Source organism: Blastopirellula marina (genome assembly GCF_002967765.1).
GTDB classification, from domain to species: Bacteria; Planctomycetota; Planctomycetia; order Pirellulales; family Pirellulaceae; genus Bremerella; species Bremerella marina_A.
Genome location: NZ_PUHY01000006.1, coordinates 402637 through 517979, shown reverse-complemented (window position 1 = coordinate 517979; position 115343 = coordinate 402637). Strand labels below are relative to the sequence as shown.

At 53.0% G+C, this 115343-nt stretch carries 77 protein-coding genes and 1 tRNA gene (1 of these 78 running past the window's edge); 57 read left to right on the top strand and 21 right to left on the bottom strand.

Annotated features, from left to right (window positions below):
• Window positions 1-229: 229 nt before the first annotated feature.
• Genes C5Y83_RS10100 through C5Y83_RS10090 form a run of 3 tightly spaced genes read left to right on the top strand, consistent with a single transcriptional unit; the run spans window position 230 to window position 3197 of the window.
• Complete coding sequence (locus tag C5Y83_RS10100; RefSeq protein WP_105329547.1) at window positions 230-1834, top strand: hybrid sensor histidine kinase/response regulator; 1605 nt, start codon at window positions 230-232, stop codon at window positions 1832-1834.
• Window positions 1835-1878: 44 nt separating this feature from the next.
• On the top strand, window positions 1879-2256 hold the full coding sequence (locus C5Y83_RS10095) for a response regulator transcription factor (RefSeq protein ID WP_105329546.1): 378 nt from the start codon (window positions 1879-1881) through the stop codon (window positions 2254-2256).
• A gap of 47 nt (window positions 2257-2303) precedes the next feature.
• The gene (locus tag C5Y83_RS10090; RefSeq protein WP_105329545.1) at window positions 2304-3197 is read left to right on the top strand and encodes a response regulator; all 894 of its coding nucleotides are present in this window, start codon (window positions 2304-2306) and stop codon (window positions 3195-3197) included.
• Between the two features lie 34 nt (window positions 3198-3231).
• On the opposite strand, the gene C5Y83_RS10085 is transcribed toward C5Y83_RS10090, so the two are convergent.
• From C5Y83_RS10085 to rpmG, 5 genes are all read right to left on the bottom strand, one after another.
• Window positions 3232-4689: a DUF1501 domain-containing protein gene (locus C5Y83_RS10085; RefSeq protein ID WP_105329544.1), complete on the bottom strand. Its 1458-nt coding sequence runs from the start codon at window positions 4687-4689 to the stop codon at window positions 3232-3234.
• A 14-nt stretch (window positions 4690-4703) separates the two neighbouring features.
• Complete coding sequence (locus C5Y83_RS10080; RefSeq protein ID WP_105329543.1) at window positions 4704-7319, bottom strand: PSD1 and planctomycete cytochrome C domain-containing protein; 2616 nt, start codon at window positions 7317-7319, stop codon at window positions 4704-4706.
• Between the two features lie 407 nt (window positions 7320-7726).
• Window positions 7727-7800 (bottom strand) — tRNA-Pro (locus tag C5Y83_RS10075).
• Between the two features lie 107 nt (window positions 7801-7907).
• Window positions 7908-9677, bottom strand: a complete 1770-nt coding sequence (gene recJ, locus C5Y83_RS10070) for a single-stranded-DNA-specific exonuclease RecJ (RefSeq protein WP_105329542.1) — start codon at window positions 9675-9677, stop codon at window positions 7908-7910.
• Window positions 9678-9947: 270 nt separating this feature from the next.
• Complete coding sequence (rpmG, locus tag C5Y83_RS10065; RefSeq protein WP_105329541.1) at window positions 9948-10112, bottom strand: 50S ribosomal protein L33; 165 nt, start codon at window positions 10110-10112, stop codon at window positions 9948-9950.
• Window positions 10113-10637: 525 nt separating this feature from the next.
• Here rpmG and C5Y83_RS10060 point away from each other — a divergent pair.
• The 16 genes from C5Y83_RS10060 to C5Y83_RS09985 all read left to right on the top strand — a co-directional run bounded on the left by C5Y83_RS10060 (window position 10638) and on the right by C5Y83_RS09985 (window position 29786).
• Complete coding sequence (locus C5Y83_RS10060) at window positions 10638-12134, top strand: hypothetical protein (protein ID WP_105329540.1); 1497 nt, start codon at window positions 10638-10640, stop codon at window positions 12132-12134.
• Window positions 12135-12303: 169 nt separating this feature from the next.
• Complete coding sequence (locus C5Y83_RS10055) at window positions 12304-13836, top strand: terpene cyclase/mutase family protein (RefSeq protein ID WP_146117731.1); 1533 nt, start codon at window positions 12304-12306, stop codon at window positions 13834-13836.
• Entirely contained in the window at window positions 13820-14614 is a 795-nt protein-coding gene (locus C5Y83_RS10050; RefSeq protein ID WP_158262307.1) for a HisA/HisF-related TIM barrel protein, read from the top strand. Before C5Y83_RS10055 ends, C5Y83_RS10050 begins: the two co-directional genes overlap by 17 nt.
• Before the next feature lie 574 nt (window positions 14615-15188).
• On the top strand, window positions 15189-16538 hold the full coding sequence (locus C5Y83_RS10045) for a Na(+)-translocating NADH-quinone reductase subunit A (RefSeq protein WP_105329537.1): 1350 nt from the start codon (window positions 15189-15191) through the stop codon (window positions 16536-16538).
• Window positions 16539-16540: 2 nt separating this feature from the next.
• Window positions 16541-17794, top strand: a complete 1254-nt coding sequence (locus C5Y83_RS10040) for an NADH:ubiquinone reductase (Na(+)-transporting) subunit B (RefSeq protein WP_105329536.1) — start codon at window positions 16541-16543, stop codon at window positions 17792-17794.
• The gene (locus tag C5Y83_RS10035; RefSeq protein WP_105329535.1) at window positions 17784-18572 is read left to right on the top strand and encodes a Na(+)-translocating NADH-quinone reductase subunit C; all 789 of its coding nucleotides are present in this window, start codon (window positions 17784-17786) and stop codon (window positions 18570-18572) included. The genes C5Y83_RS10040 and C5Y83_RS10035 overlap by 11 nt, the downstream gene beginning before the upstream one ends.
• A complete protein-coding gene (locus C5Y83_RS10030) occupies window positions 18565-19197 on the top strand; it encodes an NADH:ubiquinone reductase (Na(+)-transporting) subunit D (RefSeq protein ID WP_105329534.1) in 633 nt (210 codons plus the stop codon). The genes C5Y83_RS10035 and C5Y83_RS10030 overlap by 8 nt, the downstream gene beginning before the upstream one ends.
• Window positions 19198-19200: 3 nt before the next feature.
• Window positions 19201-19815 (top strand): NADH:ubiquinone reductase (Na(+)-transporting) subunit E, encoded by a 615-nt coding sequence (gene nqrE, locus C5Y83_RS10025; RefSeq protein WP_105329533.1) that lies wholly within the window; start codon window positions 19201-19203, stop codon window positions 19813-19815.
• 57 nt (window positions 19816-19872) lie between these two features.
• Window positions 19873-21099 (top strand): NADH:ubiquinone reductase (Na(+)-transporting) subunit F, encoded by a 1227-nt coding sequence (nqrF, locus tag C5Y83_RS10020; protein ID WP_105329532.1) that lies wholly within the window; start codon window positions 19873-19875, stop codon window positions 21097-21099.
• On the top strand, window positions 21092-22165 hold the full coding sequence (locus C5Y83_RS10015) for an FAD:protein FMN transferase (protein WP_233207179.1): 1074 nt from the start codon (window positions 21092-21094) through the stop codon (window positions 22163-22165). Before nqrF ends, C5Y83_RS10015 begins: the two co-directional genes overlap by 8 nt.
• A gap of 15 nt (window positions 22166-22180) precedes the next feature.
• Window positions 22181-22441 carry a hypothetical protein gene (locus tag C5Y83_RS10010; protein ID WP_105329531.1) on the top strand — a complete coding sequence of 87 codons (261 nt, stop codon included), beginning with the start codon at window positions 22181-22183 and terminating at the stop codon, window positions 22439-22441.
• 135 nt (window positions 22442-22576) lie between these two features.
• Window positions 22577-23755, top strand: coding sequence for an alpha/beta hydrolase fold domain-containing protein (locus C5Y83_RS10005; protein WP_105329530.1), 1179 nt, complete (start codon window positions 22577-22579; stop codon window positions 23753-23755).
• A gap of 85 nt (window positions 23756-23840) precedes the next feature.
• Window positions 23841-25313 carry a sulfatase gene (locus C5Y83_RS10000; protein ID WP_105329711.1) on the top strand — a complete coding sequence of 491 codons (1473 nt, stop codon included), beginning with the start codon at window positions 23841-23843 and terminating at the stop codon, window positions 25311-25313.
• A 369-nt stretch (window positions 25314-25682) separates the two neighbouring features.
• Window positions 25683-28049, top strand: a complete 2367-nt coding sequence (locus C5Y83_RS09995; RefSeq protein WP_105329529.1) for a DUF1588 domain-containing protein — start codon at window positions 25683-25685, stop codon at window positions 28047-28049.
• 3 nt (window positions 28050-28052) lie between these two features.
• Window positions 28053-29387 (top strand): DUF1552 domain-containing protein, encoded by a 1335-nt coding sequence (locus C5Y83_RS09990; protein WP_105329528.1) that lies wholly within the window; start codon window positions 28053-28055, stop codon window positions 29385-29387.
• Between the two features lie 117 nt (window positions 29388-29504).
• Complete coding sequence (locus C5Y83_RS09985; protein ID WP_105329527.1) at window positions 29505-29786, top strand: hypothetical protein; 282 nt, start codon at window positions 29505-29507, stop codon at window positions 29784-29786.
• A 27-nt stretch (window positions 29787-29813) separates the two neighbouring features.
• On the opposite strand, the gene C5Y83_RS09980 is transcribed toward C5Y83_RS09985, so the two are convergent.
• Entirely contained in the window at window positions 29814-30098 is a 285-nt protein-coding gene (locus C5Y83_RS09980) for a hypothetical protein (protein ID WP_105329526.1), read from the bottom strand.
• A gap of 95 nt (window positions 30099-30193) precedes the next feature.
• A complete protein-coding gene (locus tag C5Y83_RS09975; RefSeq protein WP_105329525.1) occupies window positions 30194-31111 on the bottom strand; it encodes a DUF1559 domain-containing protein in 918 nt (305 codons plus the stop codon).
• A 452-nt stretch (window positions 31112-31563) separates the two neighbouring features.
• On the opposite strand from C5Y83_RS09975, the gene C5Y83_RS09970 reads away from it, so the two are divergent.
• The 7 genes from C5Y83_RS09970 (at window position 31564) to C5Y83_RS09940 (ending at window position 40391) form a co-directional block, all read left to right on the top strand.
• Window positions 31564-32061: a hypothetical protein gene (locus C5Y83_RS09970; RefSeq protein ID WP_105329524.1), complete on the top strand. Its 498-nt coding sequence runs from the start codon at window positions 31564-31566 to the stop codon at window positions 32059-32061.
• A gap of 281 nt (window positions 32062-32342) precedes the next feature.
• On the top strand, window positions 32343-32789 hold the full coding sequence (locus tag C5Y83_RS09965) for an Hsp20/alpha crystallin family protein (RefSeq protein ID WP_158262306.1): 447 nt from the start codon (window positions 32343-32345) through the stop codon (window positions 32787-32789).
• 240 nt (window positions 32790-33029) lie between these two features.
• On the top strand, window positions 33030-34721 hold the full coding sequence (locus C5Y83_RS09960) for a dihydroxy-acid dehydratase (protein ID WP_105329522.1): 1692 nt from the start codon (window positions 33030-33032) through the stop codon (window positions 34719-34721).
• A 217-nt stretch (window positions 34722-34938) separates the two neighbouring features.
• Window positions 34939-38406, top strand: a complete 3468-nt coding sequence (locus C5Y83_RS09955; protein ID WP_105329521.1) for a hypothetical protein — start codon at window positions 34939-34941, stop codon at window positions 38404-38406.
• Between the two features lie 126 nt (window positions 38407-38532).
• Window positions 38533-38883: a PadR family transcriptional regulator gene (locus C5Y83_RS09950; RefSeq protein ID WP_105329520.1), complete on the top strand. Its 351-nt coding sequence runs from the start codon at window positions 38533-38535 to the stop codon at window positions 38881-38883.
• Complete coding sequence (locus tag C5Y83_RS09945; RefSeq protein WP_105329519.1) at window positions 38880-39632, top strand: hypothetical protein; 753 nt, start codon at window positions 38880-38882, stop codon at window positions 39630-39632. The genes C5Y83_RS09950 and C5Y83_RS09945 overlap by 4 nt, the downstream gene beginning before the upstream one ends.
• Before the next feature lie 9 nt (window positions 39633-39641).
• Complete coding sequence (locus C5Y83_RS09940; protein ID WP_105329518.1) at window positions 39642-40391, top strand: hypothetical protein; 750 nt, start codon at window positions 39642-39644, stop codon at window positions 40389-40391.
• Between the two features lie 2 nt (window positions 40392-40393).
• Here the strand turns inward: C5Y83_RS09940 and mog are convergent, their stop codons facing one another.
• The 3 genes from mog to C5Y83_RS09925 all read right to left on the bottom strand — a co-directional run bounded on the left by mog (window position 40394) and on the right by C5Y83_RS09925 (window position 42782).
• Window positions 40394-40933: a molybdopterin adenylyltransferase gene (mog, locus tag C5Y83_RS09935; RefSeq protein WP_105329517.1), complete on the bottom strand. Its 540-nt coding sequence runs from the start codon at window positions 40931-40933 to the stop codon at window positions 40394-40396.
• Window positions 40934-40969: 36 nt separating this feature from the next.
• On the bottom strand, window positions 40970-41449 hold the full coding sequence (locus C5Y83_RS09930; protein WP_105329516.1) for a 6-pyruvoyl trahydropterin synthase family protein: 480 nt from the start codon (window positions 41447-41449) through the stop codon (window positions 40970-40972).
• 64 nt (window positions 41450-41513) lie between these two features.
• On the bottom strand, window positions 41514-42782 hold the full coding sequence (locus C5Y83_RS09925) for a prepilin peptidase (protein WP_105329515.1): 1269 nt from the start codon (window positions 42780-42782) through the stop codon (window positions 41514-41516).
• A 206-nt stretch (window positions 42783-42988) separates the two neighbouring features.
• On the opposite strand from C5Y83_RS09925, the gene C5Y83_RS09920 reads away from it, so the two are divergent.
• From C5Y83_RS09920 to C5Y83_RS09865, 12 genes are all read left to right on the top strand, one after another.
• A complete protein-coding gene (locus C5Y83_RS09920; RefSeq protein WP_105329514.1) occupies window positions 42989-43816 on the top strand; it encodes a DUF4410 domain-containing protein in 828 nt (275 codons plus the stop codon).
• Between the two features lie 34 nt (window positions 43817-43850).
• Window positions 43851-44477 (top strand): ankyrin repeat domain-containing protein, encoded by a 627-nt coding sequence (locus C5Y83_RS09915; RefSeq protein WP_105329513.1) that lies wholly within the window; start codon window positions 43851-43853, stop codon window positions 44475-44477.
• Window positions 44478-44648: 171 nt separating this feature from the next.
• Window positions 44649-45383: a C39 family peptidase gene (locus C5Y83_RS09910; RefSeq protein ID WP_105329512.1), complete on the top strand. Its 735-nt coding sequence runs from the start codon at window positions 44649-44651 to the stop codon at window positions 45381-45383.
• Window positions 45384-45461: 78 nt separating this feature from the next.
• A complete protein-coding gene (locus tag C5Y83_RS09905) occupies window positions 45462-46925 on the top strand; it encodes a RimK family protein (RefSeq protein ID WP_105329511.1) in 1464 nt (487 codons plus the stop codon).
• 67 nt (window positions 46926-46992) lie between these two features.
• Window positions 46993-48258 carry a glutamate-cysteine ligase family protein gene (locus C5Y83_RS09900; RefSeq protein WP_105329510.1) on the top strand — a complete coding sequence of 422 codons (1266 nt, stop codon included), beginning with the start codon at window positions 46993-46995 and terminating at the stop codon, window positions 48256-48258.
• Window positions 48258-48983 carry an N-formylglutamate amidohydrolase gene (locus C5Y83_RS09895; RefSeq protein WP_105329509.1) on the top strand — a complete coding sequence of 242 codons (726 nt, stop codon included), beginning with the start codon at window positions 48258-48260 and terminating at the stop codon, window positions 48981-48983. The genes C5Y83_RS09900 and C5Y83_RS09895 overlap by 1 nt, the downstream gene beginning before the upstream one ends.
• A 363-nt stretch (window positions 48984-49346) precedes the next feature.
• A complete protein-coding gene (tssK, locus tag C5Y83_RS09890; protein WP_105329508.1) occupies window positions 49347-50810 on the top strand; it encodes a type VI secretion system baseplate subunit TssK in 1464 nt (487 codons plus the stop codon).
• Between the two features lie 67 nt (window positions 50811-50877).
• Window positions 50878-51519: a DotU family type IV/VI secretion system protein gene (locus tag C5Y83_RS09885; RefSeq protein WP_105329507.1), complete on the top strand. Its 642-nt coding sequence runs from the start codon at window positions 50878-50880 to the stop codon at window positions 51517-51519.
• An 83-nt stretch (window positions 51520-51602) separates the two neighbouring features.
• Complete coding sequence (locus C5Y83_RS09880; protein ID WP_105329506.1) at window positions 51603-53294, top strand: type VI secretion protein IcmF/TssM N-terminal domain-containing protein; 1692 nt, start codon at window positions 51603-51605, stop codon at window positions 53292-53294.
• A gap of 77 nt (window positions 53295-53371) precedes the next feature.
• Complete coding sequence (locus tag C5Y83_RS09875; RefSeq protein WP_105329505.1) at window positions 53372-53758, top strand: hypothetical protein; 387 nt, start codon at window positions 53372-53374, stop codon at window positions 53756-53758.
• Window positions 53751-55070, top strand: coding sequence for a hypothetical protein (locus C5Y83_RS09870; protein WP_105329504.1), 1320 nt, complete (start codon window positions 53751-53753; stop codon window positions 55068-55070). The genes C5Y83_RS09875 and C5Y83_RS09870 overlap by 8 nt, the downstream gene beginning before the upstream one ends.
• Before the next feature lie 102 nt (window positions 55071-55172).
• Complete coding sequence (locus tag C5Y83_RS09865; protein WP_105329503.1) at window positions 55173-56423, top strand: hypothetical protein; 1251 nt, start codon at window positions 55173-55175, stop codon at window positions 56421-56423.
• A 35-nt stretch (window positions 56424-56458) separates the two neighbouring features.
• Here the strand turns inward: C5Y83_RS09865 and C5Y83_RS09860 are convergent, their stop codons facing one another.
• On the bottom strand, window positions 56459-57682 hold the full coding sequence (locus C5Y83_RS09860) for a hypothetical protein (RefSeq protein WP_105329502.1): 1224 nt from the start codon (window positions 57680-57682) through the stop codon (window positions 56459-56461).
• Between the two features lie 140 nt (window positions 57683-57822).
• A complete protein-coding gene (locus C5Y83_RS09855; RefSeq protein WP_105329501.1) occupies window positions 57823-59277 on the bottom strand; it encodes a DUF1570 domain-containing protein in 1455 nt (484 codons plus the stop codon).
• A gap of 231 nt (window positions 59278-59508) precedes the next feature.
• Here C5Y83_RS09855 and C5Y83_RS09850 point away from each other — a divergent pair, with 231 nt between their 5' ends.
• Both C5Y83_RS09850 and C5Y83_RS09845 read left to right on the top strand, forming a co-directional pair.
• Window positions 59509-60240 carry an SAM-dependent methyltransferase gene (locus C5Y83_RS09850; protein ID WP_105329500.1) on the top strand — a complete coding sequence of 244 codons (732 nt, stop codon included), beginning with the start codon at window positions 59509-59511 and terminating at the stop codon, window positions 60238-60240.
• A 75-nt stretch (window positions 60241-60315) separates the two neighbouring features.
• On the top strand, window positions 60316-62157 hold the full coding sequence (locus tag C5Y83_RS09845; protein WP_105329499.1) for a sulfatase: 1842 nt from the start codon (window positions 60316-60318) through the stop codon (window positions 62155-62157).
• A gap of 86 nt (window positions 62158-62243) precedes the next feature.
• On the opposite strand, the gene C5Y83_RS09840 is transcribed toward C5Y83_RS09845, so the two are convergent.
• Entirely contained in the window at window positions 62244-64565 is a 2322-nt protein-coding gene (locus C5Y83_RS09840) for a TolC family protein (protein WP_158262304.1), read from the bottom strand.
• A 454-nt stretch (window positions 64566-65019) separates the two neighbouring features.
• Here C5Y83_RS09840 and C5Y83_RS09835 point away from each other — a divergent pair, with 454 nt between their 5' ends.
• From C5Y83_RS09835 to C5Y83_RS09770, 14 genes are all read left to right on the top strand, one after another.
• Window positions 65020-65373 carry a hypothetical protein gene (locus C5Y83_RS09835; RefSeq protein ID WP_105329497.1) on the top strand — a complete coding sequence of 118 codons (354 nt, stop codon included), beginning with the start codon at window positions 65020-65022 and terminating at the stop codon, window positions 65371-65373.
• Window positions 65374-65376: 3 nt separating this feature from the next.
• Complete coding sequence (locus C5Y83_RS09830; protein ID WP_105329496.1) at window positions 65377-66060, top strand: sigma-70 family RNA polymerase sigma factor; 684 nt, start codon at window positions 65377-65379, stop codon at window positions 66058-66060.
• A 200-nt stretch (window positions 66061-66260) separates the two neighbouring features.
• Entirely contained in the window at window positions 66261-67394 is a 1134-nt protein-coding gene (gene tssA, locus C5Y83_RS09825) for a type VI secretion system protein TssA (RefSeq protein ID WP_105329495.1), read from the top strand.
• Window positions 67395-67570: 176 nt separating this feature from the next.
• Window positions 67571-68098 carry a type VI secretion system contractile sheath small subunit gene (gene tssB, locus C5Y83_RS09820; RefSeq protein WP_105329494.1) on the top strand — a complete coding sequence of 176 codons (528 nt, stop codon included), beginning with the start codon at window positions 67571-67573 and terminating at the stop codon, window positions 68096-68098.
• Between the two features lie 2 nt (window positions 68099-68100).
• Window positions 68101-69594, top strand: coding sequence for a type VI secretion system contractile sheath large subunit (tssC, locus tag C5Y83_RS09815; protein ID WP_105329493.1), 1494 nt, complete (start codon window positions 68101-68103; stop codon window positions 69592-69594).
• A gap of 84 nt (window positions 69595-69678) precedes the next feature.
• Window positions 69679-71271: a type VI secretion system contractile sheath large subunit gene (tssC, locus tag C5Y83_RS09810; protein WP_146117730.1), complete on the top strand. Its 1593-nt coding sequence runs from the start codon at window positions 69679-69681 to the stop codon at window positions 71269-71271.
• A 45-nt stretch (window positions 71272-71316) separates the two neighbouring features.
• Window positions 71317-72114 carry a type VI secretion system accessory protein TagJ gene (locus tag C5Y83_RS09805; protein WP_105329491.1) on the top strand — a complete coding sequence of 266 codons (798 nt, stop codon included), beginning with the start codon at window positions 71317-71319 and terminating at the stop codon, window positions 72112-72114.
• A 37-nt stretch (window positions 72115-72151) separates the two neighbouring features.
• Window positions 72152-72646: a type VI secretion system baseplate subunit TssE gene (gene tssE, locus C5Y83_RS09800; protein ID WP_105329490.1), complete on the top strand. Its 495-nt coding sequence runs from the start codon at window positions 72152-72154 to the stop codon at window positions 72644-72646.
• On the top strand, window positions 72643-74475 hold the full coding sequence (tssF, locus tag C5Y83_RS09795; RefSeq protein WP_105329489.1) for a type VI secretion system baseplate subunit TssF: 1833 nt from the start codon (window positions 72643-72645) through the stop codon (window positions 74473-74475). Before tssE ends, tssF begins: the two co-directional genes overlap by 4 nt.
• Window positions 74439-75575 carry a type VI secretion system baseplate subunit TssG gene (gene tssG / locus C5Y83_RS09790; protein ID WP_105329488.1) on the top strand — a complete coding sequence of 379 codons (1137 nt, stop codon included), beginning with the start codon at window positions 74439-74441 and terminating at the stop codon, window positions 75573-75575. Before tssF ends, tssG begins: the two co-directional genes overlap by 37 nt.
• 113 nt (window positions 75576-75688) lie before the next feature.
• A complete protein-coding gene (gene tssH, locus C5Y83_RS09785; RefSeq protein WP_105329487.1) occupies window positions 75689-78385 on the top strand; it encodes a type VI secretion system ATPase TssH in 2697 nt (898 codons plus the stop codon).
• Between the two features lie 285 nt (window positions 78386-78670).
• On the top strand, window positions 78671-80674 hold the full coding sequence (locus C5Y83_RS09780; protein WP_158262303.1) for an efflux RND transporter periplasmic adaptor subunit: 2004 nt from the start codon (window positions 78671-78673) through the stop codon (window positions 80672-80674).
• Between the two features lie 40 nt (window positions 80675-80714).
• Window positions 80715-81599 (top strand): efflux RND transporter periplasmic adaptor subunit, encoded by an 885-nt coding sequence (locus tag C5Y83_RS09775; RefSeq protein WP_105329485.1) that lies wholly within the window; start codon window positions 80715-80717, stop codon window positions 81597-81599.
• A 19-nt stretch (window positions 81600-81618) separates the two neighbouring features.
• Window positions 81619-83835, top strand: a complete 2217-nt coding sequence (locus tag C5Y83_RS09770; RefSeq protein ID WP_105329484.1) for a site-2 protease family protein — start codon at window positions 81619-81621, stop codon at window positions 83833-83835.
• A gap of 14 nt (window positions 83836-83849) precedes the next feature.
• Here C5Y83_RS09770 and C5Y83_RS09765 read toward each other — a convergent pair whose 3' ends face one another.
• The gene (locus C5Y83_RS09765) at window positions 83850-84737 is read right to left on the bottom strand and encodes a hypothetical protein (RefSeq protein WP_146117729.1); all 888 of its coding nucleotides are present in this window, start codon (window positions 84735-84737) and stop codon (window positions 83850-83852) included.
• A 442-nt stretch (window positions 84738-85179) separates the two neighbouring features.
• On the opposite strand from C5Y83_RS09765, the gene C5Y83_RS09755 reads away from it, so the two are divergent.
• The 3 genes from C5Y83_RS09755 to C5Y83_RS09745 all read left to right on the top strand — a co-directional run bounded on the left by C5Y83_RS09755 (window position 85180) and on the right by C5Y83_RS09745 (window position 99039).
• Window positions 85180-92115, top strand: a complete 6936-nt coding sequence (locus C5Y83_RS09755) for a beta strand repeat-containing protein (RefSeq protein WP_105329481.1) — start codon at window positions 85180-85182, stop codon at window positions 92113-92115.
• A gap of 169 nt (window positions 92116-92284) precedes the next feature.
• Window positions 92285-97636: a protein kinase domain-containing protein gene (locus C5Y83_RS09750; protein ID WP_105329480.1), complete on the top strand. Its 5352-nt coding sequence runs from the start codon at window positions 92285-92287 to the stop codon at window positions 97634-97636.
• A gap of 185 nt (window positions 97637-97821) precedes the next feature.
• The gene (locus C5Y83_RS09745) at window positions 97822-99039 is read left to right on the top strand and encodes an FHA domain-containing protein (protein WP_105329479.1); all 1218 of its coding nucleotides are present in this window, start codon (window positions 97822-97824) and stop codon (window positions 99037-99039) included.
• A 112-nt stretch (window positions 99040-99151) separates the two neighbouring features.
• Here the strand turns inward: C5Y83_RS09745 and C5Y83_RS09740 are convergent, their stop codons facing one another.
• The 7 genes from C5Y83_RS09740 to C5Y83_RS09710 all read right to left on the bottom strand — a co-directional run.
• Window positions 99152-99442 carry a PAAR domain-containing protein gene (locus tag C5Y83_RS09740; RefSeq protein ID WP_105329478.1) on the bottom strand — a complete coding sequence of 97 codons (291 nt, stop codon included), beginning with the start codon at window positions 99440-99442 and terminating at the stop codon, window positions 99152-99154.
• 49 nt (window positions 99443-99491) lie between these two features.
• On the bottom strand, window positions 99492-101834 hold the full coding sequence (locus C5Y83_RS09735) for a type VI secretion system Vgr family protein (protein ID WP_105329477.1): 2343 nt from the start codon (window positions 101832-101834) through the stop codon (window positions 99492-99494).
• A gap of 144 nt (window positions 101835-101978) precedes the next feature.
• Window positions 101979-102470 (bottom strand): Hcp family type VI secretion system effector, encoded by a 492-nt coding sequence (locus C5Y83_RS09730; protein ID WP_105329476.1) that lies wholly within the window; start codon window positions 102468-102470, stop codon window positions 101979-101981.
• A 366-nt stretch (window positions 102471-102836) separates the two neighbouring features.
• Window positions 102837-108158 carry a hypothetical protein gene (locus tag C5Y83_RS09725; protein WP_105329475.1) on the bottom strand — a complete coding sequence of 1774 codons (5322 nt, stop codon included), beginning with the start codon at window positions 108156-108158 and terminating at the stop codon, window positions 102837-102839.
• A 288-nt stretch (window positions 108159-108446) separates the two neighbouring features.
• Window positions 108447-109685 (bottom strand): hypothetical protein, encoded by a 1239-nt coding sequence (locus tag C5Y83_RS09720; protein WP_105329474.1) that lies wholly within the window; start codon window positions 109683-109685, stop codon window positions 108447-108449.
• 243 nt (window positions 109686-109928) lie between these two features.
• A complete protein-coding gene (locus tag C5Y83_RS09715; RefSeq protein ID WP_105329473.1) occupies window positions 109929-114740 on the bottom strand; it encodes a hypothetical protein in 4812 nt (1603 codons plus the stop codon).
• Window positions 114741-114965: 225 nt separating this feature from the next.
• Window positions 114966-115343, bottom strand: partial view of a methyltransferase regulatory domain-containing protein gene (locus tag C5Y83_RS09710; RefSeq protein WP_158262302.1) — the 3' portion only. Its footprint extends 1242 nt past the window's final position; only the last 378 of its 1620 coding nucleotides appear in the window; its start codon lies beyond the right edge, outside the window — the gene reads right to left on this strand; it ends in the stop codon at window positions 114966-114968.

Here is a 115343-nt window from a genome sequence, read left to right as displayed (position 1 = left end):
ACTGGCTTTTCAAGCTAGTGCGCAAATCCGCAAACTAGCTTCGGCAAGATGCGAGAAAGATATCGCAGGGTAGGTTGTTGATGGAGGGGGTAGATACCTCCGATGGTGAAGTGAGTGACGAAATTCATGCAACGATCCGGCTACTTGTCGGTCCAGAAATATCTGCGTTTTTCATGGTTGGTCTCGAATTGACCTGCACGTGAGTTCCAAAGGCAAAAGGGCAGGACGAATGAAAACAGAGAACGCAACAATCAAGGTGTTGATCTTAGAGGATGACGACGCAGATGCGCGCATTATCACGCGTCAGCTTCAACAATCGAGGTACGGCTTCCATATTAAATGCACGCCATGTATGGAGGCGGCAATGGCTTATCTGCAACGCGGTTCAGTCGATGCCATCATTGCGGATGTTCATGTACCTGACTGCCACGGGATCGCAACCGTTGCAAAGCTGCGTGAACTGAGCAAGAACTCTGCCATTTTAGCAATCACATCGGTGGCGACACCGGAAATTGAAGACGAAATATTGGCAGCTGGAGCCCAAGACTTTCGTTTGAAGGAAGAACTTTGCGGCAGTGCCCTTGCTCGGGCGGTTGTTCATGCCATTGAGCGGCAAAGCAATTTGAACCGCATAAAACGCTTGGTGCGTCACCTTAAGCGAAGTCAGGGACAACTGCGTGATCAGGCGACCCAACTGAAGCAGAAGAACCGACATTTGCGCAAGCTCTATCGGACTGCGAGAGAGTTTGTAGATAACGTTTCGCATGATCTTCGAACGCCGTTAACCGTGATCAAGGACTATGTTTCGATTGTCCGCGACGGGATGGCTGGCGACATCAACCCCGAGCAAAAAAAGCTGCTTGGTAAGGTAGCAGTACGGGCGGATGATCTTAACAACATGGTGGACGACATCCTAGACGCGAGCAAGTTGGAGGCTGGGCTACTCAATGCCTGGCGGCGTCCGGTCAGTATTCCACAGATCGTTGCTCATGCGGCCAGTTTGCTGCGAGAACGGGCTTCGATCAAGGGAATTGAACTAGTTATTGATTGCCCGAAAGACTTGCCAGATGCTTATTGCGATAGTGAGAAAACGGTTCGTGTGATTAGCAATCTCGCGGTCAATGCAATCAAGTTCTCCGAACCGGGTCAGAAGATTGTTTTGTGGGCCAAATATCATCCGATCGAGGCTGAGATCATGATTGGCGTGACCGATCATGGCCCAGGTATTGAACCGGAATGTTTAGAGCAAATCTTTCAAAGGTTCGAGCAGCTTGAAAACAGTGAGTCGACCAGCGGTAAGGGCTTTGGTCTCGGGCTGAGCATTGCTCAGCGGTTGACTCGCGTCAATCTTGGCAAACTCAGCGTCGAAAGTGAGATTGGGCGAGGAAGCACATTCGCTTTCACTGTACCACTCGCCGAACCAAGCGAGGTCTTTTGGCGTTGGCTAGAAATTCGCAATGGTTCTCCCTTTCCGTTGTTCGTCAACAAAATCTCGCTTGGGGAGACGATTGCTGAAAAGGATGCAAATGACTTCGATCGTTTCATGAACTGTTTACTACGCAGGCAGGATCTCCTGTTTCGATTATCGACTCGTGAGTGGCTGCTCGTTCTCTCGATTCCCGAAAACGAGATGCCACGGTGGGAAGAAAGAGCCAATCGTGACTTCGGTCGATTCAATCGAAACCGGCCTCAAGGACCACTTCCCGGCTACTCACGACGCATTATCCAAAAGTGGCCAGCACAGATCTCAGCACGTCGGATTCTTGGCGAATTTGATCGCATTCTGAAGACAGAGTTTAGTCTTCATACGGATGAGTCCTTGGCAGTACATTGAGCCAAGACCATCTCATTCCTTTTTCGATAGGGGCAAAGACGAAAATGGACGATTCAAAGCAAATTCTGATTGTGGATGACGAGCACGATATACGTGACGGCGTATCCTACTGGTTACGGGCCGCCGGTTTTTCGCCATTGTTCGCGAAGGACGGACCAAGCGGAATTGAGGCAGCCAAAAGGAGTCATCCGGATGTAATTCTGTTGGATGTGCAAATGCCGGAGAAGGATGGTCTGGATACGTTGCATGATTTGCGGATGGATCCTGCTACCTCGGAGATTCCGGTCATTATGCTTTCCGCCAGTTTGTCGGACGAGTACCGCGCACTGGACGCTGGTGCCAGGTTCTTTGTTCAGAAGCCATATGAAGGCTATCGAATCATTTCCGCCATTCATGCCGTGCTGATGCCGGTCTTGGCGTAAACCTACGTTTTCCCTGATTCACCCCCCAGAACCATGTGGAGACTTCGATGAAGAAGACTGTCCTGATCGCGGACGACAACACCGATATCGTCGATGTGCTCAGGCTTCGTTGTGAGAAGCTTGGGCTGAATGTCTTAGAAGCAAGCAACGCGATGGAGGCCCTCGCCAAAGCGGAAGCATTTCATCCTGAGGCGATCGTTCTGGATGTAAACATGCCACATGGTAATGGCCTTTCCGTTTGTGAAATGCTGGTTAATCACGAAAAGTTGAACTCGATTCCTGTGATTGTGTTGACCGGCAATACATCTTCGGAAGTCGTCAAACGTTGCCATCAATTGTGCGCGTTTTATATTCCCAAGACGACCGATATTTGGAGTCAGATTGAGCCACTGCTGTGTGATCTGCTTAAAATTCCTCCAAGGAAAAACGAAATGAGCGAAGCTCTCGAAGAAGACGCCTCGACAAGTTGTGTAGAGATTCTAGACCGTGTATTTGACATCCTGGGAGTTGAAATGGAACAGCGAGAAGCCAAACCGACAACAGACCCAACGGAAGTTGATTCAAGTCCATGGGTGCTCACGATCGAAGATGACGAGGACGTTGCGTTTTCGCTTCGTCGACGTCTGCAGGGAATCGGAATTACAGCCGTCAATTCCAATGAGGGCGCAGATGGATACCGATACGCGTTCATGTCTGCACCCAGCGCGATCATTCTCGACTATGAATTGCCAGGCGGAGATGGAGCCTATGTGATGCGTCGGCTGAAAGAATCACCGGTCACGGCCGATATTCCCGTCGTCGTATTGACCGGAAGAAAAGAAGGCTACATCGAGCGTCAAATGCGAAGCATGGGAGCCTCTGCTTTCTTTACTAAGCCGATCCACTGGGAGCAAATCCAAGAAACGCTGACGGATCTGGTTCCCAAGGCCTTCGTGAATTAGTCCCGAAGTACGCATAAAAACCCGAAGCGTTGGACTATGCCCTGAGAAGGTCGTGTATGATCCTTGCTGGCTGTCCATCGGTAAGCGTCTGATCCCGTTCGCTGCGGCGGTAGGTTAGCTTGTCATGCTCTAGGCCGAACAAATGGAGTAGCGTGGCGTGATAGTCGAAGTGATTAACTACCCCTTCGATCGCGTGATGTCCCCACTCGTCGGTCTTGCCGTGGACATGGCCTCCGCGGAAGCCGCCACCCGCGACCCACATGCTGAACCCGTACGTATTATGGTCGCGACCAATCTTAGCGGGCCCGGCGTCATTCTGAACGACCGGTAGTCGCCCCATTTCGCCTCCCCAGTGTACTACCGTTTCGTCGAGCAAGCCTCGCTGCTTCAAGTCGGCGACCAGGGCGGCTGACGGCTGGTCGACCTTCTTGCAGGCGTTGGGCAGCAGAGTCGTAATACGTCCGTGGCTATCCCATAACTGATTGGAGGTGTAGATCTGGACGAAGCGAACGCCTCTCTCAATCAAACGTCGCGCGATCAAGCAGCGACTGCCGTAGTCGGCCGTCTCTTTTTGATCGATCCCATACATCTTCTTCGTCGCTGCGGTCTCTTGCGACAGGTCGAGTGCTTCGGTCGCTGCCAACTGCATTTTGGCGGCCAATTGATAGCTAGCCATCCGCGCCTGGAGATCCGAAACATCGGCAAATTGCTGGACGTGTTGTGAATTCAACTGTTCTAAGAATTCCAGCGATTTTTGCTGCGTCATTCCTTTCAAGTGAGCTGGCGGCGTCAGGTCCAGAATTCGCGGCTCGGTCGGGCGAATGACCGTTCCCTGATAGATCGACGGTAACCAACCGTTTGACCAATTCTCAACTCCCAGTACTGGGAGTTGTCCTGGATCGATCAACGCAACGAAGGCTGGCAGATTGTCGGCTTCTGATCCCAATCCGTAGGTCATCCAACTTCCGAGCGTTGGCCGACCACCGGTGATACGCCCACCCTGTAACGCCCGAATCGATTGACCGTGATTATTCACACCTGTTTTCATCGAGCGAATCAAGCAGATGTCATCCGCCACCGTTTGTAGGTGAGGCAATAGCTCGGAAAGCTCCATCCCGCATTGTCCGCTGGGAGAAAATTTCCAGGGTGAAGCAAATACCTTGGAACTTGCCTGGGCTTTGTTATCTTGCTTTAGTTCGCCTGGGAACTCCTTGCCGTCGTATTTCTTCATTTCCGGCTTGGGATCGAATAGGTCGTGATGACTCGGTCCTCCCTGCATCCAGAGCGATATCATAGCTTTGGCTTGAGGGGGCTTTGCCGGAATCTTCGGTGTGTTATCAAAGATCTGCGGCCCAATCGGTGGCTTCGTTTGTTCGGCGGCCAAGGCTTCCTGCTGCTGCATCCAGGAAAAAGCCAACGAACCAAGACTCATCGCACTCGTCGCCATAAAGTGGCGGCGACTACCGACAGCAAGATCGTGAGGAGAAGTCATGCTCTTTCTTCCTGTTACTGGACGTACAAAAACTCGTTGGAGCTAAGAAGCACCTGACACAATACGGCGAGGGCTTCCTCATCGGCGGAACGAACCGGCTGCTTCTTCCCCTTAGCTTGATAGGCTGCTTGCTTCTCGAGGTCTTCCGTCACGGACTGAATAAACGCCTGAGCGTCGACTAACTCTTGTTTTTCAATCGCACGGCAATAGATCGTTTGCCAGGTCGACTCAATCCGTTTGGTCGAATCGTCTGGAAACTCTCGCGTCAAGTTGGATGCTACTTTCCGTGAACGGTCGATCAGCTCCACGCTGTTGAGCATCATCAGTGACTGCGTTGCGCTCGTGGAAGGTCGACGTTGATCACAATTCGGACTCATCGCCGGTTGGTCGAACGTCTCCATCATGCTTAATGGACGACTGCGCCGAACCTGAATAAAAACGCTTCGTCGTAGATCTTCCCCTTTCATATCAACCACCGCGCCTGGTCGACCCGCGTTAGTGTTTTCTTCACCAACCACGATCCGGCCGACGACGTCCGGCATCACCGGAACCGGCGGACCGAATTGTTTTGTGTTCAGTTCGCCGGAGATTGTCAGCAGGCTATCGCGAATCGTCTCGGCATCGAGACGTCGCAGGCGAGCTCCCCCATACCATCGATTGTCGGGGTCATCGATTTGCAACTCTGCATCATCCCGGACTGCCTGTCGCCACGCATTGGACGTTAAGATCAGCCGGTGCATGTGTTTCAGGTCCCAACCACTTTCGATAAACTCGGCTGCCAGCCAATCGAGAAGTTCTGGGTGCGTCGGCCGTTCGCCCAGCACACCGAAGTCGGTTGGCGTTGTAACCAAGCCGACGCCGAAGTGATGCATCCAGACACGATTTATGATCGCTCGGGCAGTCAAGGGATGCTTGGGATCGGTAAGATAGTTTGCCAGGGCCAATCGTCTGCCAGAGGTTGGCAGGTTCTCTGATGTCACCGGAATCTCCGGAAGGCCTGACACCTGACGGACAATGGTTAAGCCGGCCGGAGTCAGCTCTTGTTTCGGTTGCGCGTAATCGCCGCGATAGAAAAGTCGAGTTGTCGGAATCTGCTCCGATGTCTCGATCAACGCTCGCACGTACTGTTGTTTCGGCTTTTTGGCTCGAACGTCCGTCGCCTTCTTTTGCATCTTTTTCAGTTCGTCGTCCGCTTTCCGGTTGTAGAGGTAAAGCGAACCTGCGGAGACGTTGAGGTTCGGGTGTTTGCGGAAAATCTCTTTTTGCTCAGGCGTCCGCTTTTTAGCGTCGATCGCAAATCCGGTTCGAGCTACCTCGTGAATCTCAGCAGGCAGTTTGGCCAGTTGCTCTTCAAAAGTCGCCTGGATGAACTCGTTCCGTTTCTTGATGACAGCTGCATCGATGACTTTCGCCTCTTTTTCGATCTCCGCAGCCGCTTGGCGATCGGCATCGGTATAAAGTGAGATGAGACGCTGTTTGGGGTTTTTCCATTTTTGCCAGTCGAACGCCGGATCAAAAACCGCACGGAAGCGATAATAATCGGCCTGCGAAATTGGGTCGTACCGGTGATCGTGACATTGGGCGCACGACAACGTGATCGACATCAGTGACGAGGAGACGATGTGAATGGTATCGGCTATCGTATCGTTACGTGCTTGCTGAGCGTCATCGACGGCACCGCCAGTTCCGTCAGGTGCCATTCGTAGGAAGCCGGTAGCTGCGAGCAGCTTGACATCTTCGGGCGAGAGATCGTTCATGGGGGATGATACCAGCTCGTCGCCGGCTAGTTGTTCACGAATGAACTGGTCGAAAGGCATCCCGTCGTTCAACGCGCGAATTACATAGTCGCGATAACGCCACGCATGCGGACGCTCGGCGTCGACATCGCTGTAGCCTTCGCTGTCAGCATATCCAGCGACATCCAGCCAATGTCGTCCCCAACGTTCCCCATAGTGCGGCGAGGCGAGCAGCTTATCGACCAGTTTGTTCCATCCCTCAGGATCTTCGCTCGCCTGTAGTTCCGACGACCATTGCGACTCAGGCGGTAGGCCTAATAGATCGAGCGACAGTCGACGGACCAGCTGATCTGGTGTGGCTGGCTCGTTGAATTGATAGCCATGTTTTTCTAGCTTCACCAATAGAAACGCGTCGATTGGGTTTGCGACGGCGGCAGTATTCTTCACTCGCGGAACTTCGGGCCGATTGATCGGCTGGTAGGCCCAATGAGCCCGCTCTTCGTCGGTGATCAGATATTCGTCGCCTAGCGTCTCTGGTTCTGGGCGGGCCGTATTAGCACCGCCGTCGATCCAACGCTTCACCTTCGCAAGTTCCTCTGTCGAGAGTTGCTTGCTAGCATCCGGTGGCATCTCATGCGACTCAAGTCGCTGATAGATCAAACTTGTTTCCGATCTACCCGCCACAATCGCCGGGCCAGAATCGCCACCTTCGATCATCCATCGCACCAAGCGGAGGTCAAGACCACCTTCAACAGTCTCTTCCTCACCGTGACAATGAAAACAATGCTTTTTAAAAATGCCCCGGACATCGGTTTCAAAATGGACTTCGTCTTGGCCGTAACCGTTCGCAGCAAATGCTAGCAACAACGCAATGATGATTCCACGAGACATCATGTTCACTTGGGATTAGCAGGGCGGGAGTTATCGAAGGACATTGCGAGAGTAACGCAGGCGGGAATTAGGCGTGACCTTCAGTATAGTGTGCTGGCAAGAGAGTTCTAACCCCAAAAAAGGCTTCACTTGGCAACTCAACAGGTTACTCCTGTTGCGGAGTAGATTGGGAAGAACACGAAATACGGTTAGAAAACGCCCAGCTGCGGAAGCCTAAGTCGTTCTATTCGCGAAGAGCCTAGGGGCGTTTATTGCCTTCAGCTTCACTGAAAAGTTTGCTGTTCTCAGGCGGAATGCGTTCAAACGCATCTAAAGAAGACCGCAACTTCTAAACAAATCAGAAGATGACGGCTGATGCCGACCATTGGCAGGAAATCTAAATACAGAAGCATTAACAGATCTAAAAGAAGTCGGGGTGACACGATTTGAACGTGCGACCTCTGCGTCCCGAACGCAGCGCTCTACCAGGCTGAGCCACACCCCGAGGTGGGAGATTGACCATCTGGGCCATTCTGGTCAGCCTCGATCCGCCAGGGTACGGGGGATGAGGCTCGACAAGGACCGGATTGTACTGATTGGGCGAAGGTTCGGTCAACTGGTATGACTTGCCGGGACGTTCGATTCGGTGGGCTTCCAGGCCACCAGGTGAAGCTCGACATTGCTGCGACCGCGGAACGTGTTGATGACGGGGTGGTAGGCGATATCGAGGGGGCCGTCGGTTTGCTCGAGTTCTTCGGCCCAGTCTCCCCGACCGAACGCTACGCCTCGGATCTTAACGCCGTGATGCTCGAGCTGAATTGCCAAGTGCCGTTCGCCACCGCCGATTCGTTTCGGGGGCATGGCTAGTTTGGCTCCGGTGGCACACATAAGCGGCCTTGGATTGCCTTGACCGAAGGGGCCAAGAAGATCGATTTGTTCGACGATCTGGCGAGTGAGCTGGGTGAAAGGCGCTTCTGCGTCGATGACTAATTCCGCGACTCGGTCGGCTTCGTTGACATTGGTAGCCGCGTATTCAAAGAACTCATGACGGAAGTTCTCGATCTGCGACTCGTCTATCTGCAGTCCAGCGGCTGCTGCGTGTCCGCCGTGACCGAGCAGGAGGTGGTCGCAGGCTTGCAGCGCTTCGTGCAGATTCAGCCCATTCGCTGATCGGCAGGAGCCCACGCCTGGTTTCACGCCAGCTTCGTCGAGGGCAATCATAACCACCGGTCGGTTATATTTTTCGGCTAAGCGTCCAGCGACGATGCCGATGATCCCTGGGTGCCAGCCGTGTCCAGCCAGGACCAATGCAGGATCATTTTCTGGATCGAACTCGTCCTTGATTTGCTTGGTCGCCGCCAGTTGGACGCTTCGTTCGAGGCTCGATCGGCTATCGTTCAATTGATGCAGGTAATCGGCCAATGCAGTGGCGCGTTCGTTCGAATCCGTCGTAAGTAATTCGATTGCCAGCTGTGCTTGTCCTAAGCGACCCGCTGCGTTCAGGCGTGGGGCGAGTGTAAAGCCGATATCGTCACTCGCGAGAGCGGGCTTGTCGTTGAGCCCTGTGATTTTCATCAGGGCGCTGATTCCAAGGACGGGGAACTCGCGCAAACAATTCAGCCCATGTCGCACCAGCAAACGGTTCTCGTCGGTTAATGGTACCACGTCGGCCACCGTGCCGATCGCCGCTAAGCCAACTGCGGAAAGCAGATAGTTCTTATAGCGATCGGTAACCCGTTTCGATTCGCATTCCAGTTGGCAAAGTGCCCAAGCCAATTTCAAAGCGACACCCGCGCCGCACAATCCGCCGAAAGGATAATTGGTGCCGGGAAGTCTGGGGTGAACTAGGGCGGCTGCATCGGGGAGCGTCTCGCCCATCTCGTGGTGATCGGTGACGATCAATTCGAGGCCCAGTTCTTTCGCTCTGGCCGCTTCGGTCACACTGGCGATCCCGCAGTCAACCGTTATCACGAGATCATTTCCGCGGTCTGACAGCTTCTCAATCGCTTCGACATTTAAGCCATAGCCTTCGTCGATGCGGTGTGGCACGTAATAGCCAACCGATGCGCCCATCAGCTTCAAGCAACGATAAAGGATGGCGGTCGAAGTGATCCCGTCCGCGTCGTAGTCGCCGTAGACGATTATCTTCTTGTCGGCCTTCACGGCTGCATGAATTCGAGCTGCTGCATCTTTGACGCCTGGCAGTGTGTCAGGTTCTCGCAGTCCAGAAAGCTTGGCGTCCAGGAATTCGCGGGCGGTTTCCGGATCCCGAATTCCGCGACAGACGAGAAGCTGAGCGACAACGGGAGGGATGCTGGCGGCCCGTTCTAAGGATCGGACTACGGCTACGTCATGTGGGAGAATTCGCCAGTTTGCATCCATGAGTCAGGTCGCGTCGCTCCATCGAACAAAGGATAAGGTTGGGGCTTGCCCTCAATTATCGGGACGCCCCAGCGTATTTCCAGCCCTAAGGATATGATTTGTGGAGATGCCTTGTGAGAAGAGAGACTATTGGAGAGACAGGATTTCATTCGGTTGGCGAGAGCGCATGCAATAAGCCGGATTGGTATGATCCGGCTTATTAATCTCGCCTAATACGGGCGAAGAAGTTGCCACTGACTACGTACCGACCTAGGCGATCGGCCGGAGGGCTTACTTCTTCTTTTCGGCGTGTACGGTGTGCTTTCGCAGGCGTGGACAGTATTTCTTCAAGCGAAGCTTTTCGCCGCCTGGCTTGCGGCGGAGCGAGTAGTTGTAATCGCCAGTCTCTTCGCAGACCAGAAATACGGTTTCAGCTTTCTTATTCTTTTTGGCCATGGCGTTTGGACCAATTACCTAATGAAGGTCAATGGAAGGTATTGTCGAAACCTTCGTTTTTATCAAATTGCCGCCGTCCTGGGAAGGGGCAAGCGGGAATGTAACGGTTGGCTGGCAGTGGTGATATCACCACGCAAAAAAACTACCGTTGGGCTAACGTTTCGCGAGTACGAATGCCTACCAAAAAGCGTTATTAAAGGGAACATCCTGGGAATAATACACCCTATTAGGGACGAAGACATCAATGCGGGGAACAGATACCTCAGGCGGCAATGTCCGAGGTGATGGCTGCAATGCTACCCTGATTGGGGGTTCTGTGGTGGGTTGTCTCCCGTAAGATTATGATAGAGTGAAGATACCTTATCCTTTTCTATCAGCCTGCATGCTGGGTTCCCGCAGTTTCGAGTAGCTCGTCCAATAACTCGGTTGGGAACTATATTTCCTGGTGTGCAGGCGATCTTGTTTGGCACGTAGTTGAATGTCTCCGCTTCTAGCGTGAAGCGACGAAATATCCGGAGAATTGCCATGGCGAACGACAATGTTGATCACGAAGGACGCTCTCGCTTAGCGAGCCGGTTCTTTCTATTCACAGCTGTTCCATCGTGGCTGGTTAGCTTGGTTGTCCACCTTGTCTTCTTCATGATTCTGCTGACGATCTTCATGCCAGAAGTCGATAAGCAGCGACAGATTTTGACGGTCGATGATGCGCCAGATGCGGAAGAGATCGAAGAGTTCGTCATGGAAGAGTTCGAGCCGATCGACGAGCAGAAGCTCGAATTCGACGATCCGCTCGAGCAGCCCGAAGAGGCGGAGATCGCTGAAGAGGCTAATTTCTCTGATTTCGACGAGGAGATGGCAGCCACACAAATGGCCGATCTGAGTGACTTCGCGGAAGACACCATGCCGTTTTCGGACATCATGACAACGCAAGCGGGCATGACCGGCAACGCGACTTCCGGTCGTGGGAAGGCCACTCGTACACAGATGTTGCGAGAAAACGGCGGCACCGGGGCTTCGGAAGAAGCTGTTGTGTTTGGGGTGAAGTGGATTGCCGATCACCAGCTCAAGAACGGTCTCTGGAGCTTTGATCACCGCACGGGAGCAAAGAAGCCTGGAAGTAAGGACTGGGGCGAGTTCGCGAACTCGCCGCGAGCCGCGACAGCAATGGCCTTATTACCGTTCTTGGGCTCAGGAATGACGCACAAGGAAGGGAAATATCAGAAGCAGGTCGAGGCGGGATTAGCTGGTTTGGTCAACCTGATGGAAGTCCGTGGAGACACCGGAAGCTTCCATGAAAAAGATGGCAACATGTACTCGCATGGCCTCGCCACGATTGCGTTGTGTGAAGCTTACGCGATGACGCAGGACAAGAATCTCATGCGGCCTGCTCAGTATGCTGTCAATTACATTCAAGCGGCTCAAGACCCGATTGGTGGTGGGTGGCGTTACCAATTTCGGCAACGTGGTGATACCTCGGTGGTCGGCTGGCAAGTCATGGGCTTGAAGAGCGGTCATATGGGATATCTGAGCGTCCGAAAGGATACAATCGCTGGTGCGGTAAAGTTCCTGGATTCCGTGCAAACAAAGAATGGGGCGGCCTACGGTTATGAAGACCCAGGCGACCGTCCACCGTTGAATGCCGTGGGTCTCTTGTGCCGCATGTACACCGGCTGGCGGAAGGATAACCCCGCGTTGCAGCAAGGGGTTGCCAATCTGGCGAAGCAGGGACCAAGCGTCGGGAACAATGCCAACATGTACTACAACTACTATGCGACTCAGGTGATGCGTCAGTATGGCGGACCGCAATGGGAGCAATGGAACACGAAGATGCGTGACTTCCTGATCAAGTCCCAGGTCCCGCAAGGACAAGCCGAGGAGGGTAGTTGGCACTTCAATGGCGCACATACGGAACGTGGAGGACGCTTGTACAACACGTCGCTCAGCGTTCTGACGCTGGAAGTTTATTATCGACATTTGCCGATCTACAAATCGGCTGCCGCGGAAGAAGATTTCCCGCTCTAATCGTTACAATTGATACGATTCAAATAGGAGAACCTCGTGGTGGAATCCGTTTCGCTACGAGGTTTTTTGCTGCGCGAAGGGAAAGGGATTGCGACCTAGAGTTGGGGGCTGCTTCGCCATAGCACTTATGCAAATCTGTCACGCAGTTGCGCCTTCGTAATTCACTTCCTTGTCCACTGCTAATTCCAAAGCGAAATCAGAGGATGCTTCGTCCGATCCGGTCGAGTCGCAATCGGTGCGCGTTGAGTTTCGGTTTGGAAGATGGGAACTGCTTTCTGCCGACCGCTTGCGCGGCAGCATCAGCTTCTTGGTCAGTGCGGCCGTCCATTTCGTGCTACTGGTCATTTTGGCACTGTGGGTGGCTCCGGTCGGTCGGGGAGGGAATGCTAACGAGCTGCTCTTGTTGCCGGCGGAAAACGAGCCGCTTGATCTCGCGATGGAGCAGATTACCACGCCGATCGAAGTTAACACCGCGCAAGATGTACTTGAAGAACAATTGCAGACCGATTCCGCTGCGATTGGTGAGTTGAGTGAGTTGGTCGATCCCAATTCCAATGAGGCAGCGACGGAAGCTCAGGCAATGACCGTCGACACAACTTCAGACCTGCAGAAGAACTTGCCTTGGCAGCAAGCAATTCCTTCCAAAAAGGGAGGGGGCTTCGAAGGGCGAAGTGGCGAGCTACGACAAGAGCTTCTCGCTGCTCGTGGAGGTTCGCCAGCTACCGAAGATGCTGTGGATCGGGCGCTCGGTTGGATTGCTGCTCACCAACTACCTGATGGATCGTGGAGCTTTAATCATCACAAGACCGAGGTGGGAAAACTAAGTCCAAACCCAGGCGATCCCGTAACGGCGACCGGAGCAACCGGTATGGCGTTGCTGCCATTTCTAGGGCGTGGCTACACGCACATGAACGACAATCCCTATCGTGAGAAAATTGAGAAGGGGTTGTACTACTTGCGAGCGAATGCCATTGTCGGCCCCAATGGTGGCGACCTGCAGATGGGCTCGATGTATGGTCAGGGACTTGCAACGTTAGCGTTGTGCGAAGCCTACGCGATGACGGGAGATCCAGCTCTTGAAGCGGACGCCACGCAAGCGATTCGTTTCATTGAGTATGCTCAGCACAGCGAGGGTGGATGGCGGTACGAGCCCAAGCAACCAGGCGACATCAGTGTTTTCGGTTGGCAGCTCATGGCGCTCAAGAGTGGGCTCTTAGGCGACATCAAAGTCTCAAGTTCGACTATCGGCATGGCGGAGTTTTGGCTTGACAAGGTGCAACAGGCCGACGGTGCCTACTATGGGTATCAGCACCCCGGCAAAATGATCTCGCCGACTTCGATTGGGCTTCTATCGCGAATGTACCTGGGCTGGCCTCGGGGAGACTTGCGATTGCAGAAGGGTATCGAATTCCTGGCGGACGAAGGACCATCGAAGAGCGACATGTATTACAACTACTACGCGACGAACGTCTTGAGTCACAACGGCGGCCCTAAGTGGGAGGCGTGGAACGAGGAAATGAAGGAATATCTCGTCAAAACGCAGTCTCGCCGTGGTTACACGAACGGTAGTTGGTACTTCGACGATCAGCACGCCAAGGTGGGAGGGCGATTGTACGTAACGTGTCTCTCGGCGATGATCCTAGAGGTCTACTACCGACATATGCCCCTCTATTCGGAAAAGTCTCTTGAATTCACCTTCTGATCGCCCAGCCTGGTACGACGCCATTTTGCCGGTGATTGATCTTCGCCACGGGCAAGTCGTCCATGGCATTGCGGGTCGGCGGGACGAGTACTTGCCAGTGAGTTCGCGGTATGTCGAAGATTCGCGGCCAGGCACGATCGCCATGCTTTATGCCAGGACGTTCGGTTTTCAGGATTGTTATGTCGCCGATCTAAACGCGATTTGCGAGGGACAGGTAGACGCAGCGGGGCTGGAAGCGATCGCCGTCCAAGGGCTTAACGTCTGGTTAGATGCTGGAATTGGCAATCTTGATCAATGGCGTGCTTGTGAACAGAGTTTGCGAGAGTGGCGTCCCTATCGCTGGGTTATCGGGCTCGAATCTCTGGAAAGCTGGCAATCACTCAGCGAGCTGATTACTGAGATCGGGGCCGAGCGGCTTGTCTTCAGCCTGGACCTTCAAAACGGAACGCTGCTAACCAGCCGTAACGACTTTCGCGATCTGACGCCCCTGGAAGTTGCCCAGCGTGCCGTTCACTTAGGCGTGCGGCAGCAAGTAGTACTCGACTTGGCTGCAGTAGGTGAAGGAGGTGGGACGGGGGTGGAGCCGCTGTTGCAGGAGCTTCGAGAGCAATTACCGGAGGTTTGTCTATTGGCCGGCGGTGGCATGGCTTCCCCTGCGGATGTCGAGGCATTGGTCGGTTTGGGGGTGGGGCGAGTTTTAGTTGCTTCGGCGCTGCATAATGGGCGTATCGCACCGTTCCATGCGGAGAGAAGGCAAGGGCAGCCCCGGCTCGCTTAATATTTCCGTCCAGCGGCAATAATTTTTTTCTTTGCAAAAACAGTTCGCTGGCTAGGTAAATTTAGGCGACTCAGGAAATCAAATTCACCATGTCGGGTTTTGCAGGTGAGGGTGTAGGCTTCGTAGTTGGCAAGTCGATGCCCTTATCACCGTTTTGCGGCATCTTGTTTTCCCCAGCGGTCCGAAGGAGATTGGCCTTTTGAGGGGATGGTTGAACCTAAGAACTTTGTAAAGAAAGTCGGGGGTTTTAAGTGGCGGAATCTCCCCTTGCTGCATAATCTGAACCCATTATCATTTCACTTGTCGAGCTGGTCACCCCACCATGCACTGACTTGTTCTCTGAAAGATTTCCTGGCAGGCAATTCCAAGAAGATGTTGGGAGGTTCCTGTCGACTAAGGTTGCGACTATCTTTCACTCGGACACGACGCAGAGCACGCATCCAGTTTCTCCGAGATTTTTAGCCCAGAAAGCATATTCGGGGGGTCATTCGACTTTGACATTGTGATAGTTTTCACAATGTCCTCCTTGCAAGTGTTTTGAACCATAGCCTCCCAAACGGGAGTGAGGCCCAAGATGCCACGTCGGATCACGATTAGCAAAGGCCTGGATCTGCCGATTTCAGGCAAGCCAAAACAATCGGTGGAAGAAATCGCCGATGTCCGAAAGGTTGCCATTCTGGCACGTGACTACGTTGGTATGAAGCCAACGATGATGGTCACCGAAGGGGACGTGGTCAAAGTTGGCCAGCCTCTCTTTGAAGACAAGAAAACACCTGGCGTATTCTTCACGTCGCCTGCCGCCGGTAAGGTGGTGGAAATTAATCGCGGGGCCAAGCGAAAGCTGCTCTCTGTGGTGATCGAAGTCGAAGGAGACGACAAGGTCTCGTTCACTTCCTACACGGAAGATCACTTGTCGCAACTGGATCGTACTAAGGTCGAAGAGAACCTTATTCAATCCGGATTGTGGACAGCTTTTCGTACCCGTCCCTACGGTAAGGTTCCTGCACCAGGAACGTCCCCTCGCTCGATCTTTGTGACCGCGATGGACACCAATCCTTTGGCCGCGGACCCAGCACCGATCATCAAGGGAAGCGAGATCGAATTCATCGCCGGCCTGGAAGCGATCAGCACGCTGACTGAAGGCAAGGTACATGTTTGCCAAGCTCCTGGGGCTGCACTCCCTGGAGAAGGTCTCGACTTTGTCAACGCCGTCGAGTTTGAAGGCAAGCATCCTGCGGGTCTGCCCGGAACTCATATTCACTTCCTCGATTCCGCTGGCCCAGGTCGCGTTGTCTGGTACCTCGGCTACCAAGATGTGATCGCGATTGGTCATTTGTTCCGCACCGGTGAACTCGATCCGATGCGAGTCGTCTCGCTGGCGGGTCCAGGGGTTAAGGAGCCTCGCCTGCTGAAGGTTCGCCTCGGCTCGAGCTTGGAAGATCTGACCAAAGATCAACTCAACGAGGGCTCCATGCGAATCGTCTCTGGTTCGGTTCTTTGCGGATATCAATCCGCAGGCGTGGAAGCCTATTTGGGGCGTTACCACAACCAGATCTCGGTTCTGGGTGAAGGTGGCCATCGCGAAATGCTTGGCTGGCTGGCACCTGGATTCAAGAAGTTCTCGGTGAAGTCGGTCTTCGCATCATTTTTGTCGCCGAGCGAGTTGCCGATGACGGCGACTGCTAACGGTAGCCATCGGGCGATTGTTCCGATTGAAGTCTACGAAACGGTGATGCCGCTCGATATCGAGCCGACCGCCTTGCTGAAGTCATTGATTGTCGAAGATACCGATTCGGCTCAGGCCCTGGGGGCACTCGAATTGGAAGAGGAAGACATCGCTCTTTGTACGTTTGTCGATACGGGTAAACACGATTTCGGTACCATTCTGCGGAAGAACCTGACCCGCATTGAAGCCGAAGGATAGCCATGAAATTTTTACGCGGAATGCTCGATAAGGTCGAGCCAATGTTCCTCGAAGGAGGAAAGTTGGAGCGACTCTATCCGCTGTACGAAGCGGCGGATACGTTTTTGTACACGCCACCAGATCGTGCCAAGGGTTTGACCCATGTGCGCGACGGTTTGGATCTCAAGCGAACGATGATATTCGTCGTTCTCTCCCTGATTCCATGTATCTACATGGCCCTGTGGAACACTGGGTATCAGGCTAACTTGCAGATCGCAGCCGGCGCAGCACCGGTCGCCGATTTCCACGAATCTCTCTTCGAGATGACGGGACTGGAGCATAACCCTGACAGTTGGATCAGTAATATGATCCTCGGGGCGATCTTCTTTCTGCCGGTTTATATCGTCACCATGACGGTCGGTGGTACGATCGAATTGATCTTCAGCATCGTTCGTAAGCATGAAATCAACGAAGGGTTCCTGGTTTCTGGGATGCTCTTTCCGCTGATCCTTCCACCGACGATCCCCCTGTGGCAAGTTGCCGTGGGGATTGGCTTTGGGGTGTTAGTCGGCAAGGAAGTTTTCGGTGGTACTGGTAAGAACTTCCTGAATCCTGCTTTGACCGCTCGTGCGTTCCTGTACTTCTCGTACGCCACGGACATGACGGGTGACAAAGCTTGGACCGCTGTTTCGCCGGATGGATTCAGTGGTGCGACGACCTTGGGTGTTGTTGCGTCGTCGCCTGTTGGCACGACCATGCAAGACGCGATGGCCCAAGTCGACGGCCACGGGGTGACTTGGCTCGGTGCTTTCATGGGTTGGATCCAGGGATCGATGGGCGAAACTTCGGTTTTGGCCTGTTTGCTCGGGGCCGCCTTCCTGATCGCAACCGGCATTGGATCGTGGCGAATCATGCTCAGTTGTGTGATCGGTGCGGTTGCCACCTCGTTCCTGCTGATGGGCGTTGCAGGTGCCTTTGATGTATCCAATCCACTGCTGCTCGGTATGTCGCCGTGGTGGCATCTGGTAATTGGTGGTTTCGCGTTCGGTACCGTTTTCATGGCGACCGATCCCGTTTCCGCGGCAATGACCACAACCGGAAAATGGTTCTACGGAATCTTGATCGGTGTGATGACTATCTTGATTCGCAGTGTCGGCACGGCTTTCCCGGAAGGGATCATGCTCGCGATTCTGTTCGGAAACGTGATGGCGCCTCTGATCGATTACTTTGTCCTGCAAGCCAACATCAATCGAAGAAAGGCACGCTATGCGACGTGATAGTGTTCTCGGAACAATTATGGTTGCCGCAGTGTTATGCGTGGTCTGTTCGGTGGTGGTCAGTGTGGCTGCTGTCGCCTTGAAGCCATTTCAGCTGGAAAACGAGCGTCTGGACAAACAGAAGAATGTCCTCGCCGCTGCGGGCCTACTTGAACCAGGCGATGACGCTGCCGCGATCGATGCGAAGTTCAAAAAGATCAAGCGACAGATCGTGAATCTCGATTCGGGCGAAGTGGCATCCGAAGAGGAGCTTAAGGAAGCTGGTATCGATGATCCGGCGAACTACAGCCCAGACGAAGCACGTGAAAATGACAATCTAAATCGTCAGGTAACTGGCTTACCTGGGATTGAAAAGACAGAAAAATACGCAGTTGTCTACGTCATTGAAGACGATGGCGAACTACATGGTGTTGTGCTGCCGATCTACGGTAAGGGACTTTGGTCCACGATGTATGGCTTTTTGGCACTCGATGCTGACTTAATGACTGCCAAAGGTATCACCTTCTACAAGCAGGGTGAAACGCCAGGTTTAGGTGGTGAAGTCGACAATCCCAAATGGAAGGCCTTGTGGCCAGGCAAGAAGCTTCGCAGCCCTGATGGGGAAGTGTTGATTCATGTCGTCAAGGGACAAGGAACCGGTGACGAGCAAGTCGACGGTCTCTCCGGTGCGACGATCACCACGAACGGTGTGAACGACTTCGTCCGCTTCTGGCTCGGCGAAGAAGGTTTCGGACCTTACCTCAAACAGCTTGAATCGAAGGAGAATACCAATGGCTGATTCGCCATCTCCGAAGGCCGTTCTGCTCGATCCGGTAACGCAAAACAATCCGATTGCCTTGCAGGTTCTCGGTATCTGTTCCGCGTTGGCCGTGACTTCGAACTTAAACACGGCTCTGACGATGTGCTTCGCGGTTACTGTCGTGACCGGTTGCTCGAACTTGGGCGTGAGCTTGGTTCGTAAGTTTATCCCGAGCAGTATCCGTATCATCGTACAGATGACGATCATCGCATCGCTCGTGATCGTGGTCGATCAGATCCTCCAAGCGTTTTTGCCTGAGATTAGCAAATCGCTCTCGGTGTTCGTTGGTCTTATTATCACCAACTGTATCGTGATGGGTCGCGCTGAAGCATTCGCGATGAAAAATCCACCTTTGATCAGTTTCCTGGATGGTATCGGTAACGGTTTGGGTTACTCGATGATCTTGCTGGTCGTTGGTTTCTTCCGCGAACTGTTCGGTAGTGGATCCCTGTTCGGAATCACGATCTTCACGCTGACCAAGAACGACGGCTGGTATCAACCGAACGGTCTGATGCTGCTGCCGCCTAGTGCGTTCTTCTTGATTGGCTTCATCATTTGGGTTATTCGCACGTTCAATCCTGAACAAGTGGAATCGGAGGGTTAGGCCATGGCTGATTTGCTAACCATTGCACTGAAGGCCGTTTTCAGTGAGAACCTCGCACTGGCGTTCTTCCTGGGAATGTGTACCTTCCTAGCCGTTTCCAAGAATGTGAAAACGGCTCTAGGTCTTGGCGTGGCGGTGATTGCGGTGATGGCAATTACGATTCCTGCCAACCAACTGCTTTACTCCCTTTTCCTGAAGAAGGGGGCGATGGCTTGGATCAGTTCAGACCTTAAGGACATGGATCTAAGCTTCCTCGGCTTGATTAGTTACATCGGCGTGATCGCAGCGATCGTGCAGATCCTGGAAATGGGACTCGATCGTTACTTTCCGCCTCTTTACAACGCTCTGGGTATCTTCCTGCCGCTGATTACTGTGAACTGTGCCATCTTGGGTGGTTCGTTGTTCATGGTGGAACGTAACTACACGTTCACGCAAAGTGTTGTTTATGGTTTCTTCGCTGGGGTAGGTTGGGCGTTGGCAATTGCCTCGCTGGCCGCCATTCGCGAGAAGTTGAAATATAGCGACGTGCCTGCTGGACTGAAGGGTCTGGGGATCACGTTTATTACCGCTGGTTTGATGGCAATGGCCTTCATGTCCTTCGGTGGCATGATTAAATAAGACAGGCCACCAGTCAGCACAAAAAAATAGCGAGCCTGGCATCAGGGATAGTTAGATATGGTTACCGTAATACTTGGCGTGGCTATGTTCACCGGAGTAGTTTTGCTCCTGGTGGTGGTCATCCTCTTGGCGAAGAAGGCCTTGGTTCCGTCCGGTGATGTGCACATCGACATCAACGAGCATTCCAAGGACATCGACGTGCCCGCAGGCGGCAAACTGCTCAACGCCCTGGCCGATCAAGGGGTGTTTGTTTCTTCCGCTTGTGGTGGCGGTGGTACTTGTGCTCAGTGCATCGTCCGTGTGAAGAGCGGCGGTGGCGATATCTTGCCGACCGAGCGATCGCACATCAACAAGCGTCAGGCGCGTGAAGGCTATCGACTTTCCTGTCAGGTGGCTGTAAAGCAGGACATGGAAATTGAAGTCCCGCACGAAGCCTTGGAAACGAAGAAGTGGGAATGCGAGGTCATCTCGAACCGCAACGTCGCGACGTTCATCAAAGAGTTCAAACTGAAGATTCCCGAAGGGGAAGCGGTGAACTTCAAGGCGGGTGGTTACATCCAGATCGAAGTTCCTCCGCACGAGATTTCGTACAAAGACTTCGACATTGAAGAGGAATACCACGAAGACTGGGATAAGTTCAACTTGTGGCGTTATGTCAGCAAGGTAGACGAGCCTGTGATTCGTGCTTACTCGATGGCCAACTACCCGGGCGAAAAGGGCATCATCATGCTCAATGTCCGTATTGCTTCGCCTCCGCCACGCGCCCCCGAAGGTACGCCTCCAGGGAAAGTGTCTAGCTACATCTTCAATTGCAAGCCGGGCGACAAGGTGACCATTAGTGGGCCTTATGGTGAGTTCTTCATCAACGATAGCGATGCCGAAATGGTGTACATCGGTGGTGGTGCTGGTATGGCTCCTCTGCGAAGCCATATCTTCGAGTTGTTCAAGCAGCGTAAGACGAATCGCAAGGTCAGTTACTGGTATGGTGGCCGTAGTGTTCGCGAATTGTTCTACCTCGACGAGTTTGAAGCCATCGAGAAAGAGTTCCCGAACTTCAAGATGAACATTGCTTTGTCCGATCCGCTGCCGGAAGATAACTGGACCGGTTATCAAGGATTCATTCACCAGGTTTTGTTGGAAAACTACCTGAAGAATCATCCTGCTCCAGAGGACATCGAATACTACATGTGTGGTCCGCCGATGATGAACCAGGCGGTCTTCAAAATGCTGGACGACTTGGGTGTCGAACCTGAGAATATCCGCTTCGACGACTTTGGTGGCTAAGCCCCTTCAGCGAGCGAACTCGGCTCGCAAAAGTATCATGCGAATGATCACCGCGGCCAGCCTTTTGTGGCTGGCCGTTTTCCTTGGTTGCCAGAACCCCCCGGCCACGCCCGCCATCGATACGATTCGCGGCGAGACCATGGGGACCACGTACAACATTCGTGCGGTAACCAAACGCGAGTTGCCCAACCAACTGCAGAATCTTCAGGCCGAAGTTGACTCGTTGCTGGCCGAGGTCAACCGGCAAATGTCAACCTACGACCCACAGTCCGAGCTTTCTCGTTTCAATCAGGCCGCCTCCGACAAGTGGGTGCCGGTCTCCAGCGAACTGCTGACCGTCATCGATGACGCCCGTCAGATTAGTGATCTCACCAAAGGTGCGTTTGACGTGACGGTCGGACCGGTGGTGAATCTGTGGAAGTTCGGTCCCGACAAGGAGCGTAAGAACTTCCCAACTGATCAAGAAATCGCGAACGCGAAAAAGCTGGTCGGCTATCAGCAAGTCCAAACTCACTACGAATTGCTGGCCGTTCAAAAGGAGCAAGACGGCGTTTACGTCGACTTGTCAGCAATCGCCAAGGGATATGGAGTTGATGTTGTTTTTCAATTGCTGAAGGATCGTGGCCTGACCGACTTTATGGTCGAGATCGGCGGCGAAGTCCGAGCAACCGGGCTCAAGCCAGATGGTGAGCCGTGGCAGATTGGCATCGAGCTTCCCACCGAAAAGGCAGGCGACTTTGACGAGATCGTCGGCTTGCATGACAAGGCCTTAGCGACCTCAGGCGACTATCGCAACTTCTTTATGCATGACGGCAAGCGATATTCGCACACGATCAATCCTCTGACGGGGAGGCCGGTCGAACATAGTCTGGCCTCTGTCAGCGTGCTTCATGATCGTTGCGAAATGGCCGACGGCTGGGCCACTGCTTTCTTGGTCTTAGGCCCGGATGCGGGATATAATTTAGCAGAGCAACAGAAGCTGGCGGCCTTCTTCCAGATTCGCAAGGATGATGGAAAGGTCGAGTCGAAATCAACCACTGCTTGGCAGCAGTATCAACTGGATTAACGAGGATCACTCCCCATGCTCACCATTATGCTTATCACCGTCGGTGTCTTTGCCGTCGCCCTGACCGGCATGGCGATTGGCGTGATCATCAGTAATCGGCGAATCAAGGGTAGCTGCGGAGGACTGAACAACTTCAAAGATTCGGTGGGCAATCCAATCTGTGACGCCTGTTCGAATCCGTCCCCTTCCTGCAGCCGAATCCCTGAGAAAGAACGCTGCCAAGAGCCGACCGATTGCACCGATGCGGTGGTCGAAACAACCTCGCAAAGCCATTAATTCGTTGGTCCCTGTTGACCTCGAAGAGATTGTCTAGCGAATTAGTGCGATACCCTGGCGAATTTATGGGGTTTCTAACTGGAACCTCTCCCAATCGCTATCTAATCTCGTCGCATCTGCCACAGGGGTCTGATCATGAATCGCTACGCGCGGAATTTCTCTCTTGTTGGTTGCCTTCTTCTGGCAACCTCGGCGTTCGCCCAACAGGGACCATCGTTCGATCGCTTCGATCGGAACAATGATGGCAAGATTGAAAAGGACGAACTGCCCGTTGCTGCCCAGCGTCTGTTTGAACGCCTCGATGCCGATTCGGACGGAAGCGTGACCAAACAGGAATTCGAGACATTTGAACGTCGCCGGGCAGCCATGCAACGACAACGCGGTAATCAGGATGACGGAATGGTCGATGGCGTAAAAATCACTCGCAATATTCCTTACGCCGATCCTAAGATCAATCGTCAGAAGTTAGATATCGCGTTGCCCGAGAAGCGTGCTTCGGACGAACCGTTACCTGTGATCGTGCTAATTCACGGCGGTGGATGGCAGGGAGGCACGCATGGTCCTTACTTGACCAGGGCGATTCCCTTAGTTCGTAGCGGAGAATTTGCTGCCGTTTCGATTGGTTATCGATTGACAGATGTCGCCAGTTGGCCAACCCAAATTCACGACTGCCAAGCTGGCCTGCGATGGGTGAAGGCAAACGCTGAGAAGTATAACTGGGACCCTGAAAGAATTGTCGTCTGGGGAAGTTCGGCCGGTGGGCACCTGGTGGCTATGCTTGGTGTGTCGGCGGATGCCAAAGAAATTGACGGTAAATTGGGACCACACAGGGATGAGGACCTAAAGGTCGCTGGCGTTGTCGACTTCTTCGGTCCTGCAAACATGGCGACCATGGGAGATCCTCCCGGCTTCGAGCGTCACAACTCCGCCGACTCGCCCGAGAGTAAGCTTCTCGGTGGGGCGGTGAAGGAAGTTCCCGAAGTTGCGAAATCGGCCTCGCCTCAATCGTATGTTTCCGCAGGGGACGCTCCGTTCTTGATCTTACACGGCACCAAAGACGGAACCGTTCCATTCCAGCAGTCGGTTGATTTCCATGCGGCTTTGAAGAAGGCAGGTGTCGACTCAACGTTCGTTCCGGTCGAAGGGGCAGGGCATGGCTTTGCGGGGGCGGAAGTGAACGATCGGGTCCGCGACTTTCTCGATAAGATCTTACTAGGCAAGGATGTCAAAGTTAGCTCCGAGCCTATTCAATCGGCTCAGCGACCGCAGCGAAATCGCCAGCAAGGTAGCCCCAACCGCGGGGAGCAAGATTAATTCTTACGTGCGATCGTACAGCACTTCGACTACAATGGGCCGACAGAATCTTATGGTTCGTCGGCCTTTTTCGTTGGTACTGTATATGTTTCGTCCTGCTGTCCTCTCAGTTCTGTGTGCTCTATTTGCTATTTCGCATGTGGCAGCAGATGATCGCCCCAACTTCGTCCTGATTTATGCGGACGATCTCGGCTGGAAAGATGTCGGTTATCAGGGGAGCGACTTCTACGAGACTCCAGTCCTCGATCGTTTTGCCAAGGAAGGAATGGTTTTCTCGGCGGCGTACGCATGTGCTGGGAACTGTGCACCGAGCCGGGCATGTTTGATGTCAGGGCAATACACGCCACGACACCATTTGTACGCCGTATGGAGCACTGAAAGAGGACCGAAGAATGAAATGCGGCTCGTTCCCGTTCCTAACAGCGATGGGCTGAGTTCCGATAATTTTACCGTGGCTGAGGCTCTAAAATCTGCCGGCTACGCCACGGGGCACTTTGGAAAGTGGCATCTCTCTGGCAAGGATGGCGCTGACCCAACCGAACAAGGCTTTGACGATTCCTACGATTCCTTTGGCAACGGCGAGCTTACTGAAGGGACCGAGACGAATAAGAAAGGTCCACCGGAAGATCCCAAAGGTGTCTTCACCCTAACCGACAAAGCATGTGCGTTTATTGAAAAGAATAAGGATCGTCCCTTCTTCTGCTACCTACCGCATCACGCAATACACACCCCGCTTCAAGGCCAGCCAAGCTCATTGGAGAAGTTTAAGCAGAAAGAGAAGGGCAAGTATCACAAAGGCAACATGTACGCCGCGTGTACCTATGATCTGGACGAAAGTGTCGGACGATTGCTCAAGAAACTAGACGAGTTGGAGCTTACCGAAAAAACGATTGTGATCTTCACCAGCGATAACGGCGCAACGCCCCAATCTCCGCAGGAGCCACTTCGCGGTAACAAAGGTGGCTACTACGAAGGGGGAATTCGTGAGCCGATGATCATCAGATGGCCCGGCAAGGTTAAGCCAGGTAGCGTTTGTGATGTTCCGGTGATTCAGCTCGATCTTTACCCTACGATGCTCGCTGCTGCGGGGATTCCTGTGCCAGAGGGTAAGGTGCTCGACGGCGAGAGTTTACTTCCGCTGCTGACCGATGAAGGTTCGTTAAAACGCTCTGCGATCTTTTGGCACTTCCCAGGCTATCTGAACACACCGGTGATTCGTGGGCGAGAGTTGGATGTTCGCACTGGGTTCCGTTCGCGTCCGGTTACCGTTATCAATCGGGATCACTGGAAGTTACATCTCTTTCATGAAGAGTGGGTCCTTGATGGGGGCAAAGCGAAGCTACCTGGGAACGGAGCCGTCGAACTTTACAATCTGCGAGACGACATTGGCGAACGTCACGACCTGGCTGCTTCACACCCTCAAAAGCGGGACGAACTGCTGAGCGAACTTCTCGATTGGCACAAGCATGTCGGGGCAATCGTCCCCAGCCAGCCTCATCCTGATTATGCTCCGGCCCCCGAGGGCAGTCCGTCTGGGCAGAAGAAGGGTAAGAAGTAGCTATCTTCGCTTCCAAGATGCGACCATTCCACCCGTTGGATTGGGTGGTGTTTCGCCGCAAGTTAGGTGCTCCTAACGGGTTTCCTATTGGACTTCATGCTGGTTGCTCGTGTAAAATGGAGGAAAGCCTGAAAATAATCCTTTGGTAACGTCTGCTTCGAAAGACGCGAGTTAAGGCGGCCAGTCGGATTTCAGGAAAAACTAGCAGCGAGAGCGGTCGATGTAGTATGAAGCTCCGCTCGCTAGGGCTGAAGAAACCTCCCCGCCTGCATTCCCACCCACACCTGCCTCGCTTCCGGCGCCGTGATGTTTGTCCACAAATATCATTGATGTCGAGATGCCTAAGCATGCCTTCCCGCGCGATTGCCTATGAATGCCTTCCTGCACTCAAATCGATTGCTATCTTCGCTTGTACTATTAGTCGTAGCCGCATGCGCTGAGACGGCTAGTGCAGACGAGGACGCTCTGCGCGAGAGGGGTAGGGTAATCTACAAAAACCTTTGTATCGATTGTCATGGTGCCCAAGGAGAAGGCGTTGCCGGAGCATATGAGACGCCTTTGGTGGGCGATTCCAGCTTGGGCGAGTTGGCCGGTCAAATTACTAAGACGATGCCCGAGGGCGATGAAGAGGCTTGTATTGGTGAGGAAGCCGAGGCGGTCGCGGCGTACATGCATCACGCCTTTTATAGCGAAGCGGCACGGATTCGAAATCGTCCTCCCCAGATTACCCTGGCACGGTTAACCGGAAATCAGCTTCGTCAAAGTTTGGCCGATCTCTATGGCCATTTCCATGGCAATACAGCTTACACCGATGAACGAGGCGTCAAAGGGATCTACTTCACCGGTTCGCGTTGGAAGAATGAGAACAAGAAGATCGAACGCGTCGATTCCACGATCGATTTCGACTTCGGTAAAGAAAGTCCCGGTGAAGGCATCGACAAAGAGGATTTCTTTATTCATTGGACCGGCAGCATTCTCGCCGAGGAAACAGGCGACTACGAAATCATTGTTCGTAGCACCGTTTCGTTCACGATGGACTTTGGCAAAATGGGACGCGAACTGATCGATAATCATGTTCAGTCTGGCGACAAGACCGAATTCCGCGAAGTCGTAAGATTAACCGCCGGACGAGCCTACCCATTCAAGATCGATTACATCCAACGAAAACGAAAGACGGAGCAGCCGCCTGCCAGCATTTCGGTTTCCTGGATTCCGCCGCACGGAACAGAGCAGTTGATTCCGAAGAGAAATCTCATTCCTTGGGCAGTCGATCCGACGTTCTCGCTGCAGACCAAATTGCCGCCCGACGACCGAAGCTACGGATTTGAGCGTGGCATCAGTGTCGATCGTCAGTGGGATGATTCTACGACCGCGGCCGCGATTGAATTCGGTCATATAGCGACGGAAGAGTTATGGCCTGATTATCGGCGACGTCACAAGAATGACTCTGATGACAATCGTCAGCGTCTCAAGAACTTTCTCACGGAACTCGTTGAGACAGCGTTTCGGACGCAACTGCCAGACGAGTTGAAAGAGCTTTACATTGACCGGCAGGTTGCGGCATGCCCTGACGATGGCGATGCGATCAAGCGTGTCATACTGATGACAATCAAGTCACCTCGATTCCTTTACCCGGCTACAGACGCAAATGATTCTCCATCGCAACGGGCAGCCAACCGTTTGGCTCTAACTTTCTTCGACTCGATCCCTTCCGATAAGTGGTTGCTTGAAAAAGTCAAAAAGAACCAACTACAAAGCGAAGATCAGATTCGCGAAGCCGCTTGGCGGATGGTCAATGACTTCCGCGCTCGTGGTAAGACACGCGAAATGCTTCATGAGTGGCTCAATGTGGGGCACATTGGCGATATCACAAAGGATGATGCCCGCTACCCTGGCTTTGATCCTCAGTTGGTGAGCGATCTGCGAACGTCGCTGGATCACTTCCTGGATGACATCGTTTGGAGCGATGCGAGCGATTACCGCCAGTTGTTCCTCGCTAATTGGTCGTATTCAACCGATCACATGGCTGAATTCTACGGTGAGTCTTGGAAGCCGATTGCGGCAGAAGTAACTACCGAAGAAGAAAGGCTTCCGCGTGGTCCTGGTCCGCAGCGAATGCGAAAGACGGGCGACGATGGGAAGCTTCGACTCGGTGTGCTGACGCATCCGTATATCATGAGCGGGCTGGCGTACACGGATGCCTCGTCGCCGATCCATCGCGGCATCTTTTTGATCCGTTATCTGTTAGGTCGCACGCTTCGTCCACCGAACGCGGCGTTCTCACCGCTGAGTGCCGATCTGCATCCCGATTTGTCGACCCGCGAGCGAGTTGCCCTGCAAACGAGTCCCGAAGGGTGCCAGGTTTGCCATTCCCGAATCAATGCGCTTGGCTTCACCCTCGAGCATTTCGATGCTGTAGGACGATTCCGTGAAATGGATCAAAAGAAACCGGTCGACAGCAGTGGAGGTTACATCGCTCGTGATGGCCAAGAAGTTACATTCAACAACGCGCAAGAAGTTGCCCATTTTCTGGCAACCAGTGACGACGCGCATCGTGCTTTTGTGTCACGCGCGTTCCAGCACTTTGTAAAACAGCCTGTGGCCGCTTACGGCCCTGAAAAGCTTGATGAACTGACTCGCAAGTTCAAAGAAAGCGGTTTTAATATTCGCTCGCTTCTAGTCGAGATCGCCGTGATCTCGGCCATGGAACCCCACTCCGAGAAGATCGCAGGATAAGACATGCGCAACCAATTCTCACGACGTGAGTTCTTGCAAAAGACCGGAATCAGCCTCGCTGCGGCGAACTTGCTGATGGGCCTGCCTAGCTTTGGTTGGTCGACCGAGACGTCACCGAAGAAGCGTCTGGTCTTCATCTTCAGTCCCAACGGCGTGATTCCTGATCACTTCTGGCCGAAAAACATTGGCGCTGACTTCGATTTCCAACGTATCCTAAAGCCGCTCGAGCCGTTCCGTGATCAAACGATGACGATTAAAGGCATCGGTAACTTGATCAAAGGTGACGGCGATGGGCACATGCGAGGTATGGGCTGCTTGTTGACCGGGATCGAGTTGTTCCCGGGCGACGTTCAAGGTGGCTCCGATACGCCAGCTGGTTGGGCGATGGGGATCTCGGTCGATCAATACTTGAAGAATCAGCTACAGGCCAACACCGACAGCCAAACTCGGTTTGGTTCGTTGGAATTTGGCGTGATGGTGCCTGATCGTGCGGATACCTGGACGCGTTGGTCGTACGCCGGTCCTAATCAGCCAGTCGCGCCAATCGACGATCCTTATCAGATGTTCGACAAGATGTACGGCCAGGCGAAGAACCGCGAGATGCTGGCTAGCGTTCTCGACGACCTAACGGACGACTTCAAGAAGGTCGAAAAGCTGATAAGTGTCGAAGATCGACAACTTCTCGATTCGCATGTGGAAATGGTGCGAAAGGTTGAACTCGAACTACAGACGGAACTAGCCGCCAAGGATCAGCGAGCCGAGCTTGATCACGCAATTCCTGAACTGCCTCCCAACGTTCGTGAGGATAACGACAACATTCCGCAGATCACCAAGATGCAGATCGAGCTGATGGTCAACGGTTTCGTCGCGGACATGAATCGTGTTGCCTCGCTGCAAATTACGAACAGTGTTGGTCAGCCGAAGATGAAGTGGCTGGGGATCGACGAAGGGCATCATGGCCTATCTCATGAGCCTGACAGCAACGAAGATGCTTATGAGAAGCTGATTAAGATCAACACCTGGTACTGTGAGCAGGTGGCTTACCTGGCGAAACGCCTAGCCGAAACTCCCGAGCCGGGGGCCAACGGCAGCATGCTCGATCACACCACGATCGTCTGGACCAACGAACTGGGTAAGGGGAACTCGCATACTCACAACGACATCCCATTTGTTCTGGTCGGAAATGCGTTGGGCTTCAAGATGGGCCAGGCGCTCGACTATAAGAAGGTCCCTCACAATCGCTTGCTGATGAACATCTGCGAAGCGATGGGCTATCCGCTGAAGTCATTCGGTAACCCAGATTACTGTGGCGATGGAGCACTGACCGGCTTAACTTAATCGCCTGTTTGACATGGTAAGTGAAAACGGCCGAAGCAAATTGCTTCGGCCGTTTTTTTATGTTCGAACAAGTGCTCGATGGTTCAAAGTGCGTTACAACACGGTAGGAGGTATCGCATGGGAACCCCGCATGGACTCGCCGAGTTCGCAACTTACTTGATCGGTATTGGGTTGGTCGTACCGATGTTGGCTCGTCTGCACGACATCTTTCCAATTGCTGCAATTATGCTGCTTGTGATCGTGCTGATACCGTTTCCGTTATGGATCGCTTATCTTCGCGGAGCGGATTCGCAATGGTTAGAGGCAGTCATCGTTTGGCATTTAATTGCCATATGGTCCTGTAGTGTCGTAGTGTTCGTTGCCGCTGGTCTGATCGTTGTTTGGCAGTGGGCGACGTGACAGACCTCCATTGTCGCATCAATTAAATTAGCTCTTAGCGTCAGGGCGTGGCATATCGACCCGCATTTCTGGTCCGACAACTTCCTTCATAAACTTCTGCCAGGCCCGTTCTGACTTCAGTTTGTTGTCGTGTTTACGTAAACGTTTGAGTGCCGCCCCATCGTACTTTTCCGAAGGTGGCAGTGATTTCCATTGTTCGATCGTGAGCGACGAATCAGAGTTGGTTACTTCACTGGCAGTTGGTTTCTGTTCACTGCAGGCCAAGACGCTCAGCAGGACCATGCAAATCAGCCAGTAACCTAATGCACGCACGGGTGGTACTCCTCTGTGATTAATCTTGCAAATAGAATGCTGAGCCACGTTGCGCATGATGGCGAAACGTGGCTCAGCCAGAGCAAGTGTGAAGATTACGGAAGCTTAGCGACTTCGCTGCCCGCTCGCGTTCCAATCGCGTTGTAAACGGTTTGGTCAATCGTTTCCGCAACAAACTTCACTGAGCCGTCAACGTTGCCAAACATGGCACCGCCAGGATGTTGGCTACGGTACGCACCGTAAACATTCGATGTATTTGCGTGATTGTTCAGAGGGTGATAGGTGGAGCCCCAACCATATAGATAGGCATAAGCCCAAACCGCACCATAGCTAGTCGACGGAACACCTTGTGGCATGAAATCGGTTTCACCAACCATAAATGTATTCGAGGTACCGTCCGTGATATCGCGGAACTTGGTAGGAGCGCGATGATTCGGACTGTCCGTTTTCTTCACAAGCGTTGGAATTATTGCCCCGTCGTAGGTTGGTTCGTCCAGGCCGTAGTAGGTGGCATAATGAAGGAGCGAAGTATCTGGCGTGCCTGAGCAGAACTGGTAGCTACTTGGGGCCCGGTTCTCTGCAAGTTCGCCGCTGGGCATCACCATACTTGGACAGAGATAAGTTGGGATGATCTCCTGCTGGAGTAATGCGTTGGTCCAGCCATCTCCATCATTATCGACGGTGCTGCTTCGCGTTTCTTCGGGATCCCAACGACGTGCTACGGCATCCTGTTCGAGGAATGGAAGGATCTCGATCCAGCCACTTTCGTATGTCGTAGTGCTATCAGCGTCGATCGCGTCCCGCATCGCGTATGGAAAACGGCCGAAAGTATCGTGGAAATTATGCATGGCCAAACCAATTTGTTTGACCTGATTTGAACAGCTCATCCGACGAGCCGCTTCTCGGGCTTGCTGGACGGCGGGTAGTAGAAGGGCAATCAGAATTCCGATGATGGCGATCACCACCAGCAGTTCAACCAACGTAAAACCAGAGCGAGACGACTTCGTCGACATCGTAAATACCTTTGAAATAACCAACCGGGGAGCATAAGAAAGCGACCTATTCGCTTCCTGACACGTCTCGAGCGTGGCTGGCATCGCAAAGGCGGGTGCTGGCTGCGGCCTCAAAAGAAAATGAAACTGAGTCTCAGTTGCATCTTGTTTTAGGGAAGTTGATTGAGGATGTCAAGGATTGCCTGGATGAAAAACCACTAGGTACCGTAATAGATCGGAGATGCGTGGACCGCGGCAGCTATACTGCTACTACCACGTTAACTTCCTGGTTCTTTCGTTGTGCCATGCCTCGAACTCCTGACCTTACCACCTTTCAATGTGAGTCTTGTCAGACGACCTGCCATACTTCGCCGAGGAAGGATCGCCATTTATTACCCTGGCTGCGTCGGCTTCCGATCAAGCCCGATGGGACATGTCGAAAATGTGGTGGCCAGTCTTGGAAGATCACCTTGGTGTACGCGGAATCTGACCTGCAGGTCAGCTCGGATCCGCTGCGTATCCTGTTTGGATTATTCACGTTGTCGGTACCGATCGATCGTTCGGCAGCCGCAGCGGGAGTTGAATATGCTGGCGTTTCAGCCGAGACGGTCGCAACGCTCAATTCCGATCCGCGAATGCGAAGCTCGATGATCGCTGAGTATGCCAATGCCGCACACAAGATTGAAAAGTACGAGCAGGGAGCAAAGAACTGCCGGGAATGCGACGCCATCTATATTCCGTCGAGCGATCTCCCTTGGACGCAACGTGGCTACTGTAGCAAGCTTTGTCTTGTTCGACGCGATAGCCAATCGGCGCTCGTCCAAGCGAAAGCAAATTCGGTAGAGGTCTCTTCGAAAACCGTTTTTGTCACTTGTGCCGACGGGCATGAGTTCGCCGTAGCCAATTGCTTTCGTGGCACCAAGCGTCCATGCCCGGTCTGTGGTCTTAAGACGCCTGTTCCCGTGGGCTGATGCTTCCCTGTCGAATTGGCAATGAGTGCCATTTTGGCAGAAGATTTGATGGCTGACAGTCGTCCGTCGGCAGGTCAAGGCCTTGACGCAACCGCCTGAAAAATAAGCATTTGCAGATTCTCAAGTGCGCAAAAATAAGGTTTGGTACGCCTCTTGCTTTATGGATCAGTGCCCTTGTCGAAGGCACTTTAAACCGAGCATTACACCGGTTCGATTATCGAACAATTTGGTGCGGTTTTGTTTCAACTTCTGTAGGAACTGTTATGGAAAGGTTGATCAAAATGGTACGTCCTCAAACACAATCCGAATCGAAGTCCAACCCTCTGGCGAATTGGCACAGTGAGATGGACAACCTCTTCGAGTCGTTCTTCCGTCCGGTCCGGCAAAGCGCATCTGGTGCATGGCTACCGGCAATGAACATCTCGGAATCGGAAAACGCTTACCAGATCGATTTAGAACTTCCTGGTCTCAACGCGGAAGATGTCAATGTCGAACTGCACGACGGTAAGCTCACTATTTCGGGCGAACGTAAGGCGGAAGAGCAATCCGATGATCGCCGCTATCATCGTGTGGAACATGTCTACGGCAAATTTGAACGCGTGTTGAAACTGGGAACGCCAGTCGACGAAGAAAACGTAACGGCCAGCTTCAAGAACGGCGTGCTGATGGTTTCGATCCCCAAGTCGGATCATGCCAAACCACGCAAGATTGAAGTGACCAATAGCTAACACTCTACGTTCTTACTTTGGCGAAAGTCAGCCAAAGCAAATCTTGGATGAGCAAGACGCCGGTCCGCGAACCTCTAAGCGGCCGGCGTTTTTGTTTTCTTGCATTACAGCACGGATCTGACGATCCCATTTCACGTTTCACAGGACTCTTTTCCCGACCATGTTGAGTCTTTCGCTTCCAGGCACCATACTACCCAATTCCTACCTTTCCCTTCATGCCTGGCAAGATTGAAGCTTCTCATGGATCGACCACTCAACTGGAACAGTCGTAACTTAACCCAAGGCTGGCAGCGCGGAGTGACCGCGTTTTACTACGGACTGCATTTCCAGGAGGAAGACTTTCACAAGCCGCAAGTCGGAATCGGTGTGCCTCTGCTCGAGGGTAACCTGTGCAATGTTCATGCGTATCGCTTGGCTTCGCTTATCAAGGAAGGTTTGGCGAGAGAAGGACTGATTGGATTTCCTTTTGGTACACCTGCTGTCAGCGACAACATTACCCAGGGGCAGGAAGGTGGTAATGCCAGCTTGCCTTCGCGGAATATGATCGCCAATGCAGCCGAGTGCGTTACCAGTGCGCATGGTTATGACTTTCTGATCGGCATGCATAACTGCGATAAGAACGGACCTGGTTTCGCAATGGCCTTGGCTCGGTTGAATTATCCCGGACTGATCATCAACGGCGGTAGCATCAAGCCAGGCTGTCATCGAGGACAAGACACTTCGATCTTAGATGTCTACGATTCGCAAGCTGCTGCCAACGTGGGTGCGATGACACACGAAGAAGCTGACGAGATTCTGCGAACCGCTTGCCCTGGTCCGGGTGGCTGCGGAATCGCTGCTTCGTTTAACACTTGGGGAATTGCTCTGGAGGCGATGGGACTGACACCTCCGTTCTCAAGTTCAAATCCCGCTGATGACCCCTCGAAGATCGCGGAATGTCAGAACATTGGTCCGATGGTAAAGCATCTTCTCGCCGAGGACATTCGTCCCCGCGATATCGTGACTCGGGCATCGATGATCAATGCGACGCGGGCCGTGGCAGCGATGGGGGGGTCGACCAACGGGGTACTTCACCTCCTGGCATTAGCTCGCGAAGCGGAAGTCGACTTCCACCTGCAGGATATTCAAAAGATTTGCCGCGAGACGCCGGTGTTGTGCAGCTTTGCCCCCCGCGGCAAGCGAACCATGTTCGACCTGTTCAAGCTCGGCGGTACGCCCATCTTACTGAAGTATCTACTGCAGCAAGGGATGCTCGACGGAAGTTGTATCACGGTTACTGGCAAGACGATGGCTGAAAATCTTGCGACTGTGCCAGATGTTTCCTGGGATCAAGATTTGATTGTGCCGATCGATAAACCGTTCAAGCCCTATGCCGACATGCAGATCTGTTTCGGCAACTTGGCACCAGGCGGGATTGTCTTCAAAGTGTCGAGCATGAAGGAGCCAACCTTCCGTGGCAAAGCAATTTGCTTTGACGACGCCCGCAAGATTGTCGAAGCGGTCGAACGTGATGAAATTCAGCCAGGCACGATGATTATCTTGCGATATCTGGGACCGGTTGCTTCAGGGATGCCGGAAGTGTTGGTGGCGACAGCAGCGTTGGCGGTTCCGAAACTCGATGGCAAAGTCGCATTCATTTCCGACACACGTGTGTCTGGCGTTTCACATGGTGCGATCGGGGTTCACTGCGCTCCCGAGGCGGCGGTCGGCGGGCCAATCGGGCTCGTTGAAGATGGCGACGAAATCTCTTTCGATTTGGTTGACGGCAACTTGACGCTTCACGTGGATGATGCCATTCTCGCAGAGCGTCGGCGTAACTGGACGGCTCCCCAGTTGCCACGTACGAGGGGGTATTTGGCTGACTTTTCAGCAACCGTTTCACAAGCCAATCATGGCTGCGTCAGTCGAGCATTTCTTCCGGTCGAAGATTAGGCGTCCGGATTCTGGGCGAAAACGATAGCTTGTAGAAGCTTGCGCCAGAAAAATTTTCGTATCCCCATAATTCAGCTGCCTTTAGCGGTTGCTTAAGGTGGCTTCGTCTTCCGTTCGTGTTTGCCGCAGTGCGGCGACCCGTGACCGGCTTGCGATTCTGCGGTAGGATCTTTCGACGCAACGACCCAATCATCTGATCCTAGAACTTGGTGCGACCATGGACCTTAGAGAAGCACTTGGTATCCGTAAGCCTGGCGAAGTTGTCGATCCGAAGACGGAACGGCAACATCTGATTCGCTACATCAACTTGCAACTCATCGCGAATGAATTGCCGCCTGCCGTCGATGAGAGTGAATCAGAGTTCATCGGACTCGCGCATGGCCTGTTGGCGAATTACCACGAAAAGTCGCGGAAGCTGTACGACAAGCCAGCCCCCATCGATCAACGCATCGAAGCTTTTCTCGAACGCTATTTTCGTGATCTGAAACCTGAGAAGCCGCTGGAATTACCACGGCAAAGTTTGACGTTGGAACGACATGGCGTCGCTCGTGAATTGTCGCTGCCTGTCAATCGCTCCTCTTTCACTTGCGAATTAGTCGAGTCGTATCGCGTGGCGAACGGTGTGTTGCACAATCCACGCAATGATCGTCGTACGACCAAGGGAACATTTCACGTTACCGAAGGTGGTTTGCCGATTGCCGGCGACAAACGAGCTGTACCGCGGGAAGTCTTCATGAAGATGTTCCAGATTGCGGTGAACCCACCTAAAGAAGACATGCTGTTGCCGTTCACTGCGGATTGTGACAATCCGGCCTACAGCACAGTTTCGCTGCTTTTGCGTCCGATCGTTTGTCCGGAAGTCCCTGGGGTGACACCAGAAAAAACGATGGAAGTTCGCTTCTTCGTGCCGGGCTTGATGGTTAGCAACCTCGACTTTGTCGAATCGATTTTCGGCAACGCTGGCGACCCGTACATTAGCGGCAACAACGCTGCACTCGACGTGGAACATTGGACAGGGCACACAGGGTGCGTCATTCTCGCTCCCCATTTGGGAACCTACACCAAGAAGGAGCTGGGCCTACCCCACTACGACGATGCCACGCCTCGGCAGCGTCAAGATTCGATGTGCTGGAAGGATGACAAGGAACTCTACAACGATGGCCAGGCATTCAAGCTGACTTGTCGTGATGCCAGCGGTGTGGTGGTGACGCTGATTGCTGACAACTACTTCGGGTATTGCAAGAAGGAAGTCAAAACGCAGATCAGCTACGCGGCCAACTTGTTCGGCGACACCGAAGAAGAACACGCTGGAGGATGCATTGCGTACACCGCCTGGAACCTGGGAGATGACTTCAAGGTTAATAGCCAGCGTTACAACGGTCGCACGATCGATGACGTGAAGCGAGACTATGGCGAAATTATTGATTTCAAGCCGGAAGGTTATGGAATCGATAAGCTGCATCCAGAAGTCTTCTATATCCCAGAAGACGCACGGGCAACCATGCTTGAACAATGCATCAAGTGGACACGTGATGGGAAAGAGCATCGTCTGCCCCTGTTGCCAGATCACTACTACATCGCGCCGTCCGGTTACAAAATTCGGATGGAAAAACACCCTGCGGCACCAAGTTGGCGATTGGTGGGTTCGACCGCGGAAGGCGTGTTCTGTCATAAGCCATGCACGGTGAGTGGCGGCGGTAAGAGTGAAATCAGTAAATCGCTGACTGACTACACGCTTTACGGTCCAATCTTTGTGTCTGACATTTACAAAGATATGGACATGGTCGAGGCAATCTTCGAGAAAGATTACTCGAATCGTTGGAAGGCAGATTCCAACAAAAAGCCAGACTATTCTGTCCGGCCTTCGCGTCCGGTTCTTTCCGCGAATCGCACGTTGGGTAGTGTGATCAAGTTGCTCACACCCTCGATTGATTACACCGAAGAATACAACGAGTGGCTGCGAGGAATTCCGCATCACATCACTTCGATCGTCTTCATTATCAAGCGGCTAATGCTGCCAGAATGGGGTGAAAACTGGCGTGACTACTTTGGTGTCGATATTGTCAACGGCGTCCCAGGGCACGAATTAAAGGTGCTTGATCGCCGTCTGGTGGGAACCTACCTGCGGGTTGGTTTCAATCAAGAAGGCCGTTGGCGCACCTATAAGCTGCGTCAAGACTTCATGGCATCGGAAAAGGTGCAGACAGAAGACGACATTAGCGCCTCAGTGATCGTTCCCAACGCGATGCTAGAGGACTTTGAGGCTGGCGGATCAGGCGTTGCCTCGAAGTTTACGATTAACTGTGAAAATCGCCTCTTCCAGCGTCCTGACGATGCTATTCATCGCGGATTCGATAAGAAGACCGAAAGCGACTTAGCATCGCCTGATAATTTCATCTCGAACTTCGAGGCGTTGACACACGAGTATGTCGATGAAATGGCGCGTAAAGCGGTCGACTTCGATAAGTTCACGCAACCGATGGAAGACTTCCTGTTTAAGTTTCTGGAGGGAGATGACAGCTATGTCGTTTCGTCGGCGAATCCTCGCTTGGTCGATGGCGTGCCTACCAAGAACCCGCGTTACTTGCAGATTCGACCTGACCTGGAGAACCCATTGCCGAAGTATGTTGGTGAGATGGGATGTCGCTTGTATCGCAAGCTGAAGCCAGACCAACCGCTTTATCAGCCGGTTTCCGCCGTGCTGTGTGGGCGTCGTAACAATCCGCCAGACAAGGAAGCGGGGATCCGTGGCCTGGCCGTCTACGGTCCGATTCATTACCAGGAACTTCCTGAGTTGTTCATGGACTTCATTGCCTCACTTACAGGCAAAAGCCCATCCACAACCGGTGCTGGTAGCGAAGGAGCTTTGACGAAGGGGCCATTCAATTGCTTGCGTCCCACCGCGGACTTGAACCAGGCTTTGGTCGGTTACATTTTGACCGGTCTCGCTGGCTTCTCGACCGCCGCAGGGCATATCGGTCCGAACGTCCGCGTCGATCACGATATCAGTCTTCTCATTCCGGAGGTCTGGTGTCGCTTGACGCCGGAGGAACGAGATCCTGAATTCCTTATTCGCCAGCGTATGCTCGAGAAGATCGACGACTTCGATCACGAAGGTAAGATGATTCCTGGCAGCCGTCTTGGTTACCGTATCACCAAGACGTTTGTTCGTATGTTCTTCGGCCGCGTATTTGATTATCCGCTAAGCGTGTTTGATGAATCGATTCTGAAGCCGGAAACTCAAGACATGGCCGCTTACGTCGATGGGATCAATCACATCGCCGAAGTGCAACAGCGTGTCGCACAGCGGTACCTCGATGATGGATCGATCGAAGAGGCTTGCCCGCCACTCAAGGCGTTACTGCATATCATGGCCGAGGGGGCGTACGAAGGGAAAACGGTCCACGATTCCGACTTCCGTGCGATGTTCACCCGTGACTCGCTTCTGTCGAGCGACTGGTACATGGAACGTCTCACGACGAAGCAGCAACGTGATATCGAGCTGTGGCAACGGCACATGAAGTCACTCGATGACTTCCTGGCCGAGTCGACCCATGCTCTTGATTCCACGAAGAAGGAAATCGTGCGACGAAAAGAATATGTTCAACGTCAGTTGACTCGCTTGAACAGCCCTGATTACCTCAAGGCTCACATCGGCGGCATCGGGCTTCAACCCATGAAGTAGTTGCTGCTGACCCGCGATCATTCTAAGGGCGACGCGATTTTTTCGTGTCGCTCTTTTTTTGTTCTTGACGGAAGTACCTAGTCTCGCATAATAGCGATAGAGTCAACTACCTAGCGAGACCAAGTAATGGCTGCGAAACAGATTCAAGGAGATCGTCTACGAGGTCATCTCGAGGCGATGATCTTGGCTATCCTCGAACAAGATCCGGCCCACGGATTCGATATCGTCAAAAAACTACAAGACCGGGGAGAGGGCGCGCTGCATATGCGAGAAGGGACGATCTATCCTGTTCTCTACCGCATGGAAGCTTCTGGGCTTATCCAGGCCAAGTGGGACGATTCGCAGAAAGATCGCAAAGGCCCACGTCGCAAGATTTACGCCGTGACTCGCAAAGGGCACCGGCAGCTCGCCCAAGGCCGGCAAGAGTGGGAGCAATTCGTGAATGTCGTCGGTGGAATCATTGGGGGTACGGCATGAATGTCGAGCTAATGCAAATCGTCGAACAGGTAGTTCGCCCGGTATGTGCGTTGAAAGTTACGAAACTGCGAATGCGGGAAGACTTGTATTGCCAGCTTGAACAGATCTATCAAGAGGAAGCGGTACGGGAAGGTGCCCCGCTGGAGCGAGCTCTCGAACTTGCCAAAGCTCGCTTTGGTGCGCCTGAACTACTTCGTGAAGAGCTCCAGCGAACGGTGATGGTCTCCGAACGCATCTGGGCAACGGCGGATCAATGGTTCCTGCGCCGAAAGGAAGAAGAGCCGCTCGTGCGATTTGCGATTCGAGTTGGATGGCATATCGGCGCTGCCGTGCTCTTGTATTTCGGAGTCTTGTTGTCCACGGCTCTTTGGTGGCATCAGGAAGGCGTGCCAGCACCTATTTGGGTATGGTTGATCGTCGCGTCCGTACTCTGTGCAATTGAAGGCTTCGTACTGACGCTATTAGGCAACTATGCATTAAATAATTTCGAGTGGACCGAACGCGACGTTAGGTTAGCGCGACCGATGCTTTTCCTTGGAATGAGTCTGTTGGCAGGCCTGTCGATGGGCGCAGCTGAAGTGCTTCAAATCTATATCGTTGCCGGCCGCTTCTGGCATGCGAGTTATTGGGATCCGTTTCTATTGGTTCTCGCGATGAGTAGCGTGATCTTCGCGGTCGTGTTGTACCTACGAGCTCGCCAGGACATTCGGTTTCGTCCATGGTCGCAGATCAAGCTTCAAGCCGAATAGAGGTGCCAGATGCATATCGAACTCAAAAAAATAGTCGAACGTGTTGTTCGCCCGTTGCCCTGCGATAAGACGACCAAGCTGCGAATGCGGGATGAACTGTCTTCCCAGCTACTGTTGATTTACGACGAAGAGTTCGCCAAAGATGATGATGAAACCGCAGCAATCGAAAGGACCGCGAATCGTTTTGGCGAGCCAGCCGCGTTACGGCAGGAACTCGATGCGACGATCTCCTCGCGAATGCGATTTGGCACCCAACTCAATCATTGGATTCTCGGTGAAGTACCACCGAAGTCGCCGATATCGTTTGCAGCCCGCTTTGCCATTCGCTTGGCATCGTTGCACTTCGTGATGACGTTCGGTTTGTTGGCCGTTCTCATCTTGTTGGGAAAAGACTCTTCCGTGCTAGGTGTCTGGCCAACATTTCTCGCAATCAGTGTGCTGTTCGGCTTCAACGGCTTTTTATTCACTATCTGCGGTCTTGCAGCAATGCATGCCATGAAGCTGGACGGAGAGCAACTTCAGTTCGTTCATCCAGTTCGTTTAGTCTTAGCGACTGCTGGCGCTGGTCTTTCGCTCGCCGCGTCCTATGTGGCACTGATGAGCGTCAGCCACTTCGATGTGGGACAGCCAAGCATGCTCGCGATATTCGCCACGGTTTGTGGTATCGCGATGGTCCTCTTTCTGCTGGTGATTGGCCTGATAGCCAAGGTCGAGCTTCGCGACCGGGAATGGTCGTCCCTCGACCTCGGCGAGAACTAGCGCTACTTCTTCTTTGGCCGAAACGCTTCAATTCGCTCGGGGTTCGTTGTGAGATAAGGCCCTTCCATCAAGTCGATGCAGTAGGGGATTGCAGGGAATACCGCATCCAGGCACTCGGCTATTGCCTTGGGTTGCCCTGGTAGATTGACGATCAGAGAAGTACCTCGGAGGCCCGCCGTTTGTCGAGAAAGTATTGCCGTAGGAACCTGCTCGAGGCTGACCTTTCGCATCAACTCACCAAATCCTGGCATCATGCGGTCGCAAACTTGTTCAGTCACATCAGGGGTAAGGTCGCGTTTTGCGGGACCAGTACCACCGGTGGTGATAATCAAGCAGCAGCCTACGTCATCGCAAAGGCCGATCAGCGTTTGTGCCAATACGTCGCGTTCGTCGGGGATAACTTTCGCGATTCCATCCCAAGGGGAAGTAAGCACTTCTTCCAGATATTGGCGAATCGCTGGACCGCCTCGATCTTCGTAGTCGCCACGCGAAGCACGGTCTGATACTGTAACGATGCCAATTTTGGCTAGACTTTCGGGCATGGGGCTCTTTCTGCGAGAAGTCTGATTCGGTTCGGTTTACGAAACCATCGGTTCCGACCATTCTGCCTCGTCTTGCACCTTACTTGGTGAATCGACGCTGGCTTCAGCAAAGCTGTCTTCCGTTTCCCAGATGGCGACTTTCACGCAGCTTACGCCGGTTCCTTTTAGCAGTTTGGGACAAACGGTTTCCAGTAGATAAGTAGCCATCCCTTCGGCTGTGGGATTGTTCGGCAAAACGTACATCTTGCACGGGACAACTTGCTTTAAGGCATGAATACCGTTTTCGTCGGCTTCGTTCAACAGAAACGCATGATCCCAGTGTTCGTCGATCCAGCCTTTAAACAAGCGTTTCAACTCGGCAAAGTCGATCACACGTCCGACTGCATCGACATGATCACCCGTGACGTGGAAGTCTGCTATGTAGTTATGGCCATGGAAGAACTCGCACTTCCCGCCATGTTTGTGAAGTCGGTGCCCGGCGCAAAACTTGATGCGCCGCATGATATTCAGGCTCATATCTTTCTCCCTGGAGAAGCGTTCCAGGTTAGTACTGCCCTGCAGAGGGGCCTAACACATTTGTCTATTGGTTATTGTCCGGGATTGTCCCGGATGAGGCAAGCAGTTGCAGATCGGGCGAATTCGTTGCGTTTGCGTCAGAGTTTCTCCGAAATCGCTGTAAGTCGATCGATGCCCGCCAAGTGATCTTTCGCAAAATCATTCCCAAGGCCAGTGTCACGCCGAGTGAGATGCCCCACGCGACCAGCGGATTCGCCTCGAAGTAAGAGTTCCAAAACTTCCAAGACAAAAGATGAAATAAGCTAGCCGCTAAGATCGACAATTCGAGTCCGCCGGCAATATCGACACGTCCGCGTGCTCTTAAGATTGGCGAGATTACGATCGCGAGAGCAATCGCGACGATCGCAATTACCGATGCTGCCTGCCACCCGAAAAACAGGCCGACTGCAAACGTCATGATCGGAATTCCCCACCGGCCGGAGACGTCGTCGGCGTCCGTCTTTGGTACGAACCAACGCATCGCCATTCCCAGAAGTGTGCCTTGCAGCATTCCCGCCAACAAAGTGAGGAAGACGGAAATCCGCTCCGCGTCATCAAAGCGGACTAATCCTTCTAAGCCAGATCGAACGGGCAGAAGACTCGGCCAGATCAGTGGTCCGATAAAACCGACACCAAATGTCAGCAAGGCCAAGGTGAGGGGCATTCGCTGCCGATCCCACGCAATCAAACTCCAGCAAAGCAGCATGCAAAAAAGAAAACAATGGAACAGATAAATCCCGATCAAGCCGAACTGTAATTCAAGCATAGCGCGTGAGTAATTGAGGCGAACCGCCTCGATACCTGGCAAGTTTCCGCCGCCGCTTAGAAGTTCGAACTGCAGCAGGAGCAAGAAAATAGCGCCCATAATCGCCTCGACGATGGGATAACGAGGCGAAATTGGTAAGCGACATGTCCGGCAACGCCCTCCCAGCATCAGCCAACCCAGGACTGGGATGTTGTCATTCCACTTAAGGTTCGTGCTACAAAAGGGGCAGCGAGAAGGGCGGGTTACCACAGTTTCCCCTCGCGGCATTCGCCAAATGACCACATTCAAAAAGCTGCCTACGGTCGCCCCGAAAAAGAAAAACCACGTGTACAGAAACCCGGCAATAAGAATGGTTTGGATCCACTGAATTTGATCCAGCCGGTTCTGGCGACTCGCGAAGTCTTCGTCCGCAGTGGCGGTCCAAATTGCCTCGAAGGCAGGCCAAGCCAGAAGGGCACCAAATCCCACACAGAAAGTCGCGACAATTGCGTAACGCAGCCAGTTGAGTCGCGAGCTTTTCCGAGGCATCGACTGTTTCTTAGTTCAGCATAGTGGAGATTGGATGAAACATCCCATTTTAGGTCGGATGCGGCTAGGTCACAACGCATCGGCCTGGGCGCGAAAATCGGTCTCCGTTAGATGACAACGTTAACGTGGCAGTTTAGACTTCTGCTTCCAGAGATGGCCCCCGGACTGGTGGTTTTCGCCTTGATGGTTTGTCCCGAAGTAATGACATGAGCACCGACAATCCTTTTCAGTCGCCGGCCCAGGAAGAGTTCACGCCGAGTCATGCGCCGAAAATTCAAATTATGCCTTTCGGCATTCGCAAGTCCGCTTTCAAGTGCACTGTCCTGTCACCCCAGGAATTAGCCGAGAACCTTCGTGACGAAACGATCAAATACTGCCAGGATCTAGGATTTCAGGTCGTCGAGGAGGACGCTGAATACCGAATCGAAGGGGAGTTCGTCAAAGTCGACGAGGGCAATCGGATCTTGCGCTACCTCCTATCGGGGCTCGCAGGCTTCTCGAAATTAGAGGTCGCTGGCGAAATTCGAGGAGGCGAACGCGAGGCTAGGCCATTTCGCTTCAAACAAGTCAAGGCAATCGGCGCGATGGGGGGCGATAGTAAGTCTCTGTTGAAGAGAAGTCTTTATCAGATCGCTCTTAAAATTGGATCGGAGGCTGGCTCGATCGGCAAGCGAATCGATCCCGCCCAGGCAGATCGTGCCGTCCGATATCTAGGTTTCTTAGCCCTGGTCGCGGTGCTTGTGGCATGCCTTTTAGGCGGCATCAGTTACTTGTATGGAACGGTCGTGACCGAGCCACTGAACGACAATCAATATACAGAGCAGATAATTTGGTCAGTGATCGTCGGGGTAGTGGCTTTTACCGTGGCAATTCTTTCGGGGATCGGGTTAGCGCCGGAAGACGTACTATCCAGCCGGACACTACTATGGTTGCGATCATCTTCGGGAGTCAGCACCATTTTCGCGCTTCGCATCTTGTTGGGGGCCATTGGAATGGCGCTCACCGGCATTATTCTGCTTCGTTTTACGATGTGATTGGATTGAGTAGATCATCCTTTGAGGCTAAGTCATGCGATTTAATTCCCCCGAACTCGTTCAGGCCAGCCTTGCTGGTGACCTAGCGGAAGTGAAACGCCTGGTCGAGTCGGGGGCAGATGTGAACAGCCAGGATAAGCACGGCATCGGGCCCCTTTTGTGCTTCACGCCAGGAATAATGGCCTATTTGCTCGCTCAAGGGGCAGATCCCAATTCTCAAACGAATGAGGGAGGTGCTCCGGTTCTTAGCGGAGTTGCCTACATGGGGGCGACCGAGTGCGTGCGGCTGCTCCTGGAAGCCGGGGCCGATCCAAACACGACTCGCGACCCAACCGGTGAGTCGGCCTTACATGCCTGTTTGAGCAAACCTGCCAATGCACCGCACGAGGCAGTCCGTTATCTGCTTAAGTATGGTGCTGATCCGAACCATCGAACGATTCCCGGTGTGAAGACGGCTGCGTTTTGGCGCGACGTGCGAACCCGTGGAGAAACGCCACTGCATCGTGCGGCGGCATTTGCGTCCGCAGAGGTAGTCCAATGGCTTTTGGAAGCCGGGGCAGACAAGACGATGCGGGATGCCAACGGTGACTCACCGCAAAGTTGGGCAAGCTGGCACTGGCGCGAAAAGTCGCTGATTGATTTCCTAGACCCCGGCTCATAGTAATGCATTCGGGAAATCGGTTCCCCGCAACCGACAAATTTCCTCTAACCTACCTTGCTAGGAAATGACGTAGGTTTCTACAATTCCGAAAGCACATGCCCGAGGCATGCCAGACCTGAAAGCTTCCCCCAAGGTCTGCCCCGGTGCGGCTAACTGGATTGCTGTCCTTCGATGGCCCATCCGTTCGATTTCGAGATCTTGCCGCAGCCGGATGACACGACCTGTGGGCCGACCAGCCTGCATGCGGTTTACCAGTATTTCGGTCTGAATCTTGACCTTCATCACCTGATCTCAGAAGTGCCCAGCTTAGAGCAGGGCGGGACCTTGGGTGTCATGTTGGGGATCGATGCGCTCAAGCGAGGCTTCTCCGCGACAATCTATACCTACAACTTAGAAGTCTTCGATCCCATTTGGTTTAGCCGGAGCTACGACCTGATCGAACGACTCGAGTCTCAGATGGCGGTGAAGGATGCGGCTCGACTGCACTTAGCCAGTAAGGCGTACGTCGAGTTCTTGAGTCTGGGCGGCAAAATCAAGATGCGTGATTTGAATGCAATGTTGATTAGCCGCTACTTGCACCAATCGATTCCCATTCTCACTGGACTAAGCTCTACCTACTTGTACAGCGGTCCACGCGAGCATGGCATTAAGAATACCCCAGACGATGTGCGAGGTCTGCCTCAGGGACACTTCGTAGTCTTATACGGCATGAACGAAAACCAGGATCGCGTCTACGTGGCCGATCCCTATCTGCCCAACCCACTGGGCGAAATGCACCACTATCCTGTCAGTTTCGATCGCCTGGTGTGTTCGATCCTGTTGGGCATCTTGACTTACGATTCCAACCTGCTGGTGATTGAGCCGAAGAAGAGCGGTACCTCAGCAGGATCGGGGAAGAGGGCATGATGTCCCAAGCTTTCCGTCTGAATTGATCCCCTTCAAGCACCCCCAGACCGCGTCTTTTTCGGCGTGTGGATTTTCATCATGGCCATTTTGATTGTGACCGACCAAACCGACCGCTGGCCCAGCGATGACCCGGCCGTTACGGTAGTCGATCCCAAAGCCTATATTACCCAACCGCAATTCAGCGAAATGCGAGGGGCAAAGGTTTTTAACCTTTGCCAGACCTACCGCTATCAGAGTGTTGGATACTACGTTTCACTGCTGGCCGAAGCTCGCGGGCATCGACCCGTTCCCAGTGTCGGTGCGATGCAGGACTGGAAAACTCGCAGCATCATTCGTCTAATCACCGAAGACTTGGACGAGCTAATCCAAAAATCGCTTGCTCCGATCAAATCGAACAAGTTCACCCTGAGCATTTACTTCGGGAAGAACATGGCCAAGCGGTACGACACGCTCGCTTGGCGATTGTTCAATCTTTTTCAGGCTCCACTATTACGCGCTAAGTTCATGTTGGAGAAAGACCGCTGGCAGCTAACCGGCGTTGGTGGTATTTCAGCCTCAGATGTTCCGGACGCTCACTGGCCGTTCATTGTGGAGACAGCACTCGAGCACTTTGCAAAACGTCGCAGTGTGGCGAAAGCGAAGAAAACTCGTTTTGACATGGCCATCCTCCGCAATCCCGACGATCCTGAGCCACCCTCTGATGAAGTCGCTTTGCAGAAGTTTGCCAAGGCAGCCGCTCAGCAGGGTATCTCGACGGAATACATCTCAAGAGACGATTACGGACGTCTGGCCGAGTTTGATGCGTTGTTCATCCGCGATACGACGGCGGTGAACCACTACACCTATCGTTTCGCCCGTCGCGCGGCGGCCGAGGGCTTGGTGGTGATCGACGACCCGACGTCGATCTTGCTATGTACTAACAAGGTTTACCTCGCCGAGCTATTGGCTCGCCACAAGATCCCGGTCCCACGGACTGTGGTCGTTCATCGGGAAAACGCCGATCAACTGGCCGAGACGCTCGGTTTTCCATGTGTTTTGAAACGGCCTGACAGCGCGTTCTCGCGCGGGGTGGTTAAGGTGAAGGATCCGGCGGAACTTGATGTCAAGTTGAAGGAGTTCTTTGCCGATTCGGAATTGATCATTGCACAGGAGTTCCTGCCGACCGATTTTGACTGGCGAATTGGCGTCTTCGATCGTACGCCGATGTATGCCTGTAAGTATTACATGGCTCGCGGACACTGGCAGATTATTCGCCACGATCAACCCAATCGCGGGCGGTATGGCAAGCTGGAAACGTTACCGGTTGAACTAGCGCCTCGGAAGGCAGTTCAGGTTGCCCTCAAGGCGGCCAACCTCATAGGTGACGGCTTGTACGGTGTCGACGTGAAGGAATCGGACGGCAAGTTTTACGTCATTGAGGTCAATGATAATCCAAATATCAACGCCGGCTGTGAGGATGCGGTGTTAAAGGAAGAGTTGTATCGCCGCATGGTCTCGATCTTCGTCAAGCGAATTGAACAACACAAAGCAGGTGTCGAGTAACGTAAGTTCTTCGAACCTGCCAAACCAAGTAACTCGTACTAAAGCGTCCCCCGAGGCTGCGAACTGCATGTTAGCCGACCCTGTTCATTCCGAAAGGAAAAAGATCCCTCTGTTCGAGGCATTTGGCGTCGAACTAGAGTACATGATTGTCCACGAAAACTCGCTTGATGTTGCGCCGATCGCGGATCAGTTACTACGTGACGAAGATGGGAATCCGAGCGAGGAAATCGAACGGGACGACATCGCGTGGTCAAATGAGTTGGCTCTGCATGTGGTTGAACTCAAGACAAATGGTCCGGTTTCCAGCTTGAATGGCTTGGCCAGCCGCTTTCAGGCGAATGTCGAGGACATCAACCGGCAGTTGGGAGCGATCGGAGCTCGTTTGATGCCAAGTGCGATGCATCCTTGGATGCGTCCCGATGTGGAAATGAAGCTGTGGCCACACGGTTACAACGAAGTTTACGAAGCATTCAACGCGATCTTCAATTGCAGCGGGCATGGCTGGGCGAACCTGCAAAGCTGTCATTTGAATCTGCCGTTTGCCAATGACGACGAGTTCGGTCGATTGCATGCTGCGATTCGTGTCCTACTGCCGATTTTGCCTGCTCTGACCGCCAGTAGCCCGGTTTGCGAACGGCAGCTTACCCCGGAACTCGATCACCGATTGGAGACCTATCGTCATAACGCCGATCGAATTCCACAGGTCGCCGGTTCGGTCATTCCAGAAGGAGTGTTTACGCAAGCCGCTTACGAGCAGAAGATCTTGCAAGAGATCTACGACGTCATGGCTCCCCTCGACTTAGCTGGCGTGCTGCGGCAGGAGTGGGTCAATAGTCGTGGTGCGATCGCTCGCTTTCAGCGAAATACGATCGAAATCCGTGTCATGGACGTGCAAGAACAACCGGCCGCGGACGTTGCAATCTGCCAGTTAGTAGTTCAAGTGCTCAAAGCGTTGACCGACGAACGCTGGGTATCGTTTCGCCAGTTGAAGACGGCCGAGACCTTACGGCTTCGCGACATTCTTCTTAATGTGGTCGATGACGCAGAAGAGACGGTGATCGTCGACCCCGGCTATTTAGAACTATTTGGCTGGACCAAGGGAACCTGCAATGCCGGACAGTTGTGGCGCTATTTGGCCAACGAGTTTCCGCTACACGAGAAGTCCTCGGCGGAAGCATTGGACGTGATCCTGGATGACGGTCCTTTAGCACGCCGCATCGTGACCTCCCTTAGCGGGGATCTCTCTGGCAAGTTATTGCCGGTCTATCGTGCGCTATGCGATTGCCTGGCAACGGGCCGTTCGTTTCGGCCAAGTGAATTGAAGAATCCCTGATGAAGCAACGGCAATCTACGATCCTTCTCACCTGTGAGCATGCCGGCAATCAAGTGCCGGAGCGGTATGCTGCGTTATTCGCCGGACACGAGGCGACGCTCGAATCTCATCGGGGTTGGGATCCCGGGACGCTCGAGGTAGGAAAGTACTTTGCTAGCAAGCTGCAAGCCAAGCTGCTTTACAGCGAGGTAACCAGGTTGTTAGTTGATCTGAATCGATCCGAGTCGAACCGTGTGATCTTTTCCCCCATTGTCCGGGAGCTGCCTTTGCAGCAACGAGAAGAGATTTTGCAGACGTACTATCGCCCTTTTCGGAGTGAGGTGCTGCAGTGGATCAGCGAAAAGGTTGAGGAAAAGACGTTCGTGTGGCATCTTTCGCTCCATTCGTTCACGCCCCAACTGGGTGATCAGGTCCGACATGCCGACATTGGCCTTTTATACGATCCCAGTCGAAAACCAGAGCAGGAAGCCAGTCAACTTTGGCGTGATGAACTCACGAAAGAGTTTCCCGAGTTTCGCATTCGGATGAACTATCCCTATCGGGGGATATCAGACGGTCATACGTCAGCCCTGCGGAAAGTCTTTCGTCCACGACAATATGCGGGGATCGAATTGGAAGTTAACCAACGACTTTTTGCCCAGGATACGGAAGCGGTTAACCGGCTAATTGCTGGGCTTTATCGCAGCTATCAGATGGCATGGGGAAGCAAGCACCCCAGCGATTGACCGTTATGACTTGCCTGGTTCCGCCAGCCTCTCGAAATTGGACGTAAACGGTTATCTGCTTGCTACTTGAGATTCCTTCGGGGGATGGTATTCTAACAGCTTGGCAAACAGGGAGGTCTCCTACGAAAGCAGGGTTGCGCGCACCAGCTTCTCGGATGCCTCCTACTGTCAACCCGTCATAAGATCGGGCAACCTGTCAAAAGTTCGGGGGAACGTTTGATGAGGGGGATGACGAAAGGGGACCAGGCCAGAGGAAATCGCGATCCTCTCGCCGCTTTGGCATGCGAGCCTGTCCGCCGGTATCTCGTCCTTCTCTCGCCTTGGACGTGTCTCATCCATCGGCAATCGGAATAGGATTTTTGCATGAAGAACCCACCCATCCATTGGTCGGAAGGGATGTTTCTTCGCCCCCATCATTTCCAATCGCAGGATCGACACTGGTTCGAGTTCATCGAGAACTCCATCCGGGATCTCCTTCCGTATGCGTATGGAGTTCGCTCGATCGAAATCAGCGATCAGGCCATCGCTAACTTTCAGATCGAGGTTTCTCGGTGCGAAGCTCGGATGCGTGATGGAACGCTGATATCTTTCGGTGACAACGAGCAGATGGCGCGGGTCGATCTTCGTCAGGGGCTCAAGGGCTTGCAGGACCTAAAAGAGGTCTTCCTTGAGAATGAAGTGATCCGTGTTTACTTGGCCGTCCCACGGCTGAAGCTAGGACACGAGAACACGGCGCGTGACGAACATGTGCCGAACACCCGTTATTACGAGTTCTCACGTGAGGACGAGGAGGAAAACCGAGGGGGAAATTCGCAAGAGATCTCTTACCGCGAATTGAATGTTCGTATCTTGCTTTCGACCGACGATCTTTCGGGATTCGAACTGTTGCCGATTTGCCAGGTGATTCGCAACGAGTCTGATGGGACACCACGCATCGATCCGAATTATTGTCCACCATGTCTCTCGGTCGATGCTTGGACGCCGCTGGGTACCGGCATTGTACGCCGAGTGTTTGATTTGATCGGCGAACGGATCGAGCGATTCCGTAACGACATCTTGAACCAAAACATCACCTGGGATCCGCGCGAGATTGGCGACCTTGAGAAGATGATGCGGTTGCGGACGCTGAACGAAGCGTACGGCGAACTGCGTGTTTTGGCGTTCAGCGACGCCATTCATCCATTGAGAGTCTATACGACTCTGTGCCGGATCGTCGGTCAGCTGGCAATCTTCGACGAACGTGAACGTCGGATCGAATCGATTCCGAAATACGATCATGAGAACCTCGCCGAGATTTTCCAGTGGGCCTACAAAGAGATTCGCCGCTTGAGCGAGGGAAGAATCGATGCCAGCTACGAGCATCGTTTCTTCCTGGGCAGCGGCCAGGCGATGCACGTTCAACTGGATCCCAAGTGGTTCGATCCCAGTTGGGAATGGTACATCGGCTTCGAGGGTGTCAGCATCTCGAAGGAAGATACCTACCAACTGGTCACGCAGGGTTTTCATTGGGTGTTCGGATCTGGTGAGCAAGTCGAGACATTGTTCCGCAACAACATGCCGGGCGTGCGTTTGCGACCTGTGGCCCAGCCCCCGCGTACGTTGCCGCAGGGTGGCAATTGGGTTTACTTTCAAGTTCAGCGTCAGGGGCCACCATGGGATGACGTTCAACGAACCCAAACGATGGGATGGCGGTTCCAAGAGGAATACATCCACGACGTCAAGGAACTGCAAGGAAAGAAACGCTTGGTGCTGAACATTCGGAACCAGTTAATTGCGTTGCATGTAGCGGTGTTTGCCCTGCGGCACGGAGACCAGAAGCGGTCATGATTGGCCGTTCGAGCGAACAACCTTGCTGGACGATTCCACGAAAACCAATTCCTGAAAACGAGTTTTCATGACTCCCAAGTTTGCCAAAGCGGTAGATCCTATTTTTCTGTGCGTGCTCGATCTGTTGGATCGGATCGAGCGGGATGGTAATTCGTTGGATCCCAGCCAGGAACGAATTCGGGTCAAGAAGCGGATTGATCACGCAGAAAACCTGCTCGGACAAACGGCCGAGTGGGAATTAGCCAAATACGCGTTAGTGGGTTGGATCGATCAGATGCTGATCACGGCCCCGTGGAATGGAGCGAATTGGTGGCAGAACAACGACTTGGAATTTGAATGTTTTCATAGTGGGAAAGCGTTCGAACACTTCTTCGTCGCTGCCAAGGAAGCGCAGAGCCTGCCCAATAAAGATGCCCTCGAAGTTTATTACATCTGTGTTGTGCTAGGTTTTCGAGGCTTGTACGGGCATCCTCATTCGCTGCAGTACACGCAGCACTACGGATTGCCGGCTGACCTTGATACTTGGGCCAAGCAGATCGCATCGGCCTTACAACTTGCCATCGGACGCAGCCCGATCATCGATCGGCCGGAGCCTGGCGAAGGGGCGCCGCCGCTGACGGGTTACAACAAGCTGATCAACATGACACTGTTCGCCGTTGTGATGGTCGCGATTTGCGTAGGCTTTTTCATGATGTTTGGTGTTAATTAAGCACGAGGGTTCCCCGGGCAGTTCGCGGGATGCGAGGCACGGAAACCTGATTCAGATTATCTATCCGAAGGTGATGTAGTCCCATGATGAGTTTCGTCTACCAAGTCATCTACTACATGACGCTTCCCTTCACCGCGTTCGATACGTTGGTGAGGAACATTCCTGGTCTTCGCAACATCGGCTCCATTTCGTTGCCGACGCGGATAGCTGGGCTTGTGTTCGTCTTTTTGTTTTTCGTGCTGGTCTCGTTTGCGGTAACGTTTCAGTTTTCCGATACCTCGGCGCAATGGACCGACTACCTCCTGGACTGGAAAATTGGCCTCACTGTCCTCGGGCTGATGATCGTTATTCCGATCGTCTCTTACTACGTCGTTAAGATCTGGCTGGAAGAGGAAACATCTGATTTCCCTGATATCGACAAAGCCTGGAAGCAGGGAGTTGCCGAACTCGAAAAGCAGGGCATTCCACTCGGTTCGACCCCGCTATTTCTAGTGATGGGAAATGCCGACGAACGCCGGGCAGCGAATCTCATGCGTTCAAGCGGATTCGGTTTCAACGTGTCCGACCCAGCTCAAGGACCGGCTGCGCTACATTGGTACGCCAACCCAGATGCGATCTTTATTTTCCTGACGAAGACGTCTTGCCTCTCCACGTTGGCCGATGGCTATAAAAACCGCACGAATCCCCATTCGCAGCTTGCTGCTCCTTCCTCGCAAAGCATCCCAGGCGGACAGACGATCGTTGCCGGAGCCGGACAGCAAAGCTTAGTTGGCGAGAACATGGCCGAACGAACCATGGGAGCCGAAGATGACGAAGAACAACGCTTCATGGAAGCACCGCCAAGTATGGCCGGAGTTGGTGCTACGATGGATTTCGGGCAAGGGATGGCTGGCGGTCAGACGATGGCGTTTGGAGCGGAAGACGCCGCCAAAGCGATGGCCGCTTCTTCGTCTGGTTCACGGCAGTCGAAGTCTGATCTGACCGATCAGATGGAACGCTTGAAGTACGTGTGCACGTTAATCAACAAAGCTCGACGTCCCGTTTGTCCCATCAACGGGCTGCTAGTCACAATTCCGTTCGACATGGTGGAAGACGTCAGTGAGCCGATCCAGATGGCGATTCAAAGCGATCTGGAAGTGATCCGTAACAACACCCGCCTCCGTTGCAGTGTAACGGCCTTGATTACCGAAATGGAAAGTGCCCAAGGGTTCCTGGAACTGATCAAGCGAGTTGGCGAGAAACGTGCCAAGGAACAGCGGTTCGGCAAAGGCTTCAATGTGTGGAATCCGCCCATTGCCGAGCAGTTGGAAGCCGTTTCGCAGCATGCGACCGGAGCGTTCGAGGATTGGACTTATTTGTTGTTCCGCGAAAAGGACGGGCTTCGTCGTCCAGGCAATCCGAAACTATTTGAGCTTTTGTGTAAGATTCGGGGCAAGTTTTCGGAGTGCATGACGAATATCATTGCGAACTCGTTCGGCTTCGAGCCTGATAAGAACCCCCGCGCTGCCGGCAACGCCCTTTTGTTTTCCGGATGCTACTTTGCGGCGACGGGCGATACAAACGATCGCCAAGCATTTGTTCGCAGCGTGCTGTATCGGGTGATGGAGCAAGACGGCGAGTTAGATTGGAGCCAAGAAGCTTTGGAGGAAAACGAGAGTGCCGAATTCGCGGCGAACCTGGCGGCATTGATCGGAGGCGTTTGCCTGCTGATCTTGATCGGGTTTGCTCTAAACTCGGCGTTCGGCGAGTACATGCCGTGGCATCAGGATAACTGACCTTCGCCCAGTGGCACCTATTGGCTTCTGTTCTCCACTGTGTTATCCCTTATCTCACCGTGGATTAGGATGTTCCCATGCATGCCCACTTACTCCGAACGATCGCTTTCGCGGTAGTTTTTTGCAGCATCACCGCCATTGCAACCGGCTGCTCTCCATCGGGGCCCCCGCGACCTCCCGAAGAACCATTCCCGCCGGAAACGGTTACCTTGTTGGTCACCGGCGTGGATACGGCCGAGGAGCGGAGAAGCTTGAACAAGAAGCTGGGAGCGATCACCGACACGCCAGGTAATTTTCGGACAAAGATGAATTGGGGTCCTGGCAAACCACTGAAGGTTTTGTTGACGCCAGTCAGCGATCCCGAAACATTCGCCCAGCGAATTGATTTCGGGACGGTCGAGAAGATTGAAGCGAAGACGATTCATGTCATCTACGCATCTTCAGCGTCGAGTGAGCATGAGTGATAAAGGCCCTTCAATTCGTGGACGTCGGTTTTCACTTCGTTTTCTGCTGATCGGCACGGCACTGGTTGCTGCGATACTGGGGATCTGGCGTCTCGTTTCTTATCGGCATCCTGCCCACCAGTTTCTATCGTACGAGAAGGCTCCGTACACCTCGGGTCGGCAGATGAGAATCGGCCCGAATGTGATCAAGATCGTTAGCATCGCGCGCAACCGCTATGATGGCAAGATCCATGTGGTCAGTGGTGACGGACTAAGTCAGCAGATTCCAGGCGTCGCGCAACTAAAGAAGTGTGCCAAGTGGCTTGATGTTGTGCAGATTGAGCTGTCCCCCGGTCCCGACTTGGTCGAGATCATCGAGGTGCGCATCTTCGATCACGAAACTCGGGCGATGCTAATGGAACTTGATAAAGCTTATGGATGGCAGATTATCGAGCCGAGTCGGATTCAGATTTACGGCCTCGGCAAGGAGATACCTGAGAAGCTCGACGTGTGGCTGCGTCTCAACAGCCACGCCGATGGCAATGTCTATGAATTGGCTCCGAAGCCTGGAGCAAGTGTCGAGATCCCAGGCGGTAAGATTGCGATAACCGAGGTGAAGGATCGATTCGCTGGATGGAGCAATGCTAAAGGATTCTATCCGTCGAGCCCTGAGTCGGGTGCCGACTCGGCCGTGCTTCTAGATTGGCAAGGAGCTTGGCCTGCAGAAACCAAGTACCAATTCACTTCGGTCTCTGATGTAGGGGAAAAGGAGTACGAAGGAATGTTCCTGCGTTTGGATTGGAACAGCAAGTCGATGGGGCCAGTAAGGTCGCACTTTCCGCTCGATTCAATCGACCATTTTGAATTCCGTCCGTTTGGTGGACGGCATCGGTTCTTCTTCGATGGACTTGAAGTGCCTCCTTCAAGCGGGCGAAAGTTCGATCCACCTCCCACTGCGAAGATTGCCGTCGATGGGAATGAATGTCAGGGATTCCTATCACAATTTGATCCACTTCGTGTTCGATACCTCGTGGAAAGAGGGAGTAATGTCCACGGTAGCGCGGTATGGAATACTTTGGCATGGATCAACAAGGGAGGACCGAAGAAAAATATCGATTCGCAATTCACGCTGATGTTCAACGCACAGGGGATTGCTGGCTTGCCGCTTGATATCCGATTGCAAGACGCCACCACGGGACAATGGCTTGGCCAAAACACACAATCGTCCGGCAACTACATGTCGCACGGCATGAATCGCAAGGCGTCAGCCCAGGTATTCAATATGCCGCTGGAAGATGTCAAAACAATCGAAGTGAAGTCAGGAATCCCGTAGAATTGAAAGCTTCGCGACTGATCTAATTGTTTCTGAACATTCATAATGACGGTAAACATACCTTCGAAACCTTACGGGCGACGGTTTTCCTTACGTCTTCTCATGGGGTTGATCGCGGTCTGTGCGATCATGCTTGGGTTGGGGCGGGTGTTTTTCTATGAGCATCCCGCTCATCAATTTCCCGCATACGGTCGGGCGCCGTATACGACTGCCTACCGGTACCAGGCGGGTCCCAATACGATCGCGATTCGCAGCATTGCTCGAAATCGATACGACGGAGCGATTCATCTGATTTCAGCCGGTGGGCTCAGCACTCAGGTTCCCCATGTCGACCAGTTAATCGAATGTGCAAAATGGTTGGATGTGGTTCAAATTGAACTCACTCCCGGACCAGAGCTTGTCGAGATTGTTGATTCCCGGGTCTTCGATCACGAATCACGCACTTTGCTCAACCATGTCAGCTATGCCTATGGTTGGCGTGTTACCGACACGAACTTAATACAAGTCTACGGAATGGGGAAAGAAGTTCCCGAGAAGCTCGATGTCTGGCTGCGGCTACGTAGCTACCCAGATGATACGGTCTATTCGATCGGTGTCACACCTGGTTCCGAGATCGCCATCCCCGGGGGAACGATTCGTGTAGCTGAGGTGAAAGAGGGGTACTCCGGTTGGAGTAAGGGTGTCGGCTTTCATCCGACGGCACTAAGTGGCGGTTCCGGTTCAGCTATTCTCTTCGAATGGCAAGGTAATTGGCGAGGAAAAAGTATTACATGCACGGCTGTAACTGATTTGGGAGAACGCATGCCGTATGGAGAATCGCTGAAACCAGAGTGGAACGGGAATTTCATCGGTCCAGCGTGGACTCGCTGCTCGTTAGCATTAATCGACCACTTAGAATTACGATTTCATTACGAGGAACAGAAATTCTTTTACGATGGCGTGAGAGTTCCTCCTCCGGTCGAACGCAAGTTCGATCCGCCTCCGATCGGAATGATTAAGACCGATCAAGGAGAAGTTGCCGGTGTCCTGCATGAGTTTGCACCGCTGCTGATTCACTATCGCATCGAGGAAGGACACACCGGCGGTATTATTTCACAAATTGGTTCTAGCATGTGGCTCGAACGGTCTGGTCCCCATCGGGAACGGGATACGACGTTTTCAATCCTCGTCAATGAATGGGGAATCGGGGCGATGCCGCTCGCGTTTCGATTACAAGACGCCAATCTAAGTACATGGTCACCAGTGGCAAATGGGGTACGAGCCATCGGTGACAACTGCTTTGCTTTCGATAAAGTAATCGAACGTCCGCTCGCGGAAGTAAAGTCAATCGAATTGACCATTAGCGCGCCGTGAATGCACCGTGATTCGCACGTAAGCCCTTCGATTTACTAGTCCTTTGGAAACGCAATCTTCGTCATCTTTCCATATCCCGCAGGCCAGCGGCTTTGGAATTCGACTTGTCCGACAAAGTCTGTTTCCCCGAGTTCTTGCGTGTAGTCCTTCTGCAATTTGTCGGTCTGGTCGACGTAAAGTCTTGCGAGGTAGCGGCCCGGCGGAAGCTTCTGATCCTTCATTTTTTTCGCCCAAAGAGATCCACGCTCAGCGGTTAGGCTGAGTGAGTGTTGCCACAAATTTTGCGGGCCAAAGACTAGACGATCTGACGTGGCGACCCGTTGTTTGGACCAGCCTGCATCGGTTTCGCGATAGAGGTCGACTTGCAACAGCTTTTTGTCAAACTTGGCTGGAACGCCTTCTATCTTGAACCAGATCTCGGTTGTGATGGAAACCTCATTATCTGCCTTAGGTAGGTCCTGGGTGGACTGATACTTCCCTTCCACGATCTTGGCATAGTCATCAATAAAGCGGCGGAACTGTTTATAGGTTCGATCGCCGACCACCATTTTCTGTCCGCCACCATGCTCCTCTTGCAGGGTTGGCTTGGTTAGCAGCATGCTTTTCTCGGGGGTCTTGGGCTGGATGATGCCGGCATCCACCATCGTTTTTAACGTCTCAGCGGGATCGTTCAGGTGGATCCACGATACTTGTTTCCCGTGCTCTTGGACCTGCTTTTGGTTTCGATCGGGCGAGTGGCATGCCGCACATCGGCCAACCTCGGTCCAAACATTCTCTACAAACGAAGCCATCACGTGATCTTGCCGCGTATGGCGAATGACTTCGTCAGGGATTTGTGGTCCGATTGGTTGAGCTTTGTCTGTAGTAGATACCAAAGCTGGATCGCCTGCCGCTGCGACAATCCAAGCTTCGAAGGCTGCCAATTCTTGTTCGCGAATTCTCTTCTGGATCAAGCTGGGCGTATCCGAAGAGCGACGAATGAACTCGATAATCTTGGACGCTTTTGGGTTCTCTCGGTCTACCAAGCCTGCCTTAAGCAGCGATGCAAAAGTCGCCTGCTGAGTGGGTAGGATATAGTCCTTCAACTCGACTCCGCTCAAATGGCACTCGGTACAGCTCGAGGGATTGGGCGACTGAAAAATAGGCAAGATCCGCTTTTGGAAGATGGCTTCTGCCGAGATGTCATCAGCTAGTAGGGGCGATGCGGAGAGAAGTACGGCAGTAATTGCGAACAGAGGATAGCGATAAGCTGGGCCCATGGTCGCTCTCGAATAACGGCGGGATGAAACAGATTACCCTTATCGGGATTCCCCGTCATCATATCACCAAGTAGGTGCTCAAAGCGATTCAATTTCTGCCAGTTCCGAATGTCTGTGGTTCGTGACGTCTCAGGTTGCCGTTATCGGGCGTCGTCCAATGTCTTCTCCAAGTCGGTCTTCAGCGATCGCATGTAGGCTCGCCATTCTCCTTCGAGAATGTCCTTGTTATCCCCAAAGACTTTGTCGAAAACTTTCTGTAATTCGTCTGGCTTGGCGTGACTGGCTTTGGGTAACTTCCCCAGTTCCTGGTAGTAGGCCACCAACTTCGCGAAGTGTTTCTCCATCAGAAAGTGCGTCAATGCCCAAGACTGCCCGTAGGCGTGCAGCGTCGTGAAGTTGTTCGCGGAACGGGTGAAGATCTGATCGGAGACGATGAAGTTAATGTTCGAGATCTTACGCAGAGGGGCTAATTCGCGGTACCATTCCAAGCGTTCGGAGTTGACGGCACCAATGCCGCTCCAGGCGGCTTGCTTAGGAGACTCGAAATAAGTGGCCAATCCCTCGGCGGCCCACAATGGAATGGGAGAATCAGCAGGCATCAGACCAGTGTTGGCGGCCAGTTGGTGGGTTGCCTCGTGGCTGACCACTTCGATATCGAGATTCTCTCGTTTCACGTCGATCAACAAATTCAGCGTATCGGCGAAGCGAATAATGTCAGCCATGCCAGGGATCTTACGACGGACGATCTCGTCACGCTCGTTTTGAATCTTTCGGTTTAGTAGGTTCAGCACTTCAAATGATTGATCGGTGCCTTGATCGTAAAACACGGCGACGTTATCGACTCGATGAAAGAACCCAGCGGCCGATGCCAAGTCGGGACCTAGCAGATTGACGAACTGTAAGTACTCGCTGTGTTCGGCAAAAAGGACAACCATTAACAACTTGTCTGGCACTTCCAGTTCGACCCCTTCCAGGCAAAACTTCATCAAGAAGCTCTCATACACAGTTTCCAGCAATTCCAAACGTTCCTCGGCACGCGTCTTACTGGTACGGCGATCTTTCTTGTTGCCGGTGTCATGGAGCAGAAGGAAGTGTTTGCTACGGATGAATTTCATGTCAGCACGGTTCTTGGTAAAGTCGCGCATGATCTTCTCTTGAGCAGGGTCGATCTCGACCGGCTTGTTGATTCTCAGCTTCAAGTCGACTAGCCGTTTGACGCGATCGTCGTTCGGATCGATCTCCCAGGCAAATTTACACGATTGGTAGAAAAGGTCGAGCTTACCGATCTTCAAAGCGTTGCGAGCCGCATCGAGACAGCCATTTAAATCTTGATCGGACTTGGCTTTGGTTAGTTTGTTGACGGCGAGCGATTGAACGGAGGGGACCTTATAGATCTTCACATCGCCGGCATTCATATACAGATTGCCGAACGTTGGATGGCGAAACGTGACCGTCGCCCCTGGATTTACCGTTGCTCTTCCTTGCAGAATGAAGACTAGGTTCGTGCCAGGCACGTTGTAGAGAACGAGATCCGCGAAGGTCTGCGAGAAGCAAGTCAACCCAAGAATTAGTCCCAGAACGATGCGCGCAAACATGACAACCTATAGGAGCAGGGGACAAAAACGGGTGGATGGGGGCCACCCGGATTATGCCTGGGTTTCGACCAGATAACAAATGAATCTTCTGGACTTCGTTGCAATCGCGAACCATGCGGTTCCCATTGTTGTCGATTCTCGGGATAAAACGGACGCGTCCCTGTCAGGGATGTTTTGCTGTTTTCTCTAAATTGATCAATTTCTTTACTCGCGAATCGCAGGTTCTCATTCATGGACGCGATCATTCAGTTGTTCTCTGGCGTAAACCGACTCGCGCCCGGAAGTCCAGGGATCACCGAGAAGGCGTTCCGAATTGCGTCGGCCGGGCGATCGATTGCTTCGATTTACGAGCCAGGCTGCGGTAACGGTGCGGCAACATTGCTACTTGCCGAGCTGAGCACGGCCCACATCACCGCAATAGATACTTGTCAGGAATTTCTCGATTGGCTCACCCAGCGGATCGACCAGGTTGGATGTAGCGACCGTGTTGCCTTACTTAATCGAGACATGACCGAGAGCTGGCCAAAGACAGCGCAATTCGATCTGATTTGGTGTGAAGGTTCGGTCTATAACATGGGGCTCGATCAAGCTCTCTGCGGCTGGAAAAACTTACTATCGCCGGGAGGTCGTGTAGCAATATCCGATTTAGTGTGGACGAGCCGCGCGCCAAGTCAGGAGATTCAAGACTTTTGGAAAGCGGATGGCGTCACGCTACTTCACCACGAAGAAGCAGCGGCACGCTTCGCAGCAAACGGCTATCGATTGCTCGATAGCTTTGTCTTTCCCGAGCAAGCCTGGCAAAACTATTACGGACCGCTAGTGGAACAGTTGGCCCCATATCTCGAACCTTTTTCCGCATCCAATGACATGCGAGCATTGGCAACCGCTTTTCAAAAAGAGATTCGTATGCGAAGGGAATTCGGCGGCGAGTACGAATACGTCTTTTTCATTGCTGAGCTCTGATTGGTTGAATCGTCGCACCGCGGATGGCATAGTAGAGCAAAGTTGACTTCTTTTCCCATTCGCGAAAGCCCCCTCATGCGACGTGGTCTGCTTAGTTTAGTTTTTCTTCTCGGGTTGAGCTGCTCTGTCTTTGCGGCAGATCGTCCGAACTTTGTTTGGATCATGTCCGAGGATAACTCGGTCCATTTTCTGAAGCTGTTTGATCCGACGGGGGCAACCGCGCCGAATATCGAAGCGTTAGCTGCTGAAGGGGTGACGTTCGCGAACGCATTTTCCAATGCACCGGTTTGTAGTGTCGCGCGAACTACGCTGATCACTTCATGCTACGCGCCGCGGATTGGTACTCTGTTCCACCGCAAGAGCTTCATGGTGCCGATGCCGGAGGGTGTGAAAATGTTCCCGGCTTACTTGCATAACGCCGGCTACTATACAACCAACAATTCGAAGGAAGATTACAACGCGATTAAGTCAAAAGACGTGTGGGATGAATCGTCCCGTAAGGCGAGTTGGCGTAATCGAAAAGAAGGGCAACCCTTCTTCCACGTGCAAACATTTACTACGACCCACGAGAGTTCACTCCACTTCCCGGAGAGTGACGTTTCGAACAAGCCGACCAAGAATGACCCAGACACGGTCTTCGTACCACCGCATCATCCCAAGACTGAGACCTTCAAGTATACGTACGCTCGCTACCACGATCGTATTCAAGATCTCGACAAACAAGTCGGCAAATTGGTCGATGATCTGAAGCAAGATGGCCTGCTGGATTCGACGTTTATCTTCTACTTCGGCGACCATGGTGGCGTGCTGCCACGTGGCAAAGGCTACGCTTACGATACGGGGTTGCACGTTCCTTTGGTGATTCGATTGCCAGAAAAGTTCCGAGATCAGATGCCGGAGAAGCCAGGGAGTCAATCGAGTTCGTTTGTAAGCTTTGTCGACTTTGGGCCAACCGTACTGAATCTGGCTGGCGTAAAGGGATCCGACAAGGTTGATGGCCATGCGTTTATGGGAATCGGCCACCAACAATTGATGGAGTCGGACGAATCGTTTGGTTACGCTGACCGCTTTGATGAAAAGTACGATATGGTCCGCACCTTGCGGAAAGGAAAGTATCGTTATGTGCGAAACCTACAGCCGTTTAACTTCGATGGGCTGATGAACAACTATCGTTACAAGATGGCAGCCTATCGCGAGTGGCGTCGCTTGTACGACGAGCAGAAGTTGAATGAGGTTCAAAGTCTCTTCTTCGAAACACGTCCCGCCGAGATGCTTTTCGATGTGGAAGCCGATCCGTATGAAACAGTGAACTTAGCCGGTGATGTTGCTCATGCCGAAATCCTCAAGGAAATGCGAGGTCGTTTGGATGGCTATCTTTCTGGGATGCCAGACTTAGGTTTCTTCCCTGAAAGTTATCTGGCCGAGAAAGCGGCTGACAATCCTGTCGTGTTTGGAAAGGAACATCAGCGCGAGATTGATCAGTTACTCGAAATCGCCAACCTGGAATTACTTCCTTACATCGAGGCAGAAGCTCAATTGGAAAAAGCATTGGCGTCGAACGATCGATGGCATCGTTACTGGGGGCTCATTGCTTGTACGGCACATGGCAAGGCCGCACTGCCCTTAAAGAAAAAGATAGACGCCATCGCTGCCTCGGACTCCGAGAATTTAAACCGAGTTCGCGCGGCGGAGTTTCTGGCGATGGCGGCCGGCATTGATCCGGTACCTGTCCTGAAAGAGACATTGGCGAACGCCAAGACAGCGACTGAGGCGAATCTGATTCTGAACACCGTGGTCTTGCTGCAGGATAGCAAGCCTGGCTACACCTTCCAAATTAAGCCAAAGGATGTGAAGCACGTAACAGGCAATCGAGGAGAGCTCGATCGACGACTTGAGTACCTCTCGGGTAAGAAGTAATCAGCGCAGAAAAAATCTCCGAACCGCGTGGGGAGCGATTCGGAGGTTTGGAGATCGACTCGAGGTTCATGGAGCTGTGATCGAGATTAATGGAGCCAAAGTGCTTCTTCGGAGCTTTCCCCACCGAACGAGAAGTTCTTACTAGGCGTTGCATCTTTGGCGCGAATTATGGGGGGCTTCGTTGCGGGACGGCTTGGTGGAATAATTCGATCGACCGGCGGTAACGTCACCGTGGGTTTCGTAGAGACTGCTTTCGGAGCGGTCGCAACTCGGGCGGTTGGCTGAAGGTGACCCTGCGGCTGGTTCGATGCTCGACGAAGTGGATTGTTGAGCATCGGTAAGCTACCGGTTGGCAGCATTGGGGCCGATTCGACTTCAGCTGGCGTTGGCAGTTCGGGAATCGTTTTCGATGGCGGAACGATCGGCTCAGCGTGCGGTTTGGCGACCAATGTGTCAGTGACCTGTTCTGGCTGACCAATGACGGTTTCGTTGATTACATAATCGGTGTGGGCTCGACGTTTCAGCAGGTCACGCGTCAAAGCGTCGTTGTATGCCTTTTGCGGCCAAGGACCTTCTGCCATCGCTATCTGATAGAACTCGAGCAACGAACCCTTTTCGTAGTGGACGTTCTTGATCGCCAGAGCATAGTCAATTCGTGCCTGATTGAATAACGTGCTCGAGTCGATCACGCGACGCTGGGCTTCCAGTAGCAAGTCGATCGGAGCCTTGCCGGCTTCGTAAGCGGCTCGGACAGTTGCTTCCTGGGCGAAGGCAGCTTCACGGCGATTGAACAGCAGTTCCATCACTTCGTAAGCTCGCTTGATTTCGGCATACGCATTCGAAAGGCCGTACATGACCTGTTTTTCCTCTTCTTCGAGGATCGCCTTCGAGCGAGCAACCGTCAATTCGCTGCTTCGCACAGCCGCATGAGCACGACGGAAACCGATCGGCATGTTGAACTCGACTCCGAGTTGGTACTCGCCGAAATCATTACCGGTTAAGCTTTGCACGGCACCTTGTTCGCCAGAGATGCCGTTGTCGTCCCAGTATTGAGGACCGAAGCCGCGCTGGCGATAACGGGCGATCAGGTCAAGGTTTGGTTTCAGGAAGTTACGATTGGCTAATAACTCTAATTCGTTTTGCTTGATGACCCATTTCTGGCGACGAAGTTCGGGACGTCGGGCGAGTGCCTCGGCTGCGATATCGGTCCAGTCGAAGTTGACCTTAGCGACCGGGGCTTCGGTTGACGGACGAATCAGTCGGCCGTTTGTTTGCGTTAAACCGATGATGAACCGCAAGCGGCGTTCCGCGACGCGAACGCCACCCGGGTTGTTGAATGTACCCCCGAGCGTGCCGTTGTTGTTTTGCGTGCGCTGCACAAGACGGCCATTTAAAGCATTCACAACGTCGGCCTGGAAGCGGAAGTATTGTTCTCGAGCTTGTGCTTCGGTGTCGGCTGATTTTTTGTTGGCTTCCACGTTCGCGTACGCGTTCTTCCAAACCTCCAGTACATGATTCCGGGCATTGATCTTCACGTCGAGATCACGGTAGGCAAAGTACAAGTCCCAATAGGCGTTTTCAACATCGCTGACCAGGTTTCGGAGTGAGATCTCAAAGTCCGCCAGGCTAATGTCAGTACGAGTTCGAGCGATTAGCACACCGTTGGCAAAACCTGGCTCCCCGTTCGGTCCAGCAATGCGGTTGTATTGAACACCAGCACCCTGCAGTAACGGTTGACGCAATTCGGCATCGACGTAGGTATCCCATCCGGCGCTGAAGATACGTTGCGGGTTGTTGTTATAGTCGTACTGCGTCACACTGCGTAACGTCATCAAACCACCAGTTGCGTTCCGCTTGGTGAGATTGACTTCGTAGTTATGCAGGTCTTGTTGGAAGTAGCCGTTGTTACCAACAGTGAAGTTGTTAACCCGATGGTCGTTCTTTTCGAAATAGGCATTGGCGCCGAAGGTTGCATCGAACGCGCTGAGTGCGGCTTCTTCACCGTAGCGGCCGTCGGTGTAAACGATCGCCGGGTCGTAAATCGAGGAGTACGCAAACGGTGTTCGCAGAACGCCCCCCAGGTTTTTCATGATCTCTGAGTTTTGCAGAGTCAGGCGGATCGCCTCTTCGAGCGAAAGATCCCAGTACCCTGATTCCAGATTGATATTGTCGGGGTTGATGCTGTCCGGAGAGTCGGGAAGCTCAAGGTAGTCGTCGTCTTCGCAGACGTTAGGGGCCGGATCTTCGATTTTCAGGCCGCGTCCTGCGTACTCGGCAATCAGACTTTCGTCGTAGGCAGGAGGATCTGGACAGTCATAGTACTTCCAGCACTTCAGCGAACAACCGCTCAAGCTCGTCGAGAGGCATGTGGTAAGAACCACAATCCATTTCGTGTAGCGATTGAGCATCGCTAGTTCCTTCCTGGGTCGTACCATTCGCGCAGAACGTTCTGACGAATTCCAATGTGCCGCGGGTTCACTTGAAGGGACGGCGTGTGGTACCAGGCCACCTGATTAAGGCCCGATCGGGTCGTTCCACCACGCTGATGGGTAAGGTCCCTCAAGAGAGTTTTTCGGCAGGCTCAATTTGTAAACTCAATAAAACCCGTAGTTTCTGAGCATCAGCTACGACTGCTATCACTGGTGAAACCGCTTTGACACCGGATCTTTTCGCTAACCGGAAAAGTCGCCTGAATTCGATAGCAATCGCGCCAATCGAAGACTGGCTGATTGGAATGAATTTGCCGATTGGTATACTCACAGGAAGTGGGCGTTGACGGCAACGGGGGCTGTTTTCACAAGTCGCGCACCATGCATATGGGAAGAAAATCGATCCCAATATGAGCTAAAAAAAGGGGAAACGATGAGTTCAGAGCCATGGAAGTCTGGTTCTGCGCGCGAAGGAAATGAATCCAACGAAGCAAAGCCGCAAGGCGAGTGGTCGATGGAGGACGTTCTACGTCGCACGCTTGACGCAGGGCAGGGTGACGATGTGGTCGATACAATCGATCAACTTCGTAAAGACAATCCCGCCGCCAAACCGGACGAGATCGATACGATGACTCGCTTCGTCTTGGCGTTTCTAAAAAAACGGTTCCCCGACCTTCCGCTGAAGAGTGAGAAGGTACTTCTGATGGCGTCGACCATTGCCCAATCGCTGATCGAAGACCCGGTAGCCAGCGAGCGGATCCGTCTCCTTTGGGCACAGTCGAGCTAAGCCATGTCTACGGATGCAAGCCAACTTCAAAAACGGATCGAAGATAACCAGGGGCTCGTTGTCTCGTTGGCCAAATCGATCCATCGCAAGCTCCCTCCTCAGATCGGTATGGACGACCTAATTGCTTATGGGCAATTAGGTCTAGCCGAGGCTGCAAGGACGTTTCAGGACGACAAAGGGGCGAGTTTCTCAACTTTTGCTTACTATCGCATCCGTGGTGCAATTTACGACGGCATCTCGAAGATGAGTTGGAATTCGCACGCGGCGAAGATGCAGACGAAGTATCAGCAAATGGCTACGGATGCCATGCAGTCCGAAGCCGCCAGAAATCCTGCCGGGGCAAATTTACAAGAAAATGCCCAATGGCTTGGCAACCTTACCGAGAAGCTGGCGATTATCTACTTGGCCAGCCACGGGGAAGAGACTCAACACGCGTTTCAGGCAGTAGCCGACGCCAGGGTGCAACGACCTGAGGAACGGCTAGAAAACGAGGAGATTCAGCGACTTCTCCAGTCACTACTGAAAACTCTCTCGCCGCAAGAACAAGACCTAATTCGTATGACCTATTACGAAGGGCTGAGCCTAAAGGATGCGGCCGACAAGTTCGGCAAAAGCAAGTCGTGGGCAAGTCGCTTGCACCAGGCCATTCTCGAACGACTGGCGAGAGCGCTTCGCCAAAACGTTTAGTAGATCGCCTGCGTGTTAAATCGTAGTGACTCGAACGATTGGAATGATTCTGTCGACGGTTAATGCCGAGAATCACCGATAGCGGATCTGGGTGAATCTCATTTAGGCGAAGAATAGCCGGAATTTTTCCCTTGAAGTTCCCAGTTTGACACTTATATTTTCGCGGCGATTTTGTTCCCCTTTGTTCGAGATGAACCGCCATGGCATTCGCAGCAGCACTCGACGTCGAGTCGTTGATCAATCCGATCTCTGAAGAATCTCCCAGTGGGGTAGAGCTGCGCCAATCGGAATTCGCGGATCGATTCTTCGATCTCCGCGAGTACTTCAATCAATCGAACAAGGCGGAACGTGACATCCAGCAGGCAATGGCCTTTCCGGACGAAGAGTTCCCAGATTTGAAGGACCCGGAGTGGGAGGAAGTTCGCGATCGAGCGATCGATATCCTGGCAACCCACTCCAAGGACGTATCCGTTGCCTCGTGGTTAATCGAGGCCGAGATGCGACTGGAAGGAATCGCCGGGTTGCGTGATGGCTTCAAGGTGATGTTGGAACTATGCCGCCGTTATTGGGATAACATCCATCCCGCACCGGATGAAGACGAAGGGTACGCAGAGACCGTCTCGCAGTTGACCGGGCTTACTAGCGAACGAACGTTTAGCACACTCGAAAACATCCCGCTCACCAATGGAGCCGGAGGACAGTATTCCCTATTCGATTTCAACGAGGCAAATCGAATCGAGGGAATGTCAATGGAAGACAAGCATCGCCGGGTCACCCAAGGGGCAATCGAACGTCACACGTTCGACGAGTCATTTCGCGCGACATCACGGGATCACTGGAACAATGTGATCGAGGATCTCGATACAACGATCGACACGATCCGCGAATTGGCGACATTTTTGGATGAACGTTGTGTTCGTAATTCCTACGGTGAGGATACGGCACCGTCGATGACATCGTTTCGCCAGAAACTGGAGACGACCCGGGCGTCGGTTCAACAGTTGATGTCGGAATTGCTGTTAGAAGAAGTAACCGAAACCGAAGCTGATGAAAATGCTGCGGAGGGGGAAGCGACCACCGCAAGTCAGCCGAAGGCAGTCGTCGGGACGATTCAGACACGAAGTGATGCAATCAAGATGATTCGAAAGGTTGCCGAGTACTTCCGCAAAACCGAACCACAATCGTTTATCCATTTCAAGTTGGAACAAGCAGCCCAGTGGGCGGAGATGCCTTTTCCAGAGTTGCTCAAAGAGTTACTACGAGACGAGACCGCGATGGGTGAATTGTCGCGTCGGACGGGGATTCCAATACCCAAGGACGAAAGTGATTATTAGAAAAATTCCGGAATTATCCGTGATAGTTTGATTGTAATTAGCCCTTAATTTTTAGAAATTGAGGGCAGGTTAAGAATGGGCAAACTTGGCCAGTGACGATGCGTACTGTCCATTAGGGGCTGAAGCCGCTTATTCAACGACGCATCTGGTTCATGAAATGACATTGAGGGGAAACGATGGCTGAAAGTTATCAAAAGAGGCTCAACCGCGTCCGAAAGCCCCGCGTTCACATCACATACGATGTGGAAACGGGAGACGCGATGGAAAAGAAGGAGCTTCCATTCGTCGTGGGTGTGATGGGGGACTTCTCCGGCAATCCAGCGGAAAAGATGGAGCCGTTGAAGGATCGTAAGTTTGTCCAAATCGATCGCGACAACTTCGACGACGTCATGAAGCGTTTCCGTCCCGAGCTCAATATGCGCGTGGATAACACGCTGGCCGACGATGGCTCGCAGATGGCCGTCAACTTGAAGTTCGAATCGATGGATGACTTCAGCCCTGCCAATGTCGCCAAGCAGGTCGAACCCCTTCGCAAGTTGTTGGCAACCCGTGACAACCTGCGCGATCTGCTCACCAAGATCGACCGCAGCGACGATCTGGAAACCTTGCTGGAACAGGTCATGAACGACGCGGATCAACTCAAGAAGTTGGCCGGCGAACTGGGTGTCAACGAATCGGACGGCTCCGGAAAGGAAAGTGAATAATTATGAGTGCTGGCGAACAACAATCAGCCCAATCGGCGGCTGAAAATACCGAAGCCACCAGCTTGCTGGATGCCGCGATCACCGCGACCAAGCAAACCGAACAGCCGCGTGCCAAAGAGCTGATTCAAACCCTGGTCCAAGAGGCCATGAAGGGCACGGTTACCTTCGATAAAGACATCATCCGTACGATCAATCAAGGGATCGCTGCGATCGATGAGGCCGTCTCGGCGCAGCTCGCGACAGTGATGCACCATCCTGAATTCCAGAAGCTGGAAGGCAGCTGGCGTGGTTTGCATTACTTGGTCAGCAACAGCGAAACGGGCGAGATGCTCAAGCTGCGAGTGCTGAATGCCTCGAAGAAAGATCTTGCTAAAGACTTGGAACGTGCGGTCGAATTCGATCAAAGCACGGTCTTCAAAAAGATCTACGAAAGCGAATTCGGCTTGGCCGGTGGTACGCCGTACGGTGCGTTGATTGGCAACTACGAATGGGACAACACCCCAGACGATATTGCCGCCATCGAAAAGATGTCGGGCGTTGCTGCTTCGGCGTTTGCTCCGTTTCTGACCGCTCCGAGCGCGAACTTCTTTGGGTTCGACAACTGGGAAGAGTTGTCGCGTCCACGCGACCTGGCAAAGATCTTCGATTCGCAAGAATACATCAAGTGGAACTCCTTCCGACAATCGGAAGACTCCCGCTTTGTCACGATGTGCATGCCGCGCACCCTGGCTCGTTTGCCTTATGGTGCCGCGACCAAGCCGATCGAAGAATTCCATTACGAAGAAGTGGAAACTGGCCCAGAAGGTCAGCCAATCGAGGTCGATCACAACGAATACTGCTGGATGAACACCGCGTTCGTCATGGGCGCGAAGCTAACTGACGCATTCGCCAAGACAGGCTGGTGCACGGCGATTCGTGGTGTGGAAAACGGCGGTAAGGTCGAAGGCCTGCCGGTCCACGTGTTCAAGAGCAGCGATGGCGATTCTGGCGTCAAATGTCCGACCGAAGTGGCGATTACTGATCGCCGTGAAGCGGAATTGAGCAAGCTTGGCTTCCTTTCGCTCTGTCACTTCAAGGACACGGATTACTCGGTCTTCTTTGGTGGCCAGACCACACAAAAGCCGAAACAGTACTTTGAAGCTGATGCCACGGCGAACTCCGAAATCTCGGCCCGCCTGCCATACATCATGGCTTCATCCCGGTTTGCTCACTACTTAAAGGTGATCGCCCGCGATAAGATCGGTTCGTTCATGGAACGTGACGATTGCGAACGTTGGCTAAACGATTGGATTCACAACTACGTTTCCGCCGATTCGCATCCTAGTGCCGAAGTCAAGGCTCGCTTGCCGCTGGCCGAAGCTCGCGTCGAAGTGACCGAAACGCCTGGTAAGCCTGGCGCTTACAATGCCGTCGCCTATCTCCGACCTTGGTTGCAGATGGAAGAATTGACTGCCTCGCTCCGTATGGTGGCCAGTATTCCACAGAAGGCCGGCTAAGCAGGCTTTCGCTAAGATCCCAGAGGCACATGGGAGACCTCTCCTCTGTGCCTCTTTTTTTTGAACCATCCTGACGACCAAGCAATGAGCTCTGAGTACCAATCGCAATCCGACGAGTACTCTCCGGTAATTCCGGAGGAGGCCAGTGCGGTCCAGCAGGCGCCAGAGACAACGACCGAGCAATCATCGGAGTCGATTCTGGATTGGATCGTATCTTCCGAAAATGTTGCCCAGTCGAGTACATCTGCGCATCGTTGGGATCAATTTATTCAAGCCGAAGGGGTTCGCGAAAAGCTCGACGCCTGGCTCGGCAAATGGGACGGACTCTCCCAGAAGTCGCTCGTTCGTCGCTTGAACGCTGACGTTGCCCAGATCGATCAGTGGCTAAATGATCAGCTGAACGCGATTCTACATCATCCGCAATTCCAGAAGCTTGAGGCCTCTTGGCGAGGGTTAGAATACCTCACTAGCATGGTCGATGAGGAAGCCGATCGCGAGATGGTCCACATTCGGGTCCTCAACGCGAGTTGGCGTGACGTCGAACGGGATATTGAGCGGGCCATTGAGTTCGATTCGAGCGAACTCTTTAAGAAAATCTACGAGGAAGAATTCGGTACCGCCGGTGGTAAACCTTACGGTGTGCTAATCGGTGACTATCAGATTCATCCTAATCCCACTCGAAATCATCCGCATCGAGATCTCGATACGCTGCAAGGCCTCGCTGGAATCGCCGCGGCTGCGTTTTGTCCGTTCATCGCCGGCGTCAGTCCAAATATGTTCGGATTGGACGATTACGCGGGATTCGAACATGTCGAGAACCTGCGATCTGGTTTCGATCAGGCCGAATTCACCCAGTGGCATGCGTTCCGTAATTCGGAAGATTCACGTTTCGTAGGGCTCGTGTTGCCTCAAGTGCTGATGCGATTGCCGTACGAAACGTTCGATGCCCGAGCCGACGGGTTCTGTTTTCAAGAGGAAGTCGGAGGACGTGATCGACGGAATTACCTTTGGGGAAACGCTGCGTTTGCGTTTGGCGAAGTCTTGATTCGAGCCTTTTCGGAATGTGGTTGGTTGGCTCAGATTCGAGGTGTTCAGCGCAATGTGGTGGGTGGCGGTTTGGTTAGCCGCTTGCCGGTCCATCATTTTGGAACCGATCGGCATGGGGTTGCTCCCAAATCATCCACCGATTGTATTATCTCCGATTTGCAAGAGGCAGAGATTGCTAATCTCGGATTTATACCCCTGACCCATTGCCATGATACCGATTTAAGCGCGTTTTACTCGAATCAAGCGGTTCAGAAGCCGAAGGTATACGAAGACGCGGTCGCTACTCAAAACGCGAAGATATCGGGTATGTTGCAGTACATCTTATGTGTTTCGCAATTTGCACATGCACTGAAGGTTATTGCTCGTGACAAGGTCGGAACCTTTGAAGAACGAGAAGCGGTTGAACGTTATCTGAACGATTGGATTCACGAATACGTTACGCCCGACGAGCGAGCGAAAGCCGAAACGAAAGCGGCCCGTCCCTTGCGTCAGGCGGAAATCCAACTTCGGGACGATCCGGCGAAGCCAGGTTCGTTCCACTGTACTTTCCGGCTCTGGCCACACTATCAACTGGACGATCTGGTCGCTTCGATTCGAATGAAGACCACCATCGAAGGTCGTCGAAAGTAATCACACAATTCCGATTCGGCTGGGAATCAACTTCGGGGGAAGCACATGAGTATCGGCGAACAATTGAAAGCAGGGCAGCTTGAAGAGGCGATTGAAGCCGCCATTCAAGATGTGAAGAAAAATCCCATGAAGTGGGACAAGCGGATCGCTTTGAGTCAATTGCTTTGCTTTCGTGGCGATTTGGAACGCGCCGACAACCATCTGGAAACTGCTCAGATTCAGACCCCTGATGCTCTTCTGCGGATCTCGATGTATCGCCAGATGATTCGTGGCGAGATGACTCGTCAGGAATGTTGGCAAGAAGGCCGCACTCCTGACTTGATGCAAGGTCAGGAACCGTCTGAATTAATTCAGACCAATCTGAAGTTGTTGCTTGCTCTGCGAGAGGGGAGCATGGAGGAAGCCACACAACTTACTGCCGAAATCGAGGAGCAACGCCCCGTGGTTGCCGGGACCTGCGACGGTGTCGCATTCGAGGATATCCGCGATCAAGATGATCGAACCGCTTTCTTCTTCGAGACGATTACCAGTAACGGCAAGTACTTCTGGCTTCCGTTCGATGCGATTGAATCGATTGAGTTTCATGCACCTGAACAACCATGCGACCTAATCTGGCGTCGTGCCACGATGAACGCTTACGGACAGGAAGGGGATGTCTTCCTAAACGCTCTGTATCCCGGTACGGCCGCCAGCGAGAACATCGCCGAGAAGCTAGGGCAAAGTACCACTTGGCTCGAAAAGGAAGGCGAACCAGCGTGTGGAGTTGGGCAGCGAATGTTTTGGCTGGGAGAAGATGAGAAGTCGATCATGGAAATCGGCAAGATCGAATTCGCCAAACCATAGCCCAAACTATGTTCTCGGATAACGGGAGGGAGTGTCGATGTCAAAAGGAAGTGACGAAGAGCCGTTGATGCCGTCGGTATTTGACCGACTAATTGACAACGAGCCGTTTAATTCGAACGAAATACCTCATTCACAAACACAAACGATGCGCGAAATCCGCGAAGCGGTAATTCGCGATCTCGAAAACCTTCTCAATACGCGTTGGCGTTGTCAGAGCTGGCCGCCTCAGCTCAACGAACTGAGCGATTCGCTCGTGAATTATGGAATTCCCGACTTCTCGTCAGTGGATATGAGCAGCGATCTTGATCGCAACTCGTTACGTGAAGCGATTGAATTCGCGATTCGCACCTACGAGACTCGCTTCGTTTCAGTATCGGTCGAGATGCCGAGCAATCGTAACAGTGAAGATCGCTCGCTGCACTTTATTATCCGTGCCGAACTGCATGCGACGCCTGCCCCAGAACCGATCGTCTTCGATTCGAAGTTGGAACCATCGGATCATTTGTTTCATGTAAAACGGAAGGACCGATGAGCGACGAATTGCTCGAGTTTTACCGACGCGAACGAGCTTACTTGCTGGATCAAGGGAAGGCATTCGCGCGGGCGAACCCAAAAATTGCGGGTCGCCTAGGATTGGGTGGTGACGACTTCAAAGACCCACATGTCGGGCGTCTTGTTGAATCGTTTGCGTATTTGAATGCACGCACTCGTTTGAAACTGGAAGACGATTTTCCCGAGATTGCGGCATCGATGTTGGAAGTGCTTTTCCCGCATCTGCTACGTCCTGTGCCTTCCATGTCGGTCCTTCAGTTTGGACTCGATCGAGCACAGGTCGAAGCATTTAACGGCTTTCCTGTTCCGCGTGGGACGATGCTCGAGACCGAGAAGATCGATGGCGATCCGTGTCGCTTTCGGACTTGTTACGACACGACCTGTTGGCCGATCGAAGTGACGGAAGTCAGCCTGGTAAGTCATCCCTTCGAGGCACCACCGACACTCTTCAATGCTCGCTCTTCCGCTCTCCTAAAGATCAAACTCAAAACTTACTCGTCCAATACGACACTCAACGAACTAAAGCTGCAATCACTTCGGTTTTTCATCAAGGAACAAGCACCCTACAAGTTTGACTTGTACGAGCTGTTGATGACCTCCGTGGTTGGTGTCGCTGCGGCTGAAAGCTCGAAAGCAACGTGGTACGAGACTCTTCCAACCAACTGCATTTCGCCGGTTGGCTTCGCTCGCGACGAGGGAATGTTCGATTACCCAGCACGATCTTTTCTAGGGTATCGACTTTTAACCGAGTTTTTCACATTTCCTGACAAGTTTCTGTTCGTCGACTTTAACCTGCAATCGACGCTCAAGAAGTTCACCGGCAATCATGTCGAATTGTACGTCTTCCTCAATCGAAGTAATCCCGATTTGGAACGACGTTTGAACGCCGACAACTTATTGATCGGTTGTACGCCGATTGTGAACCTGTATCGTCAGGAAGCGGAACCGATTCGGCTGACGCATGAAAAAACGGAATACCATGTCATTCCAGACTCACGGCGCCCGATGGCCAACGAGATCTATTCGGTAGACGAGGTCACGGCCGTCTCGCAGGACAATCGAGAGGTGAACTACTATCCGTTTTACTCGTTCAAGCATGCCGCTGACTCAGGAGAAGCCCGGACGTACTGGCATGCCACGCGACGACCAAACCCAGGTGGACAAGAAGTTCATGATGAGGGAACGGAACTATTCCTCTCTGTCGTCGATCTTGACTTCCAGCCCAGCGTTGATGCACAGTGGAGCATGCACGCTGATCTCACCTGCTTCAATCGCGACTTGCCTGAGAGATTGCCATTTGGTGGGGATCAGCCCAAGCTGTTCATGAGTGGCTTGGCTCCGATTACCAAAATCAAATGTTTACAAGCCCCCACGCGAACCCGTCGTCCTGACATTGAACAAGGCATTCGTTGGCGTTTGATTTCACACCTGTCGCTAAACCATCTTTCGTTAAGTGACGACAGCGATGGCCTAAGTGCGCTGCGCGAGATCCTGGGACTATACGACTACGTTAGCTCCGGCGTTAGCCGTTCTTTTATTGAAGGCATCGTAAACGTACATAGTGAACCTTGTACCGCTCGCGTTAAATCATCGCACGGAGCTGTTTTTTGCCGAGGCACGCGGGTGCACGTCACCTTTGACAGCAGCAGTTACTCAGGTGGCGGTATGTTCCTGTTAGCGAGTGTCCTGGAGCACTTTTTTGCACTGTATTGCACAATCAATTCGTTCACCCAGATGGTCATGCATGACGAGACCGGAGAGGAGATCTATCGTTGGGCACCGAGGGCCGGCGAAAACGTGCTTCTGTAGCGAGTCGCCTACTTGAGAAGCCGTTTCAGTTTGATTTCTTTCAGGCCATGCGTCTGTTGGAGAGAATTGCGCAGGAAGATTCCGCAGCCTTTCCCCATTGGAAATCGGTTGGCGGAGATGGTCCGCCCAACCAGGAACTTGTCCAACTGAAGGTCCTTTGCACACGCACTTTTCCACCCTGCGAGGTTCCGTCGATCATTCGACGACGTCCTGATGCCGAGGGCACGCCTCCCGAAGGAGAGGCTCCCTTCGTGATGACGACCACGTTCATGGGATTATTCGGTGCGCAGGGCGTGATGCCGCTGCATTACACGCAAACGATCTTGGATCGCGTTCGACGCAAGGACTATGCCCTGCGAGATTTCCTGGATTTATTCCATCACCGCATCTTGTCGTTGTTCTACAAGGCGTGGGAAAAATACCGCTTTCCGATCGCGTTCGAAAGAACCCGTCGTCATACTTTGAAGCCGCTAAAGCTCGACACGTTCACCGAGTCGCTCTTCAGTTTGACTGGCATGGGAACGGAGGGAACCCGTGAACGTCTGTTGATCGATGATGAAACGTTCTTGTACTACGCCGGTCACTTTGCTCACCGACCGCGTTCGGCGAGTGGCTTGCAACAAATCTTAGAAGACTACTTCTCGTTTACGGTGTTAGTGCAGCAGTACGCCGGACACTGGCTTTATATCGATCCGGCCGATCAATCTCGCCTGCCGAACGCGGAAGGAACGCTGGGCGGGAATAATCGTCTGGGAGAAGAAACCGTTATTGGCCATCGGATGTGGAACTGCGAGACACGCTTTCGTCTCCGTATCGGTCCGGTTACTTATCGACAGTATCAGCGATTGATGCCCAGCGGTGATCAATTGGCGGAAGTCGCTCAACTGACTCGATCGTACGTTGGCAACTCGCTCGATTTCGATATGCAGTTGGTTTTGAAAAACTCAGAGGTTCCGCAGTGCATTTTGGGAGATGAAGAGTCTCCTTGTTTTTTGGGATACAACATGTGGCTGCGTGTTGGCGAATTCGTGCATGATGTCGAAGACGCCGTTTTCCAGCATCCAGGATATCCGCTGGGAACAGCCAAAGCTGCAGGCTAGGTCACTTCCCCATGATGGCAAACAGGGAAACGACAATTCGAGAACAACTTGGGGCAAGTCGATTTTATACTTGGAAAACATTCAGAGATTGAATTGAAAGGGATCGACCTACGATGGCATCCGTGAACTTGAAATCGTTGGTGGGCAAACTTAACGGGACTTGTCGACGCACACTTGAGGCAGCTGCCGGTTTGTGCCTTTCCCGTACGAACTACAACGTGGAAATCGAACACTGGCTGACCAAGATTTTGGAGACGCCTAACACCGATTTCGAAGCAATCATGCGTTGCTACGAGATCGATCCTACCAAGCTTGTAACTGAGCTCGGACGGTCGATGGATAAGTTGAAAACGGGCAACGCTCGACCGCCAGCTCTCAGTCAGACTGTGGTCGACCTTGCACGAGACGCGTGGCTAATGGCATCGATCGACTATCTTGAACCAACCGTGCGTAGCGGGCATCTTGTTATTGCGATGCTTTCTGACCGAATCACGGCGCAGTCGGTGTTGTCAAGTTGTCCCGAGTTGGAAAAAATCAGCCTGGAAGATCTCAAGAAGGATCTCGCCAAAATCACCGCTGAGACCACGGAAGAAGAGGAATCGCAAGCTTCCTTGGCGACGGCTCCTTCCACCACGGGACCCGGCGGAGGTCCCGCCAAACGGACCAAGACGCCTGGGCTCGATCAGTTTACGATCGATTTGACCGAACGCGCCAAGAGTGGCGCGATCGATCCAGTCCTCGGCCGCGACGATGAAATCCGTCAGATCGTCGACATCCTTTGTCGTCGTCGTCAAAACAATCCGATTCTGACAGGTGAAGCGGGTGTGGGTAAGACAGCCGTCGTCGAAGGCTTTGCGCTACGAATTGCTGCCGGTGATGTCCCGGAAGCGTTAAAGAACGTTTCGATTCGCACTTTGGACCTGGCCTTGCTACAAGCCGGTGCAGGTGTGAAGGGAGAATTTGAGAATCGCCTGAAGTCGGTAATCGAAGAAGTGAAGTCTTCCCCCAAGCCGATTATTCTTTTCATCGACGAAGCCCATACCATGATCGGAGCCGGTGGGCAGGCGGGCCAAGGGGACGCGGCCAATCTACTGAAGCCGGCACTGGCTCGCGGCGAACTTCGAACGATCGCCGCGACCACTTGGGCGGAATACAAAAAGTACTTTGAACGCGATGCGGCACTGGCCCGCCGTTTTCAAGTTGTGAAAGTCGAGGAGCCAAGCGAAGAAAAGTGTATCGGTATGATGCGCGGATTAGTGTCCACCCTCGAGCATCATCACCACGTGCGGATCTTAAACGAAGCGGTCGAAGCGGCCGTGAAGCTGTCTCACCGCTATATCTCCGGTCGGCAGCTTCCGGACAAAGCGGTTAGCTTGCTCGATACGGCTTGTGCCCGAATCGGTTTGAGTCAGAACTCGACACCACCGCAGATCGAACATCTCACCCGACTCATCGATCGCATCGATACAGAGGTCGATATTCTTAATCGAGAGATGGCCGCCGGTGCCGAAGGACATGAGGAAACGATCGAGGAGCTTCAAAAGCAGAAGATCACAGCCGAAGAGGAACTGACCGCTTTAAACAAGCGGTGGGAACAGGAAAAGGAGTTCGTCGATCAAATTCGCGAGCTACAAGACCAATTGGCCGAAGATGATGCCAATCGCCGTAAGCCGGTCGTCGAAGGCGAACCGAAGCCGGAGCTGTTGGCGGACGAGAAGCGAGACGAGATCAAAGCCAACATCAAGAAGCAGCAGACCGAACTGATGGAAATCCAGGGAGAAACGCCCCTGGTGTATATCTGCTGCGACACCAATGCGGTGGCAGAAACGGTGGGGGCTTGGACTGGCATCCCGGTCGGTAAGATGGTTGCCAACGAGATCGCCACGGTTCTCAAGCTTCAAGATATGATGGAAGAAAACGTCGTCGGCCAGTCGCATGCCATGGTGCAGATTGCCGAGAGCATTAAGACCTCGCGGGCCAATTTGGAAGATCCGAACCGCCCAATTGGTATCTTTCTGCTGGCGGGTACCAGTGGTGTCGGTAAGACCGAAACCGCGCTAACGCTGGCCAACCTGCTGTACGGCGGCGAACAGAATATGACGACGATCAACATGTCGGAATTCAAAGAGGAGCATAAGGTGTCGCTCTTGATGGGGTCGCCTCCGGGCTACGTTGGTTACGGGGAAGGGGGGGTGCTCACCGAGGCGGTTCGTCGCAAACCGTACAGTGTGATCTTGCTCGATGAAATGGAGAAAGCCCATCCCGGTGTCCAAGACATCTTCTATCAGGTGTTCGATAAGGGGCACATGAAGGATGGCGAAGGTCGTGATATCGACTTCAAGAATACCGTCATTATCATGACCTCGAACGCCGGGACCGATTTGATCATGAGCCTTTGCCGTGATCCTGAAACTAGGCCAGATCCGCAGGGGCTGCACGACGCAATGCACGAGGAACTGCTGAAGACGTTCAAGCCAGCCTTCCTGGGACGTGTTTCCATCATTCCCTACTTCCCACTCGATGACGACGTGATGAAGAAGATCATTCGTCTCAAGCTGCAGAAGGTGGGCCGCCGCGTTCATGACCATCACCGGGCGTCGTTCACCTACACCGACGGGCTGGTCGATGCGATCGCGGCACGTTGCACCGAAGTCGATACCGGGGCTCGCAATGTCGATAAGATCTTGACGCAAACGCTCCTGCCAGAGATGTCCGGCGAGTTCCTATCGCGAATGGCCGAAGGACAGCAGATCAAGTCGGTCGAGGTCGATGTCAGCAAAGAGGGGGATTTTGTTTATACGATCGCCTAGCCCCAAATGTCCCGGCAGGGGACTGTTCCGCTTATAACGATTCTTCCAACGGCAGCATCTCGCTGCCGTTTTTTTGTGGACCTTTTGCGCGGATCAATTCGTCAAAATAGGGGAGTCGCGGGGACTGCGTTTATAGTGAAACGACCTCTTTTTCCCGATTTCCAGAGCTCCTCCAAGCAGGAAAAGGTTTGCCCTGTTTCCGGCAGGTCTTGATAATTCACGATTGATGGTGCCGTGACCAGCAGAGTCATAGGCGAATTTACCCCGCGGAAAATGGAATCATCGTTGCAACATTCCGACGCACCACGCACCGCAGACGAGGCCAGACGCCAGATCGAGTCGTTGCTCGATGAATTGGCCGACGTCGCTGACACTTCCCTTGCGCCGGACGAGTTCTATGCTCAACTGCTCGATCGATTGACGTTTGCTACTTCTGCTCTAGGTTCCGCAGTCTGGTCGAAGGGGCCCAGCAGCCACTTGATGTTGGCCCATCGCACCGATCTAAATTCTATCTATTCGGCTGAAACTATTGCGGAAGATCAAACGCAGCTTGCGCTACGACTGGCCAGCGGTGATGTGGGGACACTCCCAGGTAGCAAGATCGGAAAAGTAAATTACATCATGATCGCTGTCCCCTTGCGTGTTGCTGGGGAGGCATGGGGCATTCTCGTTCTGTATCAGAATGCAGATCTAGCCAAGTCAATTGTTCAATCACATCTGCGGATTACAGGAGCCTTTGCTGAGATCGCCCAGCACTTTCAACAGCAGTCCTTGCTGCGTGATTTTCAGCATCATCGCCATGATTGGAAACGGCAACTCGACTTTGCCGGTCGCGTCCATACCGATCTTTCCTATTCTAAGACCGCCTATCGCATTGCCAACGAAGCACGTAATTGCCTAGATGTCGATCGCGTTGCGATCCTATCAGCTCGTGGAACAAGAAGTCACATCGAGGCCGTTTCAGGAGTAGACAAACCACATCGTCGGTCGAACGCCGTAAGAAAACTTGAGCATCTAGCCGCTGCTGTCATGCAGGCGAAGCAAACCTTGCTGTACACAGGCGATACGGACAATCTTCCTCCGCAAGTTGAAACGGCTCTGCTCGACTACCTGGAGGAAACTCCGTCCAAAGTTATCGCCATCGTACCGCTGTTGAATAGTTCAGACGAAGAGAAGGAAGACGACTCACAAATTATCCCGTCGGAACCAATTGGCGTATTGGCACTGGAAAGTATCCAACAGTTCGATGGCCATGAGCTCTTGCGTCGTGCGGAACGAATCATCCATCATGCAACGACTGCTCTGGCCAATGCGCAGACATATCGCCAGATGCCGCTTGCCTTCGTCTTGCAACCGCTCGGTCGCGGACTGGCCACCGTCGGTTGGTATCGGCTTTCCACGACACTAAAATTCGCAATCCCTTTGATTGTGATCGTGGCGTCGTTGTTCTTCGTACAGACTGATTTTTCCATCGAAGTACACGGGCAGCTTGTGCCGGCAGTACAGCGAAATTTGTTCGCACCCGCTGATGGTTACGTTGAAAACATTCTGGTTCATCATGGTCAACACGTGACTGCCGGTGAGACGTTGATCGAATTGCAATCGAATGAGTTTCTCTTGCATAAGACAGAGATCGTCGGTCAGTTACAGACCGCCCAGGCTGAACTCGATGCCATTGTGGTGAAACGCTCGCAAGGTTTGCGGCGTGATCCTCGATCCGAGAATCGTAACTACGACTCGTACGAAAACCTCTCGGCTGACGAATTACGACTTAATACACAAATAGCAAACCTTACCCAGCAGCGAGATCTTCTGCAGAGACGTGAAGACGAATTGACGCTCCAGAGTCCGATCGATGGACAAGTGCTCGACTGGGAAGTGGACCATGCCTTGGCAACTCGCCCTGTGACGCGGGGTGAATTGCTGATGAAAGTCGCCGATGTTGACGGGCCGTGGAAGCTGGAATTGGAATTACCGGACAAGCGGACTTACCACGTCGTCGCGGCACAAGAGGCCTCGTCAGAACCGCTGGCGGTCCGTTTCCAGTTAGTGAACGAACCTGGCAAGTCATATGCTGGCCAGTTATCCAATACGGCAACTGTTGTCGATTTGGATGAAGACACCGACGAACCGTTTGTGCCGCTCGAAGCGCAGTTTGATAAGGATAAGATTGCTCATCTTCGACATGGGCTCAGCGTGGTAGGTCGAATCGAGTGCGGTCGGCGATCGCTGGCCTACGTTTGGACTTATCAACTAGTTGAAACGGTTCGACGCTACTTCTTCTGGTAACGGCCTCCTCTATCAGTGTTCTCACGTACGAGATCGATTCATGCTGCTTTCACAAAAGCTTTTCACTGGTGTCATTTGTCTGCTAGGTATCACCGCGAGTTACACGCCAATTTGGGCTGCGGAAATCGTCGTCTCGTCGACTTTGTTAAAGATTATTGAAACAGTTGAAGTTCCCGCGCAGCAGTCGGGAACGTTAGAAACCGTTCCGTCAGAAGCTGGCGTGATCGTCGATAAAGGTGAGGTAATTGCCAAGATTGCCGACGATGAAAAGCGTTTGGAAGTGGAGCAAGCACAGGTCGAGCACTCGATCGCCCAGCGAGAGGCCGAAAATGATGTCAACATTCGCTTCGCCGAGAAGAGCCTCGAAGTGGCCGAAGCGGAGCTAGGACGATCGGAAGAAGCACTGTCGATTGCCGTTAAAAGTGTTTCCCAGTCAGAAATGGATCGACTGCGATTAGTTGTTGAGAAGAGTCGCTTAGAGATCGAACAGTCACAAGAGAAAACCGCGATTGCCCGACTAACTGCTCAGCTTCGAGAAACCGAGCTTAGGCTCGTAGAAACGCAGCTTCGTAAACACGAGATCAGATCACCTATTCAAGGAATGGTCGTCGCTGTGTTCCGTCGTGCTGGCGAATGGGTTGAACCGAGTGACTCGGTTGTCAAAGTGGTTCGAATCGATCGACTTCGTGCGGAAGGGTTTATCCGAACCGAAGAGGCGCTGATCGGTCTGATCGGGTCGCCAGCGAAGGTGACTGTCGAAATTGCCAATCGTGAACCGATCATGGTGGAGGGCAAAGTGACCTTTGTCGATCCCGAGGTCGACCCGCATAACGGCCAAGTTCGCGTCTGGGTCGAGATCGAAAACAAAGATCTCAAATTACGTCCCGGCCTGCGAGCCGCGATGACCATTCAGCCGGAAAACTAAAGCCTGAGTATCGGACATCGTGTCGACATCTACGACTCAATCCGAATCGATTCTTCGCACCGGCGTCCGCGTACGTCCTGACTTGATCTATGCGCAGCGCAACGAAGAGGAGGGCGAGACTTGGGTCGTTAAAGATCCGGTTACTCTGCGTTATTTTCACTTCGGTCCTGCCGAGGTATTTATCATGCGCCAGATCGATGGACGCCAGGGACTCGCGGCCATCAAAAAGCAATATGATGAAGAGTTTTCACCTCAGCGGATTTCGCAGCAAGAGATTATTTCATTCTGCCACCGACTCCATCAACGTGGTCTGCTCGTCGGGGCCGCTGAGAACCAAGCCGATACTTTGCTACGACGAAAGAATAATCAGCGGTGGATGCAACTGGCCGGCTTACCGCTTCAAGTGCTGGCTATCAAGCTGCCAGGCGTGGATCCAGAACGTTTTCTCTCGGCAACGCAGTCGGCCGTTCGCTGGTTGTTTCATAGAACGACGATTGCGATTGTCTTGACTTTGGCAACACTTATTCTCGTTCTGGGGCTATTAAATCTGGAAGTGATCACGGCGCGGCTACCGGATCAATCTCAGTTTTTTCGTGGCGAGAATCTCGTGATTCTATTAGTCACGATGGCTTTGGTGAAAGTCCTTCACGAATTGGGACATGCCTACTGCTGTAAGGCTATGGGAGGTGAGTGTCATCAGATCGGCGTCCTTTTCATGGTCTTCACCCCGGCGATGTACTGCGATGTATCCGACGCTTGGCTCTTTCCCAAGCGGTGGCAAAGGATCATGGTCTCGGCCGCGGGTATGTACGTGGAAGTTATTCTGGCAATCGCGGCCTTTGTGCTGTGGTACTTTGCTCAGCCAGGTGCGATGAGTGAGTGGCTATTGAACATCGTGTTTGTCTGTGGGGTGAGCACCTTGCTAGTGAACGCGAATCCACTGCTGCGCTACGACGGATACTACATCTTGGCGGATGTTCTAAACTTACCCAATCTCAGCACCCGCGCGAGCGAAGCGTTGTGGATGCCGGTTCGTAACTGGTTTTATCGACGGCCTCGTTCGCAACCCTATGAACCAAAATGCGTGACACTCCGGATCTATGCAATCCTCGCGATCATTTATCGAACCTTGGTGTTCGGGCTGATCTTATGGTTTCTTTACTTGGCGTGTCGAGCCAACGACATGGTCCCGCTGTGGCATGTGGTAGTCGGATTGTTTCTCGTTGGCATCGGTCTGAAGCCAGGCATGATGTTGTTTCACTGGCTACGACGGCCCACACGAAAGGGACAAGGGATGCTCAAAGGTCGCGTTCTTGGGGCGGCCTCGTTGCTGGCGGCCATCGCGACGGGAATCACATTCATTCCGATTCCGACACGGATTCATGTACCGGTGATTGCTGAGATCAACTCCGACAAGAGGATGTATGTGCAAGTCGATGGTCGTGTAATCGAAACAGTTCGTCCCGAGCAGAGAGTTCAGCCAGGGGATGTGTTAGCGGTTCTGCAAAACGACGAATTGGCTACCGATCTGCTCAAGACCCGCGGCGAAATCAAGCTTCAACAACAACATTTGGCAAGTTTGAAGTTGCGTTTGAACAGCAACTCCGAATCGGCGGCTCAGATCCCCACGGCAGAGTCCGCATTGCAGGACCTGTTAGAACGCGAATCGGCTTTAATACGCAAGGTCGATCAGTTGACGATTCGTGCGCCGGTCGAGGGCGAAGTGATCTCGGCTCCCAGGAAGATGGACGATATCGATTCTGATCGTTTCTTACCTACTTGGTCAGGTAATCCGTTGGACGTCGCGAATCGAGGCTGTTTCTTACAACGAGGCGACCTGCTGTGCTTGATCGGTGATGCGAAATCGATTCGGGCACGTTTGTTTGTGAGCCAAGATCAAATCGAGCTTATTCAGCCAGGCGATCAAGTTGCGATCTTGTTCGATGGAATGGCGACCCAATCGGTGCAGGGAGTACTCCAGGATGTTTCGACCGATCAAGCCGCAGAGGTGCCGCGCAACTTGTCGATGAACTCAACGCTGGCGATCGAGCGTCGTAAGGATGGCACACTGAGGCTGGCTAACGGATCTTTCTCCGCCACGGTTGAACTGGAGGATCGCGGCAAAACTGCTATTTTACCAGGTACCATCGGTCGAGCCGTGATTGTCGGACGTTCGCAAACCGTTTGGCAGATTGTCGCTCGATTCGTTCAGTTGAACTTCCGCTTCTTCTCGTAACCGTAAAGGGCGACTTACGGAAACGCTGCACCTATGCCGCTATAAACGGCGCCGGTATAAATAATGCCGCGCCAGCTGAACGGCAACCCATGGCGATCGTGTGGATTGCAGTCGCCAGGCCGATAGTGCCCCAGCGTGTAAATGCGTTCGCAGGGAGCGTTGACGCCCATCTTGTAAGGCAATGCTAACGTGTTGGCGAAGAAGTGAGCCGCTGAGTAAACGGGCTGCAAATGCATGTGCTGATTGCCGTACCGCTCAAGGTTGACCTCTTCGAAGTACAACGGCCGATGATAGAACGCCGGCGCTTCCCAGGCAGCGACCATGGGGTACCAATCGTGGTGATAGCCGTAAGCGTAGTTTTCGATGGGTTCCTGACTGAATATCTTGCCAGCGATGTTCTCTGGTGGAGTAATCTTCTCGCCGTCAATAACGTAATCGTATGTGCGGCCGATGCCGAACTCGTCTGGAAGGCGACCGTCGTACAACAACTCGCGATCGGTTGGCGTCAGCTTCTTGAAGAACTCGTTGCTCTTGGAGGATAGTTTGCCGCGATCGTTCAGGATGGAAGTCGGGCTCAGCGGCATGGGAGCTGCCACTTCGAGCGGAGTGTCCTGGACTACGGGGGCATCGTCTTCGGCTGATTGGAAGCCACTCAAACTCGCGGCTCGGACCACTGGCTTGAACGCACCTGGCGTCGTCGCGGCTGTCACGCGAATATTCGCATCGTGGACAACCTTGGGGGCCGCCTTTTCTGGGGCGACCGCCCGGATACGGAGTTGGGACTGGGGAGATTTGTCGGCAGCTATAAGGGAATTGACCAGCACCAACGAAAGCAGAAGCAGCACAACCGTTTTGCCGGATGTACCGAAGCAAATCTTTTGAATCTGCATGACGCTGGGCATTGCGACGGATCCCTCTTCAGAATTGGCACTTGGTAGCAGCGCCGATTGCGAGCCAGTCCGCACCAGACATGGCATCACTGGTAGTTTCGACTGCCGCAATTCCTCACCCACACATTTATGAGGAGAAGCAAGATGGTTTTCCCAGTTGTCCTAAGTTTACAGCGGCGTGTTTCGTGCGTTCCCCCCGATAGAAGATGGTGTCTATGGCAGGTGATCCATCAGAAGACATTAATTTGACGTGATTTAGGGAGATGAAATCGAATTGAGAGGAAGTTCATTGACATGCTACCAGAGCGTGACTTGAATGAAATTCGGTCTCCTGAATCGTTAGATTGGGGGATTTGCCTAAAAATGGGCCAGCTTCTTCCTGGGAAATTTTGAACGTCATTCCCTTGCCACCCATTTGGGCCTTCTTCTCCGCCCCTATGTCGAGCAGCAAATAATGATATCCAAGAGCTTCTGGCAACGACTCTTCGGCCATTCCGCCAAGAAGATAAGAGCTCAAGCCGCTTTCCAGGAGCAGTTCGACACCAAGCTACAGTTCCGCGAACTCGAACCACGCGTCGTGCTGGCCGCCGATGCCATTTACGACTCGGTTGGGAATACTTTGACCATCACGGTCGAGGACGGGGACTCTGTGGAAATTGGTCGAGATGGAATGGACAATTTCCTATTCGTCGACGGCCTCACGAGCAGTTCAGGGGATGGCGTATTCGCCGGCGGCAAGTTGACGCTCGATACGACCACCCTGACGTCCATCACAATAACAGATACCGATACCAACAATTCCGCTGTCCCCTCGATGGTCACCTTTTTGGCTTCCTTGTCGGACGGGACCGATCTTGATTTGACGACAAGCTTCACCACGCTTGAAAATGTCGACTCGGTCTCGGTGGAAGTCGGTTCGGAAGTACGCGTCGGCCTGATCGATTTTCTTTCAACCGGAACCAATACCGATGATAGTACGGTTAGCATCGATGGGCTGATCGTCGGCGACGTGAATGTCGACGCCAGCAACAGCTCGGGAAAATCGCTGAGCGTTACGAGTTCGGCTAGCGGCAGTGTCACCGCACCCAGCTTCACGATCAATCGCGATGCAACTGCCGGCGCAGTCGATATCGACTTGGGACTAGGAACCCACGACCTCGATACGCTTTCGCAAAGTTCAACAAGCGATGAAGTTAGTATTGACTTAACAGATGCGGACGAGATCGAACTCGGGGATATCGTCGCATCTGAAATCACGGTCGTCGCTGGCGGAGCGATCCAAGATACGGCTGCCACGCACATGGAAGTCTCCGGAGCGGCTTTCTTCGACGGAACAGAGGTTACGCTTAACAGTTCGGCGGCTGGGCACGATTTTTCCAGCCTCACCCTTAATACGTCGGTCGCGGATGCCAAGGTTGCCGAGTCCAATGGGTTTGCCTTCGACGGAACGAGTTCCATCGCAGGCAATCTGGCGATCGAAACGGGAGGTGCTATCACACAGGCCGGCGGAACACTCACGGTTGCCGGCTCGTCGAATTTTACCGTGGCCGACAATGCGAATCTTACCCTCGATAAGGCAAATGATTTTGTCGGCGAGATTTCGATCGTTGGCGAAACCGAGCATGCCGGGACGGTGACTATTAACGATGACAGTGGCGGTCTTACGCTCGGCTCGATTCACGCCAAGGTGCTTGATGTCACCTCGGCAGGGGCCATCCTCCAAGGGAGCGGCGAACTAGATGTTACGACGACCAGCGATTTTGTCGCCGGCGGCGCAATCACTCTTGAAACGGCCACCAATCAATTCGCCGGCGCGGTGACTGCGGACTCCAGCGGATTCGGGACTTCGCTGGCCGATACTGACGCGATTATCTTAGGGGATATCACTTCCAGCTCACTCAAAGTGAATGCAGGCGGGTCGATAACACAAGTCGCGGCCACGAAGATCCTCACGGGGACGGCCGACCTCACATCGACGGGCGGCACAATCACTCTCACGAATGTGGGCAATGATTTCACGGGCTCCTTCGATGCGGATGGGGCGATCGTCTCGGTAACGGACAGTACCGCGATCGAACTAGGTGAGATTTCGGCCACGCAATTGACCGTAAATGCAGGCGGTGACATCTCGCAAACCGTGGGTGAACATGTGGTGGTTTCAGGGGAGACTTCACTGACGGCAACCGGTTTTAACATCACGCTCAGCAACAGTGACAATGACTTCGGCGGTTCTGTCGATGTGACAGGATCAAAGGTCACGCTGGCCGATACTAATTCGATCGAGCTCGGTGAGATGTCGGCCACGGACCTCATGGTCAATGCTGGTGATGCGATTACGCAATCTGCCTCGGAGAAGGTAGTTGTGACTGGCGAAACGTTCCTCTCGGCGACCGCTTCGACAATCGCGCTAGCGAACAGCGACAACAACTTCGGTGGCTCGGTCGATGCGAGCGGAACAACCATTTCGCTCACCGACATCAATGCCATTGAGCTTGGTGAGATTGCGAGCAGCAAACTTACGATAAACGCTGGCGGGGCCATCAACCAGACGGCTGGCGAGAAGGTTGTCGTATCTGGATTAGGAGCTTCGTCGTTTACTTCCACGGGCACGATTACGCTAGAAAACTCCGCCAACGATTTCACGGGTGCGGTCTCGGCCAGTGGGTCGAACGTTTCGCTGGTCGATGCCAACGCGATTCAGCTTGGCAACATCACAGCTAATTCCTTGACCGTCATGGCTTCGATGGGTGACATCACGCAAGCAGGCGGTACCTCACTCGATATCGCTGGGACGACACTCGCTAAAGTAGTAGATAGCTTCGACGTGACACTGTTTAACGCAGGGAACGACTTCACTGGTGCCGTCTCGATCGATGGTATCAACGCTCTGGATGTTCCGAACGAAGTCAAACTGCAAGACGTTAATGGAATAGTTCTTGGTAATATTGATGCGAACTCACTGGAAGTCTCCGCTGGGGGGCTCATTTCGCAACTTGGTGGAACGACGCTAACCGTTCCAGCCATCACGCTGACATCGAATGATGCGATAACACTCGGGAACGTCGCCGCAACAACGTTTAGTCTCTCCGCAGGAGACGCAATCAGTCAGGCCGTTGGGACTTCAGTAGCGATCAGTGGCACAACGGAAATCTCCGTAGATAATGGAGTCAATGTCACGCTCTTCAACTTGGGGAACGATTTCGGTGGTGCCGTTTCGGTTCTTGGAAATTCAATGGGGGATGTATCGGCGGCGGTGATGGTCAAGGATGTAAACGCTTTGATCTTGGGAGACATCGCCGCCGATTCCCTCTCTGTTATGGCCGGAGGTGATGTCACGCAAGCCGTCCTGAGTAAGCTTGACATCGAGACGACCACCGAAGTGATGACCGACAACGGTTTCAACGTCATTCTATTTAACAGCGGCAACGACTTCGGTGGCACGGTCACGGTAACGGGTAATCTAGCAGCGGATGTGCTGAACAAGGTTCAGATCCATGACGTGAATGAGCTGACGCTTGGTAGCATTCGGGCGAATGAATTCAAGCTGGATGCGGGTAGCGACATTGATCAGCAAGCGGCCACCACAATCTTGGCAGGAGCTACCACAATTACCGTTTCTGACGGAGGCGATGTCACTCTCTTCAATGCCGGAAACGAGTTTTCAGGAACCGTCTCAATTACGAGCCCAGGAATGGGTAATGCGGCAGGTGACGTAAAACTGATGGATGTAACCGGACTCGAGCTTGGTGACATCGTTGGGAATTCGCTTGAGTTGGAAGCGAACGGCGATGTTTCGCAAGCAATTGCAGCTACTCTGGATATTGCCCAGGAAACCAACATTCGCGTTGGGAATACGGCCAACGTCACACTATTCAACGACGGTAATGAGTTCGTCGGAGCCGTTTCGGTGACAGGGATTGGCTTATTAGATCTGCCGGACTCCGTCAGGTTGAAGGATGCCAACGCCCTGATCCTTGGCGATGTGGTGGCAAAGTCACTTGATATTGCTGCTGGTGGCGATGTTACCCAGGCGGTGACCACCACACTCGATATTGAAATGTCGACCACCGTCGTGACAGCCGATGGTGCCCAGGTCATTTTGTTCAATGAAGGAAACGATTTCCGGGGAGCCGTATCGGCAGTCGGCAACGCCGCAACCGATACTCTGAGCAAAGTCATGATTCGGGACGATGCCGCAAAGCTCGGACTTGCCTTGACGCTGGGGGATGTTCGCAGCGATGCGTTGACCGTACGTGCCGAAGGTTCCGTCAATCAGTTGGCCGGTTCTAAGTTGTTGGTTGGCAACACGACGGATGTCTCCGTGGCAAACGGTGGTGACGTTGTGCTGTTCAATGCCAACAACGATTTCGGTGGCGTGGTATCGATTCTGGGGATCGACCCAGTGGCCGATACACCAGGTGACGTCTCGATTCGCGACGACGTGGCTGATGGCTCCAACATCGCGCTGATGCTGGGCGAGATCAAAGCGACGTCACTCGATATCAAGGCGGCCGGCACGATTACCCAGCCGAACGATGGTAGCACCAAGATCGTCGTCACAACCGGTTCCACCGATTTGGAACTGACCGCAAAGGGGGATATCGACCTGCGATTTTCTGATAACGATATCTTTACCGACACCGGACTTGGCAAGGATTTCACGGTTACCCTGGGAGGTGTCCCCTCCAATTTAGAAAACATCTATCTGCGCAATGTCAGTGTTGGTGCCATTATCCCGAGCGGTGATCTGCCGATCGCGTTGGCTGGGGGAACCATGGGGAACGTGACGTTTGACTTCCCGAATAGCCCGGCCGTCGATTTGTCAGCGATCAAAATCACAGGCGAATTGAACGTCCTCCTTGATGGCGACCTGACGCAAAGTGGCAACATCTTCGTAGGACATAATGCAACGTTCGACGCCGGTTCCATTGTCCTGGCCGAAACGAACGATTTGATTGTGGTCGATAACGCCAGCTTCACGACGGACAAGGGTAACATTGAGGTCGGCGTAGTAAGCACTCCTCTTAACGCTTTCACCCGCGGCACTCCCTCCGCTACGGATACGGCCTTCGGGACAATTACCTTCTCCGCCGTCGACTTCGGCTTGACGATCGCCGAAGGGAGCCCGGGCGGTGATGCGAATCCTGGGATGAATTTGACTGGTGACAACGCTGGAGCGTCTGTCGTTCTTACTTCCAGTAAGGGAATTGAAACCGATGCATCATCGTCGTTGACCGTGAGTGGTCTTTCCAGCTTTTACGCCCAAGCAGGCAATTTGCAGCTTGGTAATGGGACGGACGAAGCTGTCGATCTGCGAATTGTTTACGCGGAAGCCAGCGGAAATATCAGCATCCACGAACAGGCTGATACGAACGGCTTGATGGTCATCGATGGTACGCAGGCCAACGCAATTCTCGCCATGAAGAGTGAAGGACCGATCATTCAGGTAAATGACTTTCGTTCTGGCGCAGTCCTCGATAACCACATCACGGCGAATCAGGCGGTCTTTCATTCGGGAAGTGGCGTTCTACTGACGTCCCTCGATGTTAATGTGTTGGCAGGTTCCGCCGATGGTACGCCGCTGTTTGTTACACCAGGGGCTGTTTTCGACATCGCTTCGGCAGGCTTGGACGGAACGACGGGCCTGGGTGGAAATCTGACGACTGACGTAATCGATGCTGACCTGCCCGATGAAAACTCCGACAAGTTCGCGGCTGGGGCTCGGGCCGATTCTTTTGTCGATGGGGTAGGGGAGAATTACTCCTTCATCGCTGTGAACGACGGCAACTTGACGATCGCCAAGGTCAGTGACCCATTGGGAGACATTGGCGAAGTCAACGGCATCGAAACCAATGGAGCCATCGCCGGCCATGTCTTCTTAAGAACGACCAACTCTGGCGATCTGGCATTTGGCGCTGCTGGATCGTCGCCAATTATCGTCGATATGACCAATTCCGGGGTAATCACGGCTTTGGCGTCTGGCAACCTGACGATCACCGACGGCTTTAGCCTGCACTCCAGCAAGGGTGCTGGTGGCGTTGGAGATCTCTTCGCGGTGGTATCGAAGATTGTCGAGTTCGACGACATGAATTTGCCACCTCCGAACACTCCGTTTGAGATCGACGATCCCGCATCTTGGGGACCAGCGTATGTACGTATCACCGGAACGGTCGATAACTATTTATTAGATACTTCGACCGGGTTCGATTCCGAGGCAATCTACGTGCTGACTCAGTTGGGTGAAGCGGGCGAAATGGATTTCGTGCTGGTAACCGATTGGCGACAGTCGTCGATGCCACCTGAGCCAGCTGTGCTCGACTTCGAGAATATCGTAGCGGTTGAGTTCGCAGAGAATATCGATGCACCGACCAACATCGTCTTCTTCTATCCCTGGGAATTCGCTACCACCCATGCGTCGGTCAACATCGCTGTCAGTGCTTACAATAGCCCGCAGATCAATCTCTACGAGAACGTCGATGCGATGACGCCGACAAATCTGAACGTCGTCAATGACAGTTTCCGGATGTACTTCAATACACCGATTGATAATGTGCCGCTGATGGAGGCGTTCGTACCGCCGCCAGCCCCGTTTGTGGCTCCTGTGCCGATGGAAGTCGCTCAAGCGATTATCAGTAATTCGATTATCGAAATCTCAGGTGATTCCCGCGTTGCGACCCCAATCGATGGCGTAACCGTCGTCGAGGTCAATCCGAATGACCTTGATTTAACCATCGGCGACGAGATCAAACTCGACGGCGAGTTCATGACACTCGACGCCGTGAAGGAATTGATCCAACGCGACGAACGTTTCCGCCCAGGCTTGTATCGAATTGCGATCGTTTACCCCGGTGTTGAGCAGCCTCAGATTTCCTATTACGAAAAACAAATTCGGGCCACGCCAGAAGATATTTTCGGTAAGAGCCCAGTTCCAACTCCTCCGAAAGCCGAGGCCCTCGTTGCTGGCGAAAAACGCGAGAGCCAGCTTTCGCCTGAGGAAGTTTGGGCTCGAGAGTACGACAAGTGGTTCCCATCCGTGCTAATCGAACGCGTCCATGGCGGGGGGGAACAGCCAGCCCCTGGTGAAGCTGACGTGCGGCAAGGGATGATTCCAACTGAGGATCAAATCCTGGTCGACCGTGTTTCGATGATCGATTTAACCGACATCGAGCAATTGGCTGATCGGATGCGAGCCAAGCGTATCCCTGTGCGAGAGACCCTCAACGGCGTGATGCTGGGTGGAACGTTCCTAATGGCCGCAGCTGCGTCTCGGCAGAATTTCGCTGACGAGCAAGCCAAAGAGTTCGAGGAAGAGAAGGTTCTTCCGGAAGACGCAAAATTAAATGGGAATTCGCGCGATCGACTTCGCCGTCGAATGCGACAGTGGCTTTGATCGTAATCTAGGTTAAAGAAGCGTACCGGCAAGCCCGCTTCCTTGGGGACGGGCTTGCGGCGCGTTATCATCCAACCGTTGGGATTATGCCGTTTCTAACGAATCGGTAGAGTCCTGCGACCGTTTATGGACGCAGGCTCGCGAGTGCATCGAATCGGGGACCTTCTTCATGTCAGATTTCAAATGCCCTAAATGCCATGCTGAATTGCCCAGCTTTCAGCAAGTGGCAGGTTTTTGCCCCTACTGCGATGCGAAATGGGAGGGTAGTTCCGCTGGTAAGGAAGATGATGATAATTCCGTAACGCTCAATCTCGACGCTGCTGACGTACCCCAGCCAGGCACTCCTGAACAGACCTTTGAAGAGTTCGAACTGACAACGGAAGGTTCGACGGTTCAGATTGAAGACAGCGAGCAACCTTCGCCAGACGACACAAATCAAACGATCGATCTTCCCAACGCGGCCCAGGTGGGCGAAGAATTTCTGAATAAAGCCGGTAATGCCGATCTTGGTCAGACGATCGAATTTGGCATCGAAGATACCTCTGCCACGATTGCCTCGGATAAGTTGCCAGGCGCGGACGATCCGACGAAGACGGCAAATCTGGAAGATGCGGACGTCAACAATCAAGCCACCATCGAGCTTCCCGCAGGCGGCAGTAGCGAGTACATGCAAACGCTGGAGCTCGACGACCAGACAGGGGAAGATGCGGACTACGGTCAGACGATCGATATCGACGAGAGTAATCGTCCGGCTAGTCAGGAAGATTTACACGTTACCTTTGGTTCCAAGCCACTTTCGCCTAGCGATGTCAAACGATACTGGGGAACCGGCGAAGGTTCGCCGATGGAAACGATGCGGACTGCGACAGTCAGCAAAGCGAAGGAACTGGGGGTCGATCTGCGCCGCCGAGTTCTTTCCGACCAGGAAGAAGGGTCGGACTATGCCATTATCAATCAGATCGGCAAAGGAGGCATGGGAGTTGTCTATGCCGCCAAACAGAAAGCGCTCCGTCGCCGCGTTGCTGTCAAAACGCTGAAACGAGATATCGGACAGCGCGAGGATGATCGTGCTAAGTTCCTGAGTGAAGCCGTGATCACTGGGCATCTCGATCACCCAAACATCGTGCCGATTCACGAGCTCGGGCAGACCGAAGACGGTACGCTGTTCTATTCGATGAAGTGCGTCACCGGAACCGAGTGGCACAAGGTGATTCGCAACAAGTCGGAAGTTGAGAACCTGGAGATCATTCTTAAGGTCGCCGACGCCGTAGCATTTGCTCATTCGAGGAATGTCATTCACCGCGACTTGAAGCCTGAGAACGTCATGCTTGGTGAGTACGGTGAAGTGCTCGTGATGGACTGGGGATTGGCTGTCGACCTTAGCCGAAAAGAAGAGTTCACCATGGGGGGAACTCCGGCTTACATGGCACCTGAAATGGCTAAAGGCCCGCTTGAACGGATTGGCAAGTGTAGCGATATCTATCTGCTGGGGGCGATGCTTTACGAGATCGTGACAGGCTTCCCGCCACACGCTGCATCGTCCATTACCGAGTGTCTAGTCGCTGCGGCTCAAAACGTGATCGTTCGCTCGGATACGACCAGCCGACTTAAGAACATCGCGCTAAAGGCGATGGCCACTTCGCCCAAGTTGCGGTTCAACTCGGTTGCCTTGCTACAGGAAGAAATACGCAAGTATCAATCGACCGCCCAGAGTATCGAGCTAACCAACAACGCTCAGAAAGAGCTCGAAACCGCGAAAGAGACGGATAACTACGAGTTATTCTCACGGGCAATGTTCGGCTTTGAAGATGCTTTAAAGCTGTGGAGCGAGAACGATGCTGCGGACAAAGGTGTCCGTGAGGCTCGCTTGGAATACGCTCAATGTGCGCTGAAGAAGGCCGACTTCGACCTCGGGCTTCAGCTGGTCGGGCCTGACGACGCCGACGAAGAGCCGATTTACACGGCGCTTAAGAAAGCAAAGGCAGATGCCGAACGGACTGCTCGCAATGCGAAGATGGCTCGCTGGATTGCTGTTGCGTCGCTCATGTTTGCCTTGATCGGTGCCGGCGTCGGGCTTTTCCTGATCAACGCCCAACGTGAACGGGCAGTTACCGCCGAGGCGTTGGCGAAAGGGGAACGCGATCGCGCGAATGACGAAGCTCAGAAAGCTCGCGACGCTGAGGCTGCCGCTAAGGTCGAACGAGATCGTGCCAACGACGAGGCGACACGTGCCAACGACGAAGCCGACAAAGCGCGTATCGCCGAAGCGGAAGCTAAGCGACAAGAGGGCATCGCGGTTAAGAATTTACAAACGGCCAACGAACTGGCAGACGCACTTAAGGTCGAGCAAGCCAAACTGCAAGACGCTCTGATCGACGTTCGCCTGCAAAAGAAACTCGCGGACTTTGCCGGGATGTTCTCCGAAGTGGGGCTCGCTCAATCGAAAGTGGAATCCAACGATATTTCCGCGGCCCTCAATCTGCTTGAAAAGGTTCCTCAAGAGTATCGGGGATGGGAATGGAATCACCTGGCCTATCTTTGCCATCCGAACGTACCGCATGCCACCTTCAATCGCATTGCAACTTCGGTTGATATTTCTAGTGACGGTAAATGGACAGCCATTGGTACTAATGGGGATGGAATCTACATGTATCCTACTGGCGAACCAATCGAAAACGCCAAACCTGTCCATCTCGCTATCCCTGATTGTCGCATCACGGTGCTCAAGTTCTCACCCGATAGCAAAGAACTTTGGATTGGTACCGATCATTCACGCAAACACCTGATGACATGGGGCCTTAAGGGAGAACCTTCGCTGGTCGATCTGCCAGGCCTCGACAAATACTTCCCGTATCGCGAAGTGCGTTCGATCGAATTCGGCTCGCCGAAGAATGACGACGTCTACGTCGCAGCAGGCGGTTTTATTTACCGAGCAAACAGCAAGTCAAAAGAAGCGGTGACCGCTTTGACGGCCATGAGCATGTATGACATTGCTGTCTCGCCCAATGGCAAAGAGTATTTGCAAACTCAGGAATATGACGGCCGATACATGGTTCGCCGACGTACTGCTGATGAGAACAACGATATCATCGCCGAACTTCAACTCGACGATCCAGCAGAGCATTGTCAGTACCTATCAGACGATCGCGTCGTGCTGGCCTTGTCGGACGGAAGCCTCCTTGTTTGGGATGGCGGACCGAAGGGAAGTGAAACAACGATGTCGCTTCCATCGCAAGTTAATCAGTTACGGTTCAATCATGATCGCAAACAACTTGCGGTCGCCTTGGTGGATGGTTCGGTCATGTTGCTGGATGTTGATCCGCAGATCGGAGCAATGAAGCACTATAAAACGCTACGTGGTCATCGCGGTGCCGTATTGGATTGTGCTTTCCATCCATCGAAGCCTGAGATCGTCTCGGCATCGGAAGATCAAACCGCGCGTTTCTGGAACTATGAAACGTACGAAGATCAACTGGACGTAGAACTGCCAGCCAGCGTGCTCTGGGCTGGCTTCTCGGATGATGGGACCAAGTTTATCACCGGCGATCGTACTGGCGCCGCGAAGGTCTGGAATTCTGCTTCGCAGAGTGATCAGCCTCAGGTGACACTGCGTATTGGGGATTGGGACCGACAAAACTTCGCCGAACAGGCCATGGCCATTCCCTCCGGGACTGGCGACTATTTGCTAACCGCAGACCCAAGTGCCGGTGTCGATGTTTGGGACATTAAGAAGCAGAACATCATCTGGCATAAGGATACGCTTGGTGGTTCGCGTCGCATTGCTGCGATTCCTGACACCGAGCAGTTCGTCTTTGTCGAGGCCGTTGCAGGCGAAAACGGTAACCTGCAAACCATGATTCGCTCTGCTCATACCAATGGAAAGCCTGGATTCGACGTCGAGTGCAAAGTCGAAACCAATCAGATCATGTCACTTGCGGTATCGCCTGGCGGAAAGTACCTGGCGCTGCTGACGCCGGTGTGGGTCCAAGTCCATAAAATGCCAAACTCTGAGGACAAGCAACTACCTGAAGAGCCAGTCTGGCAAATGGACGCCGCCGGTGTGAAGCAAATTGCGTTTCAATCGGATAGTGTCTTGATGATTGGGAATCCGATCTCCTCCGCCAAAGGTGCCTTGGCGATGGTTGATTTCATCAAAGATGAGCACGTCTTCGATTTCCCTGCGACCGAATCTGGCTCGCCATTCTTGCTGTTCTCAGTCTCGCCAGACTTAACGCAAGCTGCCGTGGTCTATCACAAGTTAGAAGGTGCCACCGGACATGGTCCTTCACAGGTCTGCTTGTACGATTTGAAAACTCAGAAGCTTATCAAGAAGGTTTCCAGCGAAAGCCGTGTCACGTTCCCTTCGCTCTCAAAAGACAATCAAGTTATGTATTTTGTCCTTGCCCGATCAGAGGATGGGACCGATGTCGGCCGCTGGGAAGTTGGTAAAGATGATTTTGAAGTTTGGAATCATGCTCAGATTGGCGATGCCGGTTCGCGCCTTGGTGAACGTCATATCGCTCGCGTGGATTCGCTGCCGAGCGACGACAAACATATCATGGTGACTTACTACAATCGGGATGTCGAATTATGGGAGTCGAATACCGGTACGAATACTGCCCGCCTTTCCACGACGCGGCCCGTGATTTTTGCCGATTTCTTCGCTGACGACCAGAAAGTCGTCACTGTGCATCTCGATGGTTTGGTGCGGACTTGGGATGCGGCATCAGGCAAGCTAGTTAACGTGTTCGACGTTGGCTACCAATCGCTGCAAGGTGCCACCCTGGCTGGCAACATGCTGGCCGTCGGTGGCAGTGGCGAGGAAGTCACCGTGATTGATCTGACGAAAGCAGAAGCTCGACCGCCATGGAGCAGTGCAGGTGGCGAGGTCGACGCGTTGACTTGGCTGCCAGGCGAAGGCAAACGAAACCTACTTGTGGCAACCAGTGCCATGCAGAAGCAAGCCGGAAGTGGAGAAGAGCTTATTGGTAGTTTACGAATTTACGATCCGACTTCCGGGAAGCCAGTTGGTGAACCGTTTGCCACACATCGGGGGCAATTTGTCAGCTTAGCCGTCTCTAGTCAAGGAATGCGGATCGCAGCCACAAGCACAGACAAATTAGTTCGTCTGTGGGCAGACGTTCCCATGGACAAAGTTGCGACAACCAAGCCTCGTGAACTGCCTGGGCACTCAACAGAGGTGACCGGAGCGGCATTCTCGACGGACGGACAGCGGCTTGTGACGGGAAGTTCGGATGGCGCACTAACTGTCTGGTTTGTCGAACAAACCGATGTGGGTGCTGCCAAGGACGATCAATCTGGAAAGTCATCGCTAGTGGTGCAGGAATTTGTTCCGCTGAAGGGACACCGTAAAGCGATCTCCTCGATTGTCTTCTCACCGGACAATCGTATGCTACTAACGTCATCACTCGATCGTCAGGCCATTCTATGGTTCTCGACCGAGATGACTCCGGAGCAGCAAAACGTGGCAATCACTGATGCGACAGCCAATCAGCGATAGCGTTGGTCGCATCGATCTATCTGGATGCATTGAGCAATTTGCTGCCCTATTTATGTAATTTTCCGAAATCAGGTGGCAAATCCCAAAAAACCCTGCAACTCCGATTCGCTCTTGTTGGATAATTAGATGAGGGGTTATTGGAGATCTGGGCAAGCGATCTTCCTCTGCTCACGGAGATTCGTTAATTGCGACTAGCGCTTCAAATTTACTCGACAAACTACGGCAACCGGCGTGTATGGCTGGATGCCTCACAAGTGGTGCGCGTAGGTCGGACACCTAAGTCTGAGCTCACCGTGCCTGACGATCCCCACCTCTCTGGTGTTCATTTCTCGATCGCACGTGAAGGAAATCAGGTCATCTTAAAGGACCTGCAGAGCCGTAACGGTACCTTCGTCAACGGTGCAAAAGTTGGCACCGCGATCCAGCTTTACGATGGTGATGTCATCGTCGCTGGAAAGACCCAATTCCAAGTCGTCATGCTGAGCGATCTGCCCGGGGAGACTTCCGGCGGTATCGCACCACCGCAGACGGCAGGGCAAGCTGGCCAGTCATCCGGTGTGTTCCCGTTGGAATATGATCGCACCGAATCGATTGCCCCAGAGAACAATCCGTTCTTCCAAGCAAAACAGAATGCGAAGCACGATTCGAAGAACGTTCAAAACTACCCGCGATTGAGTAGTCACACATTTAAGAACGCCCGCCGTAATGCTGGTTTGGGAAGTGACTACGTTGACAATCGCCCCGAACCAATTTCGCAAGAATCGGTTTCCGGTAAGGAACTTCAGCCCCAGAGCATGATCAGCAATCCTTCGCTTCCACAACGATCGCTCTCGGCCGCGGAACTCGCCCAAGGACTGCAGATGCGTTACGAAACGCGTCTCGCTCCATCCGGCATGACATACTTCTGTCCCCGGAACGAAGTGAAGCCACCTACAGATGTGGCGGACTTTATCGGGCAGAATCGATTTCTGTACGCGATAGTCAACTACGGACGAATGCAGCCGCAGCAGCAGCCTGGCTTTTATCAGGAGGCGATGGCTGCCGGGGCCGTACAGATATCGAGTACACAGTTATTGATTGCCAAGCAGGATGTCGCGGCGTTCCATGGCATTATGCGTCAGTCGTGGGGCCAGGACGCATTGATCTGCATGACGAGCCGGTTGAATAAGCTTGATTTTGTCAGCTTGGCTTATCGACTGACTAACGAATTAGCGAGCCCTGCTGAGCTTCTGAATCACTTGTACTCAGATGGCCAGTTTACAAATTATGGCTTTCTCGACGGCATTTCAGCGATCTTGCTGGAGATCGAGCGAGGCTCTCGCTGGGTGATCTTTAAGAACGACCAAGAGATTCGCACTTGGCGAACCCTCGGCTTGCCTTGCCCACCCGAATTAGTCGGCTAAGGTCACTCGGCTGAATCGAAGTGATCGACACGCCTCTTCAATCCACGAAAGAAAGCCGCTAAGTGATTAGCGGCTTTCTTTCATGTTACTTCGGTTGTCAGGCGGACGCTCGTTAGCCGCCGATCAAGACCTGCGGAAAGCCCATTGCGATCGCTCCTCCGTGGGCAGTTGTATCTCCCATGCGAGCCGCCGGCATGTAGCCGATCATCACCGAAGTCGATCCCTTCGCGATCGTATCAGGTGGGCCCACGCACACGGCCATGTCACCAACCCGCGCGGCCGGCATAAAGCCGATCAGCACATTGGGTGATCCCATCGCTACCGGGCCCCCGACGTGTGGCACGGGGCCAGGGTTGACCAACGGACAGGTATGCATGTCTGAGATGCGAGCTGCTGGTGGCATAATTTTTTCCCCATGAGCGCGATGGTTGGAAAAGTCTGCTTCTTACTATTTATTCAGGAACTGACTTGAAGCCGGTTTCTTCGTTGTGGGCTTCGTTTGGTTCGGTCGGATCGGCTTCTTCGACGTTCTGATCTGGCTTATCTGGCGATGAAGGACTGCTTGGACTACCAGGCGAAGCAGACGATGCCGAGCCACCGCTGTTGATGTTGACCAAGGTTCCTTGAATGAAGACACCAGCTGCGTTGATGTTGATAAAATTACCACCGACTTTCAGCGAAAGTGATGCACCAGCTTCAATATTGAGGGCCATTCCCGACTTGACGTTGATTGTCATGCCGGCATCCACGTCCCAATTCATGCCCGCTTTGGTTTTGATGTCCTGACCTGCTTCGGTACTTATATCCGATGAGGCTTTTGTCTTTGAGTTCCCCTCAACGGTAACATCAAGCGATGCTGACTTTTGTTTCCAGTCACCATCCACGGTAACGTGTTGCGCACCTTTGATCCAGGTCTTGGCGTCTCCTTCGTTGGTCAGGCCCATGCCGTCTTCGCCAATCAGGATTCCGACCTGCTTCTCGACGACCAACGCCATATTTCCTCCATTGTCGGCTTCGCCGTTGCCGATCATCATCGTGTGGTTGCCCTCGATGTGCTCGACCTGGTTTCGTTTTACGTTGATCTCTTTGTCAGAGTAGACCCGTTCGAGTTGTTTGCCAGTCTTATCCTTATCGCCATTTTGCGAACCAATGATCTGCGAGACGTTGCCTAAAACCAGCGTTCGCGAATCGTTCAAAATCCGCTTGTCGAAGTCCCTCTGGGCATGGATGAAGATTCGTTCCGCGTCCTTCTTGTCGTCGAAAAACAACTCATTGAAACCTTCTCCTCCTGGTGACGTGTTCGTCTTGAAGTAGGTTTTGACTTTATCATCCGGCAGGGTGTAAGCCGTCTTCTGAATCTCGTTGTAGACAGATCCAATCACGAGGGGCCGATCGGGATTGCCATCGAGAAAATCGACGACAACTTCCTGACCGATCCGCGGAATCGACATGAACCCCCACTTCTTACCAGCTGAGGCTTGAGCAACGCGAACCCAGCACGAGGTTTGATCGTCGGGCTGCTTGCGGTCGCTATTCTTGGGACGCGCCCAATGGAACAAACACTTGATGCGCCCGTATTCGTCGCAATGAACTTCTTCTCCTTGGGGACCGATGACGGTGGCCGTTTGGATGCCAGAAACCGTTGGACGGGGCGTAATCCGCGGAGGATTGAAGGCCATGTCTTCCGGCAAGCAGGTGAATGTATTGGAGTACTTGGTTCCCTCGGCGACACCGGTTGTGTATCCCGGATTCGAGCCGACATGTTGGACGGAAACAATTGCGAACTTCTTACCGTTGTCGCTTTCTGCCCGCTTCGACGTGAGTTTGAATTTGCCTCCAGCGCAAAACGACCGGCAGTCACTTCCGGCGAAAATACGATCGAACGAATGCTCTTCTTCGCCAATCCGCACAGTGGCGACGCCTTCCCCGTTACTTGTTCCACTACTAGCGGACTTAGAGTCGACGAAATCGCCTGGAAAGTCGTACAGTTCGTACTTTTTGAATTCACTGCTCAGCGTGTTACTGATCTTGGTTTTCGCGTCGGTTTCAAAATTGAGGTATGGTTCTTTGAAATTATGATCTGCATGTGTCCACTGCCCGGAAACAAACTCGTAACGATGTTCCCAGTCGGTAATTTCTGGGCCGCGATCATGGGTGCCGGTCGAAGTGCTACGATGAATCGGTTCACTCTCCATCACGTCAAAGTAGGCACCTTCATGATCGGCCAGGATTAGTTGATCGCTGTTCGAGCCATCTCCAGAGGAGTCGAAGAAAAAGAAAATACCGGCTTGTTCCATCAATCGGCAGACGAAGTTGTAATCGGTCTCTCGATATTGAACACAGTATTCAAGCTTGGGATAGTAGTAGTTAAGCTTCTTGGTGAACTTCGCGATACTCGCGAAGGGTTGGCTCTTAAAGACCGCTTCGATGATTTCAGGAATAGTCTTATCTTCAAAGATCCGGCAATCGGACGTTTGCGTCAAAAACCATAACCAAGGAACCAACTCGGCATGGAAACCGACATGGCTGTGTCCTTGAAAATCAGCCGAGAAGCGGTTGATGTATCCCTTGATATGACGCTCTTGGTCACCAACGTAGAAGCGAATTGAAGCTTCTTTGTTGATAATTTCTTCCGGCTTATGCTTGCAGTCTTGCGATTGCCGACGCGAAACGAGTGTCAACTGAAAGTTGGTAAGCTTTGAGATCCCTTCGTGACCGTTAAAACCTAAGAGATAGAAATCCTCTCCTAGGTTGCCTTCCAAGGAAAACGGGCGGTGCTCTTGAGCATCATTCATGGCGACTAAAGCATCCGAAGGTGATGTGGTAGATGAATCACCAATGGGCGAACTGCGCAAAGGTAACGTGATTGATTAACGACGAAAAAAAACGCAGAGGAAAGCGAAATACGCTTCCTCTGCGTTTGAATTTCAGAGCGGTAATTAGGTCGAGCCTTCTTCCAACTTCCAGGTCGATTCGACCTTACCTTGCTTCGCACCATCCTTACCGTACTGGCTGTACGTAACTTTGATTTCTTCAAAGTTCAGCGAGAACGATTCGAGCGGCACCGTGCCGTCGGAGTCGACGGTTGCACTGAACGAGTGATTGGTGACGATCGTGTTCTTCAGTTCGTACTGCAGGTAAGGCAGACGCTTCGAGGTGTCGCCCAACGACTGGACGAGGTCCAACTTGACGCTGGGGTAGGTCTTGCCAGAGGCAACGGCTTCGATCAGCTTTGGGGTGGACTTGTCCAATTCCTTGGTGCAGATCAGGTCGTCGAAGATCGCACTTTGAACGTTACGCGACGAACCGGAACCACCGCGGGTAACCATGCGGCTGATGTTCGTGCTGATGGTCAGCAGGTTAATCCAATTCTTGTGCTCGGCGTCAGTGCTTTGCCCTTCGATACCGTCGAAGAAAATGTAACCAGCCATAACTAAACTCTCCCTCTAACGTGAAATGTAGTTGTAACGATGGAATCGGCTTTGGTTCTGTTACCAACGCGAAACCCCTGTGTGTAAAACTCAGGTTGGCCTCGCTTCCCCTGAATGTATTTAGGTTTACGGCGCATAACGGTTGGCGTTGCGTGGAATTGAAAAAGATTCCAGGGATTTCCCTCGGCGGTTGAGAGCGACATTTCTTAGTCGCAGTAACATGTTTCGCATAAAGCATTTGCGATGCTTCGGGTGGCCTGGGTAGCGCTGGTAATCCTACGCGTTGGGTAGGAGTTTGAACGGTTCTTCTGCTCATGCTAATTAGTTGGCCAATAAGCACTCGCGAGCGAGGTGCAGTGCGTCCTTTTAGCGTGGTACTTGCAGGTCAACGGTGAACGAAGGGGCGCCCGTGGTCAGCTGCTCTTTCGTCCAGATATCGACCCGCGGCGAGGCCGCTGCTTCCGCATCAGACTTGCTCTCGTACATAAATCGATGTGTGATGCTGAGGATTTTCTGACTGCCATCGCCGGCCAGGGTGCAGGTCCGCTCGATCCGGGGAGGCGTAGGCGTGACCTCCACATGATGAGGCTGAATACCCTCGGGGCCGGGCTCGACGGTGACCATGACAATGTATTTGTACTTGTCGACACTGGTCGCCGGTTGAACCGTAAAGTTACCGACCAGCGTTTCGGCTTTGACCGAGTCAGAGTTCCCGCTGAGGATATCCAACAACGAGAGGGTCTTTTCCGGGACGATCGGCTTGTCCAAATGAAGGAATAGCTTCAAACGTGCCCATCGTGCGACGGGCTGCCAATCGCGAAGCTGAATCAAGAACTCAGGGAACTGCGTACCGTTACGTAGCATGAGATCGCCAAAATAGCGGGTCTCTAAGAGATCATTTTGTTTGAAGCTATTGGTCGCGCTCGGCTGGATTTCAGCCCAAATATGATACGGTCGAACGGTAAATAGGGTGTTCCTTATATTCTCGAGCCGAACCGGAATTTGCAGTGTCTTACTGTCTGAGGCGGGGGCTTGGAAATTCAAGATCTGAGCCTGATACGTCCCGTTGCCGCTTACACTGTCGGTCACGGCAACTTGACGTTGGGCAGTGATCTCGGCAGGATCATCGCTGAAAATCATCTTCTTCAGGACGTTGTCGTACGAAAGCTTGATCGCCTCACCGCCTCGCAGTTGAATGTTCACAGTGCTATCGGTCTGCCATTCGCGAACGACATAATCGAATCGCTTGCCGTTCGTAAAGTCTTGCGTGGCATACCACGGAACGTCGAAATCGTAGAGCTTCGGCTCCGAAGGATCGAGCTTTTCCGTAACCGAGTATTTCAACTTGGTTTGAATCAGCTTCTCGATCTCGTCCTTCAGCTTATGTGGCTCGTCGACGGGGATGAAACCACCGTTACCTTTGAACTTCGCAATCCAAGCCAACTCTTCAAGGGTATCTTCCTTCGGCGTGTCCTTTTCCGTGATCTTCAGATTCTTGGCATTCCCTTCGAAGGCAAAGCCAACCACTTGCAATTGCAGATTAGGCCGCTTTTGCCGCTGAAGATCGGTAATCAACTGCAGCGCACTGGTACGGTAAGGATCGCCTGGCTCGGCGGACTGCTCGTTGACTCCGTCTGTAATTACGATGATTTGCGTCGGCTTGACCGGATCGACCTTTTGCAGGGCCAAGCGAATTGCGTAATACAGTGGCGTTTCGCCGAATGCTTGTAGGGCGTTGACCTCGGCTTTGATACGATCGACGTTCACCCCTGGCTCGTTTCGACCTGGATCATGATCCAGCAGGGGAGTCAGATTCTCGCTGTTCAGGAATTGCACGTCGTTGGGAGGTTCGATGCCTGCGGGAACTTCGACGCCAGGTCGCTTGATGGCGCGCAAGGTTCCGTTCTCCCAACCCATTCGATTACCGAACGCCATCGTCAAGACACGGAATTTTCCTTTGTCGGTCGCCATCGAAGTAAGGATGTCATCAAGCACTCCCTTCGCTGCATTGATTCGCGTTTGCCTTCGTTGATTGGGTAACGTCTTGGCCATCGAGGCGGAACAGTCGAGAATGAAAATCACATCGGCCGAACCGGTGATATTACCGCCGACCACGACATACGGTTGGACGAACGGAAAAGGATTAATATCAACAATCTGGTCAATGCTGTCCTTGGGCTTCGTTCCTTCGATATCAAAGGGGAACTGTTGCGTGTGCCCGCGAAACCGCACACGCTCAAAGCCTTTCGACATTCCGGCAAATTCAGTGGCGTCGATCCGTTGTAGATAAGACCGTTGTGATTGATAAATGCCGGTCGGTTGCACGGGGAATGGATGCGAAAACGCATTCACGCCAGCATTGTTTCCGAACGATATCGCCTTACCTTCGACGTTCAACAGATCGATAGCCGAGGTTCCATTCGGAATCGTTGGTGGAATCTGAATGGTAAGTGGATGGTTGATCGACTTGGTCTGTGGTCCGATCACCACCTTTGGCACACCCATGTTGACCCAGTCTTCCGTGTCGCGTCGAAGCTGACTAAGGCGATTGTTGACGTCGCCTGCCAATTTGCTTGGAGCATCGACCGATTCCTGGTTGAAGGCCGTCAGGAATAATTGCGACTGGCGTTCAAAGTATGGGTTCTGCGGGTCATTTCCCCAGAAGTCTTCCAACTCGCAGTTTGCCAGCCAGGCAAGATGTTCCTTGCGTTGGCTTCGGTAATCGATTTGCGATGGGGTCGAGCGATTCGAGGCGATCTGCGACTGGTTTTCGACAACCGTGCCCGTAAATGCGGATGCACTAACGGCATTGGGTGCGTTGGCAAATGTTTCGATCTTACGGAACGGATTGAGCGTGCTTTCCAGCGACTGCATCATGACCTTGTTGGCGAACAAAACGGTCGGTGCCGCTTCAGTCAGCATTTTGTCGACGATCGAGAAACGATCGGGCGTAAGCGACATGACCTCGAAGTCGGCTGCTCCTCCGGCTTGACCTAACGCCAATTTCCACGGGCTTTGCTCATACGCCGTCAAACCAAGCTTTAGCGGCGACATCACCTCTGGTTTGGTGTTCGCGTTATTTACGGTTTGACTTTGTGAGATCGAGTGACTGGTACTGGTCAGCTGACTTACCAGCGAGCGAAGCTGATTTCGATTGTAAGTCGAAACGGTTTCGTTCAGCTTAGCGACATAGCGAACCCGCATCAGATTATGAATCGAAAGCAGCGTTTCGGAGTCGGCCCGGCTCTTGCGTCCTTGATCGTCCGTCAGGTCTTGGTATTCACGATTCAGGAAGCTGACAACCTCGGTGTATTTTCCGGCGATCTCTTGAACAAACGCCTCGTCTGGAACCGGGGCCTTGCCGTAATTTGGGCGAACGTCTCCTTCCAGTTTAGGTGGCGTTAACTGGTTGACGAGCTCGTGGCATTTTTCAAGTGCGGCAACGGCTTGCGAAATTCGCTGCTTCCGAACGTCATCGGCGTATGGCTGATGAGTCAACCATTCCAGCAGGAACGGGACAGATGCACGGACGCAATCGGCGACGAGATAAGCTTCGGTGAGTCGGGCCTTCTTCTTTTCGATCGCCTCTAGGCCTTGCGCACCCTCAGTAAGTGGAGTTGCGACCTTAATCGCTTCCTTGGGGTTCAATGCGAATAGAAGATCTTCCGCGCTACGTCGTGTTTCTTCCGCATCGTCCAGAACCGGTTCGAGCCATGGGAATACACGTTCGTCTTCGACGATGACAATACGTTCCAACCGTCGACGAGATTCCAGAAGTTGTGACATTGCGAGGCGGTAGTCGGTCGCGTCGAACGAACTTGGCTGGATGCCGAAGTCTGCATCCAATAGTTCGAGGTACTTGCCCAACATCACCAGGAACTCGACCTCAACGGCATGTGTTCCCGTTCCTTCGGGCGTCACCGGCGAATTTGGCGCGGTCAGAAGGTACTCGACGACCAAGTTGATATTGGTTGGAGTCATTTCACGCTGTTGCGAGAACGTATTCAACAACGAATCTGCTGCGACATAGTAATCTGGACAAACCAGTGGTTTTGCTTTGTCCTGCGACTTGATGTCGTCCGCCTTAGCGTCGTCCGCAACCTTGCCATTGTGCGTGGTCAAGTCTTCCAGTGTGGGAATCTCAGGCTTCTTGCCCGTATGAATGGCATTCCAAGCTGCCAAGCTGCCGATCGGAAACGAACTCGTTCCCTTCACGTTTTTCTTGACGCTACTTCCCTGGAAGTAAGCCAGATTGCTGGTCGCGATTTGCTGCTCGACAACGGCATCGTACTTTGCCAACGTTGCGGCTAGGTCGGCGATGCTTTGATTCAACGACTGTGCCGCCTGCGTGAATGCAGATTGGTAGGCGATGCCACCCCTAGCGAATGATTCGGCGCGAGTCAGCTGATACTGAATCAAGCTGAACCTCGCTGGTGCCAGACGGAGGGCTCCATTGTCCCCAAGGAACTCAATGGCCTCCCAGTACTCGGCTAGACGTTTGGCACCTGTACCGCTGCTGGCATCACTTGGTTTGATTTGAAACGATGAGTCTCCAACGCGACTCAGCAGCACGCTATCGGGCAGGGGGGACTGACCAACCGGAATCAGCACTGGTACCTGCCGTGAATTGAAATGCTGCACAGCCCAGTCATCGACTTGCTTCGTTAAGTAGCGATGGAGCTCGCCCATAGAAATGCTATCGTCGTCGTGGGAGTCGACCGTTTCATTCGCGTCTCCCATCAAGCCTCGACCGAAGAAGAGACCGAAGTTGGTCCCACCTTCCCACGGATTGGCCCATGCCTTTTGCCCGTCGCTATTTGAGAGAAGAATGTAAGTATTCGATAGCTGTATGTTAGTGGGTAGCTGATTGGCAAGCGTCTGCGCAGCTTGCGCGAAGTTGCCGCACAATCGGTCGGCCGACCACTGCGACTCCATGCGTCCCATATCAAGCACAATGAGTTTGAACGACTTCGGATTGCGCTGAACCTTAGGATGTTCCGAGATCGTTTGCAGAATCGATTCGAGCGGCACGAGGTGATCACCACGCGTCTGCGAATCGGGCTGCTGTGGATCGAGAGCTCGGCTGTTCTTCGCCACCAAATAAGGAATGGCGTCGTAGTTCGTCACACCATGACAACTGAGGTAGAACACCCAGCCACCAGGGCGGGGCCCACCAGGACCGTTGGCGGTGTCTAGATACTTTTGGATGGCTGAGGTGAATTCGTCGTCGTTCAGGTCAAGCCATGGTTTTTGATTGTCGGAGCCAACCGCCATTTCTTGGCCGGTTGTTAGTTCGATATTCGCCGCGGAATCGTCCATCGATAGGATGAAGTTTTCGCGGTCCTCTTGCGCGTAGGCGTTTGGCTCCCATAGAGGGTCATCGTGCTGTAGGGTCGCCATGTAGAACATCGGCGTCTTGGTTGGCTGACAACCAATGATTGCGACGAATGACCCAACCAGCACCACCAAGGCGAACAACAAGAGGTTCAGGATCCCAATGTTCTTAGGGCCCTTGCGTGTGTTGTCTTGCAGATAGGCCTTGCCAGACTTTTTTCCGCCTTGATCCCCTTCCGACTTGCGTCGATCTCGCCACCCGGTTGGTTCTTTCGGCGACTTTGCAGTGGGTTGGGGAGTGTTCTTGGGTTTCCGAGGCTTCGGTTTGCCTGCTCCCTCGCGCCAATCGGCCATAACGCTCGTCTTGCTCCTTCCCTCGCGGGATCGAGACTTCGTTGGTGATGAAGACCGTACTGCCGGGTAACCTTCTGCAGAGATTCTAAATTTATCTCACAGTCAGTTCCATTGAGGTTACCAGATTCCGTGCGCTCCTAAGAGCGAGTTTCTCGGAAAATGATAGACGGTTGACACGATGCCTTCGGCCGAGGCATTCTCACTGGGCCAAGAATGAAAAAACGCCACATATCCAGCGGGGAATGATGTGGCGTTGAATCCAATCTTTTTTCGGTAGGAAGTTGCCGACTAGCGGTTGATCGTCACCGAGCTACCAGGTCGAAGGACTCGCAGGGCGAGGCCATCGATCGGGCGAACGTAGACCAGACCACCGTCAATGTTAGTGACGGAAACCTTACCTTCAACGGTGTGGTCACCTCGACGACTGTGGATCTGGACTGGCAGAATTTCGCCGACTTTGACCTTCGAAGCTTTAGGCATGTGCATCACTGCAATGGATTTGGCCGTGATGACAAACTCCACTTTCGTAGTGACTGCTTTCGGCGTTTCATCTGCTTCTGTCAGAACGATCTCTTCGACTTGCACTTCCGCGTTCGGTGCTTCGTCGTGAATCACCATCGCGGTTGGCTTGGCCGTTGCTTCTGCCGAAACCGTTTTAACCGAGGGATTGATGTTAGGTGTCGCGGCAACCTCTTCCACGAACCCGACATTGACGGGAGCGTAGAAGCGTGACTCAGCAGCTTGGGGAGCAGCGGCGGCCGACGTCAACTGGACAAACTCGGTATCCTTCAGGACCGGAGCCGACGTTTCCATCGGAGCCGGTGGCGGGATAGGTGGAAGTGGCTCGTTAGGAGCCGTTTCGCGGTCCAAGATCGATGGTGTCGGAACGGTCTCACGCTCGATCGTTTCTTTCTTGGGTTCGACGCTAATTGGCGGGCATGCCGAGAGGGCTTGCATGGCCATCGAGCGAACTTCTGCAGAAGGCTCGTGCCAGCAACCGTCGGTCTCGCCGTAGGCCATGTCTTGCAGCTTCTCTTGGATTTTTTCGGTGCAGCATCCGTTACCACAACCATCTTGGCAGCCGCAGTTCCCGGCCAACGCTTGAATGGTTTCGACGGCTGCCTTACGCACGTCCTCAGTACAGTCGTTCAGGCCCGCTAGGATTGCCGCTTCGACTTTGCCTTCCTTGTCGTAGCATCCACAGCCGATCGTTGCCAAGTATTTCAAGGCTTTGATTTTTTGAGGTGCCATGTCCTCTTCGGCCTTAATTTCCGCGGCCGCTTTGATGGCCGGGTTAGGCGATTTGAGGTTGGCGGGGTCGGCAATACGCTTCAAAGGTGGCTTGCGTTCCCATTGAGGATGATTGCCACGACGATTGATCAGATTAGCATTGGCAGCATCAAATGCTTGCGGCACGCCCAATTTGTTCCAGACCGTGGTTGTTGGTGGAACGGAACGGATCGCACAACCATTTAAGAGCATGGCTACGCACGCAATCGCGGCGTACGGCAGTGAAGGCCGGACCATGGAACACTTCCTGTTGGGTTGTTGGGCTCGAACTTGTGAGGCTTAGGGGAAGACGCTGTGCTTCAACGTGGGATCAGCACGCTGAAGGATCTCCCCCACCATCAGTAGCATCGGAGTCCAAGTTCCAGGAAAACAGTATTCAATGGCTGGCCGGAAAAGTCGACGTATTGTGTGCAGTCGTCGAGTTTGCTGCATGGGCTGCATCCTGCCTATTCTGTTGGACTCTTCACAGTGTTCTGCTAGCTACTTGAACTTGAGCTGGTAGACCGGACCTTGATCCTTAGCGGGCGTCGCTTGAGCCGTGGTTTCGGCCGAGGCGATGCCTCCAGACGACTGCCGGGCACTTGTTTGCAATGTGTAATTCGTGCCTGCTTTGAGCTGGCGGCTTTGGAAGATCCATGACTTTCCGTCTTGGGCCCTTATCGCCGTGATGCCGGGCATCTCCTTGATGGTCGGGCGATACTTGGGATCTTCGGCTACTCTTCCGTTAACAAAGACCACTTGGGCTTGAATGGCCATCATCGGCATCGGATCGACGTCGTTTGGCTCTGCAACTTTCGGCAATACACGAATCTGAAGATCCAATGGTTTGGAACGCAGGTTCGCTCGGTTCACGGCAACGACTCGCAAGATATGGGTCGTATCAAAGTCCCACTTAAAGTCCTCGGGGCGAATGTTGAGAATGAACTGCGGACGACGCTGGAATGGATCGTTCGGATCTGGGACGATGTTGCCCACGAGTGGTTCAATAATCTTTGGTTTGTCAGCGATCGTGTCACCAGGGCCCTTGGCACCGATTTCCAGCTGTTTGATCCCTGACGCACTATCAGCTACTGGGATCGTAATCTTCTGTCCATCATTCACAGGGATATCGAGTCGTGTCGGCCCGATGTTGATTGTGGGAGGATCTTTGTCGATCACAACCGGGATCTGCAGACTATTGACGAGACCTTGGCCGGTCCGAACTTCCACCACAAAGTTGCCGACGAATGTCTCTTGCGTTTTCGTGCTCAGGTTGGGGGCATTGATATCTTGCAGACTGGCAGCAAACACCAGTTGCCCTTCAGAAAGGGATTTCGTCAACGTCACCCCGAACGAACGATTCGAGTAGAGCGTTTCGGTGAAATCAGGTCGTGCCGATAGGAAGTTGTTTTGTCCTTCTAGCAGACCCAATTGAATAGTGTTCGGATTGGTTTCACTGGCATAGTTAAAGCTGTTCGTATCCGTAGAAAGAGCCAGCATCCAATCAACCGAGTCGGTATCACTTGGCAAAATGATTGGCATCCGATTCTCGGGCCACGATTGAGCTAAAATCTCGATTGGCGGCGTCGGCTTTTCTTCGTTGTGAATATGGGGCTGGTACGAATCAAGCCACAACGTTTGAAAACCAGCGGAAGCATCGACGTTTAGTCTCCCTGTGGAAAGATTCATCACGTCACGAAAAGCCCGTCGCAGCGTCGGTAGTTCTTCCGCGGACGAAACGTTTAGAAGTACAGGACGCTCGACCGGACTATTGCGATCTAGATTCAGAATCGCCCCTAAGTTGGCTGATGCCGTGGGAGAATTCAAGCTGCCAAACGCTTGCCGTTCCTTGAGCTCGTTCGGACCGAATGTACCATTCCAGGCCCAATCCCAGGCCACACGAATTGGCACTTTGGCTAAGTCCTGGGGCAGCCCGACAAAGCCAGTTAGCGGCTCGGAATCCCATGTTGCCAACGGAAGGGCTCGGTCGTCGGAGATCGGTTGGACAATCATGTCGAGCTTGCGAATCAAGTTGACTGGCACGACTGTCGTTTGCAGATCGAGATAATCTTTAGGGTGCCGCGCGACAAACTCGACAAAACGCAACCAACGAATCGGCGACCCGTCAGGTTGTTTGTTTTGTTCATCTTCGATTACGACCAACAAGCCGTTGGACATATCCGTTGCGGCGATCTTCCCATTCTGGCCCGGCTTTCCATCTGGGCCTGGTGGGCCGGGAGGTCCTTGGAAGGTAAGCCAATTAACGCGACTAGGATCGACCGGGGCATTAATTATGCTGCCGCGAGCACGAGTCGCGACTGGTGGGATTTGATCGGTCTTGGGAAGATTGGCGGCCGTGGCGATCCCGGTCGGGGCGAAGTCGGCGCCTTTGTTCGCTAGGGGGATCTCAAACGAGAACAATCGCCAAGGTTCAAGCTCTTCTCCCTGAGTACCCGGACCATTACCGGCTGGTTTACGATGATAGTTCTGCGAGAAGATTCGCCCGCGTGGCATCACGCTATTTGGTGGTCGGACGACGGGATAGAGAGATACCTTGACGCTCCGAGGTAACTTCGAGCGATTAACGACCCCCAGCTTGAATTCGGAGTTGCGATTGTCGAACAGCGGAATCTGGACTCGCGGTCCGTAGAAAATGCCTGGCTGATCGGCACCTGGTTGCTGCACAACTAACTCCACGACATCCGCCCAGGGAAGGGAAGCATCTAACTTTGCAACGCGACTATTTTGTGCTCCTGGGGGTATCAGTTCGGCTGGAATCGAAAACTCTATCGTTTCGTTTTGGGCCAAGCGGACATTCGGCTGATTCTTGCGTGCAGCATTTTGTTCGCGGTTAAGCTTGGCGGAAGCATACCCTTCGATCTTCAGCGGGCCACTTGCATCAACACGGTAGCTCAAAATCCCGGTATTCGGATCGAAGCTGCCATTCTTGAAAGCGACATCTAAAACCGCCTGATCATATTTCACGGTGAAAGAAACATTTCGTGAAGTAAAGTTGGTTGCATCCAGTGTGATGCTGAAGTCAACAATTCGATCGATCGTTTCCAAGTCCATCGTCTGCGATTGGCTGTTCGAATCCACAACAAGGTGAGGAAGCTTCTCCTTCACCGGAAAGCGGATCGGAAGGGGCGGGACTTCGCGGACGATCGTTTGAGGCATGTCTCGCCAATCAAGCGTGCGAACCAACACGTTGTAGCGAACTTGTTCAGGGAAGTTGGTGTCGGATGCTATCTTCTCTTCGACACGTCTGCCAAGTTGAAAGAAAGCGTCTGCCGCGTCTCCACTTGGCGGGTTATCGGATGCCGCGATCTCGACATGTAATTCACGAAGTTGCTTCATGCTGGCCTCCGAAGCGCGAGGTAACGGTCCGCTGGAAAGTTGCGAAAGAACGTTAACCGATTCGCTTACGAACGAAATCTTAGGGATTGGTAGGTCTGAGAAATCCCGTAAAGCATGGATCATGGTTTGGCGGTCGGCTGGCGACGGCAGGGAGGTTTGTAGGTAAGCAATCAATCGCAAGGTATCGGCCATCGCCGCGTTAGGATTGCTTTGAGGTGAGGTAATCTCCAGATTCGATCCCATCAGCCGTTGCTTGGTTTGAATTTGGCTGATCGCATTCTGAATGGCATTGCCAAATGGTAATCGATCGATCACCGCCGACGGCTTGTCGGCAGAAGGTAGTGATACCATCGCGACGCTCACATCGCGGATTTCTCGTAGCAACGCTAGATTCTCTGAAAGCGAACTGTCGGTGCCCGCTAAATCGAACAGTTGCGTCAACTGCGGCACGTAATAGAGACAGTAGTTCCAGCCTAAGATGTCATTGCGTGCACGCAGGCCTTGATCGGTTAGATCAGCACTCCAAGCCGCGTAATAAGGGCTATTGATGAAGGTGTTCCAAGCTTCGACGAGGTTCTCATCTGGCGAGTTCTCGCGATTTCGATCTGGGGCGTTCACCTCAGTCCCGGTTTGGATGCCCTGGAGCAGTGCCGTCAAGGTTTGCTGCATCTTGATCAGCTTCCCTTCTTCGACCGTGCCACTGTTATATAGCAGGCGAAACTGGAAACCGATCAAGTAGTCGTCCAATCGGCGAAAGTCTTGCGGGGCGAAATCGATGGGACTCCAAACTTGATCGCCACGAGCCGCCGGCGGTGCCGCTAACTGATCACGGAGCTGCCATACCGCGAACAGAGTCGTCCAGCGCGGGTCTTTCTCTTTATCCTTCGTGTCGGTTTCGCTCGCACCATCCGTGCCATCTTTGGCATCAGGTTTCGGAGGAGGTGGTGGTGGCGTTGCTTCGGGTTTCTTCTTTTCGGCAGCTTTGTCTTCAAGTGCGGTTTCAAGCGGATCTTCACGAAGATATCGGCAGACAAAACGGCTTGGGAAGTCGTCGACCAGAATACCTTCGCCACCTTGGAACAATCGCGGCGTCTGCGCGATCGACCCGGTGCCGATATGATCTTTCACTCGTACGCAAATGTGATGGTACAACTCGTCCAAGCTCAATTGATGATCGTTATTCTGATCGCTTATATCTTTGCCAATCAGCGCTTCTTGAATAGCTTGAGAGAAAATCGAGTTGCTATGAAGTGACCGTGAGAGCGACTTCTGCCCGTCATCGTGCGATGTGATGAGGAACAAACTGGAGTCACGTTTCTTAAACTCGGCTTCGAGTGCGGCTGCGAAGTTGTTTTGATACAAGTCGATCTGACCGTCGGTCACGATCGTACCGGCATCCAACAGCACAAGTTTAGTAGGGCAGTTGGCGGTCTCAATCCAATCGAAGAGGACGTTGAGATCGAGAACTCCTTCCTGTTCCCAATCGGCAAGCGAGTTTCGCAGGAAACGTGGCATCGCGACCACGACATGCGGCTGCCCCTCAGCGTCGAACCGAATCGTGTGAGCTTGCAGGTAAAGTACGCAGGCATCATTCCAACCTGGGAGATGCCCACCCGATGCTTCACGAGCAACTTGATCGAGTGGCGGAAAATCGCCGACAGTAACTCGGCTGATCAGAAACGACTTGGGATCGTGGTTGCCTTCTTCGGAAATAGTATCGGCAACCGAACTGTGAACCAGCGGCATGGTGGCCAGCAGGTCGTACTCGATCGGATTGGCAGCAAAGAAGTAGGTTCGCTGCTCGGATGGGGGTAATAAGAACCAGATCAAGACTGCCAGCAAGGCAACAAATAATGTCCCCACAACGACCAACCGGACCATCCGCTTCATCGGCCGGCCATTGTTAGCCGGGCGTTGCTTCCAATCCTGCTTCATGCCGGGAGTCAGCTTGGCCATGGTCGTTCTCGTGCTGCTGATTTTAGGGATAGGCGACTCGACCTGGGGCTTCTCTTCCAAAAGAAACAAACCAGATTCGCCTGGATAGCGCCATTAAATCACACCTAATTTAGCTTGCAAGACAGCCCCGTGACGCTATTTCTGAGGGAAAAGAAGAAGGGACCGAGGCATGATAAGCCTTGGTCCCTTGTAGAGCACGTCACTTGGTTTTTCGTCGTAGAGTCGCTATTCGACCAATAACGACGCGTTCGAGAGTCGCTTAAGCACCTCGTTAACGGCTTGCGACATGACGACATCCATGGTCAAACTTTCGGGTTTTTCTCCCTTTTGTTGAATGACCAGCTTGCCATCATCGACCAACCGCTTCAGTTCAGCGACCAGTTGCTCGGAACTGCGTGTACCGTCGACAAATGGGGTCATATGTCGAGTTAAATCATCCACCGCGACGGTCTCGTGCCGTGCATTGGTCAGACGATTGGTGTTTTTCGCTTGCATGCGAGCCACCGCCGAAGTTTTCGGTCGATCGGAAGCTTTGTTGGTAAACAGGGAAGGATTGTATTGCAGTTCCACAATGCCACTGACCGTCATGTGGATAATGTTGGT

Bases quoted from the DNA above. Each gene is read 5' to 3' on its own strand.
- C5Y83_RS10100 (WP_105329547.1), top strand. From the start codon at position 230: ATGAAAACAGAGAACGCAACAATCAAGGTGTTGATCTTAGAGGATGAC.
- C5Y83_RS10095 (WP_105329546.1), top strand. From the start codon at position 1,879: ATGGACGATTCAAAGCAAATTCTGATTGTGGATGACGAGCACGATATA.
- C5Y83_RS10090 (WP_105329545.1), top strand. From the start codon at position 2,304: ATGAAGAAGACTGTCCTGATCGCGGACGACAACACCGATATCGTCGAT.
- C5Y83_RS10085 (WP_105329544.1), bottom strand. From the start codon at position 4,689: ATGACTTCTCCTCACGATCTTGCTGTCGGTAGTCGCCGCCACTTTATG.
- C5Y83_RS10080 (WP_105329543.1), bottom strand. From the start codon at position 7,319: ATGATGTCTCGTGGAATCATCATTGCGTTGTTGCTAGCATTTGCTGCG.
- recJ (WP_105329542.1), bottom strand. From the start codon at position 9,677: ATGGATGCAAACTGGCGAATTCTCCCACATGACGTAGCCGTAGTCCGA.
- rpmG (WP_105329541.1), bottom strand. From the start codon at position 10,112: ATGGCCAAAAAGAATAAGAAAGCTGAAACCGTATTTCTGGTCTGCGAA.
- C5Y83_RS10060 (WP_105329540.1), top strand. From the start codon at position 10,638: ATGGCGAACGACAATGTTGATCACGAAGGACGCTCTCGCTTAGCGAGC.
- C5Y83_RS10045 (WP_105329537.1), top strand. From the start codon at position 15,189: ATGCCACGTCGGATCACGATTAGCAAAGGCCTGGATCTGCCGATTTCA.
- C5Y83_RS10040 (WP_105329536.1), top strand. From the start codon at position 16,541: ATGAAATTTTTACGCGGAATGCTCGATAAGGTCGAGCCAATGTTCCTC.
- C5Y83_RS10035 (WP_105329535.1), top strand. From the start codon at position 17,784: ATGCGACGTGATAGTGTTCTCGGAACAATTATGGTTGCCGCAGTGTTA.
- C5Y83_RS10030 (WP_105329534.1), top strand. From the start codon at position 18,565: ATGGCTGATTCGCCATCTCCGAAGGCCGTTCTGCTCGATCCGGTAACG.
- nqrE (WP_105329533.1), top strand. From the start codon at position 19,201: ATGGCTGATTTGCTAACCATTGCACTGAAGGCCGTTTTCAGTGAGAAC.
- nqrF (WP_105329532.1), top strand. From the start codon at position 19,873: ATGGTTACCGTAATACTTGGCGTGGCTATGTTCACCGGAGTAGTTTTG.
- C5Y83_RS10010 (WP_105329531.1), top strand. From the start codon at position 22,181: ATGCTCACCATTATGCTTATCACCGTCGGTGTCTTTGCCGTCGCCCTG.
- C5Y83_RS10005 (WP_105329530.1), top strand. From the start codon at position 22,577: ATGAATCGCTACGCGCGGAATTTCTCTCTTGTTGGTTGCCTTCTTCTG.
- C5Y83_RS10000 (WP_105329711.1), top strand. From the start codon at position 23,841: ATGTTTCGTCCTGCTGTCCTCTCAGTTCTGTGTGCTCTATTTGCTATT.
- C5Y83_RS09995 (WP_105329529.1), top strand. From the start codon at position 25,683: ATGAATGCCTTCCTGCACTCAAATCGATTGCTATCTTCGCTTGTACTA.
- C5Y83_RS09990 (WP_105329528.1), top strand. From the start codon at position 28,053: ATGCGCAACCAATTCTCACGACGTGAGTTCTTGCAAAAGACCGGAATC.
- C5Y83_RS09985 (WP_105329527.1), top strand. From the start codon at position 29,505: ATGGGAACCCCGCATGGACTCGCCGAGTTCGCAACTTACTTGATCGGT.
- C5Y83_RS09975 (WP_105329525.1), bottom strand. From the start codon at position 31,111: ATGTCGACGAAGTCGTCTCGCTCTGGTTTTACGTTGGTTGAACTGCTG.
- C5Y83_RS09965 (WP_158262306.1), top strand. From the start codon at position 32,343: ATGGTACGTCCTCAAACACAATCCGAATCGAAGTCCAACCCTCTGGCG.
- C5Y83_RS09960 (WP_105329522.1), top strand. From the start codon at position 33,030: ATGGATCGACCACTCAACTGGAACAGTCGTAACTTAACCCAAGGCTGG.
- C5Y83_RS09955 (WP_105329521.1), top strand. From the start codon at position 34,939: ATGGACCTTAGAGAAGCACTTGGTATCCGTAAGCCTGGCGAAGTTGTC.
- C5Y83_RS09950 (WP_105329520.1), top strand. From the start codon at position 38,533: ATGGCTGCGAAACAGATTCAAGGAGATCGTCTACGAGGTCATCTCGAG.
- C5Y83_RS09945 (WP_105329519.1), top strand. From the start codon at position 38,880: ATGAATGTCGAGCTAATGCAAATCGTCGAACAGGTAGTTCGCCCGGTA.
- C5Y83_RS09940 (WP_105329518.1), top strand. From the start codon at position 39,642: ATGCATATCGAACTCAAAAAAATAGTCGAACGTGTTGTTCGCCCGTTG.
- mog (WP_105329517.1), bottom strand. From the start codon at position 40,933: ATGCCCGAAAGTCTAGCCAAAATTGGCATCGTTACAGTATCAGACCGT.
- C5Y83_RS09930 (WP_105329516.1), bottom strand. From the start codon at position 41,449: ATGAGCCTGAATATCATGCGGCGCATCAAGTTTTGCGCCGGGCACCGA.
- C5Y83_RS09925 (WP_105329515.1), bottom strand. From the start codon at position 42,782: ATGCCTCGGAAAAGCTCGCGACTCAACTGGCTGCGTTACGCAATTGTC.
- C5Y83_RS09920 (WP_105329514.1), top strand. From the start codon at position 42,989: ATGAGCACCGACAATCCTTTTCAGTCGCCGGCCCAGGAAGAGTTCACG.
- C5Y83_RS09915 (WP_105329513.1), top strand. From the start codon at position 43,851: ATGCGATTTAATTCCCCCGAACTCGTTCAGGCCAGCCTTGCTGGTGAC.
- C5Y83_RS09910 (WP_105329512.1), top strand. From the start codon at position 44,649: ATGGCCCATCCGTTCGATTTCGAGATCTTGCCGCAGCCGGATGACACG.
- C5Y83_RS09905 (WP_105329511.1), top strand. From the start codon at position 45,462: ATGGCCATTTTGATTGTGACCGACCAAACCGACCGCTGGCCCAGCGAT.
- C5Y83_RS09900 (WP_105329510.1), top strand. From the start codon at position 46,993: ATGTTAGCCGACCCTGTTCATTCCGAAAGGAAAAAGATCCCTCTGTTC.
- C5Y83_RS09895 (WP_105329509.1), top strand. From the start codon at position 48,258: ATGAAGCAACGGCAATCTACGATCCTTCTCACCTGTGAGCATGCCGGC.
- tssK (WP_105329508.1), top strand. From the start codon at position 49,347: ATGAAGAACCCACCCATCCATTGGTCGGAAGGGATGTTTCTTCGCCCC.
- C5Y83_RS09885 (WP_105329507.1), top strand. From the start codon at position 50,878: ATGACTCCCAAGTTTGCCAAAGCGGTAGATCCTATTTTTCTGTGCGTG.
- C5Y83_RS09880 (WP_105329506.1), top strand. From the start codon at position 51,603: ATGATGAGTTTCGTCTACCAAGTCATCTACTACATGACGCTTCCCTTC.
- C5Y83_RS09875 (WP_105329505.1), top strand. From the start codon at position 53,372: ATGCATGCCCACTTACTCCGAACGATCGCTTTCGCGGTAGTTTTTTGC.
- C5Y83_RS09870 (WP_105329504.1), top strand. From the start codon at position 53,751: ATGAGTGATAAAGGCCCTTCAATTCGTGGACGTCGGTTTTCACTTCGT.
- C5Y83_RS09865 (WP_105329503.1), top strand. From the start codon at position 55,173: ATGGGGTTGATCGCGGTCTGTGCGATCATGCTTGGGTTGGGGCGGGTG.
- C5Y83_RS09860 (WP_105329502.1), bottom strand. From the start codon at position 57,682: ATGGGCCCAGCTTATCGCTATCCTCTGTTCGCAATTACTGCCGTACTT.
- C5Y83_RS09855 (WP_105329501.1), bottom strand. From the start codon at position 59,277: ATGTTTGCGCGCATCGTTCTGGGACTAATTCTTGGGTTGACTTGCTTC.
- C5Y83_RS09850 (WP_105329500.1), top strand. From the start codon at position 59,509: ATGGACGCGATCATTCAGTTGTTCTCTGGCGTAAACCGACTCGCGCCC.
- C5Y83_RS09845 (WP_105329499.1), top strand. From the start codon at position 60,316: ATGCGACGTGGTCTGCTTAGTTTAGTTTTTCTTCTCGGGTTGAGCTGC.
- C5Y83_RS09840 (WP_158262304.1), bottom strand. From the start codon at position 64,565: ATGCTCAATCGCTACACGAAATGGATTGTGGTTCTTACCACATGCCTC.
- C5Y83_RS09835 (WP_105329497.1), top strand. From the start codon at position 65,020: ATGAGTTCAGAGCCATGGAAGTCTGGTTCTGCGCGCGAAGGAAATGAA.
- C5Y83_RS09830 (WP_105329496.1), top strand. From the start codon at position 65,377: ATGTCTACGGATGCAAGCCAACTTCAAAAACGGATCGAAGATAACCAG.
- tssA (WP_105329495.1), top strand. From the start codon at position 66,261: ATGGCATTCGCAGCAGCACTCGACGTCGAGTCGTTGATCAATCCGATC.
- tssB (WP_105329494.1), top strand. From the start codon at position 67,571: ATGGCTGAAAGTTATCAAAAGAGGCTCAACCGCGTCCGAAAGCCCCGC.
- tssC (WP_105329493.1), top strand. From the start codon at position 68,101: ATGAGTGCTGGCGAACAACAATCAGCCCAATCGGCGGCTGAAAATACC.
- tssC (WP_146117730.1), top strand. From the start codon at position 69,679: ATGAGCTCTGAGTACCAATCGCAATCCGACGAGTACTCTCCGGTAATT.
- C5Y83_RS09805 (WP_105329491.1), top strand. From the start codon at position 71,317: ATGAGTATCGGCGAACAATTGAAAGCAGGGCAGCTTGAAGAGGCGATT.
- tssE (WP_105329490.1), top strand. From the start codon at position 72,152: ATGTCAAAAGGAAGTGACGAAGAGCCGTTGATGCCGTCGGTATTTGAC.
- tssF (WP_105329489.1), top strand. From the start codon at position 72,643: ATGAGCGACGAATTGCTCGAGTTTTACCGACGCGAACGAGCTTACTTG.
- tssH (WP_105329487.1), top strand. From the start codon at position 75,689: ATGGCATCCGTGAACTTGAAATCGTTGGTGGGCAAACTTAACGGGACT.
- C5Y83_RS09775 (WP_105329485.1), top strand. From the start codon at position 80,715: ATGCTGCTTTCACAAAAGCTTTTCACTGGTGTCATTTGTCTGCTAGGT.
- C5Y83_RS09765 (WP_146117729.1), bottom strand. From the start codon at position 84,737: ATGCCCAGCGTCATGCAGATTCAAAAGATTTGCTTCGGTACATCCGGC.
- C5Y83_RS09755 (WP_105329481.1), top strand. From the start codon at position 85,180: ATGATATCCAAGAGCTTCTGGCAACGACTCTTCGGCCATTCCGCCAAG.
- C5Y83_RS09750 (WP_105329480.1), top strand. From the start codon at position 92,285: ATGTCAGATTTCAAATGCCCTAAATGCCATGCTGAATTGCCCAGCTTT.
- C5Y83_RS09740 (WP_105329478.1), bottom strand. From the start codon at position 99,442: ATGCCACCAGCAGCTCGCATCTCAGACATGCATACCTGTCCGTTGGTC.
- C5Y83_RS09735 (WP_105329477.1), bottom strand. From the start codon at position 101,834: ATGAATGATGCTCAAGAGCACCGCCCGTTTTCCTTGGAAGGCAACCTA.
- C5Y83_RS09730 (WP_105329476.1), bottom strand. From the start codon at position 102,470: ATGGCTGGTTACATTTTCTTCGACGGTATCGAAGGGCAAAGCACTGAC.
- C5Y83_RS09725 (WP_105329475.1), bottom strand. From the start codon at position 108,158: ATGGCCGATTGGCGCGAGGGAGCAGGCAAACCGAAGCCTCGGAAACCC.
- C5Y83_RS09720 (WP_105329474.1), bottom strand. From the start codon at position 109,685: ATGGTCCGGCCTTCACTGCCGTACGCCGCGATTGCGTGCGTAGCCATG.
- C5Y83_RS09715 (WP_105329473.1), bottom strand. From the start codon at position 114,740: ATGGCCAAGCTGACTCCCGGCATGAAGCAGGATTGGAAGCAACGCCCG.